Source organism: Pseudomonas sp. HMSC057H01, from assembly GCF_001836405.1.
GTDB classification, from domain to species: domain Bacteria; phylum Pseudomonadota; class Gammaproteobacteria; order Pseudomonadales; family Pseudomonadaceae; genus Pseudomonas; species Pseudomonas aeruginosa.
In genome coordinates this window covers 231,704-340,556 of the sequence record NZ_KV828475.1, presented here as the reverse complement: position 1 = coordinate 340,556, position 108,853 = coordinate 231,704, and the positions used below count along the sequence as shown (strand labels likewise).

Here is a 108,853-nt window from a genome sequence, read left to right as displayed (position 1 = left end):
TATTTCCAGGGAAACCGCCGGGGTATTTTCCGGCACGCCTGGCCAGAAGCCGATCAACTGCGCCTCCGGCAGACGCTCACGCAGTACCTGCTCGATGGCCGCGTACAGAGCCTCGAGCGTAACAGCCTGTTCAGGCATGGTTGACTCCTTCGATCAGTTTCAATGGGGGCCACGGTCGCCCGACTGTTCCTCGGGCAGCTCGCAAACCCCCAGGCGCCGGGCGGCCCAGCGTTCGTAGAGACCGACTGCGATCTCCGCGCCGGCCGCGGCGGTCAGGCTGCCCAGCGCCGCGGCGAACAGCAGCGCGGCGCCGCAAGCCAACGCCAGCAGCATCACCGCCACGCCGCAGACGATCGACGCGCCGGAGCGCAGCGCCAGGCGCCGCAACAAGGCCCAGCCGCCGAGACCGGCCTTGTCGGCACGCCACATCTCGCCGCTGACGCCGCCCAGCGCGGCGAGCAGGATCAGTACCCAGAGCGGCATTTCCGTCAGTGTCTGCGGTTCGTTGCCCATGGGTCCCTCCTTGGCAGGCAGCGCCGGGCACGTCCGCACGAACGTTTTCCCGGGCAATAAAAAACCCGGCGCCAGGGCCGGGTTCCGGTGCTTCACGAGTGCCTCCCTGGGGACGCACCTTTACAAGAATGACTACTTTTTACCGCCCGATTCCCAGCCCGGCAATGCCTTCTCGACAATCCACTGCAATAGGGGGGAGACGCACCACGATATGAGGGTGATATACCGCCCTGGGAACCTTCGCCAGGCATCCGGGCAAGCGCGTACCCACTTCCGATATGGAAAAGCCCGGCATCGACTGACGAAAAGGATGGCTCCGCCAGCCCGACCCCGCCTCTACCGTGCAGGGTCCGCTGCTGTGCATGGGGCTCGCCGCCTCCATGGGCGACAGGCATAAAAAAACCGGCCCGAAGGCCGGTTGGAAAATTCCAGGGGGGACACGGTATCCGGTCCAGGAACTCAGGCCACCCGCCGCAGCAGGCCGTCCTGGATACCCTGGTGCGCCACATGCAGGCGCAGATAGAAGGTGTTGCGGCTGCAACCGCAGTGGCGGTACTTCTGCTCGGGGAAGCTGTCGCGATTGAGATAGTGCTCCACCACCACGTTCTTCAGTTCCTCGGGTAGGCGATTTACCAGGCGATCGACCTCCGCCACACGGTCGAGGATCACCCGGCTGCCACGGTGGCCGCGGACCACCTCGCCCTTGCTGGCGATCAGCATGGCGATCAGGTTGCCGCCGGCGTAGCCGCCTCCGTTGCTGCCTGGCGCGTGCATTTCCTCGGCCCAGAGCTTGAGCATTTCATCGATGGCTTTGATCACGGTCGTGTCTCCTTTCACTGCCCGCGAGGGCTCGGCATGAGGTCGGTTCAACGGCGCTCGTGGCGGTCCTGGCAGTCGATGCAGCGACTGCAACCCGGTGCCGCCCGGCGGCGCGCCTGGGGAATGGGCTCGCCGCAGTCCTCGCAGTCTTCCGCGGACTCGCGGATGGCCAGCGCCGGGCGCGCCGCCAGGAGGCCGTCGAGGCGAGCCAGGACCAGTTCGTTGGCGTGATCGGCAAGGTCAGCCATGGAAAGCCTCCCTGGCGTGCACGACGCCCGTCGGCCGAATGGATGGAACATGACAGATGCGCGGCGCCGGTTCGGCGACCTGCGTTCCTCTGCGCGGAAATGGCGAGTGCGTATCTCGCGACATGGCAATGACTCCCTGTACGACGCCGCCGTACCTGAAGCAGGTCGGCGACAGAATGAATGAGCGGGACGGAGCGTCTGCATGGACGGCGCTCCGACCCTCCAGGTGCCGGAGCGCTTTCCCGTGGCCCCGGCACCCAAGCAGTCGGCACCTGCATCGTCGGTTGCCGACAACCGGGTGCGTCCCTGCACCCATGTGAAATCTCTGAAAGGCGGGTGGGAAGTTGTGGAACTCACCCCTTCCGCTTTCTGACGGAAGAGAAATTACAACCAAAGCTATTTATCGTCAACACCTAGGCTCTTTACAGAAAATCCATCGGTCTGTAGATTGCCGAGCATGGACAAGAGCACCCAGATCCCGCCCGACAGCTTCGCCGCTCGCCTCAAGCAGGCCATGGCGATGCGCAACCTGAAGCAGGAAACCCTCGCCGAAGCGGCAGGGGTTTCGCAGAACACCATTCACAAGCTGACCTCGGGCAAGGCCCAGAGCACCCGCAAGCTGATCGAGATCGCGGCGGCCCTGGGCGTCTCGCCGGTCTGGCTGCAGACCGGCGAAGGCACTCCAGCCGCGCGCAGTGCCGTGTCCGTGGCCGATGGCAGCCCATTGGTGCTGGAACCGCTGCATCCGTGGGACAGCGACACACCGCTGGACGAAGACGAAGTGGAACTGCCGCTGTACAAGGAAGTGGAGATGTCCGCCGGCGCCGGACGCACTGCGGTACGCGAGATAGAGGGGCGCAAGCTGCGTTTTTCCTATGCCACGCTGCGTGCCTCGGGCGTCGATCCGTCGGCGGCGATCTGCGCCCAACTCACCGGCAACAGCATGGAACCGCTGATCATGGATGGCTCCACCATCGGCGTGGACACCGCCACCACCCATATCACCGATGGCGAGATCTACGCCCTCGAACATGACGGCATGCTGCGGGTGAAGTTCGTCTATCGCCTGCCCGGCGGCGGCATTCGCCTGCGCAGCTTCAACCGCGAGGAATATCCGGACGAGGAGTACTCGCCGGAGGACATGCGCAGCCGCCAGATCAGCATGATCGGTTGGGTCTTCTGGTGGTCCACCGTACGCCACCGGCGCGGCCCGTCCCTGGTGCGGTGAGCGCCTGGCGCTCGCCCGCTCTACAACTTCAGCTATTGAACAAGAAAACAACCTGAGCTATATTTCCCTCAACGACGTGCAGCCGCAGGAGGGAATACCATGCAGCCAACCATCGCCCCTAGCACTCCGATTCCACGCCAGGAAACCGTGGAATTGGTCTACCGCATCTTCGGCGACGTCCTGGTGCCGCTGGAGCAGGTTCGCGAACGCTGGTTTCGCAACCTGAACAAGGAAAACTTCAGCAAGGCCCTGGCATGCGGGCGGATCGCCCTGCCAGTGACGACCCTCGACGATAGCCACAAGGCCATGCAGTTCGTGGCCCTCGATCACCTCGCCGCCTACGTCGACCAGCGCGCGAACCAAGCCGGAAGCGCCCGTCGAGCACAGCCAGGCGCGGACAGCATCGCATCCTGAGCGGCCCGCCGTTGCCAGCATCGTAGGGAGCGACACCATGCTCCGCCTGGCGGATATCGCGTCGCGATACTCGCCCTACGAAAGCGGTTCCGCGTAGGGCGAAGCCAATGCGAGGGTCCAGCCGAGCACAAAAAAGGCGGATGACGCAAACGCCATCCGCCTTTTTTTCTTCCGCCTCGCGCCGTCTTACTCGACGCTCTGCTCGGCCAGCGCCACGGCGCGGAACATCGCCCGGCGCTTGTTGATGGTTTCTTCCCACTCCAGCGCCGGCACCGAGTCGGCAACGATACCGCCGCCGGCCTGCACGTGGAGTTCACCGTTCTTGATCACCGCGGTGCGGATGGCAATGGCGGTGTCCATGTTGCCGTTCCATGCCAGGTAGCCGACCGCGCCGCCGTAGACTCCACGCTTGACCGGCTCCAGCTCGTCGATGATCTCCATGGCGCGGATCTTCGGCGCGCCGGACAGCGTACCCGCCGGCAGGATCGCCCGCAGCGCGTCCATCGCGCTGAGCCCCTCGCGCAATTGCCCGGTGACGTTGGACACGATGTGCATGACGTTGGAGTAACGTTCGATCACCATTTTTTCGGTGACCTTCACCGCGCCGATGTCGGACACCCGCCCCACGTCGTTGCGCCCCAGGTCGATCAGCATCAGGTGCTCGGCGATCTCCTTGGCGTCCGACAGCAGATCCTGCTCCAGCGCCAGGTCGGCCTCTTCGTTGATCCCGCGCGGACGGGTACCGGCGATCGGGCGCACCGTCACCAGGCCATCCTCGACCCGTACCAGCACCTCCGGCGAGCTGCCCACGACATGGAAGTCGCCGAAGTTGAAGAAGTACATGTAGGGCGTCGGATTGAAACAGCGCAGCGCGCGGTACAGGTCGATGGGCGCCGCCTTGAACTCGATGGACATGCGCTGCGACGGCACCACCTGCATGCAGTCGCCGGCCAGGATGTAGTCCTTGATCCTTCCTACCGCGTTTTCATAGTCCTCGCGGGTGAAGCTGGCACGAAACGCCGGCTCCCGGCCCTGGGCCGCCTCGAGGTCGAGGCCGCGACGCGGGGTGATCGGCTGGCGCAGACGCTCCAGCAGCTCCTCCAGACGTGCCTGGCCGCGCTCGTAGGCATTTTCCTCGGAGGGATCGGCGAGGACGATGGCGTGGATCTTCCCAGCCAGGTTGTCGAATACCACTACGGCATCGGACACCATCAACAGGATATCCGGGTTGCCCAGCGGGTCCGGGTTCGGACAGGTGGCCAGGCGTTTTTCCACGTAGCGCACGCAGTCGTAACCGAAATAGCCGACCAGGCCTCCATCGAAACGTGGCAAGCCGGGCACGGTGGGCACCTGGTAGCGCGCCTTGAACTCCTCGACGAAAGCCAGCGGGTCGGCGCAATCGAAGCGCTCGGTTTCCATGCCATCGATGCTGATCCGCACTTGATGGTCGTAGACCCGCAGCACCGTGCGACACGGCAGGCCGATGATCGAATAGCGCCCCCATTTCTCGCCGCCCTGCACCGACTCCAGCAGGTAGGAGTTCGGCGCGTCGGCCAGCTTCAGGTAGATCGACAGCGGCGTGTCGAAGTCGGCAAGGGTCTCGAAGGACAGCGGGATGCGGTTGTAGCCATCGGCGGCCAGCCGCAGGAATTCTTCGCGATTCATGATCAGCCTCATCGGAGGAGAGAACGGTCAACAGGGTGCAAACGCGCGCCGGCTATCCGGCGGAGGATGATGTCAGGCGCGCCAGCGCCAACGCGCCAGGGCCTTGATGACCTTCATCCAGAGTTTGCTGACCGCCACGGCTTGATCTCGCTGGTCGGAGGGGGAAAGGGAGTCGTCCGGCAACACTATCTCAGCGGCCTGGTCGGCGCAAGGCAGCAGGTCGCGCAGGTTGTCGATGACCAGGGTGGGCGCTTCCTCGGCGATCGGCCGGCCGTGGTTGTAGCCATAGGTCAGCGCCGCGCAGCGCACACCGGCAGCCTTGGCGGCGAGCACGTCGTTGCGCGAGTCACCGACGAACAACGCATCTTCGGGCTCGATGCCGGCCATCTTCATCACGAACAGCAGCGCCGCCGGGTCGGGCTTCTGCTGCGGCAGGGTGTCGCCGCCGATGATCCAGCGGAAATAGCGACCCAGCTTCATCTCATCCAGCAGCGGAGCGACGAAGCGCTCCGGCTTGTTGGTGATCAGCGCCATTTCCACGCCGTTGCGCTTGAGCCACTTGAGGGTGTCGACGACGCCGGGGTAGACCTCGGTGAGCGCATGACTGTCGGCATAGGCCTCCATGAACAGCGCCAGCGCGGCTTCGGTTTCTTCCTCACCAATGCCGTCATGCTCGATGCTTCCCGCCAGGGCGCGACGCACCAGCACACGCGCGCCGTTACCGATCCACTGGCGGACCTTCTCGATGCCCGCCGGTGGCCGCCCGAGGCTGGCGAGCATGCTGTCGACCGCGGCGGTGAGGTCGGGAACGGAATCGACCAACGTGCCATCCAGGTCGAACATCACCAGACGCGGCAGGCGCGTGGCGAAGAACGGCTCCGCAGCGCTCATTACTGGTGCGCCTGGGCCAGTTCGGCATGCATGGCGCGGATGACCTCGGCGTAGTCCGGGGCGTTGAAGATGGCCGAGCCGGCGACGAAGGTATCGGCGCCCGCCGCGGCGATCTCACGGATGTTCTTGACGTTGACGCCGCCATCGATCTCCAGGCGGATCTCGCGTCCGGAGGCATCGATCAGGGCGCGTGCCTCGCGCAACTTGTCGAGGGTACCGGGGATGAATTTCTGCCCGCCGAAGCCGGGGTTGACGCTCATCAGCAGGACCATGTCGACCTTGTCCATCACGTACTTCAGCACCTCCAGCGGAGTGGCCGGGTTGAACACCAGGCCCGCCTTGCAACCGCCGTCGCGGATCAGTTGCAGGGAACGGTCGATGTGCTGGGAAGCTTCCGGATGGAAGGTGATGTAGGTGGCGCCAGCTTCGATGAAGTCGCCGATGATGCGATCCACCGGGGACACCATCAGGTGCACGTCGATCGGCGCGCTCACGCCGTACTTGCGCAGCGCCGAGCAGACCATCGGGCCGATGGTCAGGTTCGGCACGTAGTGGTTGTCCATCACGTCGAAGTGAACGATGTCGGCACCGGCGGCGAGCACCTTGTCCACGTCCTCGCCCAGGCGGGCGAAATCGGCGGAAAGGATCGACGGAGCGATGGCGAAGGGTTGCATGGCGCACCTCAAAGGGGATCACGGAAGGCGCGCATTGTAGCCGTTATCGGTTTTTGGCGGTGAAAATGACGACTTTTCGCCGCAGCAGCCGACGCCCGGACCAGGCCGGGCGCGCCCTGCGCCTCAGGCGCCGGGTTGTGCTGTACGCATCTTCTCGCTGCGCCCGCGCAGCCACTCCAGGGTCAGCAACAGCAGTACGGAGAAACCGATCAGCAAGGTCGCCGCGGCGGCAATGGTGGGGCTCAGGTTCTCGCGAATGCCGCTGAACATCTGCCGCGGCAGGGTGGCCTGCTCGGGGCCGGCGAGGAAGAGGGTCACTACCACTTCGTCGAACGAGGTGGCGAAGGCGAACAGCGCGCCGGAGATCACCCCGGGAGCGATCAGCGGCAGGGTCACCCGGAAGAAGGTGGTCAGCGGCGGCGCGCCGAGGCTGGCGGCGGCGCGCACCAGGTTGTAGTTGAACCCCTGCAGGGTCGCGGAGACGGTGATGATCACGAACGGCACGCCGAGCACCGCATGCACCACGATCAGCGACAGGTAGCTGTTGCCGAGCCCGAGCGGAGCGAAGAACAGGTAGCTGGCCACGCCGATGATCACCACCGGCACCACCATCGGCGAAATCATCAGGCTCATCACCAGTGCCTTGCCGCGGAACTCGCCGCGGGTCAGGCCGATCGCCGCCAGAGTGCCGAAGACCATCGCCAGCAGGGTCGCCGCCGGAGCGACGATCATGCTGTTGGTCAACGAGCGCATCCACTCGGCGGACTGGAAGAAGTCGGCGTACCAGCGCAGGGAGAACCCTTGCAGCGGGTAGACCAGGAAGGTACCGGAGTTGAACGACAGCGGCACGATGACCAGCACCGGCAGTACCAGGAACAGCAGTACCAGGCCGCAGAGGATGCGCAGGGAGTAGAACCACAGGCGCTCGACCGGGGACATGTAGGGACTCAGCATGACTCGCTCTCCAATGTGTTTCGTGCGGATCCCCCTCTCCCCGCCCTCCGGGCAGTCTTTTTTCCGAAGGGAGAGGGGAACCGGTTGGCCTTCTCGGAAGGCGCTCTATCCCAGGCGCAGGCGGCTGGCGCCCACCAGCCAGCTGTAGACGACGTAGAGCACCAGGGTAGCGAGCAGCAGCAGGCCGCCGAGGGCGGTGGCCATGCCCCAGTTGATGGTGCTGTTGGTATAGAAGGCGACGAAGTAGCTGACCATCTGGTCGTTCGGGCTGCCCAGCAGCGCCGGGGTGATGTAGTAGCCGATGGACAGGATGAACACCAGCAGGCAACCGGCGCCGACGCCCGCGACGGTCTGTGGGAAATACACCCGCCAGAAGCTGGCGAACGGGTGGCAGCCGAGGGAAATCGCGGCGCGCATGTAGCTCGGCGAAATGCCCTTCATCACGCTGTAGATCGGCAGGATCATGAACGGCAGCATGATGTGCACCATCGCGATGTATACGCCGGTGCGGTTGAACACCAGTTGCAGCGGCTGGTCGATCAGGCCGAGCTTGAGCAGCGCGCCGTTGATCAGGCCACCCGATTGCAGCAGGACGATCCAGGCGGCGACACGCACCAGGATCGAGGTCCAGAACGGCAGCAGGACCAGGATCATCAGCAGGTTGCTCTTGCGCGTCGGCAGGTTGGCCAGCAGGTAGGCCAGCGGGTAGGCCAGCAGCAGGCAGATGACGGTGATCACCGCGCCCATCCAGAAGGTGCGGGCGAAGATGTCCAGGTAGATGGCCTGGTCCGGGGTGGCGCGCGCCACTTCGCCGAGATCGTCGATCCGGTGGTCGAGGGCTGCGAGCAGGTAATAGGGCGTATAGCTGCTGGCGTTGCGGCGGATCACCTGCCAGTAGGCGGGGTCGCCCCAGCGCTCGTCGAGCTGCTCCATGGCGTCCTTGTAGGAAGCGGGCTCCTCCTTGAACGGCAGCTTGCGCGCGGTCTTCGCCATCAGGCTGCGATAACCGGCCAGCTCCATGTTCAGGCGCTTGGAGAGATCGCCGATGGCCTGGTTGCGACGAGCCTCGGCGAGATCCTGGCTGAGCGCCTTGTAGACGGCGTCGGCCGGCAGCGACTTGCCGTCCCAGGCGGAGATGGCCTCTACCGTCAGCGGCAACGAGCGAACCACTTCCGGGTTGGACACGCTCTTGTAGAGCAGCGCGGCGATCGGCACCAGGAAGGTCAGGACCAGGAAGGCCAGCAGGGGCAGGATCAGCGCCTGGGACTTCAGGCGGTTCATCCGCTCGGCGCGCGCCAGGCGTTGCTTGAGGGTGCTGCCGGTGGCCTGGGACATGGGCACAGCTGTGGCCATAGCGAACTCCGGAAAAAAAGCGGGCCGTCGGGAACGACCCTGGAAAGTGTGGAACGGTAGGAGGAGCCGCCGCGCGGCGGCCCCTCCGGCCCTCACTGGAGGGTCAGGCGAGGATTACCTGGCCGCCCAGGCGTTGAAGCGCTGTTCCAGTTGTTCGCCGTAGTCGGCCCAGAAGGTCACGTCCATTGCCACCTGGTTCTGGATGTTTTCCGGAGTGGTCGGCATGTCCTTCAGCAGGGCCTTGTCCAGCAGCGGCACCGCCTGCTTGTTGGCCGGACCGTAGGCGATGTTTTCCGAGTAAGTCTTCTGCTGCTGGGGCTGCACCGAGAAGGCGATGAACTTCAGGGTCTCTTCCTGTTTCTTCGCCCCCTTCGGGATGGCCCAGGCGTCGAAATCGTAGATGCCGCCGTTCCATACCACCTTCAGGTTGCTTTCCTTCTGCACCGCGGCGATCCGACCGTTGTAGGCAGAACTCATCACCACATCGCCGGAAGCCAGGTACTGCGGCGGCTGGGCGCCCGCCTCCCACCACTGGATGCTCGACTTGATCTCGTCGAGCTTCTTGAAGGCACGATCCTGGCCTTCCTTGGTGGCGAGCACGCCGTAGACGTCCTTCGGCGCCACGCCATCGGCCATCAGGGCGAATTCGAGGGTGTACTTGGCGCCCTTGCGCAGGCCGCGCTTGCCGGGGAATTTCTTGATGTCCCAGAAGTCCGCCCAACTGGTCGGCGCGCTTTTCAGCTTGTCGGCGTTGTAGGCGAGCACCGTGGACCAGACGAAGAAACCCACGCCGCACGGTTGGATGGCGCCGGGCACGAAGTCCTCGGTCTTACCGAACTGCGCCGGGTCGAGTTCCTCGAACAGGCCTTCGTCGCAGCCGCGCGACAGCTCCGGCGACTCCACTTCCACCAGGTCCCAGGAGACGCTGTTGGTATCGACCATGGCCTTGACCTTGGCCATCTCGCCGTTGTATTCGCCGGCAACGATCCTGTTGCCGGTGGCTTTCTGGTAGGGCTCGTAGAACGCCTTGATCTGGGCGCTCTTGTTGGCCCCGCCGAAGGACACCACGGTCAGGTCCACCGCCATGGCCTGGGCCGCGCAGGCCAGGCCGGCCGCCAGGGTGGCGAACTTCAGGCTGGCCGCTTTCAGGGATTTCGACATTATTGTTCTCTCCACAGTGCAGGGTTGCTTCGGTACGGTTCGGGACTGCCGGCGCTCACGCCGCCGGCAGAGGGTCGAGCGCCCTCACATGCTCGACCTGCCAGCCCAGCGGAACCACATCACCGACGCTCAGCGTCGGGTCCAGCTCGGCGATCGGCTGCTTGACGAAGAAGTCGTCGCGGCCGCAGACCTCCAGGCGCACACGCACGTGGTCGCCCAGGTAGACGAACTCGGCCACGCGGCCGGAGAAACGGTTGACGCAAGACTCGCTGGCACCGTTCAGGCGCACCCGCTCGGGGCGGATCGACAAGGTCACCGGCTCGCCCGGCTGGCCGACGTTGACCGCCAGCGCCTCGACCTTCTCGCCGCGCGGCAGTCCGACCACGCAGCGCTCGCCGTCGCAACTGAGAAGCTGCCCGGATAGACGGTTGTTCTCACCGATGAAGTTGGCCACGAAGGTGTTGCGCGGCTGCTCGTAGAGATTGCGCGGCGGCTCGATCTGCTGGATTTCGCCCTGGTGGAACACCGCCACCCGGTCGGACATGGTCAGCGCCTCGCCCTGGTCGTGGGTGACGTAGACCACGGTGACGCCGAGGCGCTGGTGCAGATGCTTGATTTCCATCTGCATGTGCTCGCGAAGTTGCTTGTCCAGCGCTCCCAGGGGCTCGTCCATCAGCACCAGTTGCGGCTCGAAGACCAGCGCGCGGGCCAGCGCCACGCGCTGCTGCTGGCCACCGGAAAGTTGCGCCGGATAACGCCCGGCGAAGGCGTCGAGCTGGACCATCGACAACGCGCGCTTGACCCTTTCCTTCACGTCGGTCTTGCTCATGCCGCGGACGCTGAGGGGAAAGGCCAGGTTCTCGGCCACGGTCATGTGCGGGAACAGCGCATAGTTCTGGAACACCATGCCGATGTCGCGCTTGTGCGGAGGGACATTGTTGATCGAGCGACCGGCCAGGAGGATTTCGCCGGCGGTGGGGGTTTCGAAACCGGCCAGCATCATCAGGCTGGTGGTCTTGCCGGACCCGGAGGGGCCGAGCAGGGTGAGGAATTCGCCCTTGCGAATGTCCAGGTTGAGATCCTTCACGATGAGGGTCTCGCCGTCGTAGCTCTTCTGCACGCCACGGAAGCTGACCAGTACATCGCCGCCTTGAGTCTCGGCCATAACCGCACCTTTGTTCGTTTTATGGATGCTGTGCGAACAGCCTAGAGAACCCGGCGCAGGACGCAAATCGGCCGGCAAGAGAGTTTTCTATCAGGGGAAAGGAAAGCTCTTTGTAGGAATCGCCCTACAAAAAAGATGCACCCCGGAATGGGCCAGACCGCTCTGGGAAGGGGCTTTCGAGAAGGGCAAAGGTTTGCGCGCCAGCGCTCTCCGGCTGGCGCGCAACGGCGTCCTCAGCGCTTGGCCCAGTTCTGGAAACGCTGCTCCAGGGCCTCGCCGTGCTCCGCCCAGAAGGCCACGTTCATACCCACCGCGTTCTGCATGTTCTGCGGCGCGGTCGGCAGGCTGGCAGCCACTTGCGGATCGAGGAGGCCTACCGCCTTGCGGTTGGCCGGGCCGTAGGCGATGTTCTCGGCGAAAGCCTTCTGCTGCTCCGGCTGGCTGGCGAAACGGATGAACTCCTCGGCCAACTGCTTCTTCCAAACCCCGACCGGCAGCGCCCAGAAGTCGAAATCGTAGACGCCGCCGCTCCAGACCATTGCCAGGGGCTGCTTCTCGGCCTGCGCCGCGGCGATCCGCCCGTTGTAGGCCGAACTCATCACCACCGTGCCATCGGCCAGGTCGCGCACAGGGTCCTGCCCGGACTTCCACCAATGGATATAGGGCTTCAGCTCGTCGAGCTTGCGGAATGCCCGCTCGACGCCGGCGGGCGTCGCCAGCGTCTGGTAGACGTCCTTCGGCGCCACGCCATCGGCCATCAGGGCGAACTCCAGGCTGTACTTGGCGCCCCAGCGCAGGCCGCGCTTGCCGGGAAACTTCTTCACGTCCCAGAAATCCGCCCAGCCCTGCGGGCTGCCCGCAACCTTGCCGGGGTTGTAGGCAAGCAGCGTGGTCCAGACGAAGATGCCGACTCCGCAGGGCTGCACCGCGCCGGGAACGAAATCCGCGGGATCGCCGACCTTCGCCATGTCCAGCTTCTCGAACAGACCTTCCTCGCAACCGCGCGCCAGCTCCGGCGCCTCGACTTCCACCACGTCCCAGGAGACGTGGCTGATCTCCACCATGCGCTTGAGCTTGGCCAGGTCGCCATTGTAGGAGCCATGCACCACGCGATTGCCGGTGGCGCTCTTGAAGGGTTTGTAGAACGCGGTTTCCTGGGCTTCCTTGTTGGCGCCGCCGAAGGAAATCACGGTCACGTATTCCGCCCAGGCGGGCGCGGTAACTCCGAGAAGGGCGCACAACAGGCCCGTCCTCATGGCTGGCAACATCGTTTCTTCTCCTTATCGTGTTGGCCGGCAAGCATCATTCCCTGCCGCGCGGAAGCCAGGTAGACAGCAGATCGCGAAAACCGGACCTGGCGCACAAGCCGCGAGCAAAACCTGGGCGAACGCCCCTGTCAGAGCAGGCGGTGCTCCATCGCGTAGCGCACCAGGTCGGCTACCGAATGCGCGTTGAGCTTCTGCATCAGGCGTGCCTTGTGGGTACTGATGGTCTTGTTGCTGACCGCCAGTTGCTGGGCGATCTCGTTGACGTTGGCGCCCTGCACCAGCCGCTCGAACACCGAGAACTCGCGCTCGGAGAGCAGCGCATGGGGCGGACGCGAATCGGTCAGGCCAACCTCGAAGACCATCCGATCGGCAAGGTCCGGGTCGATGTAGCGTCCGCCGCCGGCGACCCTGCGGATCGCGGTGAGCAGCAATGCCGGATCGCTGTCCTTGGTGGCATAGCCGGCAGCACCTATCTTCAGGGCGCGGGCGGCCATCTGCGCCTCGTCGTGCATCGACAGCACCAGGATCGCCGGCGGCTCGTTCAGCGCGCGAATCCGCGGAATCGCCTCGAGGCCATTGACGCCGGGCATGGAGATATCCAGCAGGACCACCTCGCAAGGCGTTCCGCGCAGGGTTTCCAGCAACTGCTCGCCATTGGTGGCCTCGCCGACCACCTGCAGGTCCTTGGCCATGCCAATCAGTTGCTTGATGCCTTCCCTGACGATCGTGTGGTCTTCAGCGACCAGGACTCGGATCACCACTCTTTGCTGCCTCACGCTGTTCCGCCTTGCCGGCGGTTGTTCTTGTCACGGGCTCGCGACGCCCAGCGGAATCCTCACGCTGAGCGTGGTGCCCTCGCCGGGGGCACTGTCGATGTCCAGCGTACCGCCCATCATCAGCACCCGCTCACGCATGCCGACCAGGCCGAAGGAACTGCCACGCCCCACCGTGGCAACATCGAACCCGCGACCGTCGTCGCTGACGCTCAGGCACAGCTCGTCGCCCTCGCGCAGCAGACGCAGTTGCACAGTATGCGCCTCGGCATGCCGCATGACATTGGTCAACGCCTCCTGGAGGATGCGGAACAGGCCGATAGCCTTGGCGTCGACCAACTGCGGCGAGTTCTCCGGCACCTCCACCAGGCAGGGAATCTGCGTGCGCGCCTCGAAGCGCCGCGCCTGCCACTCCACCGCCGAGCCGATTCCGGCGTCGAGGATCGGCGGGCGCAGTGCGGTGGCCACGTCGCGCACCAGCTGGAACAACTGGGCGATCAGCTTTTTCATGTTGCCCAGGCGTTCGCGCAGGCCCTCCTGGGCATCGGCATAGGCCAGCTCGCACATCGAGGTTTCCAGCTTCAGCACCGTCAGCACCTGGCCCAGCTCATCATGGACCTCGCGGGCGATACGCGCCTTCTCCTCCTCCCGCACCGACTCCAGGTGCGCCGACAGCTCGCGGAGCTGGGCGCGCGACTCGCCGAGTTCGAGTTCGATCTGCTTGTTCGCGGTGATGTCCCAGACCACCCCGTCCCAGACCGCGCGACCATCCTCGAAACAGCGCGCCGAAGCCTTGATGTCGGCCCAGCGCAATTCGCCCTGGCGGGTGAGGATGCGGCCCTGCCAATGCCAGTCGCGATTCTCGTCGAGGGCAGCCATCTGGCTCGACCAGTAGCGCTCGCGGTCGTCGGGATGGACCAGGCCACGAATGCCGCGGCCGCTCTCGATCAGCTCGAGAGCGCTGTAGCCGACCAGCGCCTCGCTGCCCTCGCTGATATAGGCGAAGTCGGAAAACGCGCCGGCCCGCGGGCGCTCCAGGCGGAAGACCATGCCCGGCACGTTGGAGGCGATGCCCTTCATCCGCGCCTCGCTTTCCTGCAATGCCTCGCGGGCACGGCGGCGCTCGGTGACGTCGCTGAGGAACACCACCAGATACTCGGACGTGCCGAAGCGCAGGAAGCTAAGCGAGACGTCGGCCGGCAGCCAACTGCCGTCGGCGCGCAGGCAGCGGGTCTCGAAGCTGAGCGGGCCCTCCTCGCTATTGCGCGCACGACGCCAAAGATTCAACCAGCGGTCCATGTCCAGGCCGGGCTCGAAGTCGGCCAGCGGACGGTCCACGAGTTGGCCGTCGGCATGGCCGAGCATCTGTTCGGCGGCGCGGTTGGCGTAGCGTACGCGGCTGTCCCAGTTGACCCAGAGGATGCCCAGGGTGCTGTTGTCGATGGAGAACTGGGTCAGGCGCAGCGCCTCCTCGGCCGCCTGGCGCAGCTCCAGGTCGCGGCGGGCGCCGTACAGCCGGGCTTCCAGCGCATGCTGCTGGCGCCGCTGGAGGAACACCGCCGCCAGCGCGCCGGCCAGCAGCAGGCCGAGGAGGATCGACAGGTTCTGCCAGAACCCCGGCGACTCGCCGAGGCGCGGATACTTGGGTTGCAACCAGCGCTCGTGCAACTGGTCCAGGGACTTGCGCGGCAGCGAGCGCAACGCCTGGTCGACCACCATCGCCAGTTCCGGCCAGTCGCGACGGGTCGCCACCCGTAGCAGCTGCGGGTAGCCGATATCGCCAACCACCGCTAGCTCGGCGAACTCCGGTTCGCGGGTCAGGCGACTGAGTTGCGCTTCGTCGATCACCGCGTAGCGTGCCTGTCCGGCGAGCACGGCGCGCAGCACCTCGCGTTCGGAATCGGCCGACACCCATTGCAGGCTGCTATAGGTGCTGCTGAGGTAGTCGGCTACCGAACTGCCGGCACGCACGGCAACCCGGGTATCGCGCTCCAGTTGCTCCAATTCGACGCTGCCGCTGCCATCGCGCTTCCCCACCACCAGCCGGGAAACCCGCAGGTAGGGATCGGAGAACAGCCACAAGCGCAGCCCGGCTGGGGTCTGGCTGAGGCCGGGAGCGATATCCACGCGCCCAGCGCGCAGGGCATCGTCGAGCGCCGCCTGGTCGGGATAGCCCTGCCACCGCAAGGTCACCTGCATTGCCGTGGCCAGCCAGCCCATCAGCTCCACGTTGGCCCCGGAATACTGTTGCAGGCGGCGGTCGTACTGGGCATAGGGCGCTTCGGTGACCACCCCGACGCGCAATTCCCGATGCTCCGCCAGCCAGGTCCGTAGTTCTGCCGTCAGCGGCAAGGCGACCGACTCCTCCGCTCGCACGGGCAGGCTCAACAGCAGACAGAAGAAGAGCAGACAGCAACGACGCAACATGCCGGCGACACTCCACGGAATACACCGCAACGGAAGGAAAAGCGGGCATACCTTACCGCGAGCGCGACCGGCGAACCATGCGAAGGCTCGGCCTGACAAAGAAGTGCTCTGGGTTTAGGCTGCCTTCTGGATTGTCTATCGGGAATTTCCAATGCCGGCCTTCTCTCTACTGCCGAAGCCCTCCGCCCTGCTGCCCCTGCTATTGGCCGCCGCTTTCCTGCCGCCGGCTTTCGTTCAAGCCGAAGAGGAGGCCGCCAAGGACCAGCCGCCGGCCCCCGTGGAACGCCCGGCGGTCAGCGAGCGCAGCCAGGACGAGGCCAAGGGGCTGGAGCGCCAGTTGCCGGAGGACGGCCAGCAGATCCTCAAGGCCGGCGACGAAAGCTTCCTCACCCTCTGGTTGCCAGCCAACACCGCCGAGGCCGAAGGTGTAGTGATCCTGGTTCCCGGTGATGGCGAAAGTCCGGACTGGCCGCAAGCCATCGGCCCGCTAAGGCGCAAACTGCCGGATGCCGGCTGGCAGACCCTGAGCCTGGCCCTGCCCGACCCGCAGAGCACCGCGCCGGTTACCCGCCCTGCGGAATCCGCCGCCAGCGCCAGCGCCGACAAGGACGCCAGCGCCGCGGACAGCGCAAGCAAGCCTGACGTGAAAGGCGAAAGCGGCAACGCGCCGGCGCCGGAAAGCACCGCCGAAGCCGGCAGCGGCGAACCGGCGCAGAGCGAGGACCAGGCCCCTCCCCCAGCCATCGATCCGGTCGAGCAGCGCAAGGCGCACGCCGAACGGGTCATGGCGCGCCTGCAGGCGAGCATCGACCTGGCCCTGCAGCACGAACCGAAAAGCGTCGTCCTGCTCGGTCATGGCACGGGCGCCTATTGGGCGGCACGCTACCTGGCGGAGAAGGAGCCTGCGGAAATCCACAACCTGCTGCTGGTTGCCGCGGAGGTACCGCGCGATTTTCGCCCGGCGCTGGAAGATATGGTGCCGAAGCTGAAACTGGCGACCGGCGACTTCTATTACCGCGACGCCCGCGCCGACCGCGAGGCGGCCAGGCTGCGCATGCAGGCCGGCAAGCGGCAGAAACACCCGGCCTACGTACAAATCGCGATGCAGGCTCTACCGGCCGACCCCAAGGCGGAGCAGGAGCAACTGTACCGACGAATCCGCGGCTGGCTCAGTCTTCACCTGCAGGCCGATGCGCAGAAACCTGCGGAGTGATCAGCGGAACCCCTCACGCTCTCGGACCAGGGCGTAGGCCGCCTGCAATTCACGGGTTTTCTCGGTAGCCGCACGCACGCGCTCGACGCTGGCGCCGGCTCCCGCCAGTTTGTCCGGATGATGCTGGCTGATCAGCTTGCGATAGGCGCGTTTGATCAGCGCCGGCTCGCTTCCGGCCTCCACGCCGAGCAGCAGCAGGGCCTCACGGTAGCTATCCCGGGCGACAGCGCGCGTCCGCTTCGGCATGACCCGCGCCGACAAGCGTTCCGTTCGCTCCGCCGACCAACCCAGCCAGCGCCCCCATTGCAACACCAGTTGTCGCGCCGACTGGCTGAGCACGCCGCCAGCCCAGGCCATCCGCCAGCAGGCGAGCAATACTGCCTCCGCACGTTCGCCCTTCAGACGCGCGACCTCCGCCTGCAGATGGGCGATGCCGGCCTTGCCCTTGCCGAAGGACGCGATGGCACGCCGCTGGGCTCGCCTATCGAGCTTGCGCAACGCCATCTCCTCGCGCGCCTGGCGGATATGCATCTCCTCCACCCGCCCGCCGCTCTTGGCCAGATAGCCGAGCAACTGGAACAGCAGGTCGTCCTCATCGTTCACCGCCCGCCCGCGCAAGCGCGCCAGCAGGCCGCGCCAGGACTCCAGGCGCAACCTGCGGTCCAGCAGTTGCCCCAGCAGGCCGCCGAGCAGGGCGCCGGGGATGCTGGCCAGGGCCCAGCCGGCTCCGGCTCCGATCAGCGTAGCGGGCCAGAGCATCTCAGGCGTGCTCCGCCAGCAATCGCTCGACTTCCGCCAGGCGCTCGTGGGTACCGACGTCGACCCACTGCCCACGATAGTGTTCGCCGCTGACCCGCCCCGCGGCGATGGCCTTGCGCAATAGCGGCGCCAGCTTGAAGGCGCCCGGCTGGCAGCCCTCGAACAGCGCGGGATGCAGTACGGCGATCCCGCTGTAGGTCAGGTTGCCGCCCGCTTCGCGGGTCTCGCCCACCCGTCCGCCGGCATCCAGGTGGAAATCGCCGGCGGGATGGTGCGCCGGGTTGTCGACCAGCACCAGATGCGCCAGGTCGCCGTCGGCAAGATGCAGCCGAGAGTAGTCGAAGTCGCTCCAGACATCGCCGTTGAGCAACAGGAACGGCTGCTCGCCGAGCAACGGCAGGGCGCGGAAGATTCCACCGCCGGTTTCCAGCGGTTCTCCCTCGGGTGAATAGGCGATCCGCCCGCCCAGGCGCGAGCCGTCGCCGAGATAGGCCTCGATCTGCTCGCCAAGCCAGGCATGGTTGATCACCCAGTCGTCGACTCCGGCCTGGCGCAGCGCCAGCAACTGACGCTCGATCAATGGCACGCCGGCGGCCTCGATCAGCGGCTTGGGCGTGTGCAGGGTGGTCGGCCGCATGCGCTCGCCACGGCCGGCGGCGAGGATCATCGCCTTCATGCCTCGGCTCCCTGCGGCAGCGAGGCCAGCAGCTCGCCCAGTTCGGCCAGCTCGGGACGGCGCGCCACGGCGGTTTCCAGATAACGGAAGAAGCGTGGCACGTCACCCAGGTAGCGCGGCTTGCCGTCGCGGTGACAAATACGGGCGAAGATGCCAATCACCTTCAGGTGGCGCTGCACGCCCATCAGGTCGCTGGCGCGGAGGAAGTCCTCGAAGCTTGGCGGCAGCGGGATGCCGGCCCAGGTCGCCTTCTTCCAGTAACGACTCAGCGCGGCATGCACGCGCGGCTCCGGCCAACTGACGAAGGCATCCTTGTACAGGCAGGTGACATCGTAGGTGACCGGGCCGTGCAGGGCGTCCTGGAAGTCGAGGACGCCCGGGTTGGGCTCGCTGAGCATCAGGTTGCGCGGCATATAGTCGCGATGGACGAACACCCGCGGTTGCTCCAGCGCGCTGCGTACCAGCAGGTCGCAGATCCGCTGCCAGCGGGCCAGCGTCTCGCCCTCCAGCTCCACGCCGAGGTGGCGGGCCAGGTACCAGTCGGGGAACAGCTGCAGCTCGCGGCGCAGCACCGCTTCGTCGTAGGCAGGCAGGACACCGGCGACATCGACCTTCTGGAAGGCGATCAGCGCATCCAGGGCCGGTTCGAACAGCTCGTCGGCATTTCCGGGATGAAGCACGTCGAGGTAGGTCTGCCGGCCCAGGTCACTGAGCAGCAGGAAACCGTTCTCCAGATCCTGGGCGAGAATCCTCGGCACATGCACGCCGGCTCCGGCGAGCAGTCCGGCGACCTTGACGAACGGTCGGCAGTCTTCCTGGGGCGGCGGCGCGTCCATCACCACCAGGCTGCGGTCCCCTCCCTGCCAGCGGAAATAACGACGGAAGCTGGCGTCGCTACTGGCCGGGATCAGTTCGGCGGGGGGCACTTCCCCCCAACCTTCGGCAACGAACAACTCGGGCAAACAAGAGTCCAACCAGCGATTCAGCTGCTGGAAACGGGCATCATCAGACATTTACGGGGTTCTCCACGGCCCTAGCCGTTGCGCAGGTCATGCTTTATTATCCAGCATCTTTTTCAGCCCATCGAGAGGCGTGCGGCCCACCGGGCCGATGGCGCGCAGGAAGCCCGGATTAACAAGATGGCAGTGAAATCCCTCGTGTTTCGAAGAAAGTTTCCCCTGCTGGTCACCGGCAGCCTGCTGGCTCTGCAGCCGGTCGCAGCATTGACTGTACAGGCCGCCGATCAGTTCGACTGCAAGGTATCGGCCACCGGCGGCTGGGATTGCTCCCCGCTGCAGAACGCCAATGCCAACCTGCCACCGCGCCCGGCGCATACCGCGACCTCGGTCAGCACCGCCGCGGCGGGCAGCAGCGTGTCCGGCAGCGGAGGCGAAACCGTCGAGGCAGAGCCGACCCAGCGCCTGGTCACCGAGTCCGGCGGTCGCGCGCTGAGATCCCGCAGTGCGGACTACTCGCACCTCGACTGGATTCCTCGGGAAAAACTGACCGCCGCCCAGTTGGCGGAAATCGGCCCCTACTGCGGCGGCTCCTACATCGAGCCGGTGCGTCCGGGCATGGATGACGGCGCGCCCAGCGACGAGAGCCCGACCTACGTATCCGCCAAGGCTTCGCGCTACGAGCAGGAAAAACAGATCGCCACCCTCGCCGGTGACGTGGTCCTGCGCCAGGGCAGCATGCAGGTGGAAGGCGACGAGGCCAACCTGCACCAGCTGGAAAACCGCGGCGAACTGGTCGGCAACGTCAAGCTGCGCGACAAGGGCATGCTGGTGGTCGGCGACCACGCCCAGGTCCAGCTGGACAACGGCGAGGCCCAGGTCGACAACGCCGAGTACGTGATCCACAAGGCCCATGCCCGCGGCAGCGCGCTCTACGCCAAGCGCAGCGAGAACGCCATCATCATGCTCAAGGATGGCACCTACACCCGCTGCGAACCGAGCAGCAACGCCTGGACCCTGAAGGGCAACAACGTCAAGCTGAACCCGGCCACCGGCTTCGGCACCGCGACCAACGCGACCCTGCGGGTCAAAGATTTCCCGGTGTTCTACACCCCGTACATCTATTTCCCGATCGACGACCGCCGCCAGTCCGGTTTCCTGCCGCCGAGCTTCAGCAGCACCAGCGACACCGGCTTCACCCTGGTCACCCCGTACTACTTCAACCTGGCGCCGAACTACGACGCCACGTTGTACCCGCGCTACATGGCCAAGCGCGGCATGATGCTGGAAGGCGAGTTCCGCTACCTGACCCACAGCAGCGAAGGTATCGTCAACGCTGCCTACCTTAACGACAAGGACGATCACCGCGAAGGTTTCCCGGACTACAGCAAGGACCGCTGGCTGTACGGTCTCAAGAACACCACCGGCCTCGATTCGCGCTGGCTGGCCGAGGTCGACTACACGCGGATCAGTGATCCCTATTACTTCCAGGATCTGGATACTGACCTTGGCGTAGGCAGCACTACGTACGTCAACCAACGGGGCACTCTGACCTATCGCGGGGACACCTTTACTGGCCGTTTGAATGCGCAGGCGTACCAGTTGGCGACCACCACCGATGTAACCCCGTACGACCGGCTGCCACAGATTACCTTCGACGGTTTCCTGCCCTACAACCCAGGTGGAATGCAATTCACCTATGGCACCGAGTTCGTTCGATTCGATCGAGATCTAGACGAAAATATCTATTTCAATGACGACGGCAGCATCCGCGGCAAACGCCCAGATGCGTCACTTCAAGGCCTTGCCCGAGCAACGGGAGACCGTATGCATCTGGAGCCGGGCATGAGTTTGCCAATGACGCGCAGCTGGGGTTATGTGACACCCACATTGAAATATTTGTATACAAAGTACGATCTAGACTTGGATAGCCAGGGCAAGACCGACCTGAATAAAAGAGATGAGTCCTTTGACAGCAATCAGGACCGTTCGCTCCCTTTGGTTAAGGTCGACAGCGGCCTGTATTTCGACCGAGACACCACCTTTGCCGGCACACCATTCCGCCAAACTCTCGAGCCGCGTGCCATGTACTTGTACGTTCCATATAAGGACCAAGACAGCCTGCCGGTCTTCGATACCAGTGAACCGTCCTTCAGTTACGACTCTCTGTGGCGCGAGAACCGCTTTACCGGTAAGGATCGTATCGGCGATGCCAACCAGTTGTCCCTGGGCGTCACCAGTCGTTTCATCGAAGAGAACGGTTTCGAACGCGCCAGCATCAGTGCCGGCCAGATTTACTACTTCCGTGATCGTCGCGTCCAACTACCAGGCCTAACCGAGAAGGATCTGAAGCGACTCAACCTAGATCCCAGCGGCTTGGACAATGACAGCTGGCGCTCTCCCTACGCCTTTGCCGGCCAGTACCGTTTCAACCGCGACTGGCGCATCAACTCCGACTTCAATTGGAACCCCAACACCAGTCGTACTGAGTCCGGTAGCGCCATCTTCCACTACCAGCCCGAAGTCGATCCGGGCAAGGTGGTCAACGTTGGCTATCGCTATCGTGCAGATGCTCGGCGCTTTGATTCCTCCCGCGGCACATTCCGATATGGCAACGAAGACGACATCATCAAACAGCACGACTTCTCGGTCATCTGGCCGCTGGTGCCGCAGTGGTCCGTGCTCGCCCGCTGGCAGTACGACTACAACAAGAACCGCACACTCGAGGCCTTCGGCGGCTTCGAATACGACAGCTGCTGCTGGAAGCTGCGCCTGATCAACCGCTACTGGCTGGATGTGGACGATGACGCCTTCCTCGTGCAGAGCGAGAAGGCCGACCGCGGCATCTTCCTGCAGATCGTCCTGAAGGGCCTCGGCGGCATCGTAGGCAACAAGACGGAAATGTTCCTCGACAAAGGCATCCAAGGTTATCGTCAACGTGAAGATCAAGCTATGTAACCGGCTGCGCCCCCTTGCATTGGGCGCAGCACTCCTTTGCTCCTTCGCGCATGCCGAAGTGGTACCACTGGACCGGGTCGTCGCCATCGTCGACAACGATGTGATCATGCAGAGCCAGCTCGACCAGCGCCTGCGTGAAGTGCACCAGACGCTGCTCAAGCGCGGTGCGCCGCTGCCGCCCGAGCACGTGCTGACCCAGCAGGTGCTGGAACGCCTGATCATCGAGAACATCCAGCAGCAGATCGGCGACCGCTCCGGCATCCGCATCTCCGACGAGGAGCTGAACCAGGCGATGGGCACCATCGCCCAGCGCAACGGCATGAGCCTGGAGCAGTTCCAGGCCGCCCTCACCCGCGACGGCCTGTCCTACGCCGACGCCCGCGAGCAGGTCCGTCGCGAAATGGTGATCAGCCGTGTGCGCCAGCGCCGGGTCGCCGAGCGCATCCAGGTCAGCGAGCAGGAGGTAAAGAATTTCCTCGCCTCGGACATGGGCAAGATCCAGCTTTCCGAAGAGTACCGCCTGGCCAATATCCTGATCCCGGTGCCGGAAGCCGCGTCCTCGGACGTGATCCAGGCCGCCGCAAGGCAGGCCCAGGAGCTTTACCAGCAGCTCAAGCAGGGCGCCGACTTCGGCCAACTGGCGATTTCCCGCTCGGCCGGCGACAACGCCCTGGAAGGCGGCGAGATCGGCTGGCGCAAGGCCGCCCAGTTGCCGCAGCCGTTCGACAGCATGATCGGCTCCCTGGCCGTCGGCGACGTCACCGAGCCTGTCCGCACCCCCGGCGGCTTCATCATCCTCAAGCTGGAAGAGAAGCGCGGCGGCAGCAAGATGGTCCGTGACGAAGTGCATGTCCGCCATATCCTGCTCAAGCCCAGCGAAATCCGCAGCGAAGCGGAGACCGAGAAGCTGGCGCAGAAGCTGTACGAGCGCATCCAGTCCGGGGAAGACTTCGGCGAACTGGCGAAGAGCTTCTCCGAAGATCCGGGTTCCGCCCTCAACGGCGGCGACCTGAACTGGATCGACCCGGAAGCCCTGGTGCCCGAGTTCCGCCAGGTGATGAACGATACCCCGCAGGGCGAGCTGTCCAAGCCGTTCCGCTCGCAGTTCGGCTGGCACATCCTGCAGGTCCTCGGCCGTCGCGCCACCGACAGCAGCGAGAAGTTCCGCGAGCAGCAGGCGGTAAGCGTACTGCGCAACCGCAAGTACGACGAGGAACTGCAAGCCTGGCTGCGGCAGATCCGCGACGAGGCCTACGTGGAAATCAAGCAGTGAGCCTGCGCTTCGCGCTCACTCCCGGCGAGCCGGCAGGTATCGGACCCGATCTGTGCCTGCTGCTCGCCCGCTCCGCCCAGCCCCACCCCCTGATCGCCATCGCCAGCCGCACGCTCCTGCAAGAGCGCGCCGGCCAACTGGGCCTGGCGATCTACCTTAAGGACGTTTCCCCGGCCGCCTGGCCAGAGCGACCGGCCAAGGCCGGCCAACTGTACGTATGGGATACGCCGCTGGCCGCCCCGGTCCGCCCCGGGCAATTGGACCGCGCCAACGCCGCCTACGTCCTGGAAACCCTGACCCGCGCCGGCCAGGGCTGCCTCGACGGGCACTTCGCCGGGATGATCACCGCACCGGTGCACAAGGGCGTGATCAACGAAGCCGGCATCCCCTTTTCCGGCCATACCGAATTCCTCGCCGACCTCACCCACACCGCCCAGGTGGTGATGATGCTGGCCACCCGCGGCCTGCGCGTGGCCCTGGCGACCACCCACCTGCCGCTGCGCGAGGTCGCCGACGCCATTAGCGACGAGCGCCTGGCCCGGGTCGCGCGCATCCTCCACGCCGACCTGCGCGACAAGTTCGGCATCGCCCATCCGCGCATCCTGGTCTGCGGACTCAACCCGCACGCCGGCGAAGGCGGTCACCTGGGGCGGGAAGAGATCGAGGTGATCGAACCCTGCCTCGAGCGCCTGCGTGGCGAAGGCCTCGACCTGATCGGCCCGCTGCCGGCCGACACCCTGTTCACTCCCAAGCACCTGGAGCATTGCGACGCGGTGCTGGCGATGTACCACGACCAGGGTCTCCCCGTGCTCAAGTACAAGGGCTTCGGTGCCGCCGTGAACGTGACCCTCGGCCTGCCGATCATCCGCACCTCTGTCGACCACGGTACCGCCCTCGACCTGGCCGGAAGCGGCCGCATCGATAGCGGCAGCCTGCAGGTGGCCCTGGAAACCGCCTACCAGATGGCGGCCAGCCGCTGCTGACGGCGGTCGGCCATCGTTTAGCCCTGCCGGCCCGACGCTTCGCTGTTAAAATAGCGCCCTTTCGCATCCGCGCCTCCCGCCTTGGCCTGGGGCCCGCAGCCTGGAACCGTTTCCAATGTCCGAGCTTTACCAACACCGCGCGCGCAAGCGCTTCGGCCAGAACTTCCTGCACGATGCCGGGGTGATTCACCGCATCCTCCGTGCCATCCATGCCCGCGAGGGTCAGCGCCTGCTGGAGATCGGCCCGGGCCAGGGTGCCCTGACCGAGGGACTGCTGGGCAGCGGCGCACGCCTGGACGTGATCGAGCTCGACCAGGACCTGATCCCCCTGTTGAAGCTGAAATTCGGCCTCGAGTCGCGCTTCAGCCTGCACCAGGGCGACGCCCTCAAGTTCGATTTCGCCTCGCTGGTGGAGAGCGGCGAGAAGTTGCGAGTGGTCGGCAACCTGCCCTACAACATCTCCACGCCATTGATCTTCCATCTGCTGGAGCACGCGCCGGTGATCGAGGACATGCACTTCATGCTGCAGAAGGAAGTGGTCGAGCGCCTGGCGGCCACGCCGGGCGGCGGGGACTGGGGCCGGCTCTCGATCATGGTCCAGTATCACTGTCGGGTGGAGCACCTGTTCAACGTCGGCCCCGGCGCGTTCAACCCGCCGCCCAAGGTCGACTCGGCCATCGTCCGCCTCACCCCCTTCGCCGAGCCGCCCCATCCGGCACGCGATCCGAAACTGCTCGAACGGGTGGTCCGCGAGGCCTTCAACCAGCGCCGCAAGACCCTGCGCAACACCCTCAAGCCTCTCCTGAGCGTCGAGGACATCGAGGCCGCAGAGGTCGATCCGACCCTTCGTCCCGAACAACTCGACCTGGCCGCATTCGTCCGCCTGGCCAACCGGCTGGCCGAGCTGCCAGGCAATCGTTAGTCTGGTGAGACACTCGTCAGGAATCAGGCAAGCCGTATGAGCGATACCCAGCACCAGGTCAACGTCAGGGTCGACACCCGCTACCTTCCGGAACAGTCCGCCCCGGAGCAGAACCGTTTCGCCTTCGCCTACACTGTGACCATCGAGAACCAGGGCGAGGTTCCGGCCCAACTGCTGTCGCGCCACTGGATCATCACCGACGGCGACGGCCGTACCCAGGAAGTTCGCGGCGCCGGCGTGGTCGGCGAGCAACCGCTGATCGCCCCCGGCGCGCAACACACCTACACCAGCGGCACGGTGCTGGCGACCCGGGTCGGCAGCATGCGCGGCAGCTACCAGATGCTCGGCAGCGACGGAATCGCCTTCGACGCCGCGATCCCGGTGTTTCGCCTGGCCGTACCGGGAGCGCTGCACTGATGGCGGTCTACGCGGTAGGCGACCTGCAGGGTTGCCTGGATCCCCTGAAATGCCTGCTGGAGCGCGTCGCCTTCGACCCGGCCAAGGACCGCCTGTGGCTGGTCGGCGACCTGGTCAACCGCGGCCCGCAGTCCCTGGAGACGCTGCGCTTCCTCTATGCCATGCGCGAGTCGGTGGTCAGCGTCCTGGGCAACCACGACCTGCACCTGCTGGCGGTGGCGCACAAGTCCGAGCGCCTGAAGAAGTCCGACACGCTGCGGGAAATCCTCGAGGCGCCGGACCGCGAGCCACTGCTCGACTGGCTGCGTCGCCTGCCGCTGCTGCACTACGACGAACAACGCAAGGTCGCCCTGGTGCATGCCGGCATCCCCCCGCAGTGGAGCCTGGAGAAAGCCCGCCTGCGCGCAGCCGAGGTGGAGCAAGCATTGCGCGACGACCAGCGCCTGCCGCTGTTCCTCGACGGCATGTACGGCAACGAGCCGGCCAAGTGGGACAAGAAGCTGCATGGCATCGACCGCCTGAGGGTGATCACCAACTACTTCACCCGCATGCGTTTCTGCACCGAAGATGGCAAGCTCGACCTGAAGAGCAAGGAAGGCCTCGACACCGCGCCGCCCGGCTACGCCCCCTGGTTCAGCTTCCCTTCGCGCAAGACCCGCGGCGAGAAGATCATCTTCGGCCACTGGGCGGCCCTCGAAGGCCACTGCGACGAGCCCGGCCTGTTCGCCCTGGATACCGGCTGCGTCTGGGGCGCGCGGATGACCCTGCTGAACGTCGACAGCGGCGAACGCCTGAGCTGCGATTGCGCCGAACAGCGCGCGCCGGCCAGACCCGCCGCCACGCCCGCATGAATCCCCGGCGTCCGGTGGACGCCCTGTACACAGGTACCCCGACATGAGCGACACCTTCCAGCGCATCGCCCCCGAACAGGCCCGCCAGCTCCGCGAAAACGGCGCCCAGGTGGTCGACATCCGCGACCCGCAGAGCTTCGCTGTCGGCCATATCAGCGGCTCGCGGCACATCGACAACCACTCGGTGGCGGACTTCATCGCCGCCGCCGACCTCGACGCTCCGCTGGTGGTGGTCTGCTACCACGGCAACTCCAGCCAGAGCGCCGCCGCCTATTTCATCCAGCAGGGCTTCAGCGACGTCTACAGCCTCGACGGCGGCTTCGAGCTATGGCGCAGCGTCTATCCCGCGGATACCAGCAGCGGCGAAGCGGAGTAGGCCACGCCGCTACCCCGCCAAAAAAACTGTAACTTCTCTCGCCTTTCTTCCTTTACTCCGTCCAGAACGAACTATTCTTTTCCTCAGGCCATCCAAAACAGGGGAGAGCCGGCACACCGGCTTCCGGGCCATCGGCTGTGACCGTTAGGAGCGCTGGCGGAAAGGGAAGCACCGTGCAGCGACGGAGTCTGGGGGATTCTCGCCGGCCTGGCTGGCGGCCCCCCCGCACCCGCACGACCGATCCCGCGCCGGCTCACTGCATCGAGCGAGGAGACGTCATGAGCATTTTCAGTCACTTCCAGGAACGCTTCGAAGCGACCCGCCAAGAGGAATATTCCCTCCAGGAATATCTCGACCTCTGCAAGCAAGACAAGACAGCCTATGCCTCCGCCGCCGAGCGCCTGCTGATGGCGATCGGCGAGCCGGAGTTGCTGGACACCTCGGTGGACTCCAGGCTGTCGCGGATCTTCTCCAACAAGGTGATTCGCCGCTACCCGGCGTTCGCCGACTTCCACGGCATGGAGGAATGCATCGACCAGATCGTCGCGTTTTTCCGCCACGCGGCCCAGGGCCTGGAGGAGAAGAAGCAGATCCTTTACCTGCTCGGCCCGGTCGGCGGCGGTAAATCCTCCCTGGCGGAAAAACTCAAGCAACTCATGGAGAAGGTGCCCTTCTACGCGATCAAGGGCTCGCCGGTCTTCGAGTCGCCGCTGGGCTTGTTCAACCCCGACGAAGACGGCGCCATCCTCGAGGAGGACTACGGCATCCCGAGGCGCTACCTGCGCTCGATCATGTCGCCCTGGGCAACCAAGCGCCTCAACGAATTCGGCGGCGACATCAGCCAGTTCCGCGTGGTCAAGCTGTACCCCTCGATCCTCAACCAGATCGCCATCGCCAAGACCGAGCCCGGCGACGAGAACAACCAGGACATATCCGCGCTGGTCGGCAAGGTCGACATCCGCAAGCTGGAGGAATACCCGCAGAACGACGCGGACGCCTACAGCTATTCGGGCGCCCTCTGCCGGGCCAACCAGGGCCTGATGGAATTCGTCGAGATGTTCAAGGCCCCGATCAAGGTCCTGCACCCGCTGCTGACCGCGACCCAGGAAGGCAACTACAACAGCACCGAAGGCCTCGGTGCCCTGCCCTACAGCGGCATCATTCTGGCTCACTCCAACGAGTCGGAATGGCACAGCTTCCGCAACAACAAGAACAACGAGGCCTTCATCGACCGCATCTACATCGTCAAGGTGCCGTACTGCCTGCGCGTGGCGGACGAGATCAAGATCTACGACAAGTTGCTGGTCAACAGCTCGCTGGCGCATGCCCACTGCGCGCCGGACACCCTGAAGATGCTCTCGCAGTTCTCCGTGCTGTCGAGGCTGAAAGAGCCGGAAAACTCGAATATCTACTCAAAGATGCGGGTATATGACGGCGAAAACCTGAAAGATACCGATCCCAAGGCCAAGTCGATCCAGGAATACCGCGACTCGGCCGGGGTCGACGAAGGCATGGCCGGGCTTTCCACCCGCTTCGCCTTCAAGATCCTCTCCAAGGTATTCAACTTCGACCCGCACGAGGTAGCGGCCAACCCGGTGCACCTGCTCTACGTCCTCGAACAGCAGATCGAGCAGGAACAGTTCCAGCCGGAAACCCGCGAGCGCTACCTGCGTTTCATCAAGGAATACCTGGCGCCGCGCTACGTCGAGTTCATCGGCAAGGAAATCCAGACCGCCTACCTGGAGTCCTACAGCGAATACGGTCAGAACATCTTCGACCGCTATGTGCTGTACGCCGACTTCTGGATCCAGGACCAGGAATACCGCGACCCGGAAACCGGCGAGATCCTCAACCGCGCCGCTCTCAACGAGGAACTGGAGAAGATCGAGAAACCCGCCGGCATCAGCAACCCGAAGGACTTCCGCAACGAGATCGTCAACTTCGTGCTGCGCGCCCGCGCCGGCAACAACGGCAAGAACCCGAGCTGGCTGTCCTACGAGAAGCTGCGCGTAGTGATCGAGAAGAAGATGTTCTCCAACACCGAGGACCTGCTTCCGGTCATCAGCTTCAACGCCAAGGCCAGCAAGGAGGACCAGCAGAAGCACAACGACTTCGTCAAACGCATGGTCGAGCGCGGCTACACCGAGAAGCAGGTCCGCCTGCTGTCGGAATGGTACCTGCGGGTTCGCAAGTCGCAGTAGTCTGCCATCGGTACGGTCGCTGCGACCGTACCGGTCGCCGTCGCATTCGGACCTCGGCGCCTCCGCTCCGGCGGGGCGCCACAGGCCCTGAGGAGCATTCATGAGCTACGTCATCGACCGGCGTCTGAACGGCAAGAACAAGAGCACGGTGAACCGCCAGCGCTTCCTGAGGCGCTACCGTGAACACATCAAGAAGGCCGTCGAGGAGGCCGTCAGCCGGCGTTCCATCACCGACATGGAGCACGGCGAGCAGATCAGCATTCCCGGGCGCGATATCGACGAACCGGTGCTGCACCATGGCCGCGGCGGGCGGCAGACCGTCGTCCACCCCGGCAACAAGGAATTCACCGCCGGCGAGCACATCGCCCGCCCATCCGGCGGCGGGGGCGGCCGCGGCGGCGGCAAGGCCAGCAACAGCGGCGAAGGCATGGACGACTTCGTCTTCCAGATCACCCAGGAGGAATTCCTCGACTTCATGTTCGAGGACCTGGAGCTGCCCAACCTGGTCAAGCGCCACATCACCGGCACCGACACCTTCAAGACCGTCCGCGCCGGCATCAGCAACGACGGCAACCCGTCGCGCATCAACATCGTCCGCACCCTGCGCTCGGCCCATGCGCGGCGCATCGCGCTGTCCGGCGGCAGCCGGGCCAAGCTGCGCGCGGCGCTGAAGGAACTGGAGCGGATCAAGCGCGAAGAACCGGACAACCTCGGCGATATCCAGGAACTCGAGCTGGAAATCGCCAAGCTCCGCGCGCGCATCGACCGGGTGCCGTTCCTCGATACCTTCGATCTCAAGTACAACCTGCTGGTCAAGCAGCCCAACCCCACCTCCAAGGCGGTGATGTTCTGCCTGATGGACGTCTCCGGCTCGATGACCCAGGCGACCAAGGACATCGCCAAGCGCTTCTTCATCCTGCTCTACCTGTTCCTCAAGCGGAACTACGAGAAGATCGAAGTGGTGTTCATCCGCCACCACACCAGCGCCCGCGAGGTCGACGAGGAGGAGTTCTTCTACTCCCGCGAGACCGGCGGCACCATCGTCTCCAGCGCGCTGAAGATGATGCAGGAGATCATGGCCGAGCGTTATCCGACCCATGAGTGGAACATCTACGCCGCCCAGGCCTCGGACGGCGACAACTGGAACGACGACTCGCCGGTGTGCCGGGACATCCTCCTCAAGCAGATCATGCCGTTCGTCCAGTACTACACCTACGTCGAGATCACCCCGCGCGAACACCAGGCCCTGTGGTTCGAGTACGAGCGCGTGCGCGAAGCCTTCGAAGACAGCTTCGCCCAGCAGCAGATCGTCTCGGCATCGGACATCTACCCGGTGTTCCGCGAGCTGTTCCAGAGGAGGCTCGTCGCATGAGCAAGCGCCAGCCCATCGCCACCGGCTCGGAATGGACCTTCGAGCTGATCCAGCAGTACGACCGGGAAATCAGCAGGATCGCCGAGCGCTATGCCCTGGATACCTATCCGAACCAGATCGAGGTGATCACCGCCGAGCAGATGATGGACGCCTACGCCTCGGTGGGCATGCCGATCGGCTATAACCACTGGTCCTACGGCAAGCACTTCCTCAGTACGGAAAAGAACTACAAGCGTGGCCAGATGGGCCTGGCCTACGAGATCGTGATCAACTCCGACCCCTGCATCGCCTACCTGATGGAGGAAAACACCCAGTGCATGCAGGCGCTGGTGATCGCCCACGCCTGCTACGGGCACAACAGTTTCTTCAAGGGCAACTACCTGTTCCGCACCTGGACCGATGCCAGTTCGATCATCGATTACCTGGTGTTCGCCAAGCAGTACATCATGCAGTGCGAGGAGCGCTACGGGATCGACGCGGTGGAAGACCTGCTCGACTCCTGCCACGCCCTGATGAACTACGGTGTCGACCGCTACAAGCGGCCCTACCCGATTTCCGCGGAAGAGGAGCGGCAGCGGCAGAAGGAGCGCGAGGAACTGATCCAGCGCCAGGTCAACGACCTCTGGCGGACCATCCCGCGCGTCGGCGGCAAGGACAAGGAACAATCCATGGCGCGCTATCCGAGCGAGCCGCAGGAGAACATCCTCTACTTCATCGAGAAGAACGCGCCGCTTCTGGAGCCCTGGCAGCGCGAGGTGATCCGCATCGTGCGCAAGATCGCCCAGTATTTCTACCCGCAACGCCAGACCCAGGTGATGAACGAAGGCTGGGCGACCTTCTGGCACTACACGCTGCTCAACGACCTCTACGACGAAGGCCTGGTCAACGACGGCTTCATGATGGAGTTCCTGCAATACCACACCAGCGTGGTCTACCAGCCGTCCTTCGACAGCCCCTACTACAGCGGCATCAACCCCTACGCCCTGGGCTTCGCCATGTACCGCGACATCCGCCGCATCTGCGAGGAACCTACCGACGAGGACCGCCGCTGGTTCCCGGATATCGCCGGCAGCGACTGGCTGGCCACGCTGAAGTTCGCCATGAAGAGCTTCAAGGACGAAAGCTTCATCCTGCAGTTCCTCTCGCCCAAGGTGATTCGCGACCTGAAGCTGTTCAGCATTCTCGACGACGACCAGAAGGACGACCTGCTGGTCGCGGCGATCCACGACGAAGCCGGCTACCGCACCATCCGCGAGACCCTGGCGGCGCAGTACAACCTCGGCAACCGCGAGCCGAACATCCAGATCTGGAACGTCGACCGTCGCGGCGACCGCTCGCTGACCCTGCGCCACCAGCAGTTCGACCGCCAGCCGCTGAGCGACTCCACCGCCGACGTGCTCAAGCACCTGCATCGCTTGTGGGGCTTCGATATCCACCTGGAGACCCTGCAGGGCGACCAGCTCGTGCAGACCCACCACATGCCGCCCAAGGGCGCCAGCGAGGGCGAGGAAGGCTACCCGCGCCTGGACCTGATCATCCCGCCCATTTGATCGGTTGACGTCCGCCCCGACCGCCGGCCAGCATGCCGGCACGGTCGGGGCCGCCCACAGCAGAACAAGAAGCCGGCCGTCCACGGGAGCCGCCATGCGCCTGTTCGCCATCGTCCTGCTCTGCCTCGTCCTGGCCACCTGCGCCAGCCACATCCCCAGCGCCCGGGTGACCCATCCGGCCAGCGCCGGACTGCCCGGCCTGCAAGGTTTCCAGTTGATGCCGCCGGAACAGGCGGTCGACGCCCTTCCCTACCGCAACCGCTATCCGCTGATAAACGCAGAGCTGCGCCAGGGACTGGCGGCCCACGGCTACCACGAGAGCGCTACCCCGCAATTCCGCGTCTACTACTGGCTGGCGCTACGCGACGCACCGCTGGAGTTCCGCCCCGACCTTCCGCCCACCTCCGGCATGGGGCCTTATCTGGCGATCCACCGCCTGCGCGACGAAACCGGGACATTGCGCGTGCGCCTGGTCGACCTGGAGGAGCGCGTTCTCTGGGAAGGTATGGTAAGCACCGGCCTCAGCCCCGCCAGGGCCAATCCGGAACAGCTCGAACTGGTGGTCGGCGCCCTGCTCCGGCAGCTTCCACGCGCCCGCTAGGACACCCTGGGGTAGACTTCCGCCTATCACGCGGAGGATTCCCATGCAGATTTACAAGGTCGGCGGCGCCGTGCGCGATCGCCTTCTCGGCCGTCCGGTCACCGATATCGACTGGGTGGTGGTCGGTGCCAGCAGCGACGAGATGCTCGCCCGCGGCTACCGCCCGGTGGGCGCCGACTTCCCGGTCTTCCTTCATCCGCAGAGCGGCGAGGAATACGCCCTGGCGCGCACCGAGCGAAAGAGCGGGCGCGGCTACGGCGGCTTCACCTTCCATGCCAGCCCCGAGGTGACCCTGGAGGAAGACCTGACTCGCCGTGACCTGACCATCAACGCCATGGCCGAGGACGAACAGGGCCGGGTAATAGATCCCTACGGCGGCCAGGCAGACCTCGAGGCGCGCCTGCTGCGCCACGTTTCCCCGGCGTTCGCCGAGGATCCCCTGCGGGTCCTGCGCGTAGCGCGCTTCGCCGCCCGCTACGTCGGCCTGGGCTTCCGGATCGCCGCCGAAACCCTCGCCCTGATGCGCCAACTGGCGGAATCCGGCGAGTTGCAGGCGCTGACCCCGGAGCGCAGTTGGAAGGAAATTTCCCGAGCCCTGATGGAACCCAACCCCGAGGTCTTCATCCAGGTCCTGCACGACTGCGGCGCCCTGGCCGAACTGATCCCGGAAGTCGAGGCGCTGTTCGGCGTACCGCAGCCGGCGGCCCACCATCCGGAAATCGATACCGGCGTCCATGTCCTGTCGGTATTGCAGCAATGCGCCCGCCACCGGCAGCCGCTCAGCGTACGCTGGGCTTGCCTCCTGCACGACCTGGGCAAGGGACTCACCAGCGAAGCGGACTGGCCCCGCCATATCGCCCACGAGGCTCGCGGCGTGCCGTTGATCGATGCGGTGAACCAGCGCTTCAGGGTGCCGCGCGACTGCCAGGAACTGGCGCGCCTGGTGGGCGAGTACCACACCCACGCCCATCGGGCGCTGGAGCTGCGCCCTAATACACTGCTGGAGCTGTTGCAGAGCTTCGACGTGTATCGCCGCCCGCAGCGTTTCGAGGAGTTCGTCGCCGCCAGCGAGATGGACGCGCGCGGCCGCCTCGGCCTGGAACAGCGGGACTATCCGCAGGCCGCCTACCTGCTCGGCGCGGCGCAGGCAGCGCGGGCAGTCAGCGTGAAGCCGCTGGTGGAAAAGGGCTTGAAGGGCGCGGAACTGGGCGAGGCGCTGAAGCGTGCGCGCCTCGCCGCACTCAAGGCCTACAAGGAAGAACGCGGAAAGGCCTGAAGCAGCGCTTCGGGAGTCAACGCCTGGCCACGCCATTCGAATGGCGCCGGCCAGAGCTTCTGCTGGATCCTCGTCTCGCGCCAGAGATCGCCCAGCGGCTGGCGGGCGACCGGATGCTCCAGGTTCGGCGCCAGCTCGGACAAGGGCCAGAGCACGAAAGCATTCTTCAGCACTTCGGCGCGCGGCAGCACCAGGCCATCGAAATCGCCCACCAGGTCGCCGTAGAACAGCACGTCGATATCCAGCGGCAGTCCCTTGCGCTCTGGCGCATAGCGGCCATTGTCGGCCTCGATGTGCTTGAGTCGCAGGCTCAGTTCGGCCAGCGGCAGATCGGTGCGGGCAGACACCACCAGGTTGAAGAACGGCCCGCTCTTGATACCCACCGGCTCGCTCTCGAACACCGGCGAGCAACGCAGGTCATGAAGGAAACCGGCCAGCGCATCGAGGCCGGCACGCAGGTGGCGCTCACGCTCGACATTGCTGCCGAGGCCGAGGTAGACCGGGATCAGCGACATCCGCGTTCGATCTCCACGCCAACGCCACGGGCCGCCGGCACCGCGCCGGGCTTGGTCACGCGGATGCGCAGCCAGGGAATGCCGCGCTCGCCCATCAGTACCTCGGCGAGGCGCTCGGCGAAGGTTTCCACCAACTGGAAATGCGATTCCCGGGCGAATTCCTGCACCCGCTCGGACAACGCGGCATAGTCCAGCGCCAGGGCGAGATCATCGCCCGCAGCGGCCGGACGGTTGTCCCAGCCCAGGGTCAGGTCCAGGCGCAGGCACTGACGGATGCCGCGCTCCCAGTCGTACACGCCGATGACGGTATCGACCTCCAAGCCTTCGATAAAAACTCTGTCCACTTCGCTACCCGCTCCAAGGGATGCCACGACAAGCGTGCGCCGCCCCGTTAGAATCGAGGACATCCTCGTCCTCGGTGGAATCCATGGTCTGGCTACTGGCGATCCTCGCCTACCTGCTCGGTTCCCTCTCCTTCGCCGTCCTGCTCAGCCGCTGGTTCGGCACCCAGGACCCGCGCGCCAGCGGTTCCGGCAACCCCGGCGCGACCAACATGCTGCGCGTCGCCGGGAAGAAACTCGCCATCCTGACCCTGCTCGGCGACGTCGGCAAAGGCCTGCTGCCGGTGCTGGTCGCCCGCTGGCTGGGGCTCGGCGTGATGGAGGAGGCCTGGGTCGGCATCGCCGCCGTGATCGGCCACCTGTACCCGCTGTACTTCAACTTCCGCGGCGGCAAGGGTGTCGCCACCGCCGCGGGCATGCTCCTCGGCCTCTATCCGCCGGCCGTACTGCTGGCCGCGGCGGCCTGGCTGCTGACCTTCAAGCTGTCGCGCACCAGCTCGCTCGCCTCGCTGGTGGCCACCCCGCTGACCCTGCCGTTGCTGGCCTGGCAGCAGCCCGGAGCGCTGCTGCCGATGACCGTGCTGACCGGCCTGATCGTCTGGCGGCACCGCGCCAACTTACGCGATCTGTTCGCCGGCCGCGAACGGCATTTCTAATCCATAAAAGGAAAAAACTTCATGCAGTCTGGCCCAGCTGCGTCATCGACACCTGCCTGACTGCGACCTGGCGGCCACTCAGACCGCCGGCAGCGACTCCATCGGCCAGCGCGGCTGGACGCTGATCGCCGGGCCGTCATGCTGGCCGGCGAGCAGGCGCTGGCAGCCGGCGTAGGCGATCATCGCGCCATTGTCGGTGCAGAAGCGCGGGCGGGCGTAGAACACCTGCCCCTTCATTTCGCCGAGCATCTTTTCCAGGCCGCTGCGCAGCGCCTGGTTGGCGCTGACGCCGCCGGCGATCACCAGGTTCTTCAGGCCGGTCTGCTTCAAGGCGCGACGGCACTTGATCAGCAGAGTCTCGACCACCGCGGTCTGGAACGCCAGGGCGATGTCGCAGCGGGTCTGCTCGCTGTCGTCGCCGGCCTCGACGCAACGCTGCCAGGTGTTCAGGGTAAAGGTCTTGAGCCCGCTGAAGCTGAAGTCCAGGCCGGGGCGATCGGTCATCGGCCGCGGGAACACGAAGCGGCCAGGAGTGCCGCGCTCCGCCAGGCGGGCGATTTCCGGACCGCCGGGATAGCCCAGGCCGATCAGCTTGGCGGTCTTGTCGAAGGCTTCGCCGGCGGCATCGTCCACCGATTCGCCAAGCAACTGGTAGCGGCCGATGCCGTCCACCCGCACCAACTGGGTGTGACCGCCGGAAACCAGCAAGGCGACGAACGGGAACCGCGGCGGCTGCTCTTCCAGCATCGGCGCCAGCAGGTGCCCTTCCATGTGGTGCACGCCGACCGCCGGCACGCCCCAGGCGAAGGCCACCGCCTGGGCACAGGAAGCCCCCACCAGCAGGGCGCCGACCAGGCCGGGGCCGGCGGTATAGGCGATCGCGTCGATATCCGCCGGCGTACAGCCGGACTCGTCGAGCACCTGGCGGATCAGCGGCAGCATGCGCTTGACGTGGTCGCGCGAGGCCAGCTCGGGCACGACGCCGCCGTAGACGCGATGGAGGTCGATCTGACTGAACAGCGCGTCGGCCAGCAGGCCGCGTTCGCTGTCGTAAAGGGCGACGCCGGTTTCGTCGCAGGACGTTTCCAGTCCCAGCACGCGCATGGGCTTGAGCCTTAGAGCTTGGCAAATACGAAGCCGCGCATGATAATCGGCGGCTTTGCGCCAGACCAGTGTTTTTCGATCGGAGGCTTTGCATTCCTCCGGCCGAACCGTTAATATCCGCAACCCTTGAAAACCGACGTATCCGCGCCACCTTGCCGGAGTACGTTCAACCCCCGGTAATCAGTGAAGGTACGACCTGGATGCCAGCCGTCAAAGTAAAAGAGAACGAACCCTTCGACGTAGCCCTGCGTCGTTTCAAGCGCTCCTGCGAAAAAGCAGGTGTACTGGCTGAAGTTCGCAGCCGCGAGTTCTACGAGAAGCCCACTGCCGAGCGCAAGCGCAAGGCCGCTGCCGCAGTGAAGCGCCACGCGAAGAAAGTACAGCGCGAACAGCGCCGTCGCGAGCGCCTGTACTGATCCACTCGACGCCCACGCGTCAGTGATCGTGCCTCAGCCCGGCCCCGGCCGGGCTTTCGGCTTTCCGCCATGAGCGAAATCAAATCCCGCCTCCTCGACGCCGTCAAGGTCGCCATGCGCGCCCAGGACAAGCCGCGGCTGACCACGTTGCGCCTGGCCCTCGCGGACATCAAGCGCGTCGAAGTCGACGAACGCATCGAGGTGGATGACGCCCGAGCCCTGCTGATCCTCGACCGGATGATCAAGCAGCGCCGCGACGCCCAGCGCCAGTTCAGCGACGCCGGCCGCCAGGACCTCGCCGAGGTCGAGGCCGCCGAGATCCTCGTGCTCCAGGACTTCATGCCCAAGCCCCTGGACGACCATGAGATCAACGCCCTGATCGAGCGCAGCATCGTCGACAGCGGCGCCCAGGGTCCGCAGGACATGGGCAAGGCGATGAACCTGCTGCGACCGCAGGTCCAGGGTCGCGTCGACATGGCACAGGTCAGCCAGCGCCTGAAGGCGCGCCTCTCCTCCTGAAACACCGCGCCGGCCTGATCGGCCCGGCGATAATTGCTATGCTGCCGCTCTGCGCCCACGCGCCGTCGTTTTCGAGAACACCATGGCCGGCCTGATACCGCAAAGCTTCATCGATGACCTGCTGAACCGCACCGACATCGTCGAGGTGGTGAGTTCGCGCATCCAGCTGAAGAAAACCGGCAAGAACTACAGCGCCTGCTGCCCGTTCCACAAGGAAAAGACTCCCTCGTTCACCGTCAGCCCGGACAAGCAGTTCTACTACTGCTTCGGCTGCGGCGCCGGCGGCAACGCGCTCGGCTTCGTCATGGACCACGACCAGTTGGAGTTCCCCCAGGCGGTCGAGGAACTGGCCAAGCGCGCCGGCATGGACGTGCCGCGCGAGGAACGCGGCGGACGCGGGCACACGCCGCGCCAGCCGACCGACTCGCCGCTCTACCCGCTGCTCAGCGCCGCCGCCGAGTTCTACAAGCAGGCGCTGAAAAGCCACCCGGCGCGCAAGGCCGCGGTGAACTACCTGAAGGGCCGCGGCCTGACCGGCGAGATCGCCCGCGACTTCGGCCTCGGCTTCGCCCCGCCTGGCTGGGACAACCTGCTCAAGCACCTGGGTGGCGACAACCTGCAACTCAAGGCCATGCTCGACGCCGGCCTGCTGGTGGAGAACAGCGACACCGGCAAGCGCTACGACCGCTTCCGCGATCGCGTGATGTTCCCGATCCGCGACAGCCGCGGGCGGATCATCGCCTTCGGCGGCCGGGTGCTCGGCGACGACAAGCCGAAGTACCTGAACTCCCCGGAGACTCCGGTCTTCCACAAGGGCCAGGAACTCTACGGACTCTACGAAGCCCGGCAGAAGAATCGCGACCTCGACGAGATCATGGTGGTCGAGGGCTACATGGATGTCATCGCCCTGGCCCAGCAAGGCATCCGCAACGCGGTGGCGACCCTCGGCACGGCGACCAGCGAGGAACACATCAAGCGCCTGTTCCGCCTGGTACCGAGCATCCTGTTCTGTTTCGACGGCGACCAGGCCGGCCGCAAGGCGGCCTGGCGCGCCCTGGAGTCGGTGCTGCCGAACCTGCAGGACGGCAAGCGCGTGCGCTTCCTGTTCCTCCCCGAGGGGGAGGACCCGGACAGCCTGGTACGCGCCGAGGGCGAGGATGCCTTCCGCGCACGCATCACCCAGCAGGCCCAGCCGCTGGCGGAGTACTTCTTCCAGCAACTGATGCTGGAGGCCGACCCCGCCACCCTGGAAGGCAAGGCCCACCTGGCGACCCTCGCCGCGCCGCTGCTGGAGAAGATTCCCGGGAACAACCTGCGCCTGCTGATGCGGCAACGTCTGTCGGAAATCACCGGCCTGTCCGGCGAAAACATCGGACAACTGGCGCACCACAGCCCGCCACCGTCGTCCATGGACCACGGAGCGAGCGGCGTCTTGGACGGCGACGACTATTTCGCCGCCAGCGCCTACTACGAGAACGAGCCCTCCCATGCGCCGTTCGACGCTGCGCCAGGCTATGGCGAGGCGCAACCGCGCAAGAGCTGGAACAAGGACAAGAAGCCCTGGGACGGCAAGAAGTGGGATGGCAAGAAGAAGTGGGACAAAGGCGGCCGCGGCGACTTCAAGGCTCCGCAACGAACGCCGGTCAGCGTGGAGTCCACCACCCTCAACGCCCTGCGCACCTTGCTGCATCATCCGCAGTTGGCCTTGAAGGTCGACGATGCGGGCACCCTCGCCAGGGAGCAGGATACCTACGCCCAGTTGCTGGTGTCCCTGCTGGAAGCCCTGCAGAAGAACCCGCGGCAGAGCTCGATGCAACTCATCGCGCGCTGGCACGGCACGCCCCAGGGCCGCCTGCTGCAGGCCCTGGGCGAGAAGGAGTGGCTGATCGTCCAGGAGAACCTTGAAAAGCAGTTCTTCGACACCATTACTAAACTCTCCGAGAGCCAGCGTTTCGGCGAGCGGGAGGAGCGTTTACGCAGCGTCATGCAGAAGAGCTACAGTGAACTGACCGATGAAGAGAAAGCCTTGCTCAGAGAGCACTACAGTGTTGCCGCTTCATCGCCTTCCCAGAGCTGAACTGGCGCCTCAGCCCAGGCATCAGGTATAATCCTCTGCTTATTTTTTGCCCGCCAAGACCTTCAGTGGATAGGGTGTTATGTCCGGAAAAGCGCAACAGCAATCTCGTCTGAAAGAGTTGATCGCCCGAGGCCGTGAGCAGGGATACCTGACTTACGCGGAGGTCAACGACCACCTGCCGGAGGATATTTCCGATCCGGAACAGGTGGAAGACATCATCCGCATGATCAACGACATGGGGATCAACGTATTCGAGACAGCCCCGGATGCGGATGCCCTGTTGCTGGCCGAGGCGGATACCGACGAAGCCGCAGCGGAAGAAGCCGCAGCGGCCCTGGCCGCGGTGGAAAGCGACATCGGTCGCACCACCGACCCGGTGCGCATGTACATGCGTGAAATGGGTACCGTGGAACTGCTGACCCGCGAAGGCGAGATCGAAATCGCCAAGCGCATCGAGGAAGGCATCCGCGAAGTGATGAGCGCCATCGCCCAGTTCCCGGGCACGGTGGACAGCATCCTGGCCGACTACAATCGCATCGTCGCCGAAGGCGGTCGCCTCTCCGACGTCCTCAGCGGCTATATCGATCCCGATGACGGCAGCCTGCCCGCCGAAGAGGTGGAGCCGGTCAACCTGAAGGACGATTCCGCCGACTCGAAAGAGAAGGACGACGAGGAAGAAGAAAGCGACGACAGCAGCGACAGCGACGACGAAGGCGACGGCGGTCCGGATCCGGAAGAAGCCCGCCTGCGTTTCACCGCGGTCTCCGAGCAGCTCGACAAGGCCAAGAAGGCCCTGAAGAAGCACGGTCGCGGCAGCAAGCAGGCCACCGCCGAACTCACCGGCTTGGCCGAGCTGTTCATGCCGATCAAGCTGGTGCCCAAGCAGTTCGACGCCCTGGTCGCCCGCGTGCGCTCCGCCCTGGAAGGCGTACGCGCCCAGGAACGCGCCATCATGCAACTCTGCGTGCGTGACGCGCGCATGCCGCGTGCCGACTTCCTGCGCCTGTTCCCGAACCACGAGACCGACGAGAAGTGGGTCGACAGCGTCCTGAAGAGCAAGCCGAAGTACGCCGAGGCCATCGAGCGCCTGCGCGACGACATCCTGCGCAACCAGCAGAAGCTGGCGGCCCTGGAAAGCGAGGTCGAGCTGACCGTCGCCGAGATCAAGGAAATCAACCGCGCGATGTCGATCGGCGAAGCCAAGGCTCGCCGGGCGAAGAAGGAAATGGTCGAGGCCAACCTGCGCCTGGTGATTTCCATCGCCAAGAAGTACACCAACCGCGGCCTGCAATTCCTCGACCTGATCCAGGAAGGCAACATCGGCCTGATGAAGGCGGTGGACAAGTTCGAATACCGTCGTGGCTACAAATTCTCTACCTACGCCACCTGGTGGATTCGCCAGGCGATCACCCGTTCGATCGCCGACCAGGCACGCACCATCCGCATCCCGGTGCACATGATCGAGACGATCAACAAGCTCAACCGCATCTCCCGCCAGATGCTCCAGGAAATGGGTCGCGAGCCCACCCCGGAAGAGCTTGGCGAGCGCATGGACATGCCTGAGGACAAGATCCGCAAGGTACTGAAGATCGCCAAAGAGCCGATCTCCATGGAAACCCCGATCGGTGACGACGAAGATTCGCACCTGGGCGATTTCATCGAGGACTCCACCATGCAGTCGCCGATCGAGATGGCGACCAGCGAGAGCCTCAAGGAATCCACCCGCGAAGTCCTCGCCGGCCTCACTGCCCGGGAAGCCAAGGTGCTGCGCATGCGCTTCGGCATCGACATGAACACCGACCACACCCTCGAGGAAGTCGGCAAGCAGTTCGATGTGACCCGCGAGCGGATCCGCCAGATCGAAGCCAAGGCGTTGCGCAAGCTGCGCCATCCGTCGCGAAGCGAGCACCTGCGCTCCTTCCTCGACGAGTGACGAACGAACCCCCGGCCTGAAAAACCGGGGGTTTTTCTTTGCCGCTTGCCCCGCCGCCCGGCGTCTACACTTCCGCTTATATTCCCGTCCACCGCGAGACCGCCTCATGCAGCGTCTGCAGGCCGTGCTTCTCCTGTGTCTGGCCTGCTGCTGGCCGGGGCTGGCCGGCGCCCTCACGCTCACGCCCGAGGAACGGGCCTGGCTGGCCGAGCACCCGAGCATCCGCCTGGGCGTGGACACCTCCTGGCCGCCATTCGAGTTCCGCGACGAACAGGGCCGCTACCAGGGACTCGCCGCCGGCTACGTCAGCCTGCTGCAGGAACGCCTGGGCGTCAGCCTGACGCCTGTCGAACCGAAGACCTGGACGCAGGTCCTGGAGCAGGCCAAGGACGGTCGGCTGGACCTGCTGCCCGGCATCATGGCTACCCCGGAGCGCCAGGAGTATCTGAGCTTCACCCGGCCCTACCTGGACTTCCCGATCATCATCCTGGCACGCAAGAACGGCCCGATGCCGAAGCGCATCGACGAGCTCTACGGACTCAAGGTCGCGGTGGTCGACCACTATGCTCCTCACGAACTGCTGATCGCCCAGCATCCCGACCTCACCCTGCTGCCGCTGCCTTCGGTAGCGGCAGCCCTGCAGGCGCTGGCCACCGGCCAGGCCGACGCCTTCGTCGGCGACTTCGCCTCCAGCGTATGGAACCTCCGCCAGCTCAAGCTCAACGGCCTGGAGATCAGCGGCGAGACGCCATACCGCTACCAACTGGCGATGGCCGTGCCGCGCGGACAACCGATCCTCGCCGGGATCGTCGACAAGGTCCTCGCCGACCTCAGCGCCGAGGAGATCGAGCGACTCCAGGCCCCCTGGGTCGGCGGCCTGCTCGACCGACGTCCGGCCTGGCGCGAGATGGCGACCTACGGCCTTCCCATCGTCCTGCTGATCCTGGTCTCGGTCGCCATACTGCTGGCCATGAACCGCCGCCTGCGCCGCGAGGTGAGTCGCCGGCGGCAATTGGAGCGCGAACTGCGCGACAGCGAACAGCACTACCGGGGACTGGTGGAAAGCCTGAATGCCATTGCCTGGGAAATGCGCCTCGAGGAGAACCGCTTCACCTACGTCTCGCCCCACGCCGAACGCCTGCTCGGCTATCCCCTCGGCGAATGGCTGCAGCCGGGCTTCTGGCAGCGGACCCTGCACCCCATGGACGCCGAGTACGCCATCCACTACTGCATGAGCGAAAGCCAGGCCGGACGCGACCACAGCTTCGACTACCGGATGCTCGCCGCCGACGGCCGGGTGGTCTGGATTCGCGATCTGGTCACCCCGATCGCGCAAGGCCGGGACCTGCTCCTGCGCGGTCTGATGATCGACATCACCGAGGCCAAGCTCACCGAGCAGGCCATGCGCCTGTCCGAACAGAAGTTCGCTTCGGTGTTCCACCACTGTCCGGACATGGTGGTACTGGCCAATGGCGCCGACGGCCGCTTCCTCGCGGTGAACAACACCTTCGAGCAGCAGATCGGCATCGCCGCCGACGACGCCATCGGCAAGACCGCCACCGAACTGGGCATCTGGGCACTCCCCGGCCTGGGCCCGCAGGTCCTGGAAAAGCTCGGCCACGGCAACCTGACCAACCTCGAGGTGCCCCTGCGGCGCCGCAATGGCAGTACCTTCAGCGCGCTGCTCAGCGCCCAGCACGTGGCCCTCGACCAGACACCGGCGCTGGTGGTGGTGATCCGCGACATCACCCACCTGGTGGAGACCCAGGAACTGCTGCGGATCTCCGAGGAGAAGTTCGCCAACGCCTTCCATGCCTACCCCGACGGTCTGCTGATCAGCCGCCTCGAAGACGGCACGCTGATCGACGTGAACGAAGGCTTCACCCGTCTCACCGGCTACCGCCGCGACGAGGTCATCTCCCGCTCCACGCTCGAACTCGGCCTGTGGGTCGACACCGAGGACCGCAAGCGCCTGATCTCGCTGGTACGCCACCACACCCTGACCCAGGGCTTCACCGCCCCTGTACGGGACCGCAACGGTGGCATCCGCCAGTGCGAGATGTCCGCCCACCGGATCAGCATCGATGGCGAGGACTGCGTGCTGACCATCGCCCGCGATATCACCGAGCGCCAGCTCATGCAGGAGAAGCTGCAGCAGGCCGCCACCGTCTTCGAAAGCACCGCCGAAGGCGTGATGATCACCGATACCCGCCAACGCATCACCGCGGTCAACCGCGCCTTCAGCGAGATCACCGGCTACAGCGAGCAGGAGGCGCTGGGACGCTCGCCCAGCCTGCTCTCCTCCGGACAACACGACTCCAGCTTCTACCTCGCCATGTGGAACCAGTTGGAACGCGACGGGCACTGGCAGGGCGAGATCTGGAACCGACGCAAGACCGGCGAGCTGTACCCCGAATGGCTGACCATCAGCGCGGTACACAATCCGCAGGGCGAGATCACCCACTTCGTCGGCGTCTTCGCCGATATCTCCACCCTCAAGTACGCCCAGGCCCGGCTCGACTACCAGGCCCACCACGATCCGCTCACCGGCCTGCCCAATCGCCTGCTGTTCGAGAGCCGGCTCAATCACGCCCTCGACGAGGCCCGCGAAGAGAGCCGTCCCGGCGCCGTGCTGTTCATCGACCTGGACCGCTTCAAGCACATCAACGACAGCCTCGGCCATCCCATCGGCGACCTGCTGCTCAAGGCCATCGCCGAACGCCTGCGCGACCAGTTGCGCGACGTCGATACCGTGGCCCGCCTGGGGGGCGACGAATTCATCATCCTGCTCCCAGGCCTGCACCAGGAAAGCGACGCCGAGCACGTCGCGCGCAAGCTGCTGAATGCCTTCACCGCGCCGTTCCAGGCCGAAGGTCATGAATTCTTCGTCAGCGCCAGCGTCGGCATCGCCCTGTTCCCCAAGGACGGCGACGACGCCCCGACCCTGGTGAAGAACGCCGACGCCGCCATGTACCGCGCCAAGTCGCGGGGCCGCAGCCGCATCGAGTACTACACCCGCGAACTGACCTACCTGGCCACCGAGCGCATGGCGCTGGAAACCGAACTGCGCCGCGCCCTCGAGCGCGACGAGTTGCAGCTCTACTACCAACCCAAGCTGAGCCTGGAGAGTGGCCTGCTGGTCGGCGCCGAGGCACTGGTGCGCTGGTACCATCCGCTGTTCGGGGAAATTTCCCCGGAGCGCTTCATCCCCCTCGCCGAGGATTGCGGCCTGATCCTGCCCCTCGGCGACTGGGTGCTGGGACACGCCTGCCAGCAGATGGGCGAATGGCAAAAGCTGCACGCGCCGTTCGGCCCGCTGTCGGTCAACCTCGCCGGCGCCCAGCTCGGCCAGCCGCAACTGATCGAACGCCTCGAGCAACTGCTGGAGCAGTCCGGCCTGGAACCGTCGCGGCTGCAACTGGAAATCACCGAGAGCTTCATCATGAACCAGACCGAGGAGGCCCTCGCCGTCCTCCACGGCCTCAAGCGCCTCGGCGTACAGCTGGCGATCGACGACTTCGGCACCGGCTACTCCTCGCTCAGCTACCTCAAGCGCCTGCCGCTGGACATCCTGAAGATCGACAAGTCGTTCATCCGCGGCCTCCCCGACGATCCCCACGATGCCGCCATCACCCGCGCCATCATCGCCCTCGGCCGCAGCATGCAGCTCACGGTGATCGCCGAAGGCGTGGAAACCGAAGGCCAGCAGAGCTTCCTCACCCACGAAGGCTGCGAGCAGATCCAGGGCTTCGTCCTCAGCCCGCCGCTGCCGGCCGAGCTGTTCGCCAGCAAATTCCTCAAACCGCGCCAGCCGATTGGCGCTCCCCGAGAAGCGCCGGTATAATCCGCCGACCTGTGCGACACGCGTGGCGTGTCTCCGTCTCCAAGCTGTAGGGTCAGCTTGGGGGATTTCCGCAAGGAAATCGAACGCTTGGGTATCCATCCCCGGGAACCAAAACTCGCCCAGAAGTCTTTTGCCTTCAAGGACTTGCCGCAGCGGCGGTGGCAATAAAAACCCAAGGTCGTTGAGCTCTCGGCAGCACGACCGCAGGACCAGAACACCGGTCTTGGAGCGCATCCTAAAACCAACCCCTGCGGGAGAGTCGATCCCCGCTGGGGTCACCTCCTGCGTAATTTGAAACAGGAGGTAATAAATCAGGAACTGGCGGCCAGCAGGTCGTCCCTGTTCTCCCTTCCCCAAAGGAGACATGAGCGAAAGCTCTGTCTGTCATTGTCCAACCACTGCTTGTATGGAGTGGCAGCGGACTCGTTGTGCGACCAACGGTAGCCTAGGGAAACGTGCGTTGCTGGTAACGGCAGGGTGCGAAGCTTTCCCGACAACGTAGCCCCCGCGAGGGTGCGAATTCACCGTGAGGTGAACCGCAGAGGGTCGGAGTAGCACCGACCCAAGGCGCTAGGCTGACTGGTACGGGCAACCTAGGTGAACTGCTGATAAACACCGTAAGGATTGACGAGCCAAAGCTGCTGACAGGCTCGAACCAAAAGGTACGTGGTCGGTTATCTCCGTAGGTCGTGGAGATACGTCGCCTTCAGACCACCGGTGAAAAGGCAGGTCCTAACCCAGTCGTGTGACAGTCAGGGAACGTGGTAAGCCCGTATCGCCGCCCTCGGGGCAGGGGAGCCGTAAGGCGAACTGTTGGCGGTGCGGGTATGGGATCGCAGAGAAAGCGAACGCCAGGCTGTAATCGTCTGGATAGGGGTTGGAACATCACCCCACGGGAAACCGGGCAGACTTCTGCGTGGTCTTTCGTCGCAAGAACTCTGATTGAACCTGTCTCAATGAACCCAGGGCTCAGCAACATCGAGCCCACACAAACCAACCTTGGCGGGGTGCGCGCATCCCGTCAGGGACCGGCGTGCGCCTTCCGCTCGGGTGGACTAACCATCATGAGAGGAAAGCAGCATGAAAGAACTCAGCCCATCGGCCGGGTCTGCGCTTTCCGGCGCTCCGCAGCAGTGGCACGACATCGACTGGTGTCGGGTCCAGCGGAATGTCCGGGGAATGCAGGTACGGATTGCGAAGGCTTGTCGGGAAGGCAAATGGCGCAGGGTGAAGGCCCTACAACGGATGCTGACCCGCTCGACGTCGGCCAGGTACCTGGCTGTACGGAGAGTCACTGAAAACCAGGGCAAGCGCACGGCGGGAGTCGACCGCGTGCTCTGGGATACGCCTGACACCAAGTGGAAAGCGGCACAAGGGTTGAAAAGGCGCGGGTACCAACCTCGGCCTCTACGGCGAGTGTTCATCCCGAAGTCGAACGGAAAGGAGCGCCCCCTGGGTATCCCGACCATGACTGACAGGGCAATGCAGGCACTCTACCTGCTCGCTCTGTCGCCCATTGCAGAAACCACCGGCGATCCGAACAGCTATGGCTTCAGGATCGAGCGATCCACGGCGGATGCAATGTCCCAGTTGTTCGTTTGCCTATCCGGAAAGGCTTCGGCCCAATGGATACTGGAGGCGGACATACAAGGGTGTTTTGACCACATCAATCATGACTGGCTACTGAACCATGTCCCCACGGACAAGGTGATCCTCCGGAAATGGTTGAAGGCCGGCGTGATCCACAAAGGCCAGCTCCAGGCAACGGATGCTGGAACACCTCAAGGCGGAATCATCTCGCCTACTTTGGCAAACATGGTGCTCGATGGCCTGGAATCACAGCTCAAGCGACACCTGGGCGTGACAAGGGCGAAGAAGCTGAAACTCAATGTGGTGCGCTATGCGGACGACTTCGTCATCACCGGTGTCTCTCCCGAGGTACTGGAGAAAGAAGTCAAACCCTGGGTAGAGCAGTTCCTGGCGGTACGCGGGCTGCAGCTCTCTCTGGAGAAAACGCGGATCGCCCACATAGATCAGGGCTTCGACTTCCTCGGTTGGAACTTCCGCAAGTACAACGGGAAGCTTCTGATCAAACCCAGCCAGAAGAACGCGAAAGCGTTCTACGGCAAGGTGAAGGAGGTCATCGAAACCAGCAGGACGGCAAGGCAAGAGGACTTGATCCGAACGCTGAATCCGATTCTGCGCGGCTGGGCGCTGTATCACCAGCCAGTGGTTGCCAAGCAAACGTTCAGCCGCATGGACAACAGAGTGTTTCTCAAGCTCTGGCGTTGGGCGAAACGGCGGCACCCGAACAAGTCACTGGATTGGATCAGGAGGCGATATTTCCGGATTCACGGGGACAAGACTTGGGTGTTCGCTACCACGGTGCTGGAAAGCAACGGTAAGAAACGGGAGGTCGCGCTGTACTCGCTGGCGAGCACGCCGATTGAGCGACATAGGAAGGTGAGTGGGGAATACAACCCCTACGATCCAGCCATGGAAGCAATAGGTGAAAAACTGCGAACGGAACGGATGTTGAAAAAGCTGAAGTACCGAACTCAGATCAGAAACCTATACCTCTCCCAGAAGGGGCTCTGCTCGCTCTGCAACCAACCGATAACCAGGGAAACCGGGTGGCACGACCACCACATCCTCTATCGCTCACAAGGCGGTGGAGACTCCCTGGAGAACCGGGTACTATTGCACCCCGCTTGCCACCAGCAACTCCATGCTCGTGGTCTGACAGTAAGCAAGCCGGCCCGTTAGGGGGCTTTGAAAGGCTTGAGCCGTATGCGTTGAAAGGCGCACGTACGGTTCTTAGGGGGGGATGGGCCAGCAATGGCCCATCCCCACCCGACTCTGGGGGCCTATAGCTCAGTCGGTTAGAGCAGAGGACTCATAATCCTTTGGTCCACGGTTCGAGTCCGTGTGGGCCCACCACCTTCAAAGCCGCGCATTGCGCGGCTTTGCGCTTTCTAGGGTAGTGGCCTCATAAACGGCTCCATGGCCAAAAGGTACAAAATCGGTACAGTACTGGTTCGCCAGTCTGCCTTTGGAGTCCTTATCTGATGGCAACAATCGCCCCTCCTTCCCGTGGTCCGCAAAACGGATTGGCCGACCAACGAAAAACCTTCCGCACCAAGCGCGACGCCGAAGACTGGGCACGCCGCACCGAAGACGAGATGGTACGCGGCGTGTACATCCAGCACTGCGGCTCCGAGCGCATGTGACCTGCCCCCATTTTGTAGCCCGAGAGCTACATGTCCCTGCATCAAATTTTATCGATGCCCAAGGGGTACGGCCGACCTCTATCCACAAGGTTTTTGACGTGCTGAAACAGGCGCTTTAGCTGACTCAGTCAACCTGAACAGGCATGCTCATCAAGCTATCAACCCAGCTTGAGAATTAGACAGTGAGCCGAATAGTTGGCATTATCGGCTCACAAAATGAGCCGAATAGGCTCTCTAATCAGCTCATGAATATCCCTTATGAACGACCCACTCTGGATCTGGCAGCAGCCCGACTGGCCGCAGTTCAACTGGCAAGCCGAAGCGCTTGCACCACTGCTGCGCTCCTGTAGCCAGGCTCAGGGTCGTTTGTTAGGAATGCTCGGTGCCGTGGGGAGTGACACCGAAGTGCAGAGCAGCCTGGATGCCATGCTGCAGAACATCGTCACCTCTTCAGCCATTGAGGGAGAGCAACTGAATGTCGGTTCGGTGCGCTCATCACTGGCACGGCGACTGGGATTGCACGAAGAAGGTCGAACCACCTCTCGCTCCGAAGGCCTGGCGGAACTGCTGCTCGATGCCACCCACGCACATCAAGAGCCGCTAGACGAACAGCGACTGTTCACCTGGCACAGTTGGTTATTCCCCACCGATGACCAACTTCTGGCTCGACCACTACACATCGGCGCACTGCGCGGCGAAGAGCCCATGCAGGTAGTTTCGGGTCGGATAGACCGCCCTACCGTATATTTCGAAGCCCCTCCCCGCGCAGGGTTGGAAGCGCAACTGGCGGACTTTCTCGCCTGGTTCGAAAGCAGCCGCAGCGATGCCAGCCTCGACCCCTTTCTGCGCGCCGGTATCGCACATTTCTGGTTCGTGACCCTGCATCCCTTCGACGACGGCAACGGTCGCCTCACCCGCGCTATCACCGATCTGGCATTGGCTCAGGGCGAGCAGCAAGCCATTCGCTTCTACGCCATGTCTGCGAGCATCCTCGACGACCGCGCCGGCTATTACCGCATCCTAGAAGCCAGTCAGAAAGGCGGGCTGGATATCACCAAGTGGCTGCAGTGGTTTCTCGAAACCTTGCTCAAGAGCCTGGAGCAAGCCCTTGCCCGTATAGACCGCGTGCTGGTCAAGGCGCGCTTCTGGCAGGCACATCGCAGCCAAACGCTATCGGCGGAGCAGATCAAAGTGCTTAACCGCCTGCTCGATGGCGGCGAAAGGGGGTTCGAGGACGGCATCAGTGCGGCGCAATACCAAGCTGTGGCCAAGGTTTCCAAAGCCACCGCGACCCGTCACTTGAGCGACCTGCTGGAAAAGGGCTGCATCGAGCGACTGCCCGGCGGAGGGCGTAGCACCCGTTACCAGATAGCACGCTGAGCGCCTGCACCTGGCTCCTCAGCCCTTGATGCGTCATCGCGCCATAGGACAATGGTCGCCTCTCCATTAAGCAGCTCGGCTCAAGGAAGAAAGTGGATTACAGCCCGATAGTCGCCCAGGTCTGGGGCATGCTGACCTGGTTTATCCCGGCAGCCCTGCTGATCGGCCTGCTCAAATCGCCTTGGGCCAAGGGGCAGATCGGTGAACTGCTGGTGCGCCTGTTCGCCCATTGGCAGCTGGACAGGCAAACCTACCGCCGCCTGCACAACGTCACCCTGAACACGCCGGACGGCACGACACAGATCGACCACGTATTTTTCTCACCCTACGGCATCTTCGTGCTGGAAACGGCAGGTTTCCAGCACCTGCCGATAGGTCTCTACCGTTGCACCGGCGAGCCGTGCTGCAGGTCACAGGCTTTGGCATGAATCGCCCGCCACTGCGCGATCAATCGCAGGGTGTCGGCGGCAGCAGCGCAAGTTTCGGCGAAGGCGAACTGGCGCTGGCGGAGCGGAATCCGATGGACGTGGCGCTCTGCTCGCCGCCTGAGCGTGGGAAGGCACTTATCAGGCACTTCCGAAGGCACTACCGGACGATATCGATTCCATCGCCAACGCGGTAACTTCGAAGCACTTAAACCTTCATGAAACTGTAACTTCCAACTCGATCGACAGCTCTGGAAATACATCCTCGGTATTTTCCAAGACCCTAACCAAAGTCTGGATCGTTTCGTCACAGGAAACGCTGGAGCGCCTATTCCAGAGCGCTTCGAACAATCGGTAAAAATAAAATCCAAATAATCAGACGCAGTTCAAAAACAACCAGAACAGATAGTTTTTCCGCCTTTCCCAACATGCTCCTCTCGCCTTGACTCGTTCGATGCAGCGGATCGCCCATGCGTATGTCCGGCATTGTCCGAGGCCCATTCCCTGTTCGACGCGATACCCGGCGCACCCATAACAATATGCCGCCCTCCACGGGCCGATAGCGCCAGTTGTGAGCTTGTCCACCACTGCATTTCCCTCACTGCAAGGAGAGAACATGAGTCGCTCACCCATCCCTCGCCACCGAGCGTTGCTGGCCGGTTTCTGCCTGGCTGGCGCGCTGTCCGCCCAGGCGGCCACCCAGGAAGAAATCCTCGATGCGGCACTGGTCAGCGGGGATTCCTCGCAACTGACCGACAGCCACCTGGTCGCCCTCCGCCTGCAGCAGCAGGTCGAGCGCATCCGCCAGACCCGCACGCAGTTGCTCGACGGTCTCTACCAGAACCTCAGCCAAGCCTATGATCCTGGCGCCGCCAGCATGTGGGTCCTGCCGGCCAACCCGGACAATACCCTGCCCTTCCTCATCGGCGACAAGGGGCGCGTGCTCGCCAGCCTGAGCCTGGAGGCCGGCGGCCGCGGGCTGGCCTATGGCACCAACGTGCTCACCCAACTGAGCGGGGCCAATGCCGCCCACGCGCCGCTGCTGAAGCGGGCGGTGCAGTGGCTGGTGAACGGCGACCCGGGCGCGGCCACTGCGAAGGACTTCAAGGTCAGCGTGGTCGGGGTGGACAAGACCGCCACCCTCAACGGCCTGAAGAGCGCCGGCCTGCAACCGGCGGACGCCGCCTGCAACGCGCTGACCGACGCCAGTTGCGCCAGCACCAGCAAATTGCTGGTACTGGGCAACGGCGCCAGCGCCGCTAGCCTGAGCGCCACGGTGCGCGCACGGCTACAGGCCGGGCTGCCGATCCTCTTCGTGCACACCAATGGCTGGAACCAGAGCAGCACCGGCCAGCAGATCCTCGCCGGCCTGGGCCTGCAGGAAGGCCCCTACGGCGGCAACTACTGGGACAAGGACACGGTGCCATCCAGCCGCACCCGGACGCGTTCGGTCGAGTTGGGCGGCGCCTATGGCCAGGACCCGGCGCTGGTGCAGCAGATCGTCGACGGTAGCTGGCGCACGGACTACGACTGGTCGAAATGCACCTCCTACGTCGGTCGCACCACCTGCGACGACGTGCCGGGACTGAGCGACTTCAGCAAGCGCGTCGATGTATTGAAAGGCGCCCTCGACGCCTACAACCAGAAGGCGCAGAACCTCTTCGCCCTGCCCGGCACCACCTCGCTGCGGCTCTGGCTGCTGTGGGCCGACGCGGTGCGGCAGAACATCCGCTACCCGATGGACAAGGCCGCCGACACGGCGCGCTTCCAGGAAACCTTCGTCGCCGACGCCATCGTCGGCTACGTGCGCGAGGCCGGCGCGGCGCAGAAGGAACTGGGCAGCTACGCCGGCCAGCGCCAACAGTCGATGCCGGTATCGGGCTCGGAGGAAACCCTGACCCTCACCTTGCCGTCGGCCCAGGGCTTCACCGCCATCGGCCGCATGGCGGCGCCGGGCAAGCGCCTGAGCATCCGCATCGAAGACGCTGGCCAGGCCAGCCTGGCGGTCGGCCTGAACACCCAGCGCATCGGCTCGACGCGGCTGTGGAATACCCGCCAGTATGACCGCCCGCGCTTCCTCAAGAGCCCGGACATCAAGCTCCAGGCAAACCAGTCGGTGGCGCTGGTATCGCCCTACGGCGGCCTGTTGCAACTGGTCTACAGCGGCGCCACGCCGGGTCAGACGGTAACCGTCAAGGTAACCGGCGCGGCCAGCCAGCCGTTCCTCGACATCCAGCCGGGCGAGGACAGCAGCCAGGCGATTGCCGACTTCATCCAGGCGCTGGACGCCGACAAGGCCGACTGGCTGGAGATCCGCAGCGGCTCGGTGGAGGTCCACGCCAAGGTGGAGAAGGTCCGTGGCTCGATCGACAAGGACTATGGCGGCGACGTCCAGCGCTTCATCCGTGAGTTGAACGAGGTGTTCATCGACGACGCCTACACCCTGGCCGGCTTCGCCATTCCCAACCAGGCGAAGACTCCGGCAATCCAGCAGGAATGCGCGGTGCGCGGCTGGGACTGCGACAGCGAGACCCTGCACAAGCTGCCCGGCACCCAGCACATCAACGTCGACCAGTACGCCCAGTGCGGCGGCGGTTGCAGCGGCAACCCCTACGACCAGACCTGGGGCCTGAACCCGCGTGGCTGGGGCGAAAGCCATGAGCTGGGCCACAACCTGCAAGTGAATCGACTGAAGGTCTACGGCGGGCGCTCGGGCGAAATCTCCAACCAGATATTCCCGTTGCACAAGGACTGGCGCGTGCTCCGCGAGTTCGGGCAGAACCTCGACGATACGCGGGTCAACTACCGCAACGCCTACAACCTGATCGTCGCCGGGCGCGCCGAGGCCGATCCGCTGGCAGGCGTATACAAGCGCCTGTGGGAAGACCCGGGCACCTACGCGCTGAACGGCGAGCGAATGGCCTTCTATACCCAGTGGGTGCACTACTGGGCCGACCTGAAGAACGATCCGCTGCAGGGTTGGGATATCTGGACCCTGCTCTACCTGCACCAGCGCCAGGTGGACAAGTCCGACTGGGACGCCAGCAAGGCCGCTCTCGGCTACGGCACCTACGCCCAGCGCCCGGGAAACAGCGGCGATGCCAGCAGCACGGACGGCAACGACAACCTGTTGCTCGGCCTGTCCTGGCTGACCCAGCGCGACCAGCGGCCAACCTTCGCGCTATGGGGCATCCGTACCTCGGCAGCGGCCCAGGCGCAGGTGGCGGCCTACAGTTTCGCCGAGCAGCCGGCGTTCTTCTATGCCAACAACCGGACCAACGAATACAGCACGGTGAAGCTTCTGGACATGAGCCAGGGGTCGCCGACGTGGCCGTTTCCGTGAGTCGTAGCTGAGGGGGCTGGCGCGGGGTGATGCTTCTCGCTCCGCGCCGGTCCTCATGCCCCTCTCCCCGACGGGAGAGAGGGTCGGCCATGCCAGCGGGCAATGCCGTGCCAGGCTGGCAAGCCAAACTGTCGTTCAAGCTGAACGATCCTGCGCAATAATGAGCCCCTTCCACCAGCAAGGACCGCTCATGACCGACCGCCTTCCCTGCCGCGCCTGCGGCCATCTCATTCTCCCGACCACGGCGGCGAGGAACGACGGACTGTGCATGCCCTGCAAGGGCGGCTACCGGCAGAACATCGAGGATGGCAAGCGTTTCCACACGGAGCGACGGCGCTACCTGGCGAGTCCGCAGGCGCTGTACTGGAGCGCGCTGGTGAGTCGCGTCTACGATGGCCGCGAGGGATTCGCCGGGCTGTCGCCGGCCGAGCGGAGCTACTACGCAGTGAGCGTGCTCAGCGGCGAAGTGCACAACGGCGGCTTCGACCAGTACTTCGGCAACTCCTCCGGCGACCAGTACCAGGCGGCGCGCGCGGGTCTTCGCGAATTGGAGGCGGAGGACGCCCTGGCCCTGCTGGAGCGAGCCGCCGCCCTGCTGTTCGGCGACGCTCCGGTGCCAGTCTCCCAGGCCGAACGCCAGTTGCGCATGCCGACCTGGGCCGATCAACCCGACCGCGACTGCGAAGCGGCCCTGAATGCGCTGGACACGCGCTTCTACGCCCTGGCCGACGCGCTGGGCGAACGCCTGCTGGCCCATGCCCGCCACCATGCATTGTTCGCCCTGGACGAGCCCGATGAAGCCTGAATTGGATGCCCTAGAGGCCTGGCTCGGACAACCGCTGCCGGCTGCCTTCGTCGCCGCTCTGGAGCAGCACGGCGGCCGCCTCGTCGAGCCGGGCCTGCTGCTCTACGCCGCCGACGAGTTGCTGGAACGCAACCGGGCCTTCGAAACCTCTCTCTACTGCCCCGGCTACCTGGCCATAGGCGACGACAGCGGCGGCCGCGCCGTGGTGATGGCCCTGGACGATCACCGGCAGGCGCTGTTCCTGGTCGACCATGGCGCGATGACCCCGGACTGCTTCGAACCCCTGGCACCCAGCCTGGAGGCCTGGCTGGAAGCCGGGCCCTGCCTGCCCGAATGACGGAGAAACGCCCATGATTCCTTTCGGCCTCAGCACCGAACAATTCCGCGAGCGCTACCGCCGCGACCTGCAACGCGCCGCGCCGGGCGTGATCCAGCACCTGCGCGAGCTGCTCCGGCAACCCTTGGAGGAAGGACTGCGCGACGGCGAGATCCAACTGTTCCTCGGCGAGGACGGACGCGACGCAGCGGAAGCGTGGTTGTACCTGAATGGCGCCAGCAACCGGGTGGACGCCAGCGACCCGCGCCTGTTTCCCGGCAAGACGCTGGACCTGGCGCTCGGCCTGGGACATGCCCCGGATTTCGACGAAGCCTATTTCGCCGACGGCTTCGGCGGCGTCGATCTGCTCGCCGATACGCTGCAAGCCTGGTTCGCCGAGTGCTGGTGGAAGGCCGGCGGCTGGGCCTGGCCGATCCCGCTGTGGCTGCACGTACACGATGGCTTCGGCGACGGCCGTGGCATCGCCCTCACCGAACGCTGCTGAACAGGGAGACCACGCATGGAACTGATCCGCAACCTGGACGATGCGAACATGGGCGAAGTGTATTGGCGCCTGTACCGGCGCTACATCAGCCTGTTCATCGAGAACGAGGCCGACGACGCCTACGCCTGGCGCTGCGCCCGAGCCCTCGACGAACTGGATGACGCCGTGGTCGAGCGGCTTTGTGCCGCCAGCCTGCGCTACCGCGCCGCGCGCCTGGAGCGGCTGGGCGAGTCTGCGGAGGAAGTCGCGCCGGCGCGCGGGGTGCTGGAACGGATCGAACCGGGCGAGCTGATCGTGCCCGACCCGGAACAGGGCGACGAAGCGGTGATCCACCTGTCGCTGAACTGCGAATGGGACCGCGAACACGGTATGGAATGGATCGTCCGGGGCGGCGAGGTGCTCTATGTCGGCCCCTTCCACGGCGAAGACCCGTGGCGGGACTTCACCGTGAAGGAACCATGGAACTACGCCTGAGCAGAGGCCTCAACGCTTGGCGATGATGTACACCGCGTGGACGATGCCCGGGATGTAGCCGAGCAGGGTGAGCAGGATGTTCAGCCAGAAGGCGCCGCCGAAGCCGACTTGCAGGAACACGCCCAGCGGCGGCAGGAGGATGGCGATGAGGATGCGGATCAGGTCCATGAACGGAACTCCTTGGTCCAGGGTCGATACGGTGTCCGGCGCGTGAGCCGGCGTTTTTTCGCGTCACCCTATGACTGACTCCCGCCATTCGCGGAGGGTTCAACCGCAACGGTACTCGCCGCCTGTCACGCGCAGCGGTACGCTTGAGCCTACGCTCATGCGAGCGGACAACCCGCAAGGAACATCCATGTCCGACCTGCCCCCGCGTCCCGCCTTCTGGCCGTACCTGCCGGGCTACGCCCTGTTGCTGCTTTCGGTGCTGCTCTGCGCCAGCGGCAGCTACCGTTTCGTCACCCCGATGGCGCTCGCCGACGGCGTCGACCTGGTCTACCTCAGCCAGGGCCTGGCGCTGCTACCGCTGGGTACCGGGCTGGTCGGCCTGCTCGCGGGCTTCCTCCTGCATGTCCGCGGGCGCTGGCTCGGCGCGCTGCTGGCGCTGCTGCCGGCGACGCTGATCTGCGCCTGGAACCTGTACAACTATGCCGCCCACGGCGACGAGGCGTTGTCGCCGAGTTTCGCCCAGTACACCCAGGCGCTGCTCGGCCTGCTGCTGCTCGGCGGCGTGCTGAGCCTGGTCGACCTGCTCCACGGCAGGCCCTCGACGCTGCTGCGCAAGGGCCTGCTGGGGCTGGGCTGGCTGGCCCTGGTGGCCTGGCTGGGGTTGCTGTTCTACCTGCAGCGCCTGTACGGCCTCACTTTTTGAACTGGTCGTAGGCTTCCAGCGCGCGCAGCGAATAGACATAGGCGGCGCCGGCATTCAGGGAGATGGCGGTAGCCAGGGTCTGGGCGATTTCCGCCTCGCTGGCGCCGGCCTTCAGCGCGGCCTCGGTGTGCACGCCGATGCAACCGTCGCAACGGGTGGTAATAGCCACGGCGATGGAGATCAGTTCGCGGGTCTTGGCATCCAGGGCGCCCTCGGCACTGGCTTCCTCCAGCGCGCCATAGGCGGCGAGCATCTTCGGGTGTTGCTTGCCCAGGGCACCGAAGGCTTTTTTCACGGCGGGGACGAACTCGGTCCAGTTGTTCAGCATGGTGATATTCTCCGTTGCTTTCGCGCCGGGAGTGGCGCGTCGGGTTACCAGTCTCGACCAGTCTGGACCGCGCCGCCTGCCCATGCGTCTCTACTTTCGACCTGATCGGCTCATCCCATGGACCCACTCGACCGGCTCATCCAGCTCGCCAACCTGCAGGGCCGCCTCGACCAGCGCTGCCAGCTACAGGGCAGCTGGGCGCTGGAGCACCCGCAAGCGGTGCCCGGCGAGGCGACCTTCCATATCGTCATGGCCGGCACCTGCTATTGCGAATTCCTCGATGGCGCTCGCCTCGACCTGCATCCCGGCGACCTGATCCTGTTGCCACGCGGCACCCCGCACCTCCTGCGCAGCGACAGCCCGGCGCAACCCTGCGAACCCACCGTGGAGCACCGCGGCAGCATCCCGCTGTACCAGTTGAACGGCCCCGGCGAGGCCCTCGACATGCTTTGCGGCAGCTACCGCTATCACGCCGGTGCCAGCCTGTTCGGCGCGCTCCCCGAGCGCCTGCTGGTGCATATGGACGAGTCGACCCAGCAGCCCCTGCGCGCGCTGATCGGGTTGATGCGCGAGGAAGCCGAGAGCACCCGCAGCGGCGCCCGCTCGATCATCGACGCGCTGGCCACCGCGCTGTTCGCCCTGGCCCTGCGCGCCTACCTGGACCGCCAACCGCTGGGCGACGGCCTGTTCGGCCTGCTGGGCGACGCCCGCCTGGGACGAGCCCTGCGGGCCATGCTGGAACGCCCGGAGCATGCCTGGACCCTGGAACAGCTTGCCCAGCAGGCGGCGATGTCGCGGGCCAGTTTCGTCCGCGCCTTCTCCGCCCTCGGCGGGACCTCGCCGTGGATCCTGCTGACCCGCATCCGCATGGAAAAGGCCCGCGGCCTGCTGCGACAAACGCAGAAGAGCCTGCTGGATATCGCCGCCGAGACCGGCTACCAGTCGGAGGCGGCGTTTTCCCGCAATTTCCGCCAGGCCTTCGGCGAATCGCCGGGCCGTTTCCGCCGCCAGGCCGACTCCGCTCGCTGAAAGCGCTACCGGCGCACATTTCGGCGATCCGCTGCTATGCAATGTGAATGATTTTCGCAACATCCTGTACGAATTCACTGACAGTACGGCTACACTGTGCTTTCCCGGCAAGGAGGCGCGGGGGTACTTGTCGCGGCACCCACTCTCCCGCTTTACCAGTACGCCCAGGAGGCAAACATGGAATGGTTTCTGAAATGCGTGAAGGAACACTACTTCGACTTCAACGGGCGTGCCCGTCGCAAGGAATACTGGATGTTCACCCTGGTGAACATCATCATCTCCGTCGCGCTGAGCGTCGTGCTCGGCCTGATCAGTGAAAAGCTCCTGCCGATCGCCAATCTCTACTCGCTCGCCGTGCTGCTGCCGGCCCTGGGCGTCACCGCCCGGCGTCTGCACGACATCAACAAGAGCGGCTGGTGGATGCTGATCGCGCTGATCCCGATCGTCGGCCTGTACCTGATCTACCTGCTGGCCAAGGACAGCGACGCCGGCCAGAACCAGTACGGCCAGAACCCGAAAGGCATCGCCTGATTCCTTCCCGCCGGGCCGCACGGCCCGGCGTTCTCCCTCTCCCTGTTTCCCTTCCCGCCCCTGACCGGGGTTAGAATGCCTCGCTCCCACTCCGGCGCCCTGCGCCAACGCCCGCAGCGAGGTAGCCCATGCCCCATCCCATCGACGCACTGATTTCCGACTGCGACGGCGTCCTGGTCGACAGCGAGGTCATCGCCGAGCGCGTGATGTACGAGGCGCTCAGCGCCTACGCGCCGCTGGAGGAGCTGCAGCGCCTGCTGGAAGGCACCTTCGGCCTGACCAGCCGCGACATCCTCGATCGCGTCGAGAAGCACTTCGGCCTGCGCATCCCCGACAGCTTCAACCGCGAGGTGCGCCAGCGCAGCGAGGAGATGGTCGCCCAGGTCCAACCCATTCCCGGCGCACGCGAGGCGCTGCTGGCCCTGGATCTGCCCGTCGCGGTGGCCTCCAACAGCCGCCGCCACAGCCTGGAGCGCTCGCTGGCGCGCGCCGGGCTCAGCGAACTGATCGGCGAACGCCTGGCCAGCGCCGATATGGTCGCCCTGCCCAAGCCCGCACCCGACGTCTACCTGCACGCCGCCAGCCTGCTCGGCGTCGCCCCCGAGCGTTGCCTGGTGGTGGAAGACAGCAGCACCGGCACCCGCGCCGCCCTCGCCGCGGGGATGCGGGTGATCGGCTTCGTCGGCGCCGGGCACATTCCCGCCGGGCACGCCGAGGTACTGCGCGAGCTGGGCGCCATCGCCATCGTCGAGCACATGCGCGAACTGCCGGAGACCGTGGCGCGCCTGCGCCGGACAGTCTGAGTCAGGGCTGCCCGCAGAGGGTTGCGAACAAGGCTCCCGTTCCCGTCAGCACGAAGAAGGTCCAGTGGAAGGGCACGGCAAGATTCAAGCGCTGGATCGCCGCGACTATCCAGCAAACGCCCCCCAGAACAGCCAAGAGAATCCGCATCAGCGCCTCTCCCAACGTTCTCGCCGAGGAAAAGACTCGGAGCAGGCAATGCAAAAGCGTGCAAAGAAGCAGCACAAGCAGGGCAACGAGCCACAGCACAAGCTTGCCGATGGCGCTTCTCCACTCCTCGTAGAAGAAGTCGACCATGGAGTCGACCGCCCGTAGCACCCTGCTGTTGGCACTGGGGTTCGCCGGTTTCACTCCGTCCGCCCAGATGAGCCGCTGGATGAATTGATAGAACAGCTTGTCGCTTGGTTGGGAAATGGACAATGCGTCGATCATTGCGCGCAGTACCAGGCGCGCCTGCATCCCCAGGAAGATCATGTATGGACCGCTGAAGGCAATGATGAAAACGACGCCCCAATACAGTTTCAGATAGGCGGGCAGGTTGTCGACAAACTCGAAATAGCCCTGCCTGTCAGCCCCCAGGGTAATGATGAGAGTGGCGATGACCGCAATGAGCGCAGCCAACAGCGTGACCAGACGAGCAAGGTCCCGGGGAGGCAGAAAGAATCGCAGCATCACTGCGCCGTCGATATCCTTCGCGGCCTTCGAATTCACCTCCTTCCAGAGGCGCCAGTTCTCCACCAGATCGCCCGCCAGGCAGCGGAGGTTACCGCCATAGGCCCGGTACCGCAGCCGGAACCATTGCCGTTCGTAGAGGGAAAGCTGGACGTAGCGACTGCTCTCGGCGGAGCGCTCGAAGCCTCCCAGGTTCTCCACATTGCGACAGCGCGTATCGACGACGATATCGCCTATCCGTAGCGCAGCGATCAGAAACGGGAACAGATAGAAAGGGAGCAGACTCCTGGCTTCGTAGAGGTACTGTCCGGAGTGGCAATACAAGTCCCAGAACATCGTGATCAACACGAAGAAGAAATACAGCAGGGGAACCCAGTAGTCCCTGTGTTTCAGCAATTGAAAGAATGGCGCCCGGATAAAGATCCGGTAGTGATCTCCCACGTCCTCATAAAGATCCTGCACCGAACGTTGCGAAGCGCTTCCCATCGAGAATTCATCCTTGTAACAGCCGCTAGAGACTCTTCCAGGTCAGGTACACCCGCAAGTCGAACTCCAGCTGGTGATAGTCCGGCAGCATGTACTGGCAGAGCTGGTAGAACGCCTTGTTGTGCTCGCTTTCCTTCAGGTGGGCGAGTTCGTGGACGACGATCATCCGCAGGAACTCCGGGGCGGCGTCCTTGAACAGGGAAGCCACGCGGATTTCCTTCTTCGCCTTGAGCTTGCCGCCCTGCACCCGCGAGATCGCGGTGTGCAGGCCGAGGGCACGCTGGACCACGTCGAGCTTGTTGTCGTAGAGCACCTTGTCCAGGCCCGGCGCGTTGCGCAGGTGTTCCTGCTTGAGGTTCATGGTGTAGGCGTACAGCGCCTTGTCACTCTGCACATCGTGACGCCCCGGGTAGCGGCGCTCGAGGTACTCGCCCAGGCGGTTCTCGGCGATCAGCTGGCGGACCTGGTCCTGCAGCGATGCGGGATAGGCCTGGAGATACTTGAGGGGGATCATGCACGGGTCCGGCGGTTCGCGGAAAACGCCCAGTGTACCGCGTCGGGAGCTCCGGCGGCCGACCGCCGCTTCGGGTAAGATGCGCGCCGTTTCCGATGAGCGGAGTGGGACAGTGGCAAGTACAGATGTGCTGATCGTTGGCGCCGGGGCGGCCGGGCTGATGTGTGCGATGACGGCGGCCGGGCGCGGGCGCCGCGTGCGGGTACTCGACCACGCCAACAAGGCCGGCAAGAAGATCCTCATGTCCGGCGGCGGGCGCTGCAATTTCACCAACCTGTACACCGAGCCGGCCAACTTCCTTTCGCGCAACCCGCACTTCTGCAAGTCGGCGCTGGCCCGCTACACCCAGTGGGACTTCATCGGCCTGGTGGCCAAGCACCAGGTGCCGTACCACGAGAAGAAACTCGGCCAGCTGTTCTGCGACAACAAGTCCAGCGACATCCTCGAGATGCTGCTGCGCGAATGCGCCGAGGCCGGAGCGGAAATCCTGCTGGACACCTCGATCGAAGAGATCGCCCGCGACGACGCCGGCTACCGCCTGCGTACCAGCGCCGGCGAGATGCGCTGCGAGTCGCTGGTGATCGCCAGCGGCGGCCTGTCGATCCCGACCCTCGGCGCCAGCGGTTTCGGCTACCAGGTGGCGCGCCAGTTCGGCCATGAGGTGCTGCCGACCCGCGCCGGGCTGGTGCCGTTCACCATCACCGACCAATTGAAGGAGCTGTGCGCCGAGCTTTCCGGCACCTCGGTGGATTGCCGGGTGAGCTGCAACGGCCAGGCGTTCCGCGAGAACCTGCTGTTCACCCACCGCGGCCTCAGCGGCCCGGCGATGTTGCAGATTTCCTCCTACTGGCAACCGGGCGATACCCTGGAAATCGACCTGCTGCCGGACCACGACGCCAGCGAATGGCTGGCGCAGCAACAGCGCGAGCGTCCCAACAGCGAGCTGAAGACCCTGCTCGCCGAGTTGTTCACCAAGAAGCTCGCCGGACTGCTGGCCGACCGCTGGTTCGTCTCCAAGCCGATGAAACAGTACACCCCGACCGAACTGGCGGGTATCGCCGGGCAGCTTTCGGCCTGGCGGGTCACGCCCTCGGGCACCGAGGGCTACCGCACCGCGGAAGTGACCCTGGGCGGGGTGAGCACCGACGAAGTGTCGTCGAAGACCATGGAGTCGCAGCGCTCGCCGGGGCTGTATTTCGTCGGCGAAGTACTGGACGTCAGCGGCCACCTCGGCGGCTTCAACTTCCAGTGGGCCTGGGCCTCGGGTTATGCGGCGGGACAGTACGCCTAGCGCGCCTCGGCCAGATAGGCCTCGGTGCGATAGGGCAGCGCTACCTGCTCCTTCCCCTTGAGCGCCGGGTGGCTGGCGACCAGCTCGCGCAATTGCGCCGCCACAGCGTTCTTTTCCGTCTCCGGCAAGGCGGCGATGAAGCTCACCGAAAGGAAGCGCGAGACGATCACCTGCTCCGGCGGGCCGACATGCTCGTAGGCGAAGGTGGAAAGTCGCAGCGGTCCGAAGGGCGCACGCTCGAACGGCCGACGCCAGTCGCCCTTGTAGAAACGCGGCGCATCGCCTTCGTAGGGGGTGATGATGCGGGTGATCTCGGCGACCCAATCCAGCGACTCGTCACGCACGTTCCACACCAGCCCCAGCCTGCCTTCCGCCGTCAGCACGCGGCGCATTTCCTCCAGCGCCTCCACGGTGGCGAACCAATGGAAGGCCTGTGCGCACACCAGGGCGTCGGCGAAGCCGTTGGCCAACGGAATCGACTGGGCGCTACCGGCCAGCGCCTGGACCTGCGGCAAGGCTTCGGCGAGCTGCGCGCGCATCGCATCCACCGGTTCCACCGCGACCACCCGCGCGCCGGTACGGGCCAGCAGGCGGGTGAACTTGCCGGTGCCGGCGCCGAGGTCCACCGCGACGGTCTGCGGACGCAGGCCAAGGGCATCGCGCAACCAGTCGGAGAGCGCTTCCGGATACTCGGGCCGGCCCTGGGCGTAACGCTGGGCCTCGGCGCTGAAACCTTGCTGGGCGGCGCTGTGTACGGACGACATGAGGGACCTCCTAGGCGGCAGGAAAAGCCCGAGGTATAGCACAGCGGCTTTCCCTCGAATTCCCGACGAAAGGTTCAAAGCCTTGCGCGGCGTGGCTCGCAGCCATTGGTCAGTGGCTTCGTGGACCTCTCGGGGAAGAGGCTATTGTCGATCCGAAGGCCCACCCGACGACCAGGGTAAAAGCATTCCGGCACACGCCGGCATCCCCCGCCACAACCAGGAGTCAGCCATGAGCAGCGAAGTCAGCGCCATCCGCCAATTGATCGAAGACTGGCGAGCCGCCGTCCGCGCCAGCGACGTTCCGCGCATCGTCTCGTACTACGCGGAGGACATCGTCGCCTTCGACGCCATCCTGCAATTGCAATTCAAGGGGCGCGACGCCTACCAGAAGCACTGGCAGGCCTGCACCGAGATGTGCAAAGGACCGATGACCTTCGATATCGCCGAACTGCAGATCCATGCCGACCCGCAGGTCGCCTTCGCCCACTACCTCTGCCACTGCGGCGGCACCGGCCCGGACGGCCAGCCGCACTCCTCGTGGATGCGGGTCAGCGCCGGCTACCGCAAGCAAGGCGACGGCTGGAAGGTGATCCACGAGCATTTCTCGGCGCCGTTCGACATGGACGGCAAGGCGCTGTTCGACCTGCAGCCCTGACTCAGCGCCGCGCGGCGGTCGTCGCCGGGTCGACGCAGCGTTTCACTGCGCGAGGGCTGAGCAGCGAGCAAGGCTTGCCGACCAGGTAGCTGCGGTAGACCTTCAGCAGCGTAGCCTGGCTGTAGCGGCAGCCCTTGCCGCTCTTGCGCAGGCAGGGGCTCTCGAACTCGAAGCGACCGTTGACCGGCTCGGCCAGCTGGATGCGCAACGCCGGCCAGGTGGAGCGTTGCGGCGCCGGCGGGGTTTCCAGTCGGCGACCGTCGCGCACCACCAGTTCGCCGCCGGCCTCTGCATAGTCGAAGACGAACAGCAGGGTGCGCGAAGTCTTGGTCGTGCAGTCGCTACGCGCCAGGCAATCCTGCGGATCGGCGGGATCACGCGCTACGCTCGGCGACGCGGCCTCCTCGACGTCGCGGGACGGCGCGTGCAGGCCAGCGCAACCGGCCAGCAGGAGGAACGGCAGGGTCAGGAGCCAGCGGCGCATCGGATTTCCCCGGGGCGGATGTGCAAGAGCCCCGACCAGCGGGGCTCCCGTTCGAACGAAGGCGCTTAGTTGACCTTCGGATCCAGCTCGCCGCGAGCGTAGCGCTGGAACATGCCTTCCAGGGAGATCGGCTTGATCTTGGAAGCGTTGCCGGCGGTGCCGAAGGCTTCGTAGCGAGCGATGCAAATGTCGCGCATGGCCTCGACGGTCTTGGAGAAGTACTTGCGCGGGTCGAACTCGCTCGGGTTCTGCGCCAGGAAGCGGCGGATGGCACCGGTGGAGGCCAGGCGCAGGTCGGTGTCGATGTTCACCTTGCGCACGCCGTACTTGATGCCCTCGACGATTTCCTCGACCGGCACGCCGTAGGTCTCTTTGATCTCGCCGCCGTACTCGTTGATGATCGCCAGCCAGTCCTGCGGTACCGAGGAAGAGCCGTGCATCACCAGGTGGGTGTCCGGGATGCGCGCGTGGATTTCCTTGATGCGCTGGATCGACAGGGTGTCCCCGGTCGGCGGCTTGGTGAACTTGTAGGCGCCGTGGCTGGTGCCGATGGCGATGGCCAGGGCGTCGACCTTGGTCTTCTTCACGAAGTCGGCGGCTTCTTCCGGGTCGGTCAGCAACTGGCTGTGGTCCAGCACGCCTTCCGCGCCGACGCCGTCTTCCTCGCCGGCCATGCCGGTTTCCAGGGAACCCAGGCAGCCCAGCTCGCCTTCCACGGACACGCCGCAGGCATGGGCGAACGCCACGGTCTGCTGGGTCACGCGGACGTTGTAGTCGTAGTCGGCAGGGGTCTTGCCGTCTTCACGCAGGGAGCCGTCCATCATCACCGAGCTGAAGCCCAGCTGGATGGAACGCTGGCAGACGTCGGGACTGGTGCCGTGATCCTGGTGCATGACCACCGGGATGTGCGGGAATTCTTCGATCGCGGCGAGGATCAGGTGGCGCAGGAAGGGCGCGCCGGCGTATTTGCGAGCACCGGCGGAAGCCTGGACGATCACGGGCGAATCGGTCTTGTCGGCCGCTTCCATGATGGCGCGCATCTGCTCGAGGTTGTTGACGTTGAAGGCCGGCACGCCGTAGCCGAATTCGGCGGCGTGATCCAGCATCTGGCGCATGCTGATGAGTGCCATGGTTCTCGTATCTCCCAATCGCGGGGTCGTTCAGTGATTCAGAAGCCTGCCGCAGGGGCAGGCCCGGTTCAAGTTCCTTGCGAGGAGCGGTCGCGGCGCCGCGCCCCTGCTGGCGCGACTCAGCGCGCCTTGCAACCGCGACCGATGAGGTCGTCGGTTTCGACCCAGTACACCAGGCCTTCGTCGTTCTCCAGGTGGAAGCCCAGGCGTCCGTCGCTATAGAAAGCGCCGACGGCCGCAGGTTCCTGCTCCAGATGGTGGACCACGTCGTCCTCGTCCTTCAGGCGCAGGTCGACGATGTTCTTGCTGCCGTCGATATAGCGCCATTCGATCACCGCCTTGCTGTCGCAGGTCCAGCGGGTCCAGTCCTTGCCACCGGGCTTGCCCGAGGAGCCGGAGCAGCCGGCCAGCAGGGCCGCGGCGGCGAGGCCGCCGAGCAGGGCGATACGCGAGTAGTTCATGTCCATCCTCCATCCGTGCGGAACGCTCCGCCGCACCTCGCCGGGCCGCAAGCGGCCCGCGCGGCGGCCGGCTGGCCTTGCCTGTCACAGGAAAGGCGCAATGCTACTGCGTACGCTGGCGAATCCCCAGCCCTTTCCGTAGAAACTGGCAGAAAAGCACTACGGGCATTCCACCGGCTTTTGTCCGGCGGTCGGATCGCCGCTACTCTGCTGCTCGACCCGCTGGCGGTTCTGCTCGGTCGGCACCATCACGTCCGGCGGACTGATCACCTCGCAGGTGCTCGGGCGTCGACCGCCATCGCCGCTACAGGCGGCCAGGCCCAGGCAGAACATCAGGAGTGGCAAGGTTACGGAACGCATGGGGCACCTCCTTTTTTCGTCGTCCTCAAAGGTGTGACCCCCGAGGACGGCGAATGGTTTGCCCCGTCTGCGTCAGCCCTTGGCGCGCTGCTCCAGGATTTCCACGGCCGGCAGGACCTTGCCCTCGACGAACTCGAGGAACGCGCCGCCACCGGTGGAAATATAGGAGATCCGCTCGGCGATGCCGTACTTGTCGATCGCCGCCAGGGTATCGCCGCCGCCGGCGATGGAGAACGCCGCGCTATCGGCGATGGCATTGGCCAGGGTACGGGTGCCCTCGCCGAACTGGTCGAACTCGAACACCCCGACCGGACCGTTCCACAGGATGGTCTTCGAGGTCTTCAGCAGCTCGGCGAACTGCGCGGCGGTCTGCGGGCCGATGTCGAGGATCATGTCGTCGTCGGCGACCTCGGCGATGGCCTTGACGGTCGCCACGGCGCTCTCGGCGAATTCCTTGGCCACCACCACGTCCACCGGCAGCGGCACCTTGACCTTGGCGGCGATGGCCTTGGCGGTCTCGACCAGGTCGGCCTCGTACAGCGACTTGCCGACCTTGTGTCCGGCCGCGGCGAGGAAGGTGTTGGCGATGCCGCCGCCGACGATCAGCTGGTCGCAGATGCCGGCCAGGCTGTTCAGCACGTCGAGCTTGGTGGAAACCTTGGAGCCGGCGACGATCGCCGCCATCGGCCGCGCCGGGTTGCCCAGCGCCTTGCCCAGCGCGTCCAGTTCGGCGGCCAGCAGCGGGCCGGCGGCGGCGACCTTGGCGAACCTGGCCACGCCGTGGGTCGACCCCTCGGCGCGGTGGGCGGTACCGAAGGCATCCATCACGAACACGTCGCACAGCGCGGCGTACTTCTGCGCCAGCTCGTCAGCGTTCTTCTTCTCGCCCTTGTTGAAGCGCACGTTCTCGAACAGCACCAGGTCGCCCGCCTTGACCTCGACGCCGTCGAGGTAGTCGGCCAGCAGCGGCACTTCGCGGCCCAGGGCCTTGGACAGGTACTCGGCCACCGGCTTCAGGCTGTTCTCGGCGGAGAACTCGCCCTCGGTCGGACGGCCCAGGTGCGAGCAGACCATCACCGCCGCGCCCTTCTCCAGGGCCAGCTTGAGGGTCGGCAGGGCGGCCTTGATCCGTGCATCGCTCTGCACCTGGCCGTCCTTCACGGGCACGTTGAGGTCCTCGCGGATCAGCACGCGCTTACCTTTGAGGTCGAGGTCAGTCATCTTCAACACGGTCATGACAATCAGTCCTTGGGTACTTGTTGATCAGGCACGGCGGCGCGCAGGTAGTGTCCGGCGACGTCGAGCATACGGTTGGCGAATCCCCATTCGTTGTCGAACCAGGCCAGCAGGTTGACCAGGCGAGGCCCGGAAACGCGGGTCTGGCTGCCATCGACGATGGCCGAATGGGGGTCGTGGTTGAAATCGCAACTGGCGTGCGGCAGCTCGGTATAAGCCAGCAGTCCGCGCAGCGGGCCGCTTTCGGCGGCCTCGCGAAGCACCCGGTTGATCTCGGCGGCGGAGGTGTCGCGGGAAGTCTGCAGGGTGATGTCCAGCGCCGAGACGTTCACCGTGGGCACGCGTATGGCTTTGGCCTGGATGCGCCCGGCAAGTTCCGGCAACAGGCGTTCGATGCCGCGCGCCAGACCGGTGGACACCGGGATCACCGACTGGAACGCCGAACGGGTACGGCGCAGGTCCTCATGGTGGTAGGCGTCGATCACCGGCTGGTCGTTCATCGCCGAGTGGATGGTGGTGATCGACACGTATTCCAGGCCGATCGCCTCGTTCAGCAGCTTGAGCAGCGGCACCCCGCAATTGGTCGTGCAGGAGGCGTTGGAGACCAGCGTTTCGCGGCCGCTGAGGTCCTGCTGGTTGACCCCATAGACGATGGTGGCGTCGATGTCCGCCTCGCTCGCCATCGGCTGCGAGAACAGCACCCGCGGCGCGCCGGCGCGGAGGAAACGCTCGGCCTGGGCGCGATTGGTGTACTGGCCGGAGCACTCCAGCACCAGGTCGACCCGCAGCGCCTGCCAGTCGATGGCTTCCGGAGTCGGGCTGCGCAGCACCTTCACGCAATCGCCGTTGATGTGCAGGCAGTCGCCGTCGACCTTCACTTCGCCGGGAAAGCGGCCATGGGTGGAGTCGAAGCGGGTCAGGTACTCGACGCTGGCCTGGTCGGCCAGGTCGTTCAGCGCGACGATCTCGAAGCCCAGTTGCTCCGGGCGCTCGTGCAGCGCGCGCAGGACGCAGCGGCCGATACGGCCATAGCCATTGAGCGCGACGCGAAAAGGCGGGGTGGACATCGGCAGGGAGAGCTCCGGCAAGGGGCCAGTGAAAGGCGCCAATTATGCGGGGGATGGGCCCGCCTGGGAACCGTCCGCGACCCGCGCGGCGCGGCATGCGCCGCGGCGACGGCTCGCGCGCTGGCGCTGAAACGATTCATGCGACACCCGGCTGGCGCGACCGCGTTCCGCTGTGCAAGGCTCGCCCGCATCCACCGACCGCCAGGAGCGCCAGATGCCCCGCTTCGCCGCCAACCTCAGCATGCTCTACCCCCGCCACGACTTCCTCGATCGCTTCGCCGCTGCCGCGGCGGACGGCTACGAGGGCGTGGAGTACCTGTTCCCCTATGCCTATCCTGCGGCCGAACTGAAGGCCCGGCTGGACGACCACGGCTTGCGCCAGGTGCTGTTCAATGCCGCACCCGGCGACTGGGACAAGGGCGAGCGCGGCCTGGCCAGCCTGCCGGGGCGCGAGGCCGAATTCCGCCGCGCCATCGCCCAGGCCATCGACTATGCCCAGGTCCTCGGCAACCGCCACATCCATGTCATGGCCGGACTGCTGCCGGCCGGCGCCGACCGCATCCGCCACCGCGAGACCTACCTCGACAACCTCGCCCATGCCGCCCGCGAAGCCGCCGGCGCCAGGCTGACGGTGCTCATAGAGCCGATCAACAACCGCGACATGCCGGGCTTCTTCCTCACCCGCCAGGACGACGCCCAGGCCATCTGCCGCGAGGTCGGCGCGGACAACCTGCAGGTACAGTTCGACTGCTACCACTGCCAGATCGTCGAGGGCGACCTGGCCACCACCCTGCGTCGCGACATCGGCAATATCGGCCACGTCCAGATCGCCGGGGTACCCGACCGCCACGAGCCGGATGACGACAACGAAGTGAACTACCCCTACCTGTTCGAGCTACTCGACCGGCTCGGCTACCAGGGCTGGATCGGCTGCGAGTACCGTCCGCGCGGCGACACCTCGGCAGGCCTGGAATGGCTGCGGCGCTGGCGCGCTACTCGACGCGACGGATGATCGGCTCCAACGCGTCCAGGCGCTCGCGGGCGGTCAGCCAGTCGCGCACTTCCGCGCACCACTGCTCTTCCTTCAGCACCGCGCGGGCACGGGTCAGCACTCGCGGCCAGGGACGGTCGTCGAACAGGCGCAGCAGCACCTGGTTGAGCTGTTCGCTATCCAGCGGCCGACGTCCACGGCGCACCGGCGCGTCGACCCGCTGCGCCAGCGATTGCAGCACCCGTTCGCGCTGCGCCGTATCCACCGGCATCGGCTGCTCGTCGTAGGCGCAGAGCACCAGGATCTCCGGCGCGACGTTCTCCAGCAGGCCGGCGCGCAGCCGGCAGTGGCCGTCGAGGATCACGCAGGCATCCAGGCAGTTCAGGCGCAGCGCCAGCACCGGCGGCAGCTCGCCTTCGCGGGCCTTCTTGCGCCACCACTTGACCCGCCCCTCGTCATCCTCGACCCGGCGCAGGGCGATCAGGGCGTCGTTGTCGCGCCCCCACCAGTCGAGCCACTGCACCCAGTCGTCGTCGAGGACCTTCTCCAGGCTATAGAAGCGCCAGTCCGGCAACAGAGCATCGCGCCCGACGCTGCGGTAGCGCCAGCGTTCCAGCACCCGTTCGCGCGAATCGTGGCTCTGCGGCGGCTGCCAGGCGGGCGCCTGCTCGGCGAGCGACAGGCGCAGCAACCAGCGCCCGGCCTCCAGGCAACTGCCCGGGCTGGCACGCAGGGCCTCGACGAAATAGCGGCTCCAGGCCTTGTAGCGGGCCTCGCCGCGCAGGCCGCGCAAGGCTTCCAGGGTCGGCGAGTCGATGGGCGGCACGCTGGCCTGCGCCGGGCTCGCCGCGACCAGGCTCTTCACCAGCCAGATGCCATCGTGGTACGGCAACTGGGTGGCCCAGAGCAGCGGCTGATCGCCACGCATCAGGCGAATGCGGGCCTGGCCGCCGGATTGCAGATGAAGGAAAGAGGGCGCCCGATGGGCGCCCTCCACCTGGACCGCGAGGCCCAGCCATTCGCCATTGGCGGGGCTTTCGAGGTCCCGCCAGTAGAGCGTGTGCATCAGTCTTCCAGCAGCTCCTCGGCCACCGCCAGGACGTTGTCCAGGGTGAAGCCGAAGTGCTCGAACAGCGCCGGGGCCGGAGCCGACTCGCCGAAGCTGGTCATGCCGATGATGCGCCCGTCGAGACCGACGTACTTGTACCAGTAGTCGGCATGGGCGGCCTCGATGGCGATGCGCGCGCCGACTTCCACCGGCAGCACGGACTGCTTGTAGGACTCGTCCTGCTGCTCGTAGACGCTGGTGCACGGCATCGATACCACGCGGACCTTGCGGCCCTGCTCGCTGAGCTTGTCGTAGGCCTGCACGGCCAGGCCGACTTCCGAACCGGTGGCGATCAGGATCAGTTCCGGCTCGCCTTCGCAGTCCTTCAGCACGTAGCCGCCGCGGGCGATATCGGCCACCTGGGCGACGTCGCGCGCCTGGTGCGGCAGGTTCTGGCGGGAGAAGATCAGCGCGGACGGACCGTCGGCACGCTCGATGGCATGCTTCCAGGCCACCGCCGACTCGACCGCGTCGGCCGGGCGCCAGGTGTCCAGGTTCGGGGTCAGGCGCAGGCTGGCCAGTTGTTCGATCGGCTGGTGGGTCGGGCCGTCCTCGCCGAGGCCGATGGAGTCGTGGGTGAACACGTAGAGCACGCGCTGCTTCATCAGTGCGGACATGCGCACGGCGTTGCGCGCGTATTCCATGAAGATCAGGAAGGTCGCACCGTAGGGAATGAAACCGCCGTGCAGGGCGACGCCATTCATGATCGCGCTCATGCCGAATTCGCGCACGCCGTAGAACACGTAATTGCCGGCGGCGTCGTCGGCGCTGACGCCCTTGCAGCCCTTCCACAGGGTCAGGTTGGAGCCGGCCAGGTCGGCGGAACCGCCGAGCAGCTCCGGCAGCAGCGGGCCGAAGGCGTTCAGCGCGTTCTGGCTGGCCTTGCGGCTGGCGATGGTCTCACCCTTGTTGGCAACATCGGCGACGTAGGCCGCGGCCTTCTCGGCGAAGTCGGCCGGCAGCTCGCCCTTCAGGCGGCGCAGCAGTTCGGCGGCCAGTTCCGGATGGGCGGCCTGGTAGGCGGCGAAACGCTTGTTCCACTCGGCTTCCTGGGCGGCGCCGGTTTCCTTGGCGTCCCACTCGGCGTAGATCTGCGCCGGGATCTCGAACGGAGCGTGCTCCCAGCCCAGCGCGGCGCGGGTCGCGGCGATCTCGTCGGCACCCAGCGGCGCGCCGTGGCACTCTTCCTTGCCCTGCTTGTTCGGCGAGCCGAAGCCGATCACGGTCTTGCAGCAGATCAGGGTCGGCTGGTCGCTCTTGCGCGCGGTATCGATGGCGGTCTTGATCTCGTCGGCGTCATGCCCGTCGACGTTGCGGATCACTTGCCAGCCATAGGCCTCGAAGCGCTTCGGGGTGTCGTCGGTGAACCAGCCGTGGACCTCGCCGTCGATGGAAATGCCGTTGTCGTCGTAGAAGGCGATCAGCTTGTTCAGGCGCAGGGTGCCGGCCAGCGAGGCGACCTCATGGGAAATGCCTTCCATCATGCAGCCGTCGCCGAGGAAGGCGTAGGTGTAGTGGTCGACCACCGCGTGGCCGTCGCGGTTGAACTGGGCGGCCAGGACCTTCTCCGCCAGCGCCATGCCCACCGCATTGGCGATGCCCTGGCCGAGCGGACCGGTGGTGGTCTCGACGCCGGCGGTGTAGCCGTACTCCGGATGGCCCGGGGTGCGCGAGTTGAGCTGGCGGAAGTTCTTCAGGTCCTCGATGCCGAGGTCGTACCCGGTGAGGTGCAGCAGGGAGTAGATCAGCATCGAGCCGTGGCCGTTGGACAGCACGAAGCGGTCGCGGTTGGCCCACTGCGGGTTGCTCGGGTTGTGCTGCATGTAGTCGCGCCAGAGGACCTCGGCGATATCGGCCATGCCCATCGGGGCGCCCGGGTGGCCGCTGTTGGCTTTCTGCACGGCATCCATGCTCAGTGCACGGATGGCATTGGCTCGCTCACGACGGCTGGGCATCGCAATTCTCCTACGGGGGTTGCTGGTCGGAAGACCAGGAGTGAAAAAAGGGCGCCATTTTCGCCCACCGAAGGCCCAAGGGGCAATGACAGATCGGCAGGGGGACAGTATGTCGCTGCCGACCGGTTTTGCCAGAAGCCTGGCGCAGCCGGATTGCAATTGCGCGACGGCCACCCGTCATCAATATCAAAAATTTTTGATACAGGCATTGCCGGGGTTCGGACCCGGTACTAGACTGCGCCTCCATGAGCCTTCGCGTGCCTTCGATACGACCAGACGACTACGACCCGCTCGCCGCGCTGTGCAAGGCGGCTGGCGACTCGCTGCGACTGAACGTGTTGCGCGCCCTGGCCAACGATTCGTTCGGCGTGCTGGAGCTGGCGCAGATCTTCGCCATCGGCCAGTCGGGCATGAGCCACCACCTCAAGGTGCTGGCCCAGGCCGGGCTGGTGGCGACGCGCCGCGAAGGCAACGCGATCTTCTACCGACGTTCGCTGCCCCTGGCCGAACGCACCGGCGGCGCGCTGCACGCGGCGCTGCTGGAGGAAGTGGACGAACGGGCGCTACCCGACGACGTGCGGGCGCGGATCGATGCCGTGCACGCCCAGCGCGCGGCGGTCAGCCAGGACTTCTTCGCCCGCGCGGCGGACAAGTTCCAGGCCCAGCAGGACCTGATCGCAGGACTGCCGCAATACCGTGAGAGCGTGTTGGCCTTGCTCGACGCACTGGCCTTCGCCCCCGGCGCCACGGCGCTGGAGGTCGGCCCGGGGGACGGCGGGTTCCTGCCGGAACTCGCCAGGCGTTTCCGCCAGGTCACGGCGCTGGACAACAGCGCGGCGATGCTGGAACTGGCGCGCCAGCGCTGCAAGGAAGAAGGATTGGGCAACGTCCGCCTGGAATTGGCCGATGCCCTGCAGGACGCCGCCGAACCGGCCGATTGCGTGGTGCTGAACATGGTCCTGCACCACTTCGCCGCGCCGGCGGAGGCGCTGAAACAGTTGGCCCGCCTGGTCCATCCGGGCGGCAGCCTGCTGGTGACGGACTTGTGCCGGCACAACCAGGGCTGGGCCAGGGAGGCCTGCGGCGACCTCTGGTTGGGTTTCGAACAGGAGGACCTGGCCCAGTGGGCCGACGCCGCAGGGCTCACGCCCGGCGAGAGTCTTTACATTGGTTTACGCAATGGCTTCCAGATCCAGGTCCGGCACTTCGCCAGGGATGCATCCGAAAGCCGCCTCACCCACCGGTAATGTAGGAACCGATTGATGAGCGAATATTCCGTTTTCACCTCCGAGTCCGTGTCCGAAGGCCATCCGGACAAGATCGCGGACCAGATCTCCGACGCGGTGCTGGACGCCATCATCGCCAAGGACAAGTACGCTCGCGTGGCATGCGAAACCCTGGTCAAGACCGGCGTGGCGATCATCGCCGGTGAAGTCACCACCTCCGCCTGGGTCGACCTGGAAGAGCTGGTGCGCAAGGTCATCATCGACATCGGCTACGACAGCTCCGACGTCGGCTTCGATGGCGCCACCTGCGGCGTGCTGAACATCATCGGCAAGCAGTCGGTGGACATCAACCAGGGCGTCGACCGGGCCAAGCCGGAAGACCAGGGCGCCGGCGACCAGGGCCTGATGTTCGGCTACGCCAGCAACGAGACCGACGTGCTGATGCCGGCGCCGATCTGCTTCTCCCACCGCCTGGTCGAGCGCCAGGCCGAGGCGCGCAAGTCCGGCCTGCTGCCATGGCTGCGCCCGGACGCCAAGTCCCAGGTGACCTGCCGCTACGAAGGCGGCAAGGTGGTCGGCATCGATGCGGTGGTGCTGTCCACCCAGCACAACCCGGAAGTCTCCTATAACGACCTGCGCGACGGCGTGATGGAGCTGATCATCAAGCAGGTGCTGCCGGCCGAGCTGCTGCACAAGGACACCCAGTTCCACATCAACCCGACCGGCAACTTCGTGATCGGCGGCCCGGTCGGCGACTGCGGCCTGACCGGACGCAAGATCATCGTCGACTCCTACGGCGGCATGGCCCGCCACGGCGGCGGCGCGTTCTCCGGCAAGGACCCGTCCAAGGTCGACCGCTCCGCCGCCTACGCCGGCCGCTACGTGGCGAAGAACATCGTCGCCGCCGGCCTCGCCGAGCGTTGCGAGATCCAGGTTTCCTACGCCATCGGCGTGGCCCAGCCGACCTCGATCTCGATCAACACCTTCGGCACCGGCAAGGTCAGCGACGAGAAGATCGTGCAACTGGTCCGCGAGCACTTCGACCTGCGCCCGTACGCGATCACCAAGATGCTCGACCTGCTCCACCCGATGTACCAGCCGACCGCGGCCTACGGCCACTTCGGTCGTCATCCGTTCGAGCTGACCGTGGACGGCGATACCTTCACCGCGTTCACCTGGGAGAAGACCGACAAGGCCGCTCTCCTGCGCGACGCCGCCGGCCTCTGAGCGACCGCGCGATGAAAAAGCCCCGCTTCGGCGGGGCTTTTTCGTTTCCGGCAGGCTCAGCGCATACGGAAGGCTTCCTGGTGGAACAGCCGCAGCGGCATGCCCTGCCGGCGCAGATCGCGGCGCAGGCTGTCGGCCAGCCCCTGCGGACCGCAGAACCAGACGCTCGGCCAGCGTCCTTCGGCGCTCTTCAGCACGCCCAGTTGAGCCGCCTGCGGCTTGCCCTGCTCGTCGCTATAGCGGATGTGCAGGGTCACGCTGGGCAGGTGTTCGCAAAGCTCGCGCAAGCGCCCGGCGAACAGCGCTTCCTGGGAATTGCGCACGCAATAGTGCAGCTCCACCGATGGCGCGCTTTCCGGCACGGCCTGCAGCGACTCCAGCCAGGCGATGAACGGCGTCACGCCGATCCCGGCGGCGACCCAGACCTGCCGCCCGGCCAGGCCACGGCGGAAGTCGAAGCAGCCGTATGGCCCCTCCACCTCGACCCTGGCGCCGACCTCCAGGTTGTCCTGCAGGCGCCGGGTGTAGTCGCCCAACACCTTGATGCTGAAGCGCACCTCGCCGCAGCCGCGGTCGGCGCTGGCGATGGTGAACGGATGGGCACCCTCCAGGCGGTCGCAGGTGAGAAAGGCGAACTGCCCGGCCCTGTGCGACCAGTCGCCCTGCAGCCGGCAGGTCACCTCGAGCAGGCTTTCGCCGCGCCGCTCGACGGCGGTGACCACGCCCGCATGGCGGCGCGCGCGACCGATCCGCCCGCTCAGAGACAACAGTGCGCAGGCCGAACCGAGCAGAGCGCAGGCCGCCACCAGCCAACCGGCCGGCTGGCTCCAGTAGCTGGCCGGGGCGAGCACCACGGAATGGAAGGCCAGTACCAGGTAGACCAGGGCCAACGCCTTGTGCACATAACGCCAGAGGTGATACGGGAAGCGCTGCCAGAGAGTGATCAGCAGCATCCCGCCGAGAATCCACGCCGACCATTCACCCAACTCCTTGGCCGAGCCACGGAAGACGTCGAGGAAGGTTTCCACCCGCGGGCCTTTCACCGGTTTGCCGACGATACCCGCCAGCCAGGGGCCGGCCAACTCCAGCAGGTAGTGCAACAGGCCGAGGACGATGGCCAGGATGCCCGCCCACTTGTGCAGGCGGTACATGCGGTCGAGCCCGTCCAGCGGCTTCTCCAGCCAGACCGGACGCACCGCCAGCAGCATGATCAACGACATCAGGGCGAAGGACGCTACCCCGGTAAGCAGGATCGCCTGCTTGCGCACCACCCAGATATCCAGGCTCGCCGGCGGATCGACGGCCAGCGTCAGGCCCCAGGCCGCCAGCGCGGCGGCGAGAACTCCCCATAACAGTTTCATTGGCACCACTCCCCGACAGAACGCGCGAATCGCTGGAATGAACCCTGCGCGTCCAGTCTTAATTGTCCCTTAACTTCATGGGGGAATTAGCGAGGCCAGCGAGGTTTTCCCGCACAGCCATGACCTGCGTCAATCGTTGTCGGCCTTCAACCCCGGGGTGGGCGGAGCTATGCTGGTCCGCCGCGCCTACCGCCGAGCCGTGCCATGAAGATCCGCCTGCTGTCCGACCTCCACCACGAACATTTCGACGGGCGACGCCAACTGCCAGAGGTCGAGGCCGACGTGGTGGTGCTGGCCGGCGATATCCACAGCCACCTGGAAGGCCTGCACTGGGCCCGCGAGACCTTCGCCGACAGCGAGATCGTCTACGTCGCCGGCAACCATGAGTTCTACTCCTCGGAAATGACCGACCTGACCCAGGCGATGCGCAATATCGCCCGGGCGCTGGATATCCACTTCCTGGAAAACGACGAAGCGCGGATCGGCCCGGCGCGCTTCCTCGGCGCCACCCTGTGGACCGACTTCCAGCTCTATGGCGCGGACGGCTATGCGCCCGCCCATGAGCTGGCCCTGCAATCGATGCCGGACTTCAGCTGCATCGACTGGTTCGGCGGCGACTTCACCCCCGAGCAGAGCATCGCCCTGCACCGAGCCTCGCGCGACTGGCTCGCCGAACAGCTGGCGCGGCCCCACGACGGCCCGACGCTGGTGGTCAGCCACCACGCGCCCAGTGCGCTGTCGATCCCGCCGCAGTTCGTCGGCAACCCGCTGTCGCCAGCCTTCGCTTCCAACCTCGACGAACTGCTGGCGCAGGCCGACTACTGGCTGCACGGTCACGTCCACGATGCCCTCGACTACCGCATCGGCCGGGCACGGGTGCTGGCCAATCCGGGCGGCTATCCCCACGAGAGAGGCGGGTTCCGTCCGGAATTCGTCTTCGAGGTCTGAGCCTCAGCGCGGCAACTGGCTGAAGAAGCGCCAGATTTCCGCTGGCGCGTCCAGTTCCGGGTCGCTCTTGCCGAGAATCCGCGGGAAGCGATAGTCCGGCTGCGCCAGCACGTGGCCGCCGCCATGCACGCTGAGCAGCTCCACCGGCGGATGGCCGTCTTCCTGCCAGCGCTGGCGCTCGGTCCAGACCGGGCCGGGACGGGTCAGCGGCGCCACGGCCGGCGGCGCGGCGATGCCGTTCAGGCCGGCCCACCAGCGTGCCGAGTCCAGGGTCGAGCGTACCGCGCCCCGGTCGCCGAAGCCGAACAGGCTGACCTTGCCGCCGAGATAGGGATTGATCGGATCGCGCGTGCCGTTGATCAGCAACGCCGCGGTCGGCCGCTCGACCGGCCGACAGGCATCGTTCTCCGTGGTCGGCAGGCTCGCCGCCACCGTTGCGATCGCCGCCGGCAACCCCGGTGCTTCGGCGGCCAGGCGGAAAGCCATCTGGCCGCCATTGGAGTAGCCGGCGACATATACCCGCTGCGGATCGACGCGGTATTCCTGGGCCAGCCGCGCCACCAGCGCGCGGAGGAAAGCCACGTCATCGACGTCACGCAGCCGCGCCGAATAGCTGGCGGCCTTGCGGCAATCGTTCCAGTGGCCCTCGAAGCCGTCCGGGTAGGCCACCAGGAAACCTTCTTGCGCCGCCAGCCGGTCGAAGCCGTAGCCGCTGATGCGGCGCATCTGCGCGCCGTCGCCCCGTGAGCCGTGCAGCACCACCAGCAACGGCGCTCCCTCGGTCACGCCCGGCGGCACGTAGAGCAGGTAATGCCGGCGCAGGCCCGCGACCTTCAGGCTCGAGTCCTCGCTGTGGCCGGCCAGCGCGGGGGTGCGCAGGGCCTCGTCCTGCAGCCACCACCAGGCGCCGGCGAGCAGCGCCAGGACCAGCAGCAGGATAAGCGTGCGAACCAGGCGGATCAGCGTACGCATCGCGGTTCTCCCGTTCTCGGCGTCTTCGGACAACGTTAGGCCGGGTTGCGCCGGAATGCCCGAACCATGGCCCTTCTCCAGAGACCCCGGGGCGGCGTACTTTGCTCCCGGACAACCACAACCGTGCCGTTTGCTGGCACACTTGCGCCTTTGTCACGCCGGCTGCCGCCTGCCTCATCCGCCTGCCAGGACGCTCGGCCGAGCCGTCGTCCGGCAACCGCACCGGCCGTTCGATCAAGGAGCCAACCGATGTCCATTCGTCCTTCACTGCCGCTGGCCGGGCTGCTGCTCGCCGTCTCCCTGCCGCTCTCCGCCGCCCAGCCGGGCACCACCAAAGGCGCCCCGCTCAGCGGTTGCGCCGCCAAGCAGGCCGCCATCGAGGCGAAGCTGGAAACGGCCCGCTCGTTCGCCAACGAAGGCCAGGTGGCCGGCTTGGAAAAGGCCCTCTCCGAGGTCAAGGAACACTGCACCGAAGCCGGCCTGCTGAGGGAGAACAAGCAGAAGGTGATCGACAGCGAGCGCGAGGTCAGCGAACGCGAGAAGGATTTGCGCAAGGCCATGGGCAAGGGCGATCCGGAGAAGATCGAGAAACGCAAGGCCAAGCTGGCCGAGGCCCGCGCCGAACTGGAAGAGGCCAAGAAAGGCCTGGAACAGGCCCAGGCACAGTAGGACACCAGGTACCGCCCTACGCCTCGCGCCTCCCACGTAAGGCGTATGACGCCCACGGCGTTACCCGCCATCCGCGCCGCAGCGGGACACCAGGTGCCGCCCAGCGCTGCCGCAACGGCGGATGAGCGCCAGCGCTCATTCGCCCTACCCCTCGCGCCTTCCAGGCAGGGCGTATGACGCCCGGTCCGGCCTCAGAGCGCGCGGAATTTCTTGTGGCAGGCTTCGCAGGCGTCTTCCACCGCGGCGAAGTCCTTGCGCACGCCATCCGGGGTCGGCGTGGCCTGGCGAGTGTTGTCCTGGAGACGGTTCATCGCGTCGATGAAGACCTGGGTGGCGGCCTTGAACTCCTGCTGGCGCTGCCAGACCTCGTCCTTGGCGCGGGTGTCCTCGCCCTCCTCGCCGGCCTTGGGACTGGGGAAGTACTGCCAGGGCTGGTCGGCCAGTTGGTGCAACTTCGCCGATCCGGCGCGGAACTTCTCCGCGTCGAAGGGCAGGCGTCCGCGGAGCATCCCGCCCATGTCCTCGCTGGTCCGTAGCATTTCCTTGAAGATCGCCTGGCGCTTGGCCTCGGGCGAATTGGGATCCATACGGTGACAGCCGCTCAGGGCGACGCCGGCCAGCAGCACGACGAGCAGGGACTTCAGCTTCATGGCAAGGCTCTTTTTTTCAGGGTCGATCACGGAAGCGGCGGATTATCCGCCGCCACCGCCGATTGATCCAGAGCCGCGCGCCCGCACTGCGGCCATAGGCCGCAGCGGGCTGCTCAGGCGGAAACCACGAAGAACGCGGCGATGAGCAGCATGCCGACGAACCAGACCAGCGAGCGCAACGGCCCCCAGTCGGCGAGGTAGCAGATGACGTAGAGCAGGCGACTGGTGATCCAGGCAATGGCCAGGCTATCCAGGGTCGCCTGCGAAGCGTTGCCGACCAGATGGGCGATGATCACCGCCGCGGCGAACGCCGGGGTCACCTCGAAGGCGTTCAACTGGGCGTTGTTGGCACGCCGGCGGAAGCCTTCGAGCGAACCGAGGAACGCCCGCGGGTCGGCGTTGGCCCGACCGCCGTAGCCCTCCCCGCCGAACTTGGCGATGGAGGTACAGACGTAAGGCAGGAAGATCGCGATCAGCACGCACCAGAAAGCGATGGTCATGGCAGTTCCTTGTGGTTGTGGAACTGCAACTCAAGCTGGCGCCGCTCGTTCTGTAAAGGCACAGCCCCTTCAGAGTTTCATCAGCAGCATTCCGGCCAGCACCAGGCCGCACGCCAGCAGGCGCGGCAGTCCGAACGGCTCGTTGAGGAAGCGCATGCCGAACAGCACCGCCAACAGCACGCTGGTCTCGCGCAACGCCGCCGCTTCGGCGATCGACCCCAGCTGCATGGCCCACAGCACCAGGCCGTAGCTGGCCAGCACGCAGACCCCGACCGCCAGGCCGAGCTTCCACTCCAGCGCCCAGAAGCGGGCGAAGGCGCGGGTTCGCGCGCCGGCGGCGATCAGCGGGAACGGCAGGCCGGAGAGCAGCGTCAGCCAGACCAGGTAGTCCAGCGCCAACGGCCAGCGCTTCAGGGCGTTGCCGTCGCTCCAGGTGTATCCGCCGATGCACAGGCCGATCAGCAGCACCACCGGCAGAGTCCGCCAGGGCAGGCGCGAACCGCCGCCGCCCCAGAGCAGGCAAAGCATGCCGAAGGGGATCAACAGGATGCCGAGGATCTGCCGGCCGCTGAGCTGCTCGCCGCCGAACGCCAGGGTCAGGCCCAGCACCACCAGCGGCGACAGCCCGCGCATCAGCGGATAGACCAGGCCCAGGTCGCCGACCTTGTAGGCCTCGATCAGCAGTACCCGGTAGAGCAGTTGCAGGACGGTGGCGCCGAGCAGCCAGGGCCAGACTTCGGCCGGCGGCAGGCTGACGAAGGGCAACAGCAGGATGGCGCAGAGCACGCCGACCACGTCCATGCAAGCGACGACCAGCAAGCGGTCGCTGCTGAACTTGACCAGGGTGTTCCAGGTGGCGTGGAGAACGGCGGCGCACAGCACCAGGCTGGTGGCTAGCATGATGGACCTTATTGGTATAGACCAAGATAGTCTATCCCGGCGGAGCCTCCAGATGCTCACCCCGTTGCGGCGTTTTTCCCTGAAAGCTCCTACGAAAGCGGAGAAACATGCAGCAGACATCGTTACGTCAAACGGCTTAATCTTCGGGCAATCCTGATGGACTACCATCGGCCAGCGCCGCACAGTGCCGGCCCGGCCTCCCTTATCAACGACACAGGAATCCCTGCCTTGAGCGCTCTCCTCAAGCCCCTCGACAACCGCTTGTTCTGGCCCGCGGTCGCCATCGGCGGCCTGCTGATCCTCGCTTTCGTACTCTACCTCCAGCACGTGCGCGGCTTCGCGCCCTGCTCGCTGTGCATCTTCATTCGCCTGGACGTGCTCGGCCTGGTGCTCGCCGGGATCGTCGGCAGCCTCGCCCCGCGTTCGCGGATCGCCGGCGGCATCGCCGCGCTGGGCATGCTCGCCGCCAGCCTGGGCGGGATCTACCACGCCTGGTCGCTGGTCGCGGAAGAGAAACTGGCTGCCCAGGGCATGGGCAGTTGCAAGATGTTCATGGGCTTCCCCGAATGGATACCGCTGGACACCTGGCTGCCGCAGGTCTTCCAGCCCGAGGGGCTGTGCGGCGAAGTGGTCTGGACCCTGCTCGGCCAGTCCATGGCGGTCTGGTCGCTGGCGCTGTTCGTGTTCTGCCTGCTGGTCCTGGCGGCCAAGCTGGCGTTCGGCCGCCGCACCGCCTGACAGCGCCGATATCCGTGCCGGCACAAGGAACGTGCTGGCCATTGGCTGGTCTACAATCGAGCTTTCTCAACCCGGATGAGTACCACCATGCCTCGATTCCTCAGAAATGCCCTCCTTCCCGTCCTCGCCCTGCTGCTCAGCGGCTGCGGCTACAACGCCATGCAGGCCGGCGACGAACAGGTGAAAGCCGCCTGGTCGGAAGTGCTCAACCAGTACCAGCGGCGCGCCGACCTGGTACCCAACCTGGTCAGCACGGTGAAGGGCTATGCCTCCCATGAGGCGTCGGTCCTGACCCAGGTCACCGAGGCCCGGGCCAAGGTCGGCAGCGTGCAGCTGAACGCCGACCAACTGGACGACGAGCAGGCCGTGCAGCGCTTCCAGAAGGCCCAGGGCGAACTGAGCTCGGCGCTTTCGCGCCTGCTGGTAGTCACCGAGAACTACCCGCAACTGAAGGCCGACGGCCTGTTCAAGGACCTGCTGACCCAACTGGAAGGCACCGAGAACCGCATCGCCGTCGCTCGCGGCCGCTACGTCAAGTCGGTACAGGAATACAACGTGCTGCTGCGCCAGTTCCCCGGCGTGATCACCGCCAAGCTGTTCGGCTACAAGCCCAAGGCGAACTTCAGCGTGGAAAACGAAGCGGCCATCTCCACCGCGCCGAAAGTCGATTTCGGCAACCCGCAACCGGCGCAGTAAGCCATGCGCCGGCTGCTACTGGGCGCCGGGCTGCTGCTCGCCAGCCTGGTCGCCTGGGCCGATGTGCCACCGATACCCGCGCTGACGGCGCGGGTCACCGACCTCACCGCGACCCTTTCCGGCGACCAGCGCCAGCACCTGGAGCAACAGCTCGCCGCCCTGGAAGCCAAGAGCGGCGCGCAGCTCGCTGTGCTGCTGGTCCCGACCACCGGCGACGATTCCATCGAGGAGTACGCGGTGCGTACCTTCGAGAAATGGAAGCTGGGCCAGAAGAAGGTCGACGACGGCGTCCTGCTGCTGGTGGCGAAGAACGACCGCACCCTGCGCATCGAGGTCGGCTACGGCCTGGAAGGGGCCATCACCGACGTCCAGGCCGGGCGGATCATCAGCGAGCAGATCACGCCGCAGTTCCGCCAGGGCAACTTCTATGGCGGCATCCAGGCCGGCGTGGACAGCCTGGTGCAACTGATCGATGCCGAGAAGAGCCCGGACAGCGCTACCGCCAGCGCTCCCGTCGACGCCTTGCCGGCGGTTCCCGAGGCCACGCCGCCGCGGGCCCTGCCGGCACCGGTCGACGAGGGTGAGGTGTATGACAGCGCCCCGCCGGAGCCGAAGAAGAAGAGCGGCCTGAGCGGACAGCTCTGGGGCAATCCGGTCTACCTCGGTGTCTATGTGGCGGTCCTGCTCGCCGTGGCCCTGCTCGGACGCCTGCTGCCGTTGCAGTGGATGCGGCGGCGCAGCATCGGCCGCTTCCTGCTTTGCAGCGCGGCGGTCGCCGGCCTGGCCTGGCTGTTGAGCATGGGCCTGTGGCAGAACGTCGACCGCGCGGCGGACGACAGTCTCGGCGTACTGGCCCCGACCCTGTTCATCTACGCCCTGTTCCTGCTTCCCGGCGAAGTGCTGATGGCCATTCTCAGCGCCATCCTCAATAGTCGCGGCGGCGGTGGGGGAGGCGGCAGCGGCGGTGGCGGCATCTTCCGCGGTGGCGGCGGCTCCAGCGGCGGCGGCGGCGCCTCCGGACGCTGGTGACGAAAAGCCCGAGGCCTGTGCCTCGGGCTTTTTTCATCGGTCGGCGACGGTTCTCGCCGATGCCGGAAGTCTTCGCCGCTATCCGGCAAACGACAGGGTAACGCGCCTCGTCAGGCGTATACCCAGAGCACCCTGACCGGCGCCTGGCTGCGGTTGGCATAGCGGCTGCGCATATGGCTGGGAATCTGGAAACCGTCGCCGGCCTGCAGGCGCAGCTCCTCGTCCTCCAGCCACAGGGTCAGCTCGCCTTCGAGCACGTAGCCGCCCTGCTCCGAGCTGTCCAGCAGGTCGCGCTCGCCGCTGTCGGCACCCGCTTCAAGGCAGGTTTCGAGCATGAAGAAGGCACCGCCAAGACGCGGCGACACCAGGTTGTCGCTGGCGCCACGAGCGTAGGCCAGGGTCCGACGCTCGCCCGGACGGGTCACCCAGGGCGAGGCCTGGGTCTTCGGCGAGCAGAAGAAGTAGGTCGCCGGCACCCCGAGCACCTGGCTGATGGCGACCAGGTCGTCCACCGCCGGCCGCGACAGGCCGCGCTCGACCTGGGAGACGAAGCCCACCGAACGGCGAATGCCGTCGGCCAGCGCCTGCAGGGTGATGCCCTTGCGCTTGCGCAATTCGCGCACCAGGCTGGCGATCTCCGCCAGGTCGTCGGCTACTTCGCTCATCTCGGCTCCGGGCCCTCTCAGAACAGGTCGCGCAAACGGTAATACGCTTTGCCCAGGGCTTCCAGCGGCGCGGCGAAGCGCTGGCCACCGGGAAACTTCGGATTGCGCAGACGCTGGTAGAGCGCCAGGGTCTCGTCGTCGCCGAGCAGCGCGTCGCTGACCGCCCTGGCCGCCGCCAGACTCGGCAGCACGCCGTGGCCGGAGTAGCCTTGCAGCCAGTAGCGGTTGCCCTGCCGGCCGATGTCCGGGGTGCGCCGCATGCTGCAGTCGATATGCCCGCCCCAGGCGTATTCCAGCGCCACCCCGCGCAACTGCGGGAACACCCGTTCGAGATAGGGCCGGGTGGCGGCGCGGATGTCGCTGGGCATGCCGCCCAGGTAGGTGCAGCCGCCGCCGAACAGCAGGCGGTGGTCCGGGGTCAGGCGGAAGTAGTCGAGGACGAACTGGTTGTCGGTCACGCAGCAGTTGCGCGGCAGCAACGACTTCGCCCGTTCCTCGCCGAGCGGCTCAGTGGCGACCTGATAGGTGCCCACCGGCAGCATCCGTTGCGACAGCTCGCTGTCCAGCCCGTCGATGTAGGCGTTGCAGGCCAGCACCAGCGCCGCGCAGCGGATCTCGCCGTGCTCGGTACGGACCCGGTAGCCGTCGCCCTCCTCGCGATAGCTCAGGGCCCGGGTCCGCTCGTGGATACGCCCGCCGGCGCGCTCGATGGCGGCGGCCAGGCCGAACGCCAGCTTGAGCGGATTCAGGTGTGCGGCGTGGGGATCGTAGAGACCGGCAAGGTAGCGCTCGCTGGCGATCCATTCGGGCAACTCGTCCTTCGCCACGAAGCGTAGCCCCTCGTAGCCCCAGCGGCGGTTGGCCTCGGCCTGCCAGTCGTAGAGCAGGCCGACCCGGCGCGGCAGGATCGCCGTCCATAGGTGGCCGACCCGGTAGTCGCAGTCGAAGCCATGTCGCTGCGGCAACGCGCGCATCTCGCCGGCCGCCCAGAGCATGCCGTCCCAGAGACGGCGTGCGCCTTCGTAGCCGAGGTCGGCCTCCAGCGGCGGCAGGTCGCTGGACCAGCCGGGCAGCGCCTGCCCGCCGTTGCGCCCGGAGGCCGCCCAGGCGATCCGGCTGGCTTCGATGACGCATACCTGGCGTCCGCCTTCGACCAGCCGCAGCGCCGTGTGCAAGCCGCTGAAACCGGCGCCGACCACCAGCACCTCGCAGTCGAGGTCACCCTCCAGGGCCTGGCGCGGCTGGATCAGTTCGGGATTGACGGCGGCGTAGTAAGTGCCGACATGCTCGTTGGATTGCAGGAACATCGCGACCCCCGTGAAATTATATTGGTTATTTTTCATGAAAAATAACACTTAAAATTTCACGACACCAGTCCCGAGCATTCGCAAACGGCCGGCAGGATGCCGTCGCGCACCAGCAGAGGCAGAGGGGCAAATATTCGAAAGGAGGCGGGAAGCCCCCCCGCCAGAGCGAAACTGGCGAGGGGAACAGACGTGCGGACGGCGCGGCTCGCGCCGCGGAGAAAAGGTGCACGACCACGGGCGGGGGCATGCCGGGCGTGCTGCGCCAGTGTCGGCGCCGACGGGAGCGGGCGACAGGTACGAATGCACCAGCCGCCCTGGTGCATTCGTACCCTCTTCGTTTATTTGCGCCCGTTGCCGTTGCGCGGCTCCGGCGCGAATCCGCGTTCGCGTGCCCAGACGATGGCCTCGCCACGGCTGTGGACATCGAGCTTGGCGTAGATGGTCGCCACGTGGTTGCGCACGGTGTTCGGCGCCAGGCCCAGTTCCTTGGCGATCTCCTTGTCCGCCAGGCCCTGGCAGATGAGGTCGAACACCTCGCGCTCGCGCGCAGTCAGGTCGGCCAGTTCGGCGCCGGTGCCCGGCGCGTTGGCGCGGCGCACGTTGGCGAGCTTTTCGATCAGGGTGCGGCTGAACCAGGAAGCGTCCTGCATCACCGTCTCGATGGCGTGCACCAGCTCCATTTCGGTGCGCCGCCGGTCGCTGATGTCCAGCAAGGCCACCAGCACGCAGTCCTGCTCGTTGAGGCTCACCGCCTCGGCCGAGACCAGGCAGTCCAGGCCGTTGCGATCCTTGTGCTGCAGGCGCAGCTGGACGTTGCGCACGCTGCCGCTCTGCGCCAGCAGCTCGCCCAGGCGCTCGGCGCCGCCGTCCTGCCACAGCCCGCAGGCGACGGTGGACTCGCCGAGCAGTTCCTCGGCCTGGTAGCCGAAGGTTTCGCTGAAGGCCTGGTTGATGTCCAGCACCTGCAGGTCGTCGCCGCACAGCACCAGGCTCGGCACCGGTGCCATGCGGAAGGCCTTGGCGAAGCGCTCCTCGCTCTTGCGCAGGGCCTCCTCGGCCTTCTTCCGCGGTTCGAGATCGGTGAAGGTGAAGAGCATGCAGGCCTCCTCGCCGACCTCTATCGGCTGCCCGGCGACCACCACGCACTTGCGTCCGCCCTCCGCCACCCGCAGGCTCGCCTCCATCTGCGGGATGGTCTCGCCGGCGCCCAGACGCTCCACCGCCAGTTCGCGGCGCTCGGCCTGGTCGAGTACGTCCAGCTCGTACACCGAACGGCCGATCACCTGGTCGCGGGCATAGCCGGTCATTTCCAGGAAACCGACATTGACCTTCACGTAGCGGTAGTCGCTGAGCCGGCAGATCACCGCCGGCGCCGGGTTGGCATTGAAGGTCTTCTCGAAGCGCTGCTCGGCGCTGGCCCACTCGGTGGCGTCGTGGAGGATCAGCACCAGGCAGTCTGGCTTGTCCTCGGGGGTGGTCAGCACCAACCCGCGCACGCGGTGCACCCAGCGGGTGTCCTCGTCGGCGGCGGGAAACACTTCCACCACCACGTCGCTGAAGCACTCGCCAGCCACCAGGCGCTCGGCCGGGTACTGGCCCTCCTGCAGCGGATGATTGTTGCGGTAGCGCAGGCGAAAGCGCTCGCGATACTCGCCGGTATCGGCGCCCAGGCCTTCCAGCGAATCGACGCCGTGCATCGCCAGGGCCGCCTCGTTGGCCCAGAGGATGCGCTGGTCCGGCTCGATCAGGATCACCCCTTCGGTAAGACCGGCGATGATCTGCTGCAACTGGCGGCGGTCGGTCTGGGTACGCAGTACCTGGTCGTTCATGCTGTTCCTCTTGGATGGAGCGATTTTCCGGGGGCAGCAAGGATGCCCGCCCGCCCTGACCGCGCACGCGTGACGATTGCACTAGCGGTGCTAGTGCATTTGCATCGCGAAACGATAGCGGAGGCACCCCTACCCTGGCGATACAGGAAGCAATGTCCGGGCGGGAAGCCCAGACGCCGCGCCGGCCGGGAGGCTACGCCGCCCCTCGGTCCCGAGGTCGTCGACGCATCCACCCGACTCGCCCTGCACGAGAAGAAAGCCCCATCCCCTTGCATGAGCGATGCGATGAGCAAGAACAAGCACCCCGATCTCGGCGAGATCCAGCGCAGCCTGAACCAGGCGCTGGAAGGCTACGACTGCCAGTGCCGGATGCACTACGACGGCACCGTCAGCATCAATGTCGCCGCCCGAGAGCACGACGAAACCTTCACCTTCGTCGGCATCCAGCCCGGCGAGCTGGACAACCCCACCCGCCTGCACCTGTTCGCCGAAAGCCTGCGTCGCGACCTGGCACTACTGGAGCCCTGGTTGGGAAAGCACGCAGCCTAGAATAAAAAAAGCGCCCCACAGGACCAAAACGACGTCCGGAGGCGCATGCGAGGACAGAGGAATCTTTCTGGCGATCAGGCCCGGCGTGCGATCTCCGCCGGCCGATGCGCCAGGTAATCGAGCAACAGGAACAGCACCGGCGCCACCTCGCGGCAATGCGCGACACCCTGGCGGATCCTCCCGGCGCTCTGCACCGCCCCTTCCCGTTGCAGGTCCTGCGGGCAGGCATCGAGCAGCGCCTCGATGCTCTCCGCGGTGCTTTCCAGGTGACATTGCAGGCCGATAGCCTGCTCGTTCCAGATGAAGCCCTGGTTGGCGCAGGCAGCCGAACCATAGAGCGGCACGCTGCCGGCTGGCAGGTCGAAGGTCTCGCCGTGCCAGTGGAACGCCATCAGCCGTTCCGGCAGGCGCTCGCCCAGCGGCGAGCCCAGCGCCTGGCTGTACCTGTGCAGCGGCCACCAGCCGATCTCCGCCTGGCGTCCCGGGCGTACCGCAGCCCCCAGCGCCTGGGCCAGCAGCTGCGCGCCGAGGCAGATGCCGAGGACCTTCTTGCCGGCATCCAGCGCCGCGCGGATCAAACGCTTCTCCGCCACCAGCCAGGGATATTGCGCTTCGTCGTGGACGCTCATCGGCCCGCCCATCACCACCAGCAGGTCGAAGCTGTCCAGCGCAGGCAGGTGGGCGTCGGCGTAGAGGTAGCAGACGTGCTCGTGCTCGCAGTGGCGGCCGATCCAGTCGCCGATCCGCGCGCTGCCTTCGAAGGGAACGTGTTGCAATACCAGGGCGCGCATCAGGCCACCTCCTCGTGTCGGTTGGCGACCCGGGCCAGGGCCCGCTCCAGTCGCCGCAGCATTTCGTCGACGTTGGCCCGGCTCACCGTCAGCGCCGGGGAAAAACGCAGGCAATGCGGCTGCGGCGCGTTGATCAGCAGGCCTTCGCCGAACGCCGCGCGAACCACCGCCGGCGCGCGCTGGCCGATCAGCGGCAGCCCCCAGAACAGTCCCTGGCCGCGCAGCGGACCATGCCCATAGCGACGCGCGACACGGGCCAGGCCATCGCGCAGGTGAGTGCCCTGCTCGCGCACCTGCTCCAGGAAACCCGGCTCCAGCACGGTATTCAGTACCGCCAGCCCGGCAGCGGTCATCAACGCGTTGCCATGGTGGGTGCCAAGCTGGTCGCCCGGTTCGAAGCAACAGGCGTTGCCACGCGCCAGCAGCGCCGACAGCGGCACCCCGGCGCCGAGGCCCTTGCCGAGGGTAACGATGTCGGCGCGTACCCCGTACAGTTCCTCCGCCAGCAGCGCGCCGCAGCGGCCGATGCCGGTCTGCACCTCGTCGAGGATCAACAGGACGCCACGCTGCCGGCACAGCCGCTCGATGCCACGCAGGTAGTCGAGGGTCGCCGGGATCACCCCGGCATCGCCCTGCACCGGCTCCAGCATCACCGCCACCGTCTCTTCGTCGATGGCCGCGGCCATGGCGTCGAGGTCGTTGAACGGCACCCTGGCGAATCCCTCCAGGCCATGCTGCGCCGGCTTGCCACAAGCCGTCAGGGTGCCCGGGGTGCGTCCATGGATGCTGTTGACGGTGCTGACGATCCGTTGCGCGCCGCCGCGATGCAGGCGGCCCCACTTGCGCGCCAGGGCGATGGCCGCTTCGTTGGCCTCGGCGCCGCTGGTGAGGAAGTAGGCCTGGTCGCTGCCGGTCGCCAGGCACAGGCGCTGCGCCAATGCCAGCACCGGCCGGTTGAGCAGGCCGGGGCCGGCGCTGACCAGCTCCCGCGCCTGCCGGGCCAGGGCCTGGACCAGCACGCTGGGACTGTGGCCGAGGCAGTTCACCGCCAGGCCCTGGGTGAAGTCGAGGAAGGCGCGTCCGTCGCTGTCCCACAGCCACGAGCCCTGGCCACGGACGAACACCTGCGCGGGCCGTTCCTGGGTGCGCATCAGGCGCAGGCTATCCAGCGCATCAGCCATCTTTCAGTTCCTCGGTCATGTACTCCACCGCCAGCAAGCGCACGCCCTGCGGCCCCTGTTCCAGCAGCCGGCGGCTTTCCCGGCGCGTTTCGATGCGCAGTTCGAAGCCGTCGCCGGCGGGGAAGCGCTGGCGCATCAGCTCGCGCACCTCGGCAAAGCGCGCGGCGCTCACCGTCATGCTGGCCAACAGCCGGCCGGACTGGCTCAGGGTGATCAGGTAGTCGCTCAAGAGGCATGCTCCCGGTAATCCGACGGTCCGCGCAGGCGCGGCCCCCAGTCTTCCACCACGCCGCTGGACAGGCGTTTCGCCGCTGTCTTGCGCCAACGCTGGGAGAGCGCGTCGCAGGCCATCATCTGGCGCAACCCGAGAGGCTCCAGGGGATCGCCGAAATACCACTGCAACAGGCGGGCGACGGTCAGTTCAGGGTAATGCCGCTGGACCAGCTTCAGCTCGTCCCCGGGAGTCACCATGCCGCTGCGCAGGACCCGATAGAACCAGCCGCAGCGGCCGCCGCTCTGCAATTCGTCGGGCAGCTCGGGAAGATTCCAGCGCTGGCCCTGGCGATAGCAGGGCGAACGCGGCTGGCTGACTTCCAGCAGGGCATCGCCCCAATGGAACTGGTCGCCGATGCAGACCTCGGCTTCGGTGATGCCGTAGGTCGAGATGTTCTCGCCGAACGCCGGCAGTTGCCAGCGGTTCAGCGGGTGGCGCTTGCGCCAGTAGCGGTAGTGCTCGGCGGGATAGTGATGGAGAGCGCGCTCGAGGCCGCCGTGGTGGCGGATGTCAGCCTGTTCGTCGCCGGGCAGGCCATCGTGGCCCAGCCAGAACTCCTGCTCGACCGGCAGCTTGTCGATCGCGCTGACCAATCCGCCCCAGGTTTCTTCGACTTTACCTATGAAAACACCGTTTACGACTATCTGCTCCATTGCTCCGCGACCACCCGATGTACCGCCAATGCAGCTAGACTAGTGCCTCACGCGGGACCCACTCCATTTCGATTTTCCAGTTTCATCGATAAGAACAGCTTATGGATTTTCGCCAACTCCGCTATTTCGTCGCGCTCTACGAGGAAGGCCACGTCGGCCGCGCCGCCGAACGCCTGGCCCTGTCGCAACCGGCCCTCTCGCAGCAGATCCGCCAGTTGGAGCAGAACCTCGACGTCTCGCTGTTCCAGCGCAGCGGCAAGCGCCTGCTGCCGACCGTCGCCGCCCACACCCTGTACAACCATGCGGTACCGCTGCTGGAGGGATTGGAAAGGGCCCGCGAGGCGATGCGCGTATTCCGCGGGCAGACCCCGCGCAGCCTGGCGATCGGCGTGCTGCAGACGGTCAACGCCAGCCTGGTGCCGTACATGGTCGAACGCCTGCACGCCGCGCAGCCGCATCTGCGGGTGCAGATCTACGAACTGTCGGGAATCGACATCGAGCGGCGCCTGCTCACCGGCAACCTGGATATCGGCATCGGCTTCCTGCCGCCGCGCCAGCCGGGCTTGCACAGCGTCGAGCTGTACGAGGACGAATTGCAGCTGGTGATCCCCGAGGAACACCCGTTGAAGGAGTTCAGAAAGGTGTCCCTGGCCCAGGCCGCGGAGTTGCCGATGCTGCTGCTCGGCGAAGAGTTCCGCGCGCGCCAGATCTGGCAGGAGCAACTCGCCGCGATCGGCCGGCGGCCGCGGGTGCAGGCGGAACTGAACCACATGAGCGGGATTCTCGACAGCCTGCCGCAGACCCGCTTCGCCACCGTTCTACCGGGCAAGGCACGGCAGATGCACTCGAACCAGCGGCTGCTGTGGAAACCGCTCAGCGAACCGCGCATCCCGCTGAAGGTCGGCCTGGTCTACCGCGACGCGCAACGCCAGCACGCCAGCGTCGAGCTGCTGCGCTCGCTGCTGGAAGGCGTGGTCTGAGCGACGCGGTTTTCCTCGGGCAATAAAAAACCCCGCCTTTTGGGCGGGGTTTTGCAGACCTCTATCCTGACATCCGTGCTACGCCACCATCCATGGTGGATTCCCTGAGTTTCCGTATTGTCTTTGGCGCTTCCTGCGCAATGTCCTGACGGTTTGAAGATTACGCATCTCTGCGAGGGGGAGAAAGCAGCCAAAACCACCGCCGTTTGTAAGCCTTGGCTTACACGCTGTAATAGTTCCGCTCGCCGGACGACGGCAACACCCAGCCGCCGGGAGCTTGCCGTGCGTCAAGATGATCTGCGCCGGGCCCGCTACAGTGGCCAGTCCCCTCATCATCGCGAGCCTTCCCAGCATGGAATTCCAGCGCGTCCACCAGCAGTTGCTGCAAAGCCACCACCTGTTCGAACCGCTTTCTCCCGTCCAGCTCCAGGAACTGCTCGCCAGCAGCGACCTGGTCAACCTCGACAAGGGCGCCTACGTGTTCCGCCAGGGCGAGCCGGCGCACGCCTTCTACTACCTGATTTCCGGCTGCGTGAAGATCTACCGGCTGACCCCGGAAGGCCAGGAGAAGATTCTCGAAGTGACCAACGAACGCAACACCTTCGCCGAGGCGATGATGTTCATGGACACCCCGAACTACGTGGCCACCGCCCAGGCCGTGGTGCCCAGCCAGCTGTTCCGTTTCTCCAACAAGGCCTACCTGCGCCAGTTGCAGGACAACACCCCGTTGGCCCTGGCCCTGCTGGCCAAGCTCAGCACCCGCCTGCACCAGCGCATCGACGAGATCGAGACGCTTTCCCTGAAGAACGCCACCCACCGCGTGGTGCGCTACCTGCTGACCCTCGCCGCCCACGCGCCGGGGGAGAACTGCCGGGTGGAAATCCCGGTGGCCAAGCAACTGGTGGCCGGTCACCTGTCGATCCAGCCGGAAACCTTCTCGCGGATCATGCACCGCCTCGGCGACGAGGGCATCATCCGCCTCGACGGCCGCGAAATCAGCATCCTCGACCGCGAACGCCTGGAGTGCTTCGAGTGAACAGCCCCGCCGCTTGATCGCGGTCAAGCGCGCCACGGCCCGTCCACCGGCAAGCTGGCGGGGTCGAGCCCGCGAGAACGCCCATGCGCCAATGCCTGTATTGCCTCCATGAAACCGAAGGCGCGGAAAGCGCCTGCGAACAGTGCGGCATGCCACTGCCCAGCGCTTCCCAGCGCCAGCTCCAGGGTCGCCGGCAGCGGCGCTTCGCCTGGTTCTGCGTCGGGCTGGCGCTGTTCTGCCTGGGCATGATGCTCTGGCTGCCGCGCGATGTTCCCTGAGGCCTCTCAGCGGCGCAGGCGCCGATAGAGCTGGAGCAGGCGCTCGGGCAACTGCCCGGCGCGCTCGACCAGCGCGAAGCCGTCGGCGCCGAACAGGTAGGGCAGGTAGTCCGCCGCCTCCTTGTCGATGGTGATGCAGAACGGCACCAGTCCCTGGCTGCGCGCCTCGATCACCGCCTGGCGGGTGTCCTCGATGCCGTAGCGGCCCTCGTAGCGGTCCAGGTCGTTGGGCTTGCCGTCGCTCAACAGCAACAGCAGGCGACGCTTCTGCGGCTGCCCGCCGAGCTCCTGGCTGGCCCGGCGGATCGCCGCGCCCATCCGCGTGTAGTAGCCCGGCGAGAGCGCCAGCACGCGACCGCGGACCTCGCCGCCGTAGCCTTCGTCGAAGTCCTTCAGCACCTGCCAGCGCACCTGCTGCCGGCGCACCGAGGAAAACCCGTACAGCGCGAAGGGGTCGCCCAGTGCCTGCAATGCCTCGCCGAACAGCAGCAGGCTGTCGACGATGCTGTCGATCACTCGCCGCTGGTCGTCGAGGTAGGCTTCGGTGGACATCGACAGGTCCGCCAGCAACAGGCAGGCGAGGTCGCGCCGGCGCGGCCGCTGTTCGAGGAACAGGCCTGGCTGGGTGGAACCGCCGCGCCGCCGCTCGACCTGGAAGTCGAGCCAGGCATCGAGGTCGATCTCGTCGCCTTGCGGCTGCTGGCGCAGGCGTTGGCGACCGTCGCGCAGGCAGGCGAACTGGCGGCGCAGATGCAGCGCGGTCTTCTCCAGGTGCGCCGGCAGGCTGGCGCTGGTCGCGCCGCGCGGCCGCATCGGTTGCAGCAGCACGTGGTCGCTCAGCAGGCGCTGCTGCCGATAGTCCCACTCGGGCAGCTTCAGCCCGGGGCCGAGCGGCAGGTCATCGTAGTCGGCGGCCGGCAGGTCGAGATCCAGGCGCAGGCCGCCGCCCTTCTGCGTGCGCTGGCGCGACAGCGACAGGTAGTCGAGGTCTTCGGCGACGCGCGCGCCGTCCGGGTCGTCCTCGTCGTCGCTACAGCGGTCCAGGGCCAGGTGCTCCGACCAACTGAGCAGGCTTTCCAGGCGGAACAGCAGCAGGTTGCGCTCGCTCTCGCGCTCCTCGACGCGCTCGGCGCGCTTGCGCGCTCCGCTGCGGGCGACCTGGCGCTTGCCGGCGCCGGCGGCCGCTTCCTCGCCGTCCTCCGCGCTGGCGGAAGGCGTCCAGCGCTCGCCGGGATACAGCCACAGCGGCACCGGCCAGGGCGCCCGCTCGACTCGCGGGAAGCGCTCGACGCTGCCCGGCTCGGCAAGCGCGCGGCGCAGGGCGATTTCCAGTTCGGCGTCTGCCGCCGGGCAATCGTCCAGCGACGGGCGCTGGCGCAGATGCGCGGCGACCAGCCGGGCGTAGCGCGGGCGCAGCGCCGGATAGGCATCGAGCAACTGCCGCGCCCAGCGCTGGTTGTCCTGGGCCCAGTGCCGCAGCGGCCCGGCGCTGGCCGCCAGTAGCGCCAGCCAGCGATACAGTTCACGGTTCAGCTCGGCCTGCGGATAGACCGCGAGGGATTCCGGCAGGCGCAGGCTGTCGCCGTTGAACCAGGACACCGGGGCCTGCTCGCAGGTCCCGGCGACCCGCTGCAACCAGGTGCGGCGTAGCAGCAGGCGGCGCGCCGGGGTCGCCTCGAGGGCTACCCCCGGTGCGCCGCCGAGCGCCCGGAAGAGCATGCCGAGCGGACGCCGCATGCTCTCCAGGGTCACCCGCGCCGCCTCGAACTCGCCGCTGGCATGGCGGGTGATGAAGCGGTGCCAGTGGGCGCCGACCCATTCCTCCAGCTCGACGGCGAAGGCCATCTCAGGCGGCCGCCTTGCCGCGCCGGAAGCTCAGCAGGTAGGCGACCAGGCCGATGAGGAACACCACCCCGGCGCCTTCGCGCAGCCAGTAGAAGATCGCCAGCTGGTCCTGGGTGGCCATGAAGGTCATCGCCGCGCCGTCCGCCGGCATCCGTTGCAGCCAGACCTGCAGCACCCCGGCCGCGGAGAGGAACAGGGTGATGAACACCATCGCCACGGTCATCAGCCAGAAGCCCCACATCTCCAGGACCTGCGAGCGGTTGTCCATCGCCTCGCCGATCCCGCGCAGGCGCGGCATGGCGTAGGAGATGATGGTCATCACGATCATCGCGTAGGCGCCATAGAAGGCCATGTGGCCGTGGGCGGCGGTGAGCTGGGTGCCGTGGGTGTAGTAGTTGACCGGCGCCAGGGTATGCATGAAGCCCCACACTCCCGCGCCGAGGAAGGCCATCACTGTGGTGCCCATGGCCCACAGCGCGACCGCGCGGTTCGGATAGTCGCGGCGGCGGCGGTTGATGGTGTTGAAGGCGAACAGCACCATGGCGAAGAACGGCAGCGGCTCCAGCGCCGAGAATACCGAGCCGAGCCACAGCCAGTAGCCGGGCACGCCGATCCAGAAGTAGTGGTGGCCGGTGCCGATGATGCCGCTGATCAGCGCCATGGCGATGATCACGTAGAGCCACTTCTCGATCACCTCGCGGTCGACCCCGGTGACCTTCACCAGCACGAAGGCGAGGATCGCACCCATGATCAGTTCCCACACGCCTTCCACCCACAGGTGCACCACCCACCACCAGTAGAACTTGTCGCGGGTGAGGTTTTCCGGGTTGTAGAAGGAGAACAGGAACAGCAGGGCGAGGCCGATCAGGCCGGTCATCAGGACCATGCTGATGGCGGTCTTGCGCCCGCGCAGCACGGTCATGCCGACGTTGAACAGGAAGCCCAGGGCGACGATCACGATGCCCGCCTTGCTGATGGTCGGCTGTTCGAGGAACTCGCGGCCCATGGTCGGCCACAGTTCGTTGCCGGTGAGCCTGGCCAGGCCGGCGTAGGGCACCAGCAGGTAGCCGAGGATGGTCAGCACGCCGGCGGCGGCGAATACCCAGAACAGGATCCAGGCCAGCTTCGGGCTGTACAGCTCGCAGTCGCTCTCCTCCGGCACCAGGTAGTAGGCAGCGCCCATGAAGCCGAACAGCAGCCAGACGATCAGCAGGTTGGTGTGCACCATGCGCGCGACGTTGAAGGGGATCGCCGGGAACAGGAAGTCGCCGACCACGTACTGCAGGCCCATGATCAGGCCGAACAGGATCTGCCCGACGAAGAGGATCAGGGCGAACACGAAGTAGGGTTTGGCGACCGCCTGCGAGGCGAATTTCAGGGAGCCATTGGGCGACATCATCAACCCTCCTTGTTCGGCGGCCATTGGTTGGTATCGATCTTCGAGCTCCACTTGAGGAACTCGGCCAGGTCGTCGACCTGGCCCTCGCTGAGATGGAACTGCGGCATGGCGCGGCGGCCCGGCACGTTCAGCGGCTGGATCTTCATCCAGGCCTGGAGGAAGGTGTTGAAGCCCTCCTCGCCGCCACGGCGTCCGACCACGTTGCCCAGCTCCGGCGCGAAGTAGGCGCCCTCGCCGAGCAGGGTGTGGCAGCCGACGCAGTTGTTCTGCTCCCAGACCAGCTTGCCGCGCACCACCGCGGCGCTCATCGCGGCCTCGTTGGTGCGCTCGGGCAGGGTCTTCTCGGTGTGGTAGGTCAGGGCCAGGAACAGCAGGATGAAGAACACACTCCCGCCGAAATAGATGTTCCTGGCCATGCCTTTGGTAAAGGTCTCGGACATGCGGCCTCCTGGAATGGGTGGTGCGGCGATTCTAGGAAGCGGCGGCGGCGAACCCGCTTGATGGCAATCAAGATTCCCGAACGATTTACTCAGTTATTCATCCGCGCCAGGTACAGCGCAGCGCCCACCGCCAGGGCCATCAGCAGCGGCCAGGCCAGCAGCAGGCGGCGCCATAGCGCCGGGGCATGGGCCAGCTCCATGAAGCGCTCGCCGATCAGCCAGCCCTTGGCCACCGCGCAGGCCAGCACCGCCGCCAGCAGCCAGGGAGAGTCGCCGGCGCCGCCCAGCAGCACACCGGCCACGGCCAGCGCCAGCAACGCCAGCCAGCAGAGGGTCAGGGTTCGCATCGGCACCTCATTGCAGGACGTAGACCAGCGGGAACAGCAGCACCCAGACCAGGTCGACCATGTGCCAGTAGAGCACTCCCGACTCCAGTCCCGAGCAAGCCTGCGGCGTATAACACCGGCGCCAGCAGGCCTGCGCCAGCCAGCCGAGGATCAGCAGGCCGAGCAGGACGTGGAGGAAATGGAAGCCGGTCAGGCACCAGTAGAGGGTGAAGAAAGTGTCGTGCTCGATGTCCAGGCCGAGATCGGCGAGCCGCCCGTACTCGTGCAGCTTCAGGCCGACGTAGACCAGCGCCAGCAGCAGCGCCGCCAGCAACCAGCCGCTCGCCTGGCGCGGCCGTCCGCGGCGCACCGCATGCACCGCCAGCGCGGCGAGCCAGCCGGAGCTGAGCAGGGCCACGGTCAGCAACAGGCCCCAGCGGCTATCCAGTTGCTCCCGGCCGGCACGGAACAGCTCCGGCTGCCAGGCCTGGGCGCCGGCGAACGCCAGCAGCAGCAGGCTGAACACGCTGAGTTCGGCGAGGATGAAGAACCACATCGCCAGGTCGCCGGGCAGGCGCCGCTCGACGGTATCAGGCGACATGGAGATCGACGATGTCCATCAGCGCCGCCACCGTCGCCGGGTCGTCCGAGAGCGGTTCGGCCAGCGCCACCCGGCACGCCTCGCGCGGGTCCATGCCGTCGCCGATGAGGCGCGCGGCGAAGATCAGCAGGCGGGTCGAGGCGACTTCCTCCAGGTCGTGCTGCTCCAGCCGCCGCAGCGCCTGGCCCAACTGCACCAGGCGCTGCGCCAGGGCCTCGGCACAACCGCTCTCGCCGACCAGGATGCGTGCCTCGTGCTGCGCCGCCGGGTAGTCGAAGCGCAACGCGACGAAACGCTGCCGGGTGCTGGGCTTCAGGCCCTTGAGCAGGTTCTGGTAGCCGGGGTTGTAGGACACCACCAGCATGAACGAAGGCGGCGCCTGCAACGTCTCGCCGGTGCGCTCCAGGTACAGCTCGCGGCGGTCGTCGGCCAGCGGGTGGATGGCGACCGTGGTGTCCTGGCGCGCCTCCACCACTTCGTCCAGGTAGCAGATACCGCCTTCGCGCACCGCGCGGGTCAGCGGGCCGTCCTGCCACCAGGTGCCGTCGGCGCCGATCAGATGGCGGCCGAGCAGGTCGGCGGCGCCCAGGTCGTCGTGGCAGGCGACGCTGTACAGCGGCAGTTCCAGGCGCCGCGCCATGTACTGGACGAAGCGGGTCTTGCCGCAACCGGTGGGGCCCTTGAGCAATACCGGCAGGCCGTGCCGCCAGGCGCGCTCGAAGACTTCGATCTCATGGCCGGTGGCCTCGTAGAAGGGTGTCGCGTCCCGCATGTCCTACTCCTGCGCTAGGGATTAGGACCGCACGCTATTCACAGTTGGAAGGTGCCACAAGCGCAAAGCAACGCAATCTTGATTCCGGTCAAGCAAGGGTAAAGACCCTGCTTTCTATGATCCTTTCGCGCCATGAATTCCCGGGAGTTCCCGACGCAGCCACCCCCAAAACACTGCTAAGGGAGCGCCTCGCAGGGCTCCTGAGGAGATAGACCATGCCATTTGGCAAGCCACTGGTGGGCACCTTGCTCGCCTCGCTGACGCTGCTGGGCCTGGCCACCGCTCACGCCAAGGACGACATGAAAGCCGCCGAGCAATACCAGGGTGCCGCTTCCGCCGTCGATCCCACTCACGTGGTGCGCACCAACGGTGCCCCCGACATGAGTGAAAGCGAGTTCAACGAGGCCAAGCAGATCTACTTCCAACGCTGCGCCGGTTGCCACGGCGTCCTGCGCAAGGGCGCCACCGGCAAGCCGCTGACCCCGGACATCACCCAGCAACGCGGCCAGCAATACCTGGAAGCGCTGATCACCTACGGCACCCCGCTGGGCATGCCGAACTGGGGCAGCTCCGGCGAGCTGAGCAAGGACCAGATCACCCTGATGGCCAAGTACATCCAGCACACCCCGCCGCAACCGCCGGAGTGGGGCATGCCGGAGATGCGCGAATCGTGGAAGGTGCTGGTGAAGCCGGAGGACCGGCCGAAGAAACAGCTCAACGACCTCGACCTGCCCAACCTGTTCTCGGTGACCCTGCGCGACGCCGGGCAGATCGCCCTGGTCGACGGCGACAGCAAGAAGATCGTCAAGGTCATCGATACCGGCTATGCCGTGCATATCTCGCGGATGTCCGCTTCCGGCCGCTATCTGCTGGTGATCGGCCGCGACGCGCGGATCGACATGATCGACCTGTGGGCCAAGGAGCCGACCAAGGTCGCCGAGATCAAGATCGGCATCGAGGCGCGCTCGGTGGAAAGCTCCAAGTTCAAGGGCTACGAGGACCGCTACACCATCGCCGGCGCCTACTGGCCGCCGCAGTTCGCGATCATGGACGGCGAGACCCTGGAGCCGAAGCAGATCGTCTCCACCCGCGGCATGACCGTAGACACCCAGACCTACCACCCGGAACCGCGCGTGGCGGCGATCATCGCCTCCCACGAGCACCCCGAGTTCATCGTCAACGTGAAGGAGACCGGCAAGGTCCTGCTGGTCAACTACAAGGATATCGACAACCTCACCGTCACCAGCATCGGTGCGGCGCCGTTCCTCCACGACGGCGGCTGGGACAGCAGCCACCGCTACTTCATGACCGCCGCCAACAACTCCAACAAGGTTGCCGTGATCGACTCCAAGGACCGTCGCCTGTCGGCCCTGGTCGACGTCGGCAAGACCCCGCACCCGGGGCGTGGCGCCAACTTCGTGCATCCCAAGTACGGCCCGGTGTGGAGCACCAGCCACCTGGGCGACGGCAGCATCTCGCTGATCGGCACCGATCCGAAGAACCATCCGCAGTACGCCTGGAAGAAAGTCGCCGAGCTACAGGGCCAGGGCGGCGGCTCGCTGTTCATCAAGACCCATCCGAAGTCCTCGCACCTCTACGTCGACACCACCTTCAACCCCGACGCCAGGATCAGCCAGAGCGTCGCGGTGTTCGACCTGAAGAACCTCGACGCCAAGTACCAGGTGCTGCCGATCGCCGAATGGGCCGATCTCGGCGAAGGCGCCAAGCGGGTGGTGCAGCCCGAGTACAACAAGCGCGGCGATGAAGTCTGGTTCTCGGTGTGGAACGGCAAGAACGACAGCTCCGCGCTGGTGGTGGTGGACGACAAGACCCTGAAGCTCAAGGCCGTGGTCAAGGACCCGCGGCTGATCACCCCGACCGGCAAGTTCAACGTCTACAACACCCAGCACGACGTGTACTGAGACCCGCGTGCGGGGCACGCCCCGCGCGCTCCCCCCTACGAGGAACCGTGATGAAACCGTACGCACTGCTTTCGCTGCTCGCCACCGGCACCCTGCTCGCCCAGGGCGCCTGGGCCGAAGACCCCGAAGTGCTGTTCAAGAACAAGGGCTGCGTGGCCTGCCATGCCATCGACACCAAGATGGTCGGCCCGGCCTACAAGGACGTCGCCGCCAAGTTCGCCGGCCAGGCCGGCGCCGAAGCGGAACTCGCGCAGCGGATCAAGAACGGCAGCCAGGGCGTCTGGGGCCCGATCCCGATGCCGCCGAACGCGGTCAGCGACGACGAGGCGCAGACCCTGGCGAAGTGGGTCCTGTCGCAGAAATGAACGCCCCTCCGGACTTCCGGCGCGCCGCCAGCCACGCCTTGTGGCTGGCCCTCGCGCTGACGTTCGCCTGTCCTCTTCCGGGCCTGGCCGACGAGCATCCCGATGCCCGTCGCCAGGCCCAGTTGCGTCACCTGCTGTTGCAGGACTGCGGCTCCTGCCACGGCCTGCGCCTGACCGGCGGCCTCGGCCCGGCGCTGACCCCCGAGGCCCTGCGCGGCAAGCCGCGCGAATCGCTGGTCGCCACCGTGCTCATGGGCCGTCCGCAAACCCCGATGCCCCCCTGGGCCGGCCTGCTCAGCGAAGACGACGCCGGCTGGCTGGTGGACCGCCTGATCGAAGGAGAGATCGCCCCATGAACCTGCGTCCCCTCGCGCCGCTTTTCCTCGCCCTGCTCGCCGGCTGTAGCCAGCAGCCGCCCTTGCGCGGCAGCGGCGACCTCGGCGTGCTGATCGAACGCGCCGACGGCAGCGTGCAGATCCTCGACGGCACGGCGAAGACCTCGCTGGCGCGGGTCGAAGGCCTCGGCGACCTGTCCCACGCCTCCCTGGTGTTCTCCCGCGACCAGCGCTACGCCTACGTATTCGGTCGCGACGGCGGCCTGACCAAGCTCGACCTGCTGGCCCAGCGCATCGACAAGCGCCTGATCCAGGGCGGCAACAGCATCGGCGGAGCGATCAGCCAGGACGGTCGGCTGGTCGCGGTATCCAACTACGAGCCGGGCGGGGTCAAGGTGTTCGACAGCCGCACCCTGGAGCTGGTCGCCGAGATTCCCGCCACCCGCCTCCCCGGCCAGGACAGGAACTCCCGGGTGGTCGGCCTGGTCGACGCGCCCGGGCAGCGCTTCGTGTTCAGCCTGTTCGACAGCGGCGAGATCTGGATCGCCGACTTCAGCCAGGGCGACACGCCGCACCTGACCCGCTTCCGCGATATCGGCAAGCAACCCTACGACGCCCTCATCAGTCCCGACGGGCGCTACTACATGGCCGGGCTGTTCGGCGAGGACGGCATGGCCCAGCTCGACCTCTGGCACCCGGAGCGCGGCGTCAGGCGCGTACTCGGCGACTACGGCCGCGGCCAACGCAAGCTGCCGGTGTACAAGATGCCGCACCTGGAGGGCTGGACCATCGCCAGCGACCAGGCCTTCGTCCCGGCGGTCGGCCATCACCAGGTGCTGGTGCTCGACGCGCGCGACTGGAAGCAGACCGACGCCATCGACGTCGCCGGCCAGCCGGTGTTCGTCATGACTCGACCGGACGACCGGCAGATCTGGGTCAACTTCGCCTACCCGGACAACGACAAGGTGCAGGTCATCGACAGCGAGACCCACGAAGTGATCGAAACCCTGCGCCCTGGCCCCGGCGTACTGCACATGGAATTCAGCGGGCGCGGCGACCAGGTCTGGATCTCGGTGCGCGACGCCGACCAGTTGCAGGTCTGGGACCCGTACCGCCTGAAGCGCATCGGCAGCCTTCCGGCCCGCAGCCCGAGCGGCATCTTCTTCAGCCACCGCGCCCAGCACATCGGACTCTAGGAGGCACCATGGACGACCTCTCCCGCCGCCTCCTCGCCCGCTACCAGAAAGGCCTGCCGATCTGCGCGGAACCCTATCGGCGGATGGCCGAGACCCTGGGTTGCAGCGAAGCCGAGGTGCTCGAACGGCTGCGTCGCCTGGAAGCCGACGGCGCGTTGTCGCGGGTCGGCCCGGTGCTCCGCCACCAACGCGCCGGGGCCAGCACCCTGGCTGCCCTGGCGGTGCCCGAGGAGCGTCTGCAACGGGTCGCCGAGCGCATCAGCCAGTACGCCGAGGTCAACCACAACTACCAGCGCGAACACCGCTACAACCTGTGGTTCGTGCTCACCGCCGGCGACCGCGCGCAACTCGACCGGGTACTGGCGGAGATCGCCGCCGACACCGGCCTGCAACCCCTCGACCTGCCGATGCAGGAAGCCTACTGCATCGACCTCGCGTTTCCCCTGGAGGCCAGCCGATGAACCCCGTCGAACCCCTCGCCGCGCCGCAGCGGCAACACCTGCGCTACCTGCTGGAACAGGGCCTGCCGCTGGCCAGCCGGCCCTACCGGGTGCTCGCCGAACGCATCGGCGCCGGCGAAGACGAAGTGCTGGAACAGGTCCGCCGCTGGGACGAAGACGGCCTGTTCCGCCGCTTCGGAGTGATCCTCCACCACCGCGCCCTGGGCTATACCGCCAACGCCATGCTGGTGCTGGACGTCGCCGACGCGGAGGTCGACGTCGTCGGCCGCGCCCTCGCCCACGAAACGATCGTCTCGCTCTGTTACCGCCGCCCGCGTCGCCTGCCGATGTGGCCATACAACCTGTTTTGCATGATCCACGGCCGCGAGCGCGGCGAAGTGGAACGCCAGATCGAGGCCCTGCTGGAGCGCCACGCCCTGCGCCAGACACCGCACCGCTGGCTGTTCAGCCTGCGCGCCTACAAGCAGTGCGGCGGCCGCTACACCGCGCCGCCGGCCGACCTGGAGCGCCGCCATGGATGAGTTCGACCGGCGCCTGCTGAACCGCCTGCAACACGGCCTGCCGCTGGAGCCGCATCCCTACGCGCTGCTCGCCGCCGAGCTGGATTGCCGCGAGGAAGACATCCTGCGCCGCCTCGACGACCTGCTCGACGACGGCACCCTGACCCGCTTCGGTCCGCTGTTCGATATCGAGCCCCTCGGCGGTGCCTTCACCCTGGCCGCCATGAGCGTGCCGGAGGCGCGTTTCGAAGAGATCGCCGCGCTGCTCGCCGGCTGGCCGCAGGTCGCCCACAACTACCGTCGCGAGCACGCCCTGAACATGTGGCTGGTGGTCGCCTGCGACAGCCCGGCGGAGGTCGCCGAGACCCTTGCACGGCTGGAGCGCGAGAGCGGGCTGGCGGTACTCGACCTGCCCAAGGAGGCGACCTACCATGTCGGCCTGCATTTCCCCCTCTGACGCCCTGCTCGCCCGCCGCCTGATCGAACTGACCCAGGCCGGCCTGCCGCTGGTCGCCGACCCTTGGGCGTGGATCGCCGCGCAACTGCGGCTGAGCGAGGCGGAGACCCTGGCGCTGCTGAAGCGCCTGCGCGACGCCGGGGTGATCCGGCGCATCGCTGCGGTGCCCAACCACTATCGCCTTGGCTACCGGCACAACGGCATGACCGTCTGGGACGTCGCCGACGAACGCATCGAACGCCTCGGCCGGCTGGTCGGCGGGCTGTCCTTCGTCAGCCATTGCTACCGGCGCCCGCGCCATCTGCCGCAGTGGCGCTACAACCTGTTCGCCATGGTCCACGGCCGCAGCGAAGCGGAGATCGAAGGCTACCGCCAGCAGATCCGCCTGCTGCTCGGCGAGGACTGTCGCGCCGACGAGATGCTGGTGAGCAGCCGCATCCTGAAGAAGACCGGCCTGCGCCTGGCGCAGAAGGAGGAACGTCCATGCTGAGGATCAGCCATTACCTGCGCAGCCTCGCCGAGGACGCGCCGGCGCCGCGCCGCGCCGGCGGCAGGCGCGCCCCGGTGGTGATCTGGAACCTGCTGCGGCGCTGCAACCTGACCTGCAAGCACTGTTACTCCACCTCCGCCGACAGCGACTTCCGTGGCGAGCTGGAGACCGCGGAAATCCTTCGCGGCATCGACGACCTGCGCGCCGCCGGAGTGCGCGTGCTGATCCTCTCCGGCGGCGAACCGCTGATGCACCCGGACCTCTTCGAGATCGCCGCCCATGCGCGCCAGGCCGGGATGTTCGTGGCGCTGTCGAGCAACGGTACGCTGATCGACGAAGGCAACATCCAGCGCGTCGCCGAGGCCCGCTTCGACTACGTCGGCATCAGCCTCGACGGCCTGCGCGAGACCCACGACCGCTTCCGCCAGAAGCAGGGCAGCTTCGACGCCGCGCTGGCGGCCATGCGCCTGTGCCGCGAGGCGGATATCCGCGTCGGCATGCGCACCACCCTGACCGAGGAGAACGCCGCGCAACTACCGGCACTGCTCGACCTGATGCGCGAACTCGACGTGCAGAAGTTCTACCTCTCGCACCTCAACTACAGTGGCCGCGGCCGCCGCAGCCGCGCCCTCGACGCCCACCACCGGCGCACCCGCGAGGCCCTCGCGCTGCTCTTCGAACGGGCCGACGAGGACATCCGGCAGGGGCGCGACAGCGACTTCGTCACCGGCAACAACGACGCCGACGCGATCCTTCTCCTCGACTGGCTCAAGCGCCGCCGCCCGCAGCAATTGGCGCGTCTCTGCGAGCTGCTGCTGGACTGGGGCGGCAACGCCTCGGGCGAGGGCATCGCCAACATCGACAACACCGGCGAGGTGCATCCGGACAGCTACTGGTGGCACCACAGCGTCGGCAACATCCGCCATCAGCGCTTCGCCGACTTCTGGTTCGAGCGCCCCGACCCGCTGCTCCTGCAACTGCGCCAGCGCCCGCGACCGGTGGTCGGGCGCTGCAGCCAATGCCGCTGGCTGGACATCTGCAACGGCAACACCCGCACCCGCGCCTGGGCCGGCGGAGAACTCTGGGGCGAAGACCCCGGCTGCTACCTCAGCGATCAGGAAATCGGCCTCGAGCGCATCGCGCTGCACGCCGTCTAAGGAAAGCCTCATGAACACTACCGTGATTCCGCCGTCCCTCCTCGATGTCGATTTCCCTGCCGGCAGCGTCGCCCTGGTCGGCGCCGGCCCCGGCGATCCGGGCCTGCTCACCCTGCGCGCCTGGGCCCTGCTGCAACAGGCCGAGGTGGTGGTCTACGACCGCCTGGTCGCCCGCGAGCTGATCGCCCTTCTGCCGGAAAGCTGCCAGCGCATCTACGTCGGCAAGCGCTGCGGCCACCACAGCCTGCCGCAGGAAGAAATCAACGAGCTGCTGGTGCGCCTGGCCCGGCAGCAACGCCGGGTGGTCCGCCTGAAAGGCGGCGACCCGTTCATCTTCGGTCGCGGCGCCGAGGAGCTGGAGCGCCTGCTCGAGGCCGGCGTCGACTGCCAGGTGGTCCCCGGCGTCACCGCCGCCTCCGGTTGCAGTACCTACGCCGGCATCCCGCTGACCCACCGCGACCTCGCCCAGTCCTGCACCTTCGTCACCGGCCACCTGCAGAACGACGGCCGCCTCGACCTCGACTGGGCCGGCCTGGCGCGCGGCAAGCAGACCCTGGTGTTCTACATGGGCCTGGGCAACCTCGCCGAGATCGCCGCGCGCCTGGTCGAGCACGGCCTCGCCAGCGACACCCCGGCGGCGCTGGTCAGCCAGGGCACCCAGGCGGGCCAGCAGGTGACCCGCGGCGCCCTTTCCGAGCTGCCGGCGCTGGCGCGGCGCTACCAGTTGAAGCCGCCGACGCTGATCGTCGTCGGCCAGGTGGTGGCGCTCTTCGCCGAGCGCGCGATGGCGCATCCGTCATACCTGGGCGCCGGCTCGCCGGTCAGCCGCGAGGCCGTCGCATGCGCCTGATCGGCCTCGCCCTCGGCCTGCTCCTCGGCGCCCTCGCACAGGCCGGCGAAGCGCCGGGGGAAGCGCTCTACCGCCAGCACTGCCAGGCCTGCCACGGCGCCGGGCGGCTCGGCGGCAGCGGCCCGACCCTGCTCCCGGAAAGCCTTTCGCGGCTGAAGCCGGCGCAGGCCCGCGAGGTGATCCTGCACGGACGCCCGGCAACCCAGATGGCCGGCTTTGCCGGTCAATTGGACGACGCCGCGGCGGACGCCCTGGTCGCCTATCTCTACCAGGCGCCGCCGCGCGAACCGCAGTGGAGCGCCGAGAACATCCGGGCCAGCCAGGTTCAGCCGCATCCCCTCGCCACCCTGCCGTCCAGGCCGCGCTTCGAGGCCGACCCACTGAACCTGTTCGTGGTTGTGGAATCCGGCGACCACCACGTGACCATCCTCGACGGCGATCGCTTCGAGCCCATCGCCCGCTTCCCATCGCGCTACGCCCTGCACGGTGGTCCGAAGTTCTCCCCGGACGGGCGCCTGGTGTACTTCGCCTCGCGCGACGGCTGGGTGACCCTCTACGACCTGTACAACCTGAAGGTGGTCGCCGAGGTCCGCGCCGGCCTCAACACGCGCAACCTGGCGGTCAGCGACGACGGGCGCTGGGTCCTGGTGGGCAACTACCTGCCCGGCAACCTGGTGCTGCTGGACGCCCGCGACCTGTCCCTGGTGCAGGTCATCCCGGCGGCCGACGCCCAGGGCCAGGCCTCGCGGGTCAGCGCGGTATACACGGCACCGCCGCGGCACAGCTTCGTGGTCGCCCTGAAGGACGTCCACGAGCTGTGGGAGCTGCCCTATGCCAACGGCAAGCCGGTCGCGCCGAAACGGTTGGCGGTGGCCGACTACCTCGACGACTTCTCCTTCAGCCCCGACTACCGCTACCTGCTGGGCAGCTCGCGGCAGGCCAGGGGCGGCGAGGTGATCGAGCTGGACAGCGGCGCGCGGGTCGCCTCGATCCCGCTGTCGGGCATGCCGCACCTCGGCTCGGGCATCTACTGGAAGCGCGACGGGCGCTGGGTGTTCGCCACGCCGAACATCAGCCGCGGGGTGATCTCGGTGATCGACCTGCAAAACTGGAAGCCGTTGAAGGAAATCGTCACCGACGGCCCCGGCTTCTTCATGCGCAGCCATGCCGACTCGCCCTACGCCTGGACCGATACCTTCCTTGGCAAGAAACACGACGAGATCCTGCTGATCGACAAGCAGACCCTGGAAATCGCCCATCGCCTGCGCCCCAGCCCGGGCAAGGTGGCCGGCCACGTCGAGTTCACCCGCGACGGCCGCTACGCCCTGCTCAGCGTCTGGGACCGCGACGGCGCGCTGGTGGTCTACGACGCGCACAGCCTGGAGGAAGTGAAGCGACTGCCGATGAACAAGCCGTCGGGCAAGTACAACGTCGGCAACAAGATCGGCTATGCGGAGGGAACCTCGCACTGAGGCTCGGGCGAGACGCCATCAACGGATATCCCCGTATCCTCCGCGACGGACCGCGACAACCCTGTCTCCTCACGGCACGAGAAAAACCACGGGAATGGCGGATAACCGCAAGCGGTTATTCGCCCTACCGCCCACCCTGCGCGAGGAGCCCTAGGGCATAACGCCAACGGCGTTATCCGCCGATCACCCTGTCCCATCACGGCCCCGAGAAAACCCTGGGAATGGCGGATAGCCGCAAGCGGATATCCACCCCCACCCGTCCCGCGCGCCGAGCCCCCGGCGCCCAGAAAAAAGCCCCGCATCGCGGGGCTTTCCGTCTCAGGCGCCAGGCCTCAGAACTGCTCGGCGTCCAGCAGGTACAGCGACTCGCTGCCGGCGCGCACGGAGGCGCTCAGGGAATGGATGCGCGGCAGCAGGCGGGCGAAGTAGAAGCGCGCGGTACCCAGCTTGCTGGCGTAGAAGTCGTCCTCGCCCTGCTTGGCCAGCGCGGTGCGCGCCATCAATGCCCACATGTAGGCATAGGCGGTGTAGCCGAACACATGCAGGTATTCGACCGACGCCGCGCCGATCTCGTTGGGGTTGCCCTTGGCGCGGTCGAGCAGCCAGGCGGTCAGCTCTTCCAGGTTCTCCACGGCGGCCGCCAGCGGCTTGCTGAACTCGCCCAGGGCCTCGTCGGCGGAAGCGACGAAGGCCTTGATCTCGTCGGTGAAGTGACGGGAGAAGGCGCCGCCGCTGCCGATCACCTTACGTCCCACCAAGTCGAGCGCCTGAATGCCGTTGGTGCCTTCGTAGATCTGCGTGATGCGACAGTCGCGCACCAGTTGCTCCTGGCCCCATTCGCGGATGAAGCCGTGGCCGCCGAAGATCTGCTGGCCATGGATAGTGGTTTCCAGTCCCATGTCGGTGAGGAATGCCTTGGCCACCGGGGTCAGCAGCGCCACCAGCTCTTCCGCACGCTTGCGGGTGACCGCGTCTTCGCTGTACTTGGCGGTGTCCAGCTGCATCGCGACGTAGCTGGAGAAGGCGCGGCCGCCTTCGTTCAGCGCCTTCATGGTGAGCAGCATGCGGCGCACGTCGGGGTGCACGATGATCGGGTCGGCGGCCTTGTCCTTGGCTACCGGGCCGGTCGGCGCGCGGCTCTGGATACGCTCGCGGGCATACTCGATGGCGCTCTGGTAGGAGCGCTCGCCGGTGGCCAGGCCCTGGATGCCGACGCCAAGGCGCTCGTAGTTCATCATGGTGAACATCGCCG

The 108,853-nt window shown here is 66.1% G+C and carries 111 protein-coding genes, 1 tRNA gene and 1 pseudogene (1 of these 113 only partly in view); 60 read left to right on the top strand and 53 right to left on the bottom strand.

Going from position 1 to position 108,853, the window contains the following annotated elements:
- From HMPREF2581_RS17065 to HMPREF2581_RS17050, 4 genes are all read right to left on the bottom strand, one after another.
- Positions 1-138: the 5' portion of a hypothetical protein gene (locus HMPREF2581_RS17065; protein WP_003101620.1), read on the bottom strand. The gene continues 378 nt to the left of window position 1, outside the view; only the first 138 of its 516 coding nucleotides appear in the window; it begins with the start codon at positions 136-138; its stop codon lies beyond the left edge, outside the window.
- A gap of 21 nt (positions 139-159) precedes the next feature.
- Positions 160-513: a phage holin family protein gene (locus tag HMPREF2581_RS17060; protein ID WP_003085137.1), complete on the bottom strand. Its 354-nt coding sequence runs from the start codon at positions 511-513 to the stop codon at positions 160-162.
- A gap of 459 nt (positions 514-972) precedes the next feature.
- A complete protein-coding gene (locus HMPREF2581_RS17055) occupies positions 973-1,332 on the bottom strand; it encodes a PA0613 family protein (protein WP_003118907.1) in 360 nt (119 codons plus the stop codon).
- Between the two features lie 47 nt (positions 1,333-1,379).
- A complete protein-coding gene (locus tag HMPREF2581_RS17050) occupies positions 1,380-1,580 on the bottom strand; it encodes a TraR/DksA C4-type zinc finger protein (RefSeq protein WP_003085132.1) in 201 nt (66 codons plus the stop codon).
- Between the two features lie 457 nt (positions 1,581-2,037).
- Between HMPREF2581_RS17050 and prtR the strand changes: the two genes are divergently transcribed.
- Positions 2,038-2,808 carry a transcriptional regulator PrtR gene (gene prtR / locus HMPREF2581_RS17045; protein WP_003137380.1) on the top strand — a complete coding sequence of 257 codons (771 nt, stop codon included), beginning with the start codon at positions 2,038-2,040 and terminating at the stop codon, positions 2,806-2,808.
- Positions 2,809-2,907: 99 nt separating this feature from the next.
- Positions 2,908-3,222, top strand: a complete 315-nt coding sequence (prtN, locus tag HMPREF2581_RS17040; protein ID WP_003137378.1) for a pyocin genes transcriptional regulator PrtN — start codon at positions 2,908-2,910, stop codon at positions 3,220-3,222.
- Between the two features lie 186 nt (positions 3,223-3,408).
- On the opposite strand, the gene trpE is transcribed toward prtN, so the two are convergent.
- The 10 genes from trpE to HMPREF2581_RS16990 form a co-directional block, all read right to left on the bottom strand.
- Positions 3,409-4,887 carry an anthranilate synthase component I gene (gene trpE / locus HMPREF2581_RS17035; protein ID WP_003085126.1) on the bottom strand — a complete coding sequence of 493 codons (1,479 nt, stop codon included), beginning with the start codon at positions 4,885-4,887 and terminating at the stop codon, positions 3,409-3,411.
- Positions 4,888-4,959: 72 nt separating this feature from the next.
- Positions 4,960-5,778: a phosphoglycolate phosphatase gene (locus tag HMPREF2581_RS17030; protein WP_003099532.1), complete on the bottom strand. Its 819-nt coding sequence runs from the start codon at positions 5,776-5,778 to the stop codon at positions 4,960-4,962.
- Positions 5,778-6,452 carry a ribulose-phosphate 3-epimerase gene (gene rpe / locus HMPREF2581_RS17025; RefSeq protein WP_003085122.1) on the bottom strand — a complete coding sequence of 225 codons (675 nt, stop codon included), beginning with the start codon at positions 6,450-6,452 and terminating at the stop codon, positions 5,778-5,780. Before rpe ends, HMPREF2581_RS17030 begins: the two co-directional genes overlap by 1 nt.
- A 123-nt stretch (positions 6,453-6,575) precedes the next feature.
- Entirely contained in the window at positions 6,576-7,406 is an 831-nt protein-coding gene (locus tag HMPREF2581_RS17020; RefSeq protein ID WP_003085119.1) for an ABC transporter permease, read from the bottom strand.
- Positions 7,407-7,511: 105 nt separating this feature from the next.
- Positions 7,512-8,759: an ABC transporter permease gene (locus HMPREF2581_RS17015; protein ID WP_003137376.1), complete on the bottom strand. Its 1,248-nt coding sequence runs from the start codon at positions 8,757-8,759 to the stop codon at positions 7,512-7,514.
- Between the two features lie 114 nt (positions 8,760-8,873).
- The gene (locus tag HMPREF2581_RS17010; protein ID WP_003109043.1) at positions 8,874-9,920 is read right to left on the bottom strand and encodes an ABC transporter substrate-binding protein; all 1,047 of its coding nucleotides are present in this window, start codon (positions 9,918-9,920) and stop codon (positions 8,874-8,876) included.
- A 55-nt stretch (positions 9,921-9,975) separates the two neighbouring features.
- Entirely contained in the window at positions 9,976-11,085 is a 1,110-nt protein-coding gene (locus tag HMPREF2581_RS17005) for an ABC transporter ATP-binding protein (protein ID WP_003085109.1), read from the bottom strand.
- Positions 11,086-11,318: 233 nt separating this feature from the next.
- Entirely contained in the window at positions 11,319-12,353 is a 1,035-nt protein-coding gene (locus HMPREF2581_RS17000) for a polyamine ABC transporter substrate-binding protein (protein ID WP_003137373.1), read from the bottom strand.
- A gap of 128 nt (positions 12,354-12,481) precedes the next feature.
- Positions 12,482-13,114, bottom strand: coding sequence for a response regulator (locus tag HMPREF2581_RS16995; RefSeq protein ID WP_003085103.1), 633 nt, complete (start codon positions 13,112-13,114; stop codon positions 12,482-12,484).
- 45 nt (positions 13,115-13,159) lie between these two features.
- On the bottom strand, positions 13,160-15,553 hold the full coding sequence (locus HMPREF2581_RS16990) for a PAS domain-containing sensor histidine kinase (protein ID WP_003137372.1): 2,394 nt from the start codon (positions 15,551-15,553) through the stop codon (positions 13,160-13,162).
- Between the two features lie 151 nt (positions 15,554-15,704).
- On the opposite strand from HMPREF2581_RS16990, the gene HMPREF2581_RS16985 reads away from it, so the two are divergent.
- Positions 15,705-16,766, top strand: coding sequence for an alpha/beta hydrolase family protein (locus HMPREF2581_RS16985; RefSeq protein ID WP_003137371.1), 1,062 nt, complete (start codon positions 15,705-15,707; stop codon positions 16,764-16,766).
- On the opposite strand, the gene HMPREF2581_RS16980 is transcribed toward HMPREF2581_RS16985, so the two are convergent.
- From HMPREF2581_RS16980 to HMPREF2581_RS16970, 3 genes are read right to left on the bottom strand one after another with little or no spacing between them, the layout of a single operon-like run.
- Complete coding sequence (locus tag HMPREF2581_RS16980) at positions 16,767-17,525, bottom strand: DnaJ domain-containing protein (RefSeq protein WP_003099547.1); 759 nt, start codon at positions 17,523-17,525, stop codon at positions 16,767-16,769.
- Position 17,526: 1 nt separating this feature from the next.
- A complete protein-coding gene (gene murU / locus HMPREF2581_RS16975) occupies positions 17,527-18,201 on the bottom strand; it encodes an N-acetylmuramate alpha-1-phosphate uridylyltransferase MurU (protein ID WP_003117959.1) in 675 nt (224 codons plus the stop codon).
- A complete protein-coding gene (locus HMPREF2581_RS16970; RefSeq protein ID WP_003137370.1) occupies positions 18,198-19,214 on the bottom strand; it encodes an aminoglycoside phosphotransferase family protein in 1,017 nt (338 codons plus the stop codon). The genes murU and HMPREF2581_RS16970 overlap by 4 nt, the downstream gene beginning before the upstream one ends.
- A gap of 126 nt (positions 19,215-19,340) precedes the next feature.
- Here HMPREF2581_RS16970 and lptD point away from each other — a divergent pair, with 126 nt between their 5' ends.
- From lptD to HMPREF2581_RS16910, 12 genes are all read left to right on the top strand, one after another.
- Entirely contained in the window at positions 19,341-22,115 is a 2,775-nt protein-coding gene (gene lptD, locus HMPREF2581_RS16965; protein ID WP_003137369.1) for an LPS-assembly protein LptD, read from the top strand.
- Complete coding sequence (locus HMPREF2581_RS16960) at positions 22,096-23,388, top strand: peptidylprolyl isomerase (protein WP_003109024.1); 1,293 nt, start codon at positions 22,096-22,098, stop codon at positions 23,386-23,388. The genes lptD and HMPREF2581_RS16960 overlap by 20 nt, the downstream gene beginning before the upstream one ends.
- Positions 23,385-24,371 carry a 4-hydroxythreonine-4-phosphate dehydrogenase PdxA gene (pdxA, locus tag HMPREF2581_RS16955; protein WP_003137368.1) on the top strand — a complete coding sequence of 329 codons (987 nt, stop codon included), beginning with the start codon at positions 23,385-23,387 and terminating at the stop codon, positions 24,369-24,371. The genes HMPREF2581_RS16960 and pdxA overlap by 4 nt, the downstream gene beginning before the upstream one ends.
- 115 nt (positions 24,372-24,486) lie before the next feature.
- The gene (gene rsmA / locus HMPREF2581_RS16950; protein WP_003099569.1) at positions 24,487-25,293 is read left to right on the top strand and encodes a 16S rRNA (adenine(1518)-N(6)/adenine(1519)-N(6))-dimethyltransferase RsmA; all 807 of its coding nucleotides are present in this window, start codon (positions 24,487-24,489) and stop codon (positions 25,291-25,293) included.
- 36 nt (positions 25,294-25,329) lie between these two features.
- Positions 25,330-25,710 (top strand): Co2+/Mg2+ efflux protein ApaG, encoded by a 381-nt coding sequence (apaG, locus tag HMPREF2581_RS16945; protein WP_003085085.1) that lies wholly within the window; start codon positions 25,330-25,332, stop codon positions 25,708-25,710.
- Positions 25,710-26,561, top strand: a complete 852-nt coding sequence (locus tag HMPREF2581_RS16940) for a symmetrical bis(5'-nucleosyl)-tetraphosphatase (RefSeq protein ID WP_003113213.1) — start codon at positions 25,710-25,712, stop codon at positions 26,559-26,561. Before apaG ends, HMPREF2581_RS16940 begins: the two co-directional genes overlap by 1 nt.
- A 43-nt stretch (positions 26,562-26,604) precedes the next feature.
- The gene (gene glpE / locus HMPREF2581_RS16935; protein ID WP_003099577.1) at positions 26,605-26,937 is read left to right on the top strand and encodes a thiosulfate sulfurtransferase GlpE; all 333 of its coding nucleotides are present in this window, start codon (positions 26,605-26,607) and stop codon (positions 26,935-26,937) included.
- A gap of 278 nt (positions 26,938-27,215) precedes the next feature.
- Entirely contained in the window at positions 27,216-29,138 is a 1,923-nt protein-coding gene (locus HMPREF2581_RS16930; protein WP_003085078.1) for a PrkA family serine protein kinase, read from the top strand.
- Between the two features lie 100 nt (positions 29,139-29,238).
- Positions 29,239-30,510, top strand: a complete 1,272-nt coding sequence (locus HMPREF2581_RS16925) for a YeaH/YhbH family protein (RefSeq protein WP_003099579.1) — start codon at positions 29,239-29,241, stop codon at positions 30,508-30,510.
- Entirely contained in the window at positions 30,507-32,060 is a 1,554-nt protein-coding gene (locus HMPREF2581_RS16920; RefSeq protein ID WP_003099581.1) for a SpoVR family protein, read from the top strand. Before HMPREF2581_RS16925 ends, HMPREF2581_RS16920 begins: the two co-directional genes overlap by 4 nt.
- A 94-nt stretch (positions 32,061-32,154) precedes the next feature.
- On the top strand, positions 32,155-32,661 hold the full coding sequence (locus HMPREF2581_RS16915; RefSeq protein ID WP_003137366.1) for a DUF4136 domain-containing protein: 507 nt from the start codon (positions 32,155-32,157) through the stop codon (positions 32,659-32,661).
- Between the two features lie 43 nt (positions 32,662-32,704).
- Entirely contained in the window at positions 32,705-33,937 is a 1,233-nt protein-coding gene (locus HMPREF2581_RS16910) for a multifunctional CCA addition/repair protein (RefSeq protein WP_070867353.1), read from the top strand.
- Here the strand turns inward: HMPREF2581_RS16910 and folK are convergent.
- Together folK and folB are read right to left on the bottom strand one after the other, a co-directional pair.
- A complete protein-coding gene (gene folK / locus HMPREF2581_RS16905; protein WP_003137363.1) occupies positions 33,910-34,452 on the bottom strand; it encodes a 2-amino-4-hydroxy-6-hydroxymethyldihydropteridine diphosphokinase in 543 nt (180 codons plus the stop codon). The two genes, HMPREF2581_RS16910 and folK, sit on opposite strands and share 28 nt — an antisense overlap.
- The gene (gene folB, locus HMPREF2581_RS16900) at positions 34,443-34,796 is read right to left on the bottom strand and encodes a dihydroneopterin aldolase (RefSeq protein WP_003099587.1); all 354 of its coding nucleotides are present in this window, start codon (positions 34,794-34,796) and stop codon (positions 34,443-34,445) included. Before folB ends, folK begins: the two co-directional genes overlap by 10 nt.
- A gap of 83 nt (positions 34,797-34,879) precedes the next feature.
- Between folB and plsY the strand changes: the two genes are divergently transcribed.
- Positions 34,880-35,449, top strand: a complete 570-nt coding sequence (plsY, locus tag HMPREF2581_RS16895) for a glycerol-3-phosphate 1-O-acyltransferase PlsY (RefSeq protein WP_003085061.1) — start codon at positions 34,880-34,882, stop codon at positions 35,447-35,449.
- A gap of 78 nt (positions 35,450-35,527) precedes the next feature.
- Here the strand turns inward: plsY and tsaD are convergent, their stop codons facing one another.
- Complete coding sequence (gene tsaD, locus HMPREF2581_RS16890) at positions 35,528-36,553, bottom strand: tRNA (adenosine(37)-N6)-threonylcarbamoyltransferase complex transferase subunit TsaD (RefSeq protein ID WP_003137360.1); 1,026 nt, start codon at positions 36,551-36,553, stop codon at positions 35,528-35,530.
- Between the two features lie 200 nt (positions 36,554-36,753).
- Between tsaD and rpsU the strand changes: the two genes are divergently transcribed.
- From rpsU to HMPREF2581_RS16845, 10 genes and pseudogenes are all read left to right on the top strand, one after another.
- The gene (rpsU, locus tag HMPREF2581_RS16885) at positions 36,754-36,969 is read left to right on the top strand and encodes a 30S ribosomal protein S21 (protein WP_003085057.1); all 216 of its coding nucleotides are present in this window, start codon (positions 36,754-36,756) and stop codon (positions 36,967-36,969) included.
- A 69-nt stretch (positions 36,970-37,038) separates the two neighbouring features.
- Entirely contained in the window at positions 37,039-37,488 is a 450-nt protein-coding gene (locus tag HMPREF2581_RS16880) for a GatB/YqeY domain-containing protein (protein ID WP_003137358.1), read from the top strand.
- An 82-nt stretch (positions 37,489-37,570) separates the two neighbouring features.
- The gene (gene dnaG, locus HMPREF2581_RS16875) at positions 37,571-39,565 is read left to right on the top strand and encodes a DNA primase (protein WP_003121834.1); all 1,995 of its coding nucleotides are present in this window, start codon (positions 37,571-37,573) and stop codon (positions 39,563-39,565) included.
- A 79-nt stretch (positions 39,566-39,644) separates the two neighbouring features.
- On the top strand, positions 39,645-41,498 hold the full coding sequence (gene rpoD, locus HMPREF2581_RS16870) for an RNA polymerase sigma factor RpoD (RefSeq protein ID WP_003085035.1): 1,854 nt from the start codon (positions 39,645-39,647) through the stop codon (positions 41,496-41,498).
- A 106-nt stretch (positions 41,499-41,604) separates the two neighbouring features.
- Positions 41,605-45,342, top strand: coding sequence for a bifunctional diguanylate cyclase/phosphodiesterase (locus HMPREF2581_RS16865; RefSeq protein WP_003137355.1), 3,738 nt, complete (start codon positions 41,605-41,607; stop codon positions 45,340-45,342).
- A gap of 1,080 nt (positions 45,343-46,422) precedes the next feature.
- Positions 46,423-48,108 carry a group II intron reverse transcriptase/maturase gene (gene ltrA, locus HMPREF2581_RS16860; RefSeq protein WP_003099598.1) on the top strand — a complete coding sequence of 562 codons (1,686 nt, stop codon included), beginning with the start codon at positions 46,423-46,425 and terminating at the stop codon, positions 48,106-48,108.
- Positions 48,109-48,205: 97 nt separating this feature from the next.
- A tRNA-Ile gene (locus HMPREF2581_RS16855) sits at positions 48,206-48,282 on the top strand.
- A gap of 153 nt (positions 48,283-48,435) precedes the next feature.
- A pseudogene (locus HMPREF2581_RS32210) lies at positions 48,436-48,569 on the top strand (integrase); the annotation flags it as partial.
- A 261-nt stretch (positions 48,570-48,830) separates the two neighbouring features.
- Positions 48,831-49,952, top strand: coding sequence for a Fic family protein (locus HMPREF2581_RS16850; RefSeq protein ID WP_003137352.1), 1,122 nt, complete (start codon positions 48,831-48,833; stop codon positions 49,950-49,952).
- 92 nt (positions 49,953-50,044) lie between these two features.
- Entirely contained in the window at positions 50,045-50,380 is a 336-nt protein-coding gene (locus HMPREF2581_RS16845) for a nuclease-related domain-containing protein (RefSeq protein WP_003137350.1), read from the top strand.
- A 325-nt stretch (positions 50,381-50,705) separates the two neighbouring features.
- Here the strand turns inward: HMPREF2581_RS16845 and HMPREF2581_RS33205 are convergent, their stop codons facing one another.
- On the bottom strand, positions 50,706-50,849 hold the full coding sequence (locus HMPREF2581_RS33205; RefSeq protein ID WP_003085001.1) for a hypothetical protein: 144 nt from the start codon (positions 50,847-50,849) through the stop codon (positions 50,706-50,708).
- Positions 50,850-50,948: 99 nt separating this feature from the next.
- Here HMPREF2581_RS33205 and impA point away from each other — a divergent pair, with 99 nt between their 5' ends.
- The 5 genes from impA to HMPREF2581_RS16820 all read left to right on the top strand — a co-directional run bounded on the left by impA (position 50,949) and on the right by HMPREF2581_RS16820 (position 55,820).
- Positions 50,949-53,720 (top strand): ImpA family metalloprotease, encoded by a 2,772-nt coding sequence (gene impA, locus HMPREF2581_RS16840; protein WP_003137348.1) that lies wholly within the window; start codon positions 50,949-50,951, stop codon positions 53,718-53,720.
- A gap of 190 nt (positions 53,721-53,910) precedes the next feature.
- Positions 53,911-54,525, top strand: coding sequence for a DMP19 family protein (locus HMPREF2581_RS16835; protein WP_003137346.1), 615 nt, complete (start codon positions 53,911-53,913; stop codon positions 54,523-54,525).
- Positions 54,515-54,862 (top strand): SMI1/KNR4 family protein, encoded by a 348-nt coding sequence (locus HMPREF2581_RS16830; RefSeq protein WP_003137344.1) that lies wholly within the window; start codon positions 54,515-54,517, stop codon positions 54,860-54,862. Before HMPREF2581_RS16835 ends, HMPREF2581_RS16830 begins: the two co-directional genes overlap by 11 nt.
- Positions 54,863-54,875: 13 nt before the next feature.
- Positions 54,876-55,346, top strand: coding sequence for a hypothetical protein (locus tag HMPREF2581_RS16825; protein WP_003137342.1), 471 nt, complete (start codon positions 54,876-54,878; stop codon positions 55,344-55,346).
- 15 nt (positions 55,347-55,361) lie between these two features.
- Entirely contained in the window at positions 55,362-55,820 is a 459-nt protein-coding gene (locus tag HMPREF2581_RS16820; RefSeq protein WP_003084991.1) for a DUF6985 domain-containing protein, read from the top strand.
- 9 nt (positions 55,821-55,829) lie between these two features.
- Here HMPREF2581_RS16820 and HMPREF2581_RS16815 read toward each other — a convergent pair whose 3' ends face one another.
- Positions 55,830-55,988 carry a YqaE/Pmp3 family membrane protein gene (locus HMPREF2581_RS16815; RefSeq protein ID WP_003084988.1) on the bottom strand — a complete coding sequence of 53 codons (159 nt, stop codon included), beginning with the start codon at positions 55,986-55,988 and terminating at the stop codon, positions 55,830-55,832.
- Between the two features lie 187 nt (positions 55,989-56,175).
- Between HMPREF2581_RS16815 and HMPREF2581_RS16810 the strand changes: the two genes are divergently transcribed.
- Positions 56,176-56,691: a hypothetical protein gene (locus tag HMPREF2581_RS16810; RefSeq protein WP_003117947.1), complete on the top strand. Its 516-nt coding sequence runs from the start codon at positions 56,176-56,178 to the stop codon at positions 56,689-56,691.
- On the opposite strand, the gene HMPREF2581_RS16805 is transcribed toward HMPREF2581_RS16810, so the two are convergent.
- The gene (locus HMPREF2581_RS16805) at positions 56,681-57,019 is read right to left on the bottom strand and encodes a carboxymuconolactone decarboxylase family protein (RefSeq protein ID WP_003084980.1); all 339 of its coding nucleotides are present in this window, start codon (positions 57,017-57,019) and stop codon (positions 56,681-56,683) included. The two genes, HMPREF2581_RS16810 and HMPREF2581_RS16805, sit on opposite strands and share 11 nt — an antisense overlap.
- 117 nt (positions 57,020-57,136) lie before the next feature.
- On the opposite strand from HMPREF2581_RS16805, the gene HMPREF2581_RS16800 reads away from it, so the two are divergent.
- The 3 genes from HMPREF2581_RS16800 to HMPREF2581_RS16790 all read left to right on the top strand — a co-directional run bounded on the left by HMPREF2581_RS16800 (position 57,137) and on the right by HMPREF2581_RS16790 (position 59,382).
- Positions 57,137-58,048: an AraC family transcriptional regulator gene (locus HMPREF2581_RS16800; RefSeq protein WP_003137339.1), complete on the top strand. Its 912-nt coding sequence runs from the start codon at positions 57,137-57,139 to the stop codon at positions 58,046-58,048.
- 177 nt (positions 58,049-58,225) lie between these two features.
- Positions 58,226-58,579 (top strand): DUF805 domain-containing protein, encoded by a 354-nt coding sequence (locus HMPREF2581_RS16795; RefSeq protein WP_003084974.1) that lies wholly within the window; start codon positions 58,226-58,228, stop codon positions 58,577-58,579.
- 128 nt (positions 58,580-58,707) lie between these two features.
- The gene (locus tag HMPREF2581_RS16790) at positions 58,708-59,382 is read left to right on the top strand and encodes an HAD family hydrolase (protein WP_003101612.1); all 675 of its coding nucleotides are present in this window, start codon (positions 58,708-58,710) and stop codon (positions 59,380-59,382) included.
- A 1-nt stretch (position 59,383) separates the two neighbouring features.
- Here the strand turns inward: HMPREF2581_RS16790 and HMPREF2581_RS16785 are convergent, their stop codons facing one another.
- On the bottom strand, positions 59,384-60,538 hold the full coding sequence (locus HMPREF2581_RS16785; RefSeq protein WP_003118883.1) for a hypothetical protein: 1,155 nt from the start codon (positions 60,536-60,538) through the stop codon (positions 59,384-59,386).
- Positions 60,539-60,563: 25 nt separating this feature from the next.
- Positions 60,564-61,052: a M48 metallopeptidase family protein gene (locus HMPREF2581_RS16780; protein WP_003084971.1), complete on the bottom strand. Its 489-nt coding sequence runs from the start codon at positions 61,050-61,052 to the stop codon at positions 60,564-60,566.
- A 112-nt stretch (positions 61,053-61,164) separates the two neighbouring features.
- Between HMPREF2581_RS16780 and HMPREF2581_RS16775 the strand changes: the two genes are divergently transcribed.
- The gene (locus HMPREF2581_RS16775; protein ID WP_003113227.1) at positions 61,165-62,343 is read left to right on the top strand and encodes a BaiN/RdsA family NAD(P)/FAD-dependent oxidoreductase; all 1,179 of its coding nucleotides are present in this window, start codon (positions 61,165-61,167) and stop codon (positions 62,341-62,343) included.
- Here the strand turns inward: HMPREF2581_RS16775 and HMPREF2581_RS16770 are convergent.
- Positions 62,340-63,107: a class I SAM-dependent methyltransferase gene (locus tag HMPREF2581_RS16770; RefSeq protein ID WP_003084969.1), complete on the bottom strand. Its 768-nt coding sequence runs from the start codon at positions 63,105-63,107 to the stop codon at positions 62,340-62,342. The two genes, HMPREF2581_RS16775 and HMPREF2581_RS16770, sit on opposite strands and share 4 nt — an antisense overlap.
- A 229-nt stretch (positions 63,108-63,336) precedes the next feature.
- On the opposite strand from HMPREF2581_RS16770, the gene HMPREF2581_RS33200 reads away from it, so the two are divergent.
- Positions 63,337-63,762, top strand: coding sequence for a YybH family protein (locus HMPREF2581_RS33200; protein WP_016254315.1), 426 nt, complete (start codon positions 63,337-63,339; stop codon positions 63,760-63,762).
- A 1-nt stretch (position 63,763) separates the two neighbouring features.
- Here the strand turns inward: HMPREF2581_RS33200 and HMPREF2581_RS16760 are convergent, their stop codons facing one another.
- The 6 genes from HMPREF2581_RS16760 to epd all read right to left on the bottom strand — a co-directional run bounded on the left by HMPREF2581_RS16760 (position 63,764) and on the right by epd (position 68,500).
- Positions 63,764-64,246, bottom strand: a complete 483-nt coding sequence (locus HMPREF2581_RS16760; protein WP_003137335.1) for a hypothetical protein — start codon at positions 64,244-64,246, stop codon at positions 63,764-63,766.
- 65 nt (positions 64,247-64,311) lie between these two features.
- Positions 64,312-65,376 (bottom strand): class II fructose-bisphosphate aldolase, encoded by a 1,065-nt coding sequence (fba, locus tag HMPREF2581_RS16755; RefSeq protein ID WP_003084964.1) that lies wholly within the window; start codon positions 65,374-65,376, stop codon positions 64,312-64,314.
- Positions 65,377-65,495: 119 nt separating this feature from the next.
- Entirely contained in the window at positions 65,496-65,837 is a 342-nt protein-coding gene (locus tag HMPREF2581_RS16750) for an MliC family protein (RefSeq protein WP_003084963.1), read from the bottom strand.
- 159 nt (positions 65,838-65,996) lie between these two features.
- Positions 65,997-66,197: a hypothetical protein gene (locus HMPREF2581_RS16745; protein ID WP_003084961.1), complete on the bottom strand. Its 201-nt coding sequence runs from the start codon at positions 66,195-66,197 to the stop codon at positions 65,997-65,999.
- Positions 66,198-66,269: 72 nt separating this feature from the next.
- Entirely contained in the window at positions 66,270-67,433 is a 1,164-nt protein-coding gene (locus tag HMPREF2581_RS16740) for a phosphoglycerate kinase (protein WP_003084960.1), read from the bottom strand.
- Between the two features lie 5 nt (positions 67,434-67,438).
- Positions 67,439-68,500, bottom strand: coding sequence for an erythrose-4-phosphate dehydrogenase (gene epd, locus HMPREF2581_RS16735; RefSeq protein WP_003084958.1), 1,062 nt, complete (start codon positions 68,498-68,500; stop codon positions 67,439-67,441).
- 214 nt (positions 68,501-68,714) lie between these two features.
- Here epd and otnI point away from each other — a divergent pair, with 214 nt between their 5' ends.
- Positions 68,715-69,512, top strand: coding sequence for a 2-oxo-tetronate isomerase (gene otnI / locus HMPREF2581_RS16730; RefSeq protein WP_003137333.1), 798 nt, complete (start codon positions 68,715-68,717; stop codon positions 69,510-69,512).
- On the opposite strand, the gene HMPREF2581_RS16725 is transcribed toward otnI, so the two are convergent.
- Together HMPREF2581_RS16725 and tkt are read right to left on the bottom strand one after the other, a co-directional pair.
- Positions 69,493-70,557, bottom strand: a complete 1,065-nt coding sequence (locus HMPREF2581_RS16725; protein ID WP_003137331.1) for a hypothetical protein — start codon at positions 70,555-70,557, stop codon at positions 69,493-69,495. The genes otnI and HMPREF2581_RS16725 overlap by 20 nt on opposite strands.
- Entirely contained in the window at positions 70,557-72,554 is a 1,998-nt protein-coding gene (tkt, locus tag HMPREF2581_RS16720; RefSeq protein WP_003110216.1) for a transketolase, read from the bottom strand. Before tkt ends, HMPREF2581_RS16725 begins: the two co-directional genes overlap by 1 nt.
- Before the next feature lie 245 nt (positions 72,555-72,799).
- On the opposite strand from tkt, the gene HMPREF2581_RS16715 reads away from it, so the two are divergent.
- Complete coding sequence (locus tag HMPREF2581_RS16715; RefSeq protein WP_003113231.1) at positions 72,800-73,801, top strand: ArsR/SmtB family transcription factor; 1,002 nt, start codon at positions 72,800-72,802, stop codon at positions 73,799-73,801.
- 15 nt (positions 73,802-73,816) lie between these two features.
- Complete coding sequence (gene metK, locus HMPREF2581_RS16710; RefSeq protein ID WP_003084948.1) at positions 73,817-75,007, top strand: methionine adenosyltransferase; 1,191 nt, start codon at positions 73,817-73,819, stop codon at positions 75,005-75,007.
- A 56-nt stretch (positions 75,008-75,063) separates the two neighbouring features.
- Here the strand turns inward: metK and HMPREF2581_RS16705 are convergent, their stop codons facing one another.
- Positions 75,064-76,368 carry a ferredoxin reductase family protein gene (locus tag HMPREF2581_RS16705; protein WP_003137329.1) on the bottom strand — a complete coding sequence of 435 codons (1,305 nt, stop codon included), beginning with the start codon at positions 76,366-76,368 and terminating at the stop codon, positions 75,064-75,066.
- Positions 76,369-76,572: 204 nt separating this feature from the next.
- Between HMPREF2581_RS16705 and HMPREF2581_RS16700 the strand changes: the two genes are divergently transcribed.
- On the top strand, positions 76,573-77,316 hold the full coding sequence (locus HMPREF2581_RS16700) for a metallophosphoesterase (RefSeq protein WP_003137328.1): 744 nt from the start codon (positions 76,573-76,575) through the stop codon (positions 77,314-77,316).
- A 3-nt stretch (positions 77,317-77,319) separates the two neighbouring features.
- Here HMPREF2581_RS16700 and HMPREF2581_RS16695 read toward each other — a convergent pair whose 3' ends face one another.
- Positions 77,320-78,288 carry a CE1 family esterase gene (locus HMPREF2581_RS16695; protein ID WP_003137327.1) on the bottom strand — a complete coding sequence of 323 codons (969 nt, stop codon included), beginning with the start codon at positions 78,286-78,288 and terminating at the stop codon, positions 77,320-77,322.
- Positions 78,289-78,537: 249 nt separating this feature from the next.
- Here HMPREF2581_RS16695 and HMPREF2581_RS16690 point away from each other — a divergent pair, with 249 nt between their 5' ends.
- Positions 78,538-78,957, top strand: coding sequence for a DUF1090 domain-containing protein (locus tag HMPREF2581_RS16690; protein WP_003084937.1), 420 nt, complete (start codon positions 78,538-78,540; stop codon positions 78,955-78,957).
- Between the two features lie 191 nt (positions 78,958-79,148).
- Here the strand turns inward: HMPREF2581_RS16690 and HMPREF2581_RS16685 are convergent, their stop codons facing one another.
- The 3 genes from HMPREF2581_RS16685 to HMPREF2581_RS16675 all read right to left on the bottom strand — a co-directional run bounded on the left by HMPREF2581_RS16685 (position 79,149) and on the right by HMPREF2581_RS16675 (position 81,007).
- Positions 79,149-79,607 (bottom strand): c-type cytochrome, encoded by a 459-nt coding sequence (locus tag HMPREF2581_RS16685; protein WP_003110213.1) that lies wholly within the window; start codon positions 79,605-79,607, stop codon positions 79,149-79,151.
- 113 nt (positions 79,608-79,720) lie between these two features.
- Positions 79,721-80,107: an MAPEG family protein gene (locus HMPREF2581_RS16680; protein WP_003101585.1), complete on the bottom strand. Its 387-nt coding sequence runs from the start codon at positions 80,105-80,107 to the stop codon at positions 79,721-79,723.
- A 69-nt stretch (positions 80,108-80,176) separates the two neighbouring features.
- Positions 80,177-81,007 carry a DMT family transporter gene (locus HMPREF2581_RS16675; RefSeq protein WP_003084928.1) on the bottom strand — a complete coding sequence of 277 codons (831 nt, stop codon included), beginning with the start codon at positions 81,005-81,007 and terminating at the stop codon, positions 80,177-80,179.
- A 228-nt stretch (positions 81,008-81,235) separates the two neighbouring features.
- Between HMPREF2581_RS16675 and HMPREF2581_RS16670 the strand changes: the two genes are divergently transcribed.
- From HMPREF2581_RS16670 to HMPREF2581_RS16660, 3 genes are all read left to right on the top strand, one after another.
- The gene (locus HMPREF2581_RS16670) at positions 81,236-81,745 is read left to right on the top strand and encodes a disulfide bond formation protein B (RefSeq protein ID WP_003113232.1); all 510 of its coding nucleotides are present in this window, start codon (positions 81,236-81,238) and stop codon (positions 81,743-81,745) included.
- A gap of 87 nt (positions 81,746-81,832) precedes the next feature.
- Positions 81,833-82,441, top strand: coding sequence for a LemA family protein (locus HMPREF2581_RS16665; protein ID WP_003084923.1), 609 nt, complete (start codon positions 81,833-81,835; stop codon positions 82,439-82,441).
- Positions 82,442-82,444: 3 nt separating this feature from the next.
- Positions 82,445-83,470 carry a TPM domain-containing protein gene (locus HMPREF2581_RS16660; RefSeq protein WP_003137325.1) on the top strand — a complete coding sequence of 342 codons (1,026 nt, stop codon included), beginning with the start codon at positions 82,445-82,447 and terminating at the stop codon, positions 83,468-83,470.
- A gap of 110 nt (positions 83,471-83,580) precedes the next feature.
- Here the strand turns inward: HMPREF2581_RS16660 and HMPREF2581_RS16655 are convergent, their stop codons facing one another.
- The 3 genes from HMPREF2581_RS16655 to HMPREF2581_RS16645 form a co-directional block, all read right to left on the bottom strand.
- On the bottom strand, positions 83,581-84,135 hold the full coding sequence (locus HMPREF2581_RS16655) for a helix-turn-helix domain-containing protein (RefSeq protein WP_003084911.1): 555 nt from the start codon (positions 84,133-84,135) through the stop codon (positions 83,581-83,583).
- A gap of 17 nt (positions 84,136-84,152) precedes the next feature.
- Positions 84,153-85,442: an NAD(P)/FAD-dependent oxidoreductase gene (locus HMPREF2581_RS16650; RefSeq protein WP_003137323.1), complete on the bottom strand. Its 1,290-nt coding sequence runs from the start codon at positions 85,440-85,442 to the stop codon at positions 84,153-84,155.
- Between the two features lie 338 nt (positions 85,443-85,780).
- Entirely contained in the window at positions 85,781-87,271 is a 1,491-nt protein-coding gene (locus HMPREF2581_RS16645; protein ID WP_003121801.1) for a helix-turn-helix transcriptional regulator, read from the bottom strand.
- A 285-nt stretch (positions 87,272-87,556) separates the two neighbouring features.
- Between HMPREF2581_RS16645 and HMPREF2581_RS33340 the strand changes: the two genes are divergently transcribed.
- Positions 87,557-87,820 (top strand): hypothetical protein, encoded by a 264-nt coding sequence (locus HMPREF2581_RS33340; RefSeq protein WP_003084903.1) that lies wholly within the window; start codon positions 87,557-87,559, stop codon positions 87,818-87,820.
- Positions 87,821-87,894: 74 nt separating this feature from the next.
- Here the strand turns inward: HMPREF2581_RS33340 and HMPREF2581_RS16635 are convergent, their stop codons facing one another.
- Genes HMPREF2581_RS16635 through HMPREF2581_RS16620 form a run of 4 tightly spaced genes read right to left on the bottom strand, consistent with a single transcriptional unit; the run spans position 87,895 to position 90,719 of the window.
- Positions 87,895-88,611 carry a type 1 glutamine amidotransferase gene (locus HMPREF2581_RS16635; protein WP_003084901.1) on the bottom strand — a complete coding sequence of 239 codons (717 nt, stop codon included), beginning with the start codon at positions 88,609-88,611 and terminating at the stop codon, positions 87,895-87,897.
- The gene (locus HMPREF2581_RS16630) at positions 88,611-89,792 is read right to left on the bottom strand and encodes an aspartate aminotransferase family protein (protein WP_003084899.1); all 1,182 of its coding nucleotides are present in this window, start codon (positions 89,790-89,792) and stop codon (positions 88,611-88,613) included. The genes HMPREF2581_RS16635 and HMPREF2581_RS16630 overlap by 1 nt, the downstream gene beginning before the upstream one ends.
- Positions 89,785-90,021 (bottom strand): hypothetical protein, encoded by a 237-nt coding sequence (locus tag HMPREF2581_RS16625; protein ID WP_003101561.1) that lies wholly within the window; start codon positions 90,019-90,021, stop codon positions 89,785-89,787. Before HMPREF2581_RS16625 ends, HMPREF2581_RS16630 begins: the two co-directional genes overlap by 8 nt.
- Positions 90,018-90,719, bottom strand: a complete 702-nt coding sequence (locus tag HMPREF2581_RS16620) for an MOSC domain-containing protein (RefSeq protein WP_003084895.1) — start codon at positions 90,717-90,719, stop codon at positions 90,018-90,020. The genes HMPREF2581_RS16625 and HMPREF2581_RS16620 overlap by 4 nt, the downstream gene beginning before the upstream one ends.
- 101 nt (positions 90,720-90,820) lie before the next feature.
- Here HMPREF2581_RS16620 and HMPREF2581_RS16615 point away from each other — a divergent pair, with 101 nt between their 5' ends.
- The 3 genes from HMPREF2581_RS16615 to HMPREF2581_RS16605 all read left to right on the top strand — a co-directional run bounded on the left by HMPREF2581_RS16615 (position 90,821) and on the right by HMPREF2581_RS16605 (position 93,013).
- Positions 90,821-91,699, top strand: coding sequence for a LysR family transcriptional regulator (locus HMPREF2581_RS16615; RefSeq protein WP_003084893.1), 879 nt, complete (start codon positions 90,821-90,823; stop codon positions 91,697-91,699).
- A 352-nt stretch (positions 91,700-92,051) separates the two neighbouring features.
- Positions 92,052-92,735, top strand: coding sequence for a transcriptional regulator Dnr (gene dnr / locus HMPREF2581_RS16610; RefSeq protein ID WP_003084891.1), 684 nt, complete (start codon positions 92,052-92,054; stop codon positions 92,733-92,735).
- Between the two features lie 83 nt (positions 92,736-92,818).
- The gene (locus HMPREF2581_RS16605) at positions 92,819-93,013 is read left to right on the top strand and encodes a hypothetical protein (RefSeq protein WP_003084889.1); all 195 of its coding nucleotides are present in this window, start codon (positions 92,819-92,821) and stop codon (positions 93,011-93,013) included.
- 6 nt (positions 93,014-93,019) lie between these two features.
- On the opposite strand, the gene HMPREF2581_RS16600 is transcribed toward HMPREF2581_RS16605, so the two are convergent.
- The 6 genes from HMPREF2581_RS16600 to nirQ form a co-directional block, all read right to left on the bottom strand.
- Positions 93,020-94,858 carry a nitric oxide reductase activation protein NorD gene (locus HMPREF2581_RS16600; protein WP_003137321.1) on the bottom strand — a complete coding sequence of 613 codons (1,839 nt, stop codon included), beginning with the start codon at positions 94,856-94,858 and terminating at the stop codon, positions 93,020-93,022.
- 1 nt (position 94,859) lies between these two features.
- Entirely contained in the window at positions 94,860-96,257 is a 1,398-nt protein-coding gene (gene norB / locus HMPREF2581_RS16595) for a nitric-oxide reductase subunit NorB (RefSeq protein ID WP_003137320.1), read from the bottom strand.
- Positions 96,257-96,697, bottom strand: a complete 441-nt coding sequence (norC, locus tag HMPREF2581_RS16590; RefSeq protein WP_003084881.1) for a nitric oxide reductase subunit NorC — start codon at positions 96,695-96,697, stop codon at positions 96,257-96,259. Before norC ends, norB begins: the two co-directional genes overlap by 1 nt.
- A gap of 89 nt (positions 96,698-96,786) precedes the next feature.
- A complete protein-coding gene (locus HMPREF2581_RS16585; RefSeq protein WP_003084879.1) occupies positions 96,787-97,044 on the bottom strand; it encodes a cytochrome C oxidase subunit IV family protein in 258 nt (85 codons plus the stop codon).
- A 7-nt stretch (positions 97,045-97,051) separates the two neighbouring features.
- Complete coding sequence (locus HMPREF2581_RS16580) at positions 97,052-97,579, bottom strand: cytochrome c oxidase subunit 3 (RefSeq protein WP_003118864.1); 528 nt, start codon at positions 97,577-97,579, stop codon at positions 97,052-97,054.
- 34 nt (positions 97,580-97,613) lie between these two features.
- Positions 97,614-98,396, bottom strand: coding sequence for a transcriptional regulator NirQ (gene nirQ / locus HMPREF2581_RS16575; protein ID WP_003137319.1), 783 nt, complete (start codon positions 98,394-98,396; stop codon positions 97,614-97,616).
- Positions 98,397-98,611: 215 nt separating this feature from the next.
- Here nirQ and nirS point away from each other — a divergent pair, with 215 nt between their 5' ends.
- The 11 genes from nirS to nirN are packed head-to-tail and all read left to right on the top strand — an operon-like array spanning position 98,612 to position 107,601.
- Positions 98,612-100,318, top strand: coding sequence for a nitrite reductase (nirS, locus tag HMPREF2581_RS16570; protein WP_003084873.1), 1,707 nt, complete (start codon positions 98,612-98,614; stop codon positions 100,316-100,318).
- 50 nt (positions 100,319-100,368) lie between these two features.
- Positions 100,369-100,683 (top strand): cytochrome C-551, encoded by a 315-nt coding sequence (gene nirM, locus HMPREF2581_RS16565; RefSeq protein ID WP_003084872.1) that lies wholly within the window; start codon positions 100,369-100,371, stop codon positions 100,681-100,683.
- Positions 100,680-101,039: a cytochrome c55X gene (nirC, locus tag HMPREF2581_RS16560; protein ID WP_003084870.1), complete on the top strand. Its 360-nt coding sequence runs from the start codon at positions 100,680-100,682 to the stop codon at positions 101,037-101,039. The genes nirM and nirC overlap by 4 nt, the downstream gene beginning before the upstream one ends.
- The gene (gene nirF, locus HMPREF2581_RS16555) at positions 101,036-102,214 is read left to right on the top strand and encodes a heme d1 biosynthesis protein NirF (RefSeq protein ID WP_003084866.1); all 1,179 of its coding nucleotides are present in this window, start codon (positions 101,036-101,038) and stop codon (positions 102,212-102,214) included. The genes nirC and nirF overlap by 4 nt, the downstream gene beginning before the upstream one ends.
- Positions 102,215-102,222: 8 nt before the next feature.
- The gene (locus tag HMPREF2581_RS16550; protein ID WP_003084864.1) at positions 102,223-102,675 is read left to right on the top strand and encodes an AsnC family transcriptional regulator; all 453 of its coding nucleotides are present in this window, start codon (positions 102,223-102,225) and stop codon (positions 102,673-102,675) included.
- Positions 102,672-103,196, top strand: coding sequence for a siroheme decarboxylase subunit beta (locus tag HMPREF2581_RS16545; RefSeq protein WP_003084862.1), 525 nt, complete (start codon positions 102,672-102,674; stop codon positions 103,194-103,196). The genes HMPREF2581_RS16550 and HMPREF2581_RS16545 overlap by 4 nt, the downstream gene beginning before the upstream one ends.
- Positions 103,189-103,632: an Lrp/AsnC family transcriptional regulator gene (locus tag HMPREF2581_RS16540; protein ID WP_003084860.1), complete on the top strand. Its 444-nt coding sequence runs from the start codon at positions 103,189-103,191 to the stop codon at positions 103,630-103,632. The genes HMPREF2581_RS16545 and HMPREF2581_RS16540 overlap by 8 nt, the downstream gene beginning before the upstream one ends.
- A complete protein-coding gene (locus HMPREF2581_RS16535; RefSeq protein ID WP_003084858.1) occupies positions 103,607-104,122 on the top strand; it encodes a siroheme decarboxylase subunit beta in 516 nt (171 codons plus the stop codon). The genes HMPREF2581_RS16540 and HMPREF2581_RS16535 overlap by 26 nt, the downstream gene beginning before the upstream one ends.
- Positions 104,116-105,279, top strand: coding sequence for a heme d1 biosynthesis radical SAM protein NirJ (gene nirJ, locus HMPREF2581_RS16530; protein WP_003084852.1), 1,164 nt, complete (start codon positions 104,116-104,118; stop codon positions 105,277-105,279). Before HMPREF2581_RS16535 ends, nirJ begins: the two co-directional genes overlap by 7 nt.
- Before the next feature lie 10 nt (positions 105,280-105,289).
- On the top strand, positions 105,290-106,129 hold the full coding sequence (cobA, locus tag HMPREF2581_RS16525) for a uroporphyrinogen-III C-methyltransferase (protein ID WP_003137316.1): 840 nt from the start codon (positions 105,290-105,292) through the stop codon (positions 106,127-106,129).
- Entirely contained in the window at positions 106,120-107,601 is a 1,482-nt protein-coding gene (nirN, locus tag HMPREF2581_RS16520) for a dihydro-heme d1 dehydrogenase (protein ID WP_003137314.1), read from the top strand. The genes cobA and nirN overlap by 10 nt, the downstream gene beginning before the upstream one ends.
- Before the next feature lie 332 nt (positions 107,602-107,933).
- On the opposite strand, the gene HMPREF2581_RS16515 is transcribed toward nirN, so the two are convergent.
- On the bottom strand, positions 107,934-108,853 hold a 920-nt coding region (locus tag HMPREF2581_RS16515), incomplete at its 5' end, for an acyl-CoA dehydrogenase C-terminal domain-containing protein (RefSeq protein ID WP_048765244.1).

What these genes read in the sequence shown, in the direction of transcription:
- HMPREF2581_RS16655 (WP_003084911.1), bottom strand. Translation starts at nt 84,135, where the DNA reads ATGAGCGAAGTAGCCGACGACCTGGCGGAGATCGCCAGCCTGGTGCGC.
- HMPREF2581_RS16815 (WP_003084988.1), bottom strand. Translation starts at nt 55,988, where the DNA reads ATGGACCTGATCCGCATCCTCATCGCCATCCTCCTGCCGCCGCTGGGC.
- HMPREF2581_RS16940 (WP_003113213.1), top strand. Translation starts at nt 25,710, where the DNA reads ATGGCGGTCTACGCGGTAGGCGACCTGCAGGGTTGCCTGGATCCCCTG.
- metK (WP_003084948.1), top strand. Translation starts at nt 73,817, where the DNA reads ATGAGCGAATATTCCGTTTTCACCTCCGAGTCCGTGTCCGAAGGCCAT.
- prtN (WP_003137378.1), top strand. Translation starts at nt 2,908, where the DNA reads ATGCAGCCAACCATCGCCCCTAGCACTCCGATTCCACGCCAGGAAACC.
- HMPREF2581_RS17005 (WP_003085109.1), bottom strand. Translation starts at nt 11,085, where the DNA reads ATGGCCGAGACTCAAGGCGGCGATGTACTGGTCAGCTTCCGTGGCGTG.
- nirJ (WP_003084852.1), top strand. Translation starts at nt 104,116, where the DNA reads ATGCTGAGGATCAGCCATTACCTGCGCAGCCTCGCCGAGGACGCGCCG.
- HMPREF2581_RS16695 (WP_003137327.1), bottom strand. Translation starts at nt 78,288, where the DNA reads ATGCGTACGCTGATCCGCCTGGTTCGCACGCTTATCCTGCTGCTGGTC.
- HMPREF2581_RS16850 (WP_003137352.1), top strand. Translation starts at nt 48,831, where the DNA reads ATGAACGACCCACTCTGGATCTGGCAGCAGCCCGACTGGCCGCAGTTC.
- HMPREF2581_RS17020 (WP_003085119.1), bottom strand. Translation starts at nt 7,406, where the DNA reads ATGCTGAGTCCCTACATGTCCCCGGTCGAGCGCCTGTGGTTCTACTCC.
- HMPREF2581_RS16665 (WP_003084923.1), top strand. Translation starts at nt 81,833, where the DNA reads ATGCCTCGATTCCTCAGAAATGCCCTCCTTCCCGTCCTCGCCCTGCTG.
- HMPREF2581_RS16990 (WP_003137372.1), bottom strand. Translation starts at nt 15,553, where the DNA reads ATGTTGCGTCGTTGCTGTCTGCTCTTCTTCTGTCTGCTGTTGAGCCTG.
- HMPREF2581_RS16545 (WP_003084862.1), top strand. Translation starts at nt 102,672, where the DNA reads ATGAACCCCGTCGAACCCCTCGCCGCGCCGCAGCGGCAACACCTGCGC.
- HMPREF2581_RS16535 (WP_003084858.1), top strand. Translation starts at nt 103,607, where the DNA reads ATGTCGGCCTGCATTTCCCCCTCTGACGCCCTGCTCGCCCGCCGCCTG.
- HMPREF2581_RS16740 (WP_003084960.1), bottom strand. Translation starts at nt 67,433, where the DNA reads ATGACCGTGTTGAAGATGACTGACCTCGACCTCAAAGGTAAGCGCGTG.
- HMPREF2581_RS16715 (WP_003113231.1), top strand. Translation starts at nt 72,800, where the DNA reads ATGAGCCTTCGCGTGCCTTCGATACGACCAGACGACTACGACCCGCTC.
- HMPREF2581_RS16770 (WP_003084969.1), bottom strand. Translation starts at nt 63,107, where the DNA reads ATGTCGTCCGTACACAGCGCCGCCCAGCAAGGTTTCAGCGCCGAGGCC.
- HMPREF2581_RS16705 (WP_003137329.1), bottom strand. Translation starts at nt 76,368, where the DNA reads ATGAAACTGTTATGGGGAGTTCTCGCCGCCGCGCTGGCGGCCTGGGGC.
- nirQ (WP_003137319.1), bottom strand. Translation starts at nt 98,396, where the DNA reads ATGCGGGACGCGACACCCTTCTACGAGGCCACCGGCCATGAGATCGAA.
- plsY (WP_003085061.1), top strand. Translation starts at nt 34,880, where the DNA reads ATGGTCTGGCTACTGGCGATCCTCGCCTACCTGCTCGGTTCCCTCTCC.
- HMPREF2581_RS17030 (WP_003099532.1), bottom strand. Translation starts at nt 5,778, where the DNA reads ATGAGCGCTGCGGAGCCGTTCTTCGCCACGCGCCTGCCGCGTCTGGTG.
- HMPREF2581_RS16970 (WP_003137370.1), bottom strand. Translation starts at nt 19,214, where the DNA reads ATGTCTGATGATGCCCGTTTCCAGCAGCTGAATCGCTGGTTGGACTCT.
- HMPREF2581_RS16615 (WP_003084893.1), top strand. Translation starts at nt 90,821, where the DNA reads ATGGATTTTCGCCAACTCCGCTATTTCGTCGCGCTCTACGAGGAAGGC.
- HMPREF2581_RS16645 (WP_003121801.1), bottom strand. Translation starts at nt 87,271, where the DNA reads ATGAACGACCAGGTACTGCGTACCCAGACCGACCGCCGCCAGTTGCAG.
- tsaD (WP_003137360.1), bottom strand. Translation starts at nt 36,553, where the DNA reads ATGCGCGTGCTGGGACTGGAAACGTCCTGCGACGAAACCGGCGTCGCC.
- HMPREF2581_RS16785 (WP_003118883.1), bottom strand. Translation starts at nt 60,538, where the DNA reads ATGGGAAGCGCTTCGCAACGTTCGGTGCAGGATCTTTATGAGGACGTG.
- epd (WP_003084958.1), bottom strand. Translation starts at nt 68,500, where the DNA reads ATGTCCACCCCGCCTTTTCGCGTCGCGCTCAATGGCTATGGCCGTATC.
- ltrA (WP_003099598.1), top strand. Translation starts at nt 46,423, where the DNA reads ATGAAAGAACTCAGCCCATCGGCCGGGTCTGCGCTTTCCGGCGCTCCG.
- HMPREF2581_RS16830 (WP_003137344.1), top strand. Translation starts at nt 54,515, where the DNA reads ATGAAGCCTGAATTGGATGCCCTAGAGGCCTGGCTCGGACAACCGCTG.
- HMPREF2581_RS16605 (WP_003084889.1), top strand. Translation starts at nt 92,819, where the DNA reads ATGCGCCAATGCCTGTATTGCCTCCATGAAACCGAAGGCGCGGAAAGC.
- rsmA (WP_003099569.1), top strand. Translation starts at nt 24,487, where the DNA reads ATGTCCGAGCTTTACCAACACCGCGCGCGCAAGCGCTTCGGCCAGAAC.
- glpE (WP_003099577.1), top strand. Translation starts at nt 26,605, where the DNA reads ATGAGCGACACCTTCCAGCGCATCGCCCCCGAACAGGCCCGCCAGCTC.
- HMPREF2581_RS17060 (WP_003085137.1), bottom strand. Translation starts at nt 513, where the DNA reads ATGGGCAACGAACCGCAGACACTGACGGAAATGCCGCTCTGGGTACTG.
- HMPREF2581_RS16690 (WP_003084937.1), top strand. Translation starts at nt 78,538, where the DNA reads ATGTCCATTCGTCCTTCACTGCCGCTGGCCGGGCTGCTGCTCGCCGTC.
- HMPREF2581_RS16635 (WP_003084901.1), bottom strand. Translation starts at nt 88,611, where the DNA reads ATGCGCGCCCTGGTATTGCAACACGTTCCCTTCGAAGGCAGCGCGCGG.
- HMPREF2581_RS16800 (WP_003137339.1), top strand. Translation starts at nt 57,137, where the DNA reads ATGGACCCACTCGACCGGCTCATCCAGCTCGCCAACCTGCAGGGCCGC.
- HMPREF2581_RS33200 (WP_016254315.1), top strand. Translation starts at nt 63,337, where the DNA reads ATGAGCAGCGAAGTCAGCGCCATCCGCCAATTGATCGAAGACTGGCGA.
- HMPREF2581_RS16725 (WP_003137331.1), bottom strand. Translation starts at nt 70,557, where the DNA reads ATGCACACGCTCTACTGGCGGGACCTCGAAAGCCCCGCCAATGGCGAA.
- HMPREF2581_RS17000 (WP_003137373.1), bottom strand. Translation starts at nt 12,353, where the DNA reads ATGTTGCCAGCCATGAGGACGGGCCTGTTGTGCGCCCTTCTCGGAGTT.
- HMPREF2581_RS16925 (WP_003099579.1), top strand. Translation starts at nt 29,239, where the DNA reads ATGAGCTACGTCATCGACCGGCGTCTGAACGGCAAGAACAAGAGCACG.
- HMPREF2581_RS17010 (WP_003109043.1), bottom strand. Translation starts at nt 9,920, where the DNA reads ATGTCGAAATCCCTGAAAGCGGCCAGCCTGAAGTTCGCCACCCTGGCG.
- rpe (WP_003085122.1), bottom strand. Translation starts at nt 6,452, where the DNA reads ATGCAACCCTTCGCCATCGCTCCGTCGATCCTTTCCGCCGATTTCGCC.
- HMPREF2581_RS16540 (WP_003084860.1), top strand. Translation starts at nt 103,189, where the DNA reads ATGGATGAGTTCGACCGGCGCCTGCTGAACCGCCTGCAACACGGCCTG.
- norB (WP_003137320.1), bottom strand. Translation starts at nt 96,257, where the DNA reads ATGATGTCGCCCAATGGCTCCCTGAAATTCGCCTCGCAGGCGGTCGCC.
- apaG (WP_003085085.1), top strand. Translation starts at nt 25,330, where the DNA reads ATGAGCGATACCCAGCACCAGGTCAACGTCAGGGTCGACACCCGCTAC.
- norC (WP_003084881.1), bottom strand. Translation starts at nt 96,697, where the DNA reads ATGTCCGAGACCTTTACCAAAGGCATGGCCAGGAACATCTATTTCGGC.
- HMPREF2581_RS16790 (WP_003101612.1), top strand. Translation starts at nt 58,708, where the DNA reads ATGCCCCATCCCATCGACGCACTGATTTCCGACTGCGACGGCGTCCTG.
- HMPREF2581_RS16915 (WP_003137366.1), top strand. Translation starts at nt 32,155, where the DNA reads ATGCGCCTGTTCGCCATCGTCCTGCTCTGCCTCGTCCTGGCCACCTGC.
- rpoD (WP_003085035.1), top strand. Translation starts at nt 39,645, where the DNA reads ATGTCCGGAAAAGCGCAACAGCAATCTCGTCTGAAAGAGTTGATCGCC.
- folK (WP_003137363.1), bottom strand. Translation starts at nt 34,452, where the DNA reads ATGTCGCTGATCCCGGTCTACCTCGGCCTCGGCAGCAATGTCGAGCGT.
- HMPREF2581_RS16910 (WP_070867353.1), top strand. Translation starts at nt 32,705, where the DNA reads ATGCAGATTTACAAGGTCGGCGGCGCCGTGCGCGATCGCCTTCTCGGC.
- HMPREF2581_RS16550 (WP_003084864.1), top strand. Translation starts at nt 102,223, where the DNA reads ATGGACGACCTCTCCCGCCGCCTCCTCGCCCGCTACCAGAAAGGCCTG.
- nirF (WP_003084866.1), top strand. Translation starts at nt 101,036, where the DNA reads ATGAACCTGCGTCCCCTCGCGCCGCTTTTCCTCGCCCTGCTCGCCGGC.
- HMPREF2581_RS16750 (WP_003084963.1), bottom strand. Translation starts at nt 65,837, where the DNA reads ATGAACTACTCGCGTATCGCCCTGCTCGGCGGCCTCGCCGCCGCGGCC.
- HMPREF2581_RS16685 (WP_003110213.1), bottom strand. Translation starts at nt 79,607, where the DNA reads ATGAAGCTGAAGTCCCTGCTCGTCGTGCTGCTGGCCGGCGTCGCCCTG.
- HMPREF2581_RS16985 (WP_003137371.1), top strand. Translation starts at nt 15,705, where the DNA reads ATGCCGGCCTTCTCTCTACTGCCGAAGCCCTCCGCCCTGCTGCCCCTG.
- HMPREF2581_RS17050 (WP_003085132.1), bottom strand. Translation starts at nt 1,580, where the DNA reads ATGGCTGACCTTGCCGATCACGCCAACGAACTGGTCCTGGCTCGCCTC.
- HMPREF2581_RS16680 (WP_003101585.1), bottom strand. Translation starts at nt 80,107, where the DNA reads ATGACCATCGCTTTCTGGTGCGTGCTGATCGCGATCTTCCTGCCTTAC.
- HMPREF2581_RS16630 (WP_003084899.1), bottom strand. Translation starts at nt 89,792, where the DNA reads ATGGCTGATGCGCTGGATAGCCTGCGCCTGATGCGCACCCAGGAACGG.
- HMPREF2581_RS16880 (WP_003137358.1), top strand. Translation starts at nt 37,039, where the DNA reads ATGAGCGAAATCAAATCCCGCCTCCTCGACGCCGTCAAGGTCGCCATG.
- cobA (WP_003137316.1), top strand. Translation starts at nt 105,290, where the DNA reads ATGAACACTACCGTGATTCCGCCGTCCCTCCTCGATGTCGATTTCCCT.
- prtR (WP_003137380.1), top strand. Translation starts at nt 2,038, where the DNA reads ATGGACAAGAGCACCCAGATCCCGCCCGACAGCTTCGCCGCTCGCCTC.
- lptD (WP_003137369.1), top strand. Translation starts at nt 19,341, where the DNA reads ATGGCAGTGAAATCCCTCGTGTTTCGAAGAAAGTTTCCCCTGCTGGTC.
- HMPREF2581_RS16585 (WP_003084879.1), bottom strand. Translation starts at nt 97,044, where the DNA reads ATGCGAACCCTGACCCTCTGCTGGCTGGCGTTGCTGGCGCTGGCCGTG.
- HMPREF2581_RS16805 (WP_003084980.1), bottom strand. Translation starts at nt 57,019, where the DNA reads ATGCTGAACAACTGGACCGAGTTCGTCCCCGCCGTGAAAAAAGCCTTC.
- HMPREF2581_RS16810 (WP_003117947.1), top strand. Translation starts at nt 56,176, where the DNA reads ATGTCCGACCTGCCCCCGCGTCCCGCCTTCTGGCCGTACCTGCCGGGC.
- HMPREF2581_RS16745 (WP_003084961.1), bottom strand. Translation starts at nt 66,197, where the DNA reads ATGCGTTCCGTAACCTTGCCACTCCTGATGTTCTGCCTGGGCCTGGCC.
- HMPREF2581_RS16780 (WP_003084971.1), bottom strand. Translation starts at nt 61,052, where the DNA reads ATGATCCCCCTCAAGTATCTCCAGGCCTATCCCGCATCGCTGCAGGAC.
- HMPREF2581_RS16820 (WP_003084991.1), top strand. Translation starts at nt 55,362, where the DNA reads ATGGAACTGATCCGCAACCTGGACGATGCGAACATGGGCGAAGTGTAT.
- HMPREF2581_RS16580 (WP_003118864.1), bottom strand. Translation starts at nt 97,579, where the DNA reads ATGTGGTTCTTCATCCTCGCCGAACTCAGCGTGTTCAGCCTGCTGCTG.
- nirS (WP_003084873.1), top strand. Translation starts at nt 98,612, where the DNA reads ATGCCATTTGGCAAGCCACTGGTGGGCACCTTGCTCGCCTCGCTGACG.
- nirN (WP_003137314.1), top strand. Translation starts at nt 106,120, where the DNA reads ATGCGCCTGATCGGCCTCGCCCTCGGCCTGCTCCTCGGCGCCCTCGCA.
- HMPREF2581_RS33340 (WP_003084903.1), top strand. Translation starts at nt 87,557, where the DNA reads ATGAGCAAGAACAAGCACCCCGATCTCGGCGAGATCCAGCGCAGCCTG.
- HMPREF2581_RS16825 (WP_003137342.1), top strand. Translation starts at nt 54,876, where the DNA reads ATGATTCCTTTCGGCCTCAGCACCGAACAATTCCGCGAGCGCTACCGC.
- HMPREF2581_RS16795 (WP_003084974.1), top strand. Translation starts at nt 58,226, where the DNA reads ATGGAATGGTTTCTGAAATGCGTGAAGGAACACTACTTCGACTTCAAC.
- HMPREF2581_RS16930 (WP_003085078.1), top strand. Translation starts at nt 27,216, where the DNA reads ATGAGCATTTTCAGTCACTTCCAGGAACGCTTCGAAGCGACCCGCCAA.
- nirM (WP_003084872.1), top strand. Translation starts at nt 100,369, where the DNA reads ATGAAACCGTACGCACTGCTTTCGCTGCTCGCCACCGGCACCCTGCTC.
- HMPREF2581_RS17015 (WP_003137376.1), bottom strand. Translation starts at nt 8,759, where the DNA reads ATGGCCACAGCTGTGCCCATGTCCCAGGCCACCGGCAGCACCCTCAAG.
- HMPREF2581_RS16600 (WP_003137321.1), bottom strand. Translation starts at nt 94,858, where the DNA reads ATGGCCTTCGCCGTCGAGCTGGAGGAATGGGTCGGCGCCCACTGGCAC.
- HMPREF2581_RS16620 (WP_003084895.1), bottom strand. Translation starts at nt 90,719, where the DNA reads ATGGAGCAGATAGTCGTAAACGGTGTTTTCATAGGTAAAGTCGAAGAA.
- HMPREF2581_RS16675 (WP_003084928.1), bottom strand. Translation starts at nt 81,007, where the DNA reads ATGCTAGCCACCAGCCTGGTGCTGTGCGCCGCCGTTCTCCACGCCACC.
- HMPREF2581_RS16835 (WP_003137346.1), top strand. Translation starts at nt 53,911, where the DNA reads ATGACCGACCGCCTTCCCTGCCGCGCCTGCGGCCATCTCATTCTCCCG.
- HMPREF2581_RS16650 (WP_003137323.1), bottom strand. Translation starts at nt 85,442, where the DNA reads ATGTTCCTGCAATCCAACGAGCATGTCGGCACTTACTACGCCGCCGTC.
- HMPREF2581_RS16920 (WP_003099581.1), top strand. Translation starts at nt 30,507, where the DNA reads ATGAGCAAGCGCCAGCCCATCGCCACCGGCTCGGAATGGACCTTCGAG.
- HMPREF2581_RS33205 (WP_003085001.1), bottom strand. Translation starts at nt 50,849, where the DNA reads ATGGGCGATCCGCTGCATCGAACGAGTCAAGGCGAGAGGAGCATGTTG.
- HMPREF2581_RS16760 (WP_003137335.1), bottom strand. Translation starts at nt 64,246, where the DNA reads ATGCGCCGCTGGCTCCTGACCCTGCCGTTCCTCCTGCTGGCCGGTTGC.
- otnI (WP_003137333.1), top strand. Translation starts at nt 68,715, where the DNA reads ATGCCCCGCTTCGCCGCCAACCTCAGCATGCTCTACCCCCGCCACGAC.
- rpsU (WP_003085057.1), top strand. Translation starts at nt 36,754, where the DNA reads ATGCCAGCCGTCAAAGTAAAAGAGAACGAACCCTTCGACGTAGCCCTG.
- trpE (WP_003085126.1), bottom strand. Translation starts at nt 4,887, where the DNA reads ATGAATCGCGAAGAATTCCTGCGGCTGGCCGCCGATGGCTACAACCGC.
- tkt (WP_003110216.1), bottom strand. Translation starts at nt 72,554, where the DNA reads ATGCCCAGCCGTCGTGAGCGAGCCAATGCCATCCGTGCACTGAGCATG.
- HMPREF2581_RS16700 (WP_003137328.1), top strand. Translation starts at nt 76,573, where the DNA reads ATGAAGATCCGCCTGCTGTCCGACCTCCACCACGAACATTTCGACGGG.
- dnr (WP_003084891.1), top strand. Translation starts at nt 92,052, where the DNA reads ATGGAATTCCAGCGCGTCCACCAGCAGTTGCTGCAAAGCCACCACCTG.
- HMPREF2581_RS16980 (WP_003099547.1), bottom strand. Translation starts at nt 17,525, where the DNA reads ATGCTCTGGCCCGCTACGCTGATCGGAGCCGGAGCCGGCTGGGCCCTG.
- nirC (WP_003084870.1), top strand. Translation starts at nt 100,680, where the DNA reads ATGAACGCCCCTCCGGACTTCCGGCGCGCCGCCAGCCACGCCTTGTGG.
- fba (WP_003084964.1), bottom strand. Translation starts at nt 65,376, where the DNA reads ATGGCACTCATCAGCATGCGCCAGATGCTGGATCACGCCGCCGAATTC.
- murU (WP_003117959.1), bottom strand. Translation starts at nt 18,201, where the DNA reads ATGAAGGCGATGATCCTCGCCGCCGGCCGTGGCGAGCGCATGCGGCCG.
- HMPREF2581_RS16865 (WP_003137355.1), top strand. Translation starts at nt 41,605, where the DNA reads ATGCAGCGTCTGCAGGCCGTGCTTCTCCTGTGTCTGGCCTGCTGCTGG.
- dnaG (WP_003121834.1), top strand. Translation starts at nt 37,571, where the DNA reads ATGGCCGGCCTGATACCGCAAAGCTTCATCGATGACCTGCTGAACCGC.
- HMPREF2581_RS16660 (WP_003137325.1), top strand. Translation starts at nt 82,445, where the DNA reads ATGCGCCGGCTGCTACTGGGCGCCGGGCTGCTGCTCGCCAGCCTGGTC.